General features: G+C 66.4%; 111 protein-coding genes (1 of these 111 running past the window's edge). 45 read left to right on the top strand and 66 right to left on the bottom strand.

Annotated elements, in window-relative coordinates; genetic code table 11:
* The 7 genes from gatB to ACQR10_RS27315 all read right to left on the bottom strand — a co-directional run.
* Positions 1–8 carry the 5' end (the start) of an Asp-tRNA(Asn)/Glu-tRNA(Gln) amidotransferase subunit GatB gene (gene gatB, locus ACQR10_RS27345; protein ID WP_316218305.1) on the bottom strand. 1471 nt of this gene lie to the left of the window's left edge, so only the first 8 of its 1479 coding nucleotides appear in the window; its start codon is at positions 6–8; its stop codon lies off the left edge, out of view.
* 4 nt (positions 9–12) lie between these two features.
* Complete coding sequence (locus ACQR10_RS27340; RefSeq protein ID WP_315804078.1) at positions 13–309, bottom strand: hypothetical protein; 297 nt, start codon at positions 307–309, stop codon at positions 13–15.
* Positions 300–1775: an Asp-tRNA(Asn)/Glu-tRNA(Gln) amidotransferase subunit GatA gene (gatA, locus tag ACQR10_RS27335; protein ID WP_315804079.1), complete on the bottom strand. Its 1476-nt coding sequence runs from the start codon at positions 1773–1775 to the stop codon at positions 300–302. The genes ACQR10_RS27340 and gatA overlap by 10 nt, the downstream gene beginning before the upstream one ends.
* The gene (locus ACQR10_RS27330; protein ID WP_315804080.1) at positions 1772–2008 is read right to left on the bottom strand and encodes a hypothetical protein; all 237 of its coding nucleotides are present in this window, start codon (positions 2006–2008) and stop codon (positions 1772–1774) included. Before ACQR10_RS27330 ends, gatA begins: the two co-directional genes overlap by 4 nt.
* Before the next feature lie 80 nt (positions 2009–2088).
* Entirely contained in the window at positions 2089–2376 is a 288-nt protein-coding gene (gene gatC / locus ACQR10_RS27325) for an Asp-tRNA(Asn)/Glu-tRNA(Gln) amidotransferase subunit GatC (protein ID WP_315804081.1), read from the bottom strand.
* Between the two features lie 120 nt (positions 2377–2496).
* Positions 2497–3573 carry an NAD(P)H-dependent flavin oxidoreductase gene (locus ACQR10_RS27320; protein WP_315804082.1) on the bottom strand — a complete coding sequence of 359 codons (1077 nt, stop codon included), beginning with the start codon at positions 3571–3573 and terminating at the stop codon, positions 2497–2499.
* A 9-nt stretch (positions 3574–3582) separates the two neighbouring features.
* A complete protein-coding gene (locus tag ACQR10_RS27315; RefSeq protein ID WP_316218304.1) occupies positions 3583–4569 on the bottom strand; it encodes an NAD(P)H-dependent flavin oxidoreductase in 987 nt (328 codons plus the stop codon).
* A gap of 105 nt (positions 4570–4674) precedes the next feature.
* On the opposite strand from ACQR10_RS27315, the gene ACQR10_RS27310 reads away from it, so the two are divergent.
* Both ACQR10_RS27310 and ACQR10_RS27305 read left to right on the top strand, forming a co-directional pair.
* The gene (locus tag ACQR10_RS27310) at positions 4675–5565 is read left to right on the top strand and encodes a LysR family transcriptional regulator (RefSeq protein WP_434912133.1); all 891 of its coding nucleotides are present in this window, start codon (positions 4675–4677) and stop codon (positions 5563–5565) included.
* A 226-nt stretch (positions 5566–5791) separates the two neighbouring features.
* On the top strand, positions 5792–6727 hold the full coding sequence (locus tag ACQR10_RS27305; RefSeq protein WP_316237460.1) for a cyclase family protein: 936 nt from the start codon (positions 5792–5794) through the stop codon (positions 6725–6727).
* A gap of 46 nt (positions 6728–6773) precedes the next feature.
* Here the strand turns inward: ACQR10_RS27305 and ACQR10_RS27300 are convergent, their stop codons facing one another.
* Positions 6774–8363, bottom strand: a complete 1590-nt coding sequence (locus tag ACQR10_RS27300; protein ID WP_434912132.1) for an ABC-F family ATP-binding cassette domain-containing protein — start codon at positions 8361–8363, stop codon at positions 6774–6776.
* 171 nt (positions 8364–8534) lie between these two features.
* On the opposite strand from ACQR10_RS27300, the gene ruvX reads away from it, so the two are divergent.
* Positions 8535–9020, top strand: a complete 486-nt coding sequence (gene ruvX / locus ACQR10_RS27295; RefSeq protein ID WP_434912131.1) for a Holliday junction resolvase RuvX — start codon at positions 8535–8537, stop codon at positions 9018–9020.
* Between the two features lie 3 nt (positions 9021–9023).
* Positions 9024–9947: an AEC family transporter gene (locus ACQR10_RS27290; protein ID WP_434912130.1), complete on the top strand. Its 924-nt coding sequence runs from the start codon at positions 9024–9026 to the stop codon at positions 9945–9947.
* 9 nt (positions 9948–9956) lie between these two features.
* Here the strand turns inward: ACQR10_RS27290 and ACQR10_RS27285 are convergent, their stop codons facing one another.
* The 3 genes from ACQR10_RS27285 to ACQR10_RS27275 are packed head-to-tail and all read right to left on the bottom strand — an operon-like array spanning position 9957 to position 13148.
* Positions 9957–10781, bottom strand: coding sequence for a CPBP family intramembrane glutamic endopeptidase (locus ACQR10_RS27285; RefSeq protein WP_434899347.1), 825 nt, complete (start codon positions 10779–10781; stop codon positions 9957–9959).
* Positions 10778–12421: an acyl-CoA dehydrogenase family protein gene (locus tag ACQR10_RS27280; protein WP_434912129.1), complete on the bottom strand. Its 1644-nt coding sequence runs from the start codon at positions 12419–12421 to the stop codon at positions 10778–10780. Before ACQR10_RS27280 ends, ACQR10_RS27285 begins: the two co-directional genes overlap by 4 nt.
* Before the next feature lie 22 nt (positions 12422–12443).
* A complete protein-coding gene (locus tag ACQR10_RS27275) occupies positions 12444–13148 on the bottom strand; it encodes a M15 family metallopeptidase (protein WP_434890183.1) in 705 nt (234 codons plus the stop codon).
* 172 nt (positions 13149–13320) lie between these two features.
* Between ACQR10_RS27275 and ACQR10_RS27270 the strand changes: the two genes are divergently transcribed.
* From ACQR10_RS27270 to dprA, 5 genes are all read left to right on the top strand, one after another.
* The gene (locus ACQR10_RS27270) at positions 13321–14274 is read left to right on the top strand and encodes an aspartate carbamoyltransferase catalytic subunit (protein WP_042339600.1); all 954 of its coding nucleotides are present in this window, start codon (positions 13321–13323) and stop codon (positions 14272–14274) included.
* 23 nt (positions 14275–14297) lie between these two features.
* The gene (locus tag ACQR10_RS27265) at positions 14298–15599 is read left to right on the top strand and encodes a dihydroorotase (RefSeq protein WP_315804092.1); all 1302 of its coding nucleotides are present in this window, start codon (positions 14298–14300) and stop codon (positions 15597–15599) included.
* 30 nt (positions 15600–15629) lie between these two features.
* On the top strand, positions 15630–16226 hold the full coding sequence (gene plsY, locus ACQR10_RS27260; RefSeq protein WP_315804093.1) for a glycerol-3-phosphate 1-O-acyltransferase PlsY: 597 nt from the start codon (positions 15630–15632) through the stop codon (positions 16224–16226).
* 147 nt (positions 16227–16373) lie between these two features.
* Positions 16374–17774: a patatin-like phospholipase family protein gene (locus ACQR10_RS27255; RefSeq protein ID WP_316218296.1), complete on the top strand. Its 1401-nt coding sequence runs from the start codon at positions 16374–16376 to the stop codon at positions 17772–17774.
* 62 nt (positions 17775–17836) lie between these two features.
* Positions 17837–18955: a DNA-processing protein DprA gene (gene dprA, locus ACQR10_RS27250; RefSeq protein ID WP_316218295.1), complete on the top strand. Its 1119-nt coding sequence runs from the start codon at positions 17837–17839 to the stop codon at positions 18953–18955.
* 3 nt (positions 18956–18958) lie between these two features.
* On the opposite strand, the gene ACQR10_RS27245 is transcribed toward dprA, so the two are convergent.
* Positions 18959–19357, bottom strand: a complete 399-nt coding sequence (locus ACQR10_RS27245) for a winged helix-turn-helix transcriptional regulator (protein ID WP_316218294.1) — start codon at positions 19355–19357, stop codon at positions 18959–18961.
* A gap of 97 nt (positions 19358–19454) precedes the next feature.
* Between ACQR10_RS27245 and ACQR10_RS27240 the strand changes: the two genes are divergently transcribed.
* Positions 19455–20066 (top strand): FMN-dependent NADH-azoreductase, encoded by a 612-nt coding sequence (locus ACQR10_RS27240; RefSeq protein ID WP_316218293.1) that lies wholly within the window; start codon positions 19455–19457, stop codon positions 20064–20066.
* A gap of 78 nt (positions 20067–20144) precedes the next feature.
* On the opposite strand, the gene ACQR10_RS27235 is transcribed toward ACQR10_RS27240, so the two are convergent.
* Positions 20145–20918, bottom strand: a complete 774-nt coding sequence (locus ACQR10_RS27235) for an SDR family NAD(P)-dependent oxidoreductase (RefSeq protein ID WP_316218292.1) — start codon at positions 20916–20918, stop codon at positions 20145–20147.
* 144 nt (positions 20919–21062) lie between these two features.
* Here ACQR10_RS27235 and ACQR10_RS27230 point away from each other — a divergent pair, with 144 nt between their 5' ends.
* Entirely contained in the window at positions 21063–21506 is a 444-nt protein-coding gene (locus ACQR10_RS27230; protein ID WP_316218291.1) for a winged helix-turn-helix transcriptional regulator, read from the top strand.
* Positions 21507–21519: 13 nt separating this feature from the next.
* Here the strand turns inward: ACQR10_RS27230 and ACQR10_RS27225 are convergent, their stop codons facing one another.
* Positions 21520–21729: a hypothetical protein gene (locus tag ACQR10_RS27225; protein WP_315712655.1), complete on the bottom strand. Its 210-nt coding sequence runs from the start codon at positions 21727–21729 to the stop codon at positions 21520–21522.
* A gap of 225 nt (positions 21730–21954) precedes the next feature.
* Here ACQR10_RS27225 and topA point away from each other — a divergent pair, with 225 nt between their 5' ends.
* Genes topA through ACQR10_RS27205 form a run of 4 tightly spaced genes read left to right on the top strand, consistent with a single transcriptional unit; the run spans position 21955 to position 28348 of the window.
* A complete protein-coding gene (gene topA, locus ACQR10_RS27220; RefSeq protein ID WP_316218290.1) occupies positions 21955–24726 on the top strand; it encodes a type I DNA topoisomerase in 2772 nt (923 codons plus the stop codon).
* Between the two features lie 4 nt (positions 24727–24730).
* Positions 24731–27106: a ribonuclease R gene (gene rnr, locus ACQR10_RS27215; protein ID WP_316218288.1), complete on the top strand. Its 2376-nt coding sequence runs from the start codon at positions 24731–24733 to the stop codon at positions 27104–27106.
* Positions 27103–27549 carry a DUF983 domain-containing protein gene (locus ACQR10_RS27210; protein ID WP_316181857.1) on the top strand — a complete coding sequence of 149 codons (447 nt, stop codon included), beginning with the start codon at positions 27103–27105 and terminating at the stop codon, positions 27547–27549. Before rnr ends, ACQR10_RS27210 begins: the two co-directional genes overlap by 4 nt.
* Positions 27550–27589: 40 nt before the next feature.
* The gene (locus tag ACQR10_RS27205; protein WP_434912128.1) at positions 27590–28348 is read left to right on the top strand and encodes an NUDIX hydrolase; all 759 of its coding nucleotides are present in this window, start codon (positions 27590–27592) and stop codon (positions 28346–28348) included.
* Between the two features lie 15 nt (positions 28349–28363).
* Here the strand turns inward: ACQR10_RS27205 and ACQR10_RS27200 are convergent, their stop codons facing one another.
* Positions 28364–28747 (bottom strand): Rid family hydrolase, encoded by a 384-nt coding sequence (locus ACQR10_RS27200; protein WP_316218286.1) that lies wholly within the window; start codon positions 28745–28747, stop codon positions 28364–28366.
* Between the two features lie 351 nt (positions 28748–29098).
* Here ACQR10_RS27200 and ACQR10_RS27195 point away from each other — a divergent pair, with 351 nt between their 5' ends.
* The 3 genes from ACQR10_RS27195 (at position 29099) to ACQR10_RS27185 (ending at position 32286) form a co-directional block, all read left to right on the top strand.
* Positions 29099–30424, top strand: a complete 1326-nt coding sequence (locus tag ACQR10_RS27195; protein WP_434912127.1) for an LLM class flavin-dependent oxidoreductase — start codon at positions 29099–29101, stop codon at positions 30422–30424.
* 119 nt (positions 30425–30543) lie between these two features.
* On the top strand, positions 30544–30711 hold the full coding sequence (rpmG, locus tag ACQR10_RS27190) for a 50S ribosomal protein L33 (RefSeq protein ID WP_006611239.1): 168 nt from the start codon (positions 30544–30546) through the stop codon (positions 30709–30711).
* A 222-nt stretch (positions 30712–30933) separates the two neighbouring features.
* Positions 30934–32286 carry a globin-coupled sensor protein gene (locus tag ACQR10_RS27185; RefSeq protein ID WP_316218284.1) on the top strand — a complete coding sequence of 451 codons (1353 nt, stop codon included), beginning with the start codon at positions 30934–30936 and terminating at the stop codon, positions 32284–32286.
* 107 nt (positions 32287–32393) lie between these two features.
* Here the strand turns inward: ACQR10_RS27185 and ACQR10_RS27180 are convergent, their stop codons facing one another.
* The 4 genes from ACQR10_RS27180 to ACQR10_RS27165 all read right to left on the bottom strand — a co-directional run bounded on the left by ACQR10_RS27180 (position 32394) and on the right by ACQR10_RS27165 (position 34926).
* The gene (locus ACQR10_RS27180) at positions 32394–32624 is read right to left on the bottom strand and encodes a hypothetical protein (protein ID WP_316218282.1); all 231 of its coding nucleotides are present in this window, start codon (positions 32622–32624) and stop codon (positions 32394–32396) included.
* A gap of 143 nt (positions 32625–32767) precedes the next feature.
* A complete protein-coding gene (locus tag ACQR10_RS27175; protein ID WP_316218281.1) occupies positions 32768–33466 on the bottom strand; it encodes an aspartate/glutamate racemase family protein in 699 nt (232 codons plus the stop codon).
* A gap of 186 nt (positions 33467–33652) precedes the next feature.
* On the bottom strand, positions 33653–34054 hold the full coding sequence (locus tag ACQR10_RS27170; RefSeq protein ID WP_316218280.1) for a DUF1127 domain-containing protein: 402 nt from the start codon (positions 34052–34054) through the stop codon (positions 33653–33655).
* 467 nt (positions 34055–34521) lie between these two features.
* Positions 34522–34926: a DUF1127 domain-containing protein gene (locus ACQR10_RS27165; RefSeq protein WP_316218279.1), complete on the bottom strand. Its 405-nt coding sequence runs from the start codon at positions 34924–34926 to the stop codon at positions 34522–34524.
* 391 nt (positions 34927–35317) lie between these two features.
* Between ACQR10_RS27165 and ACQR10_RS27160 the strand changes: the two genes are divergently transcribed.
* A complete protein-coding gene (locus ACQR10_RS27160) occupies positions 35318–36253 on the top strand; it encodes a DUF6869 domain-containing protein (protein WP_316218278.1) in 936 nt (311 codons plus the stop codon).
* 622 nt (positions 36254–36875) lie between these two features.
* Here the strand turns inward: ACQR10_RS27160 and ACQR10_RS27155 are convergent.
* Entirely contained in the window at positions 36876–38294 is a 1419-nt protein-coding gene (locus tag ACQR10_RS27155; RefSeq protein WP_316181848.1) for a PleD family two-component system response regulator, read from the bottom strand.
* Between the two features lie 12 nt (positions 38295–38306).
* Complete coding sequence (locus tag ACQR10_RS27150) at positions 38307–38672, bottom strand: response regulator (protein WP_008964019.1); 366 nt, start codon at positions 38670–38672, stop codon at positions 38307–38309.
* Positions 38673–38889: 217 nt separating this feature from the next.
* Between ACQR10_RS27150 and ACQR10_RS27145 the strand changes: the two genes are divergently transcribed.
* On the top strand, positions 38890–39189 hold the full coding sequence (locus ACQR10_RS27145) for a DUF3572 domain-containing protein (RefSeq protein ID WP_315718395.1): 300 nt from the start codon (positions 38890–38892) through the stop codon (positions 39187–39189).
* Positions 39168–40493 (top strand): DNA polymerase IV, encoded by a 1326-nt coding sequence (locus ACQR10_RS27140; RefSeq protein ID WP_434912126.1) that lies wholly within the window; start codon positions 39168–39170, stop codon positions 40491–40493. Before ACQR10_RS27145 ends, ACQR10_RS27140 begins: the two co-directional genes overlap by 22 nt.
* Before the next feature lie 8 nt (positions 40494–40501).
* On the opposite strand, the gene ACQR10_RS27135 is transcribed toward ACQR10_RS27140, so the two are convergent.
* Positions 40502–41359, bottom strand: coding sequence for a cell envelope integrity EipB family protein (locus ACQR10_RS27135; RefSeq protein WP_315804115.1), 858 nt, complete (start codon positions 41357–41359; stop codon positions 40502–40504).
* A gap of 205 nt (positions 41360–41564) precedes the next feature.
* Here ACQR10_RS27135 and ACQR10_RS27130 point away from each other — a divergent pair, with 205 nt between their 5' ends.
* From ACQR10_RS27130 to ACQR10_RS27115, 4 genes are all read left to right on the top strand, one after another.
* Complete coding sequence (locus tag ACQR10_RS27130; RefSeq protein ID WP_315804116.1) at positions 41565–42032, top strand: RidA family protein; 468 nt, start codon at positions 41565–41567, stop codon at positions 42030–42032.
* A 30-nt stretch (positions 42033–42062) separates the two neighbouring features.
* The gene (locus ACQR10_RS27125) at positions 42063–42815 is read left to right on the top strand and encodes a glycerophosphodiester phosphodiesterase (RefSeq protein ID WP_316218276.1); all 753 of its coding nucleotides are present in this window, start codon (positions 42063–42065) and stop codon (positions 42813–42815) included.
* A 102-nt stretch (positions 42816–42917) separates the two neighbouring features.
* Positions 42918–44129 carry a GNAT family N-acetyltransferase gene (locus tag ACQR10_RS27120; protein WP_316218274.1) on the top strand — a complete coding sequence of 404 codons (1212 nt, stop codon included), beginning with the start codon at positions 42918–42920 and terminating at the stop codon, positions 44127–44129.
* A 60-nt stretch (positions 44130–44189) separates the two neighbouring features.
* Complete coding sequence (locus tag ACQR10_RS27115; protein ID WP_316218273.1) at positions 44190–44615, top strand: HIT family protein; 426 nt, start codon at positions 44190–44192, stop codon at positions 44613–44615.
* Here ACQR10_RS27115 and nadC read toward each other — a convergent pair whose 3' ends face one another.
* The 8 genes from nadC to ACQR10_RS27075 form a co-directional block, all read right to left on the bottom strand.
* Positions 44616–45464: a carboxylating nicotinate-nucleotide diphosphorylase gene (nadC, locus tag ACQR10_RS27110; RefSeq protein ID WP_434912125.1), complete on the bottom strand. Its 849-nt coding sequence runs from the start codon at positions 45462–45464 to the stop codon at positions 44616–44618.
* A complete protein-coding gene (locus ACQR10_RS27105) occupies positions 45461–47014 on the bottom strand; it encodes an L-aspartate oxidase (RefSeq protein ID WP_434912124.1) in 1554 nt (517 codons plus the stop codon). The genes nadC and ACQR10_RS27105 overlap by 4 nt, the downstream gene beginning before the upstream one ends.
* On the bottom strand, positions 47011–47997 hold the full coding sequence (nadA, locus tag ACQR10_RS27100) for a quinolinate synthase NadA (RefSeq protein ID WP_434912123.1): 987 nt from the start codon (positions 47995–47997) through the stop codon (positions 47011–47013). The genes ACQR10_RS27105 and nadA overlap by 4 nt, the downstream gene beginning before the upstream one ends.
* 68 nt (positions 47998–48065) lie before the next feature.
* On the bottom strand, positions 48066–49022 hold the full coding sequence (locus ACQR10_RS27095; protein WP_315804123.1) for an NUDIX hydrolase: 957 nt from the start codon (positions 49020–49022) through the stop codon (positions 48066–48068).
* Positions 49023–49037: 15 nt separating this feature from the next.
* On the bottom strand, positions 49038–49520 hold the full coding sequence (tsaA, locus tag ACQR10_RS27090) for a tRNA (N6-threonylcarbamoyladenosine(37)-N6)-methyltransferase TrmO (protein WP_315804124.1): 483 nt from the start codon (positions 49518–49520) through the stop codon (positions 49038–49040).
* 78 nt (positions 49521–49598) lie between these two features.
* A complete protein-coding gene (locus tag ACQR10_RS27085) occupies positions 49599–49943 on the bottom strand; it encodes an AzlD domain-containing protein (protein WP_316181835.1) in 345 nt (114 codons plus the stop codon).
* Positions 49940–50686: an AzlC family ABC transporter permease gene (locus ACQR10_RS27080; protein ID WP_316181833.1), complete on the bottom strand. Its 747-nt coding sequence runs from the start codon at positions 50684–50686 to the stop codon at positions 49940–49942. The genes ACQR10_RS27085 and ACQR10_RS27080 overlap by 4 nt, the downstream gene beginning before the upstream one ends.
* Positions 50687–50809: 123 nt before the next feature.
* Positions 50810–51826: a transglycosylase SLT domain-containing protein gene (locus ACQR10_RS27075; RefSeq protein ID WP_434893318.1), complete on the bottom strand. Its 1017-nt coding sequence runs from the start codon at positions 51824–51826 to the stop codon at positions 50810–50812.
* Between the two features lie 142 nt (positions 51827–51968).
* Here ACQR10_RS27075 and ACQR10_RS27070 point away from each other — a divergent pair, with 142 nt between their 5' ends.
* Entirely contained in the window at positions 51969–52904 is a 936-nt protein-coding gene (locus ACQR10_RS27070; RefSeq protein WP_316181830.1) for a glycine reductase, read from the top strand.
* Positions 52905–53018: 114 nt separating this feature from the next.
* Positions 53019–53480 carry a PEGA domain-containing protein gene (locus tag ACQR10_RS27065; RefSeq protein ID WP_316181829.1) on the top strand — a complete coding sequence of 154 codons (462 nt, stop codon included), beginning with the start codon at positions 53019–53021 and terminating at the stop codon, positions 53478–53480.
* Positions 53481–53497: 17 nt separating this feature from the next.
* Here the strand turns inward: ACQR10_RS27065 and ACQR10_RS27060 are convergent, their stop codons facing one another.
* A complete protein-coding gene (locus ACQR10_RS27060) occupies positions 53498–54514 on the bottom strand; it encodes a carbon-nitrogen hydrolase family protein (protein WP_434874465.1) in 1017 nt (338 codons plus the stop codon).
* A 183-nt stretch (positions 54515–54697) separates the two neighbouring features.
* Between ACQR10_RS27060 and ACQR10_RS27055 the strand changes: the two genes are divergently transcribed.
* The 5 genes from ACQR10_RS27055 to ACQR10_RS27035 all read left to right on the top strand — a co-directional run bounded on the left by ACQR10_RS27055 (position 54698) and on the right by ACQR10_RS27035 (position 58539).
* Positions 54698–55654 (top strand): helix-turn-helix domain-containing protein, encoded by a 957-nt coding sequence (locus ACQR10_RS27055; RefSeq protein WP_434893319.1) that lies wholly within the window; start codon positions 54698–54700, stop codon positions 55652–55654.
* Positions 55655–55719: 65 nt separating this feature from the next.
* Positions 55720–55881 carry a hypothetical protein gene (locus ACQR10_RS27050; protein WP_315804132.1) on the top strand — a complete coding sequence of 54 codons (162 nt, stop codon included), beginning with the start codon at positions 55720–55722 and terminating at the stop codon, positions 55879–55881.
* Between the two features lie 25 nt (positions 55882–55906).
* The gene (locus tag ACQR10_RS27045) at positions 55907–56245 is read left to right on the top strand and encodes a c-type cytochrome (protein WP_315804133.1); all 339 of its coding nucleotides are present in this window, start codon (positions 55907–55909) and stop codon (positions 56243–56245) included.
* 99 nt (positions 56246–56344) lie between these two features.
* Positions 56345–57769, top strand: a complete 1425-nt coding sequence (locus tag ACQR10_RS27040; RefSeq protein WP_434912134.1) for an MFS transporter — start codon at positions 56345–56347, stop codon at positions 57767–57769.
* A gap of 8 nt (positions 57770–57777) precedes the next feature.
* Positions 57778–58539: a sulfite exporter TauE/SafE family protein gene (locus ACQR10_RS27035; protein ID WP_315804134.1), complete on the top strand. Its 762-nt coding sequence runs from the start codon at positions 57778–57780 to the stop codon at positions 58537–58539.
* An 86-nt stretch (positions 58540–58625) separates the two neighbouring features.
* Here ACQR10_RS27035 and clpA read toward each other — a convergent pair whose 3' ends face one another.
* Together clpA and clpS are read right to left on the bottom strand one after the other, a co-directional pair.
* The gene (gene clpA, locus ACQR10_RS27030; protein ID WP_315804135.1) at positions 58626–61013 is read right to left on the bottom strand and encodes an ATP-dependent Clp protease ATP-binding subunit ClpA; all 2388 of its coding nucleotides are present in this window, start codon (positions 61011–61013) and stop codon (positions 58626–58628) included.
* A 422-nt stretch (positions 61014–61435) separates the two neighbouring features.
* Positions 61436–61768, bottom strand: a complete 333-nt coding sequence (gene clpS, locus ACQR10_RS27025) for an ATP-dependent Clp protease adapter ClpS (protein WP_008960690.1) — start codon at positions 61766–61768, stop codon at positions 61436–61438.
* 488 nt (positions 61769–62256) lie between these two features.
* Here clpS and ACQR10_RS27020 point away from each other — a divergent pair, with 488 nt between their 5' ends.
* Positions 62257–64032 carry a pilus assembly protein TadG-related protein gene (locus ACQR10_RS27020; protein ID WP_434912122.1) on the top strand — a complete coding sequence of 592 codons (1776 nt, stop codon included), beginning with the start codon at positions 62257–62259 and terminating at the stop codon, positions 64030–64032.
* Positions 64033–64124: 92 nt separating this feature from the next.
* Here the strand turns inward: ACQR10_RS27020 and ACQR10_RS27015 are convergent, their stop codons facing one another.
* A complete protein-coding gene (locus ACQR10_RS27015; RefSeq protein ID WP_315718372.1) occupies positions 64125–64466 on the bottom strand; it encodes a phasin family protein in 342 nt (113 codons plus the stop codon).
* 429 nt (positions 64467–64895) lie between these two features.
* Here ACQR10_RS27015 and ACQR10_RS27010 point away from each other — a divergent pair, with 429 nt between their 5' ends.
* Positions 64896–66635 carry a serine hydrolase gene (locus ACQR10_RS27010; protein WP_315804137.1) on the top strand — a complete coding sequence of 580 codons (1740 nt, stop codon included), beginning with the start codon at positions 64896–64898 and terminating at the stop codon, positions 66633–66635.
* Positions 66636–66866: 231 nt separating this feature from the next.
* Here the strand turns inward: ACQR10_RS27010 and ACQR10_RS27005 are convergent, their stop codons facing one another.
* The 4 genes from ACQR10_RS27005 to ACQR10_RS26990 form a co-directional block, all read right to left on the bottom strand.
* Complete coding sequence (locus ACQR10_RS27005; RefSeq protein WP_434912121.1) at positions 66867–67583, bottom strand: DnaJ domain-containing protein; 717 nt, start codon at positions 67581–67583, stop codon at positions 66867–66869.
* Between the two features lie 105 nt (positions 67584–67688).
* Positions 67689–68447, bottom strand: a complete 759-nt coding sequence (locus ACQR10_RS27000; RefSeq protein WP_316181817.1) for a VWA domain-containing protein — start codon at positions 68445–68447, stop codon at positions 67689–67691.
* A 148-nt stretch (positions 68448–68595) separates the two neighbouring features.
* Complete coding sequence (locus tag ACQR10_RS26995; protein ID WP_316237486.1) at positions 68596–69483, bottom strand: alpha/beta fold hydrolase; 888 nt, start codon at positions 69481–69483, stop codon at positions 68596–68598.
* Between the two features lie 409 nt (positions 69484–69892).
* Positions 69893–70816, bottom strand: a complete 924-nt coding sequence (locus ACQR10_RS26990) for a division plane positioning ATPase MipZ (protein WP_315718368.1) — start codon at positions 70814–70816, stop codon at positions 69893–69895.
* A 261-nt stretch (positions 70817–71077) separates the two neighbouring features.
* On the opposite strand from ACQR10_RS26990, the gene panC reads away from it, so the two are divergent.
* Positions 71078–71929, top strand: coding sequence for a pantoate--beta-alanine ligase (panC, locus tag ACQR10_RS26985; RefSeq protein WP_315804142.1), 852 nt, complete (start codon positions 71078–71080; stop codon positions 71927–71929).
* Between the two features lie 172 nt (positions 71930–72101).
* Here panC and ACQR10_RS26980 read toward each other — a convergent pair whose 3' ends face one another.
* The 8 genes from ACQR10_RS26980 to mgtE form a co-directional block, all read right to left on the bottom strand.
* Positions 72102–72542 carry a DUF1489 family protein gene (locus ACQR10_RS26980; protein ID WP_315804143.1) on the bottom strand — a complete coding sequence of 147 codons (441 nt, stop codon included), beginning with the start codon at positions 72540–72542 and terminating at the stop codon, positions 72102–72104.
* 23 nt (positions 72543–72565) lie between these two features.
* Positions 72566–73558, bottom strand: coding sequence for a hypothetical protein (locus ACQR10_RS26975; protein ID WP_316181809.1), 993 nt, complete (start codon positions 73556–73558; stop codon positions 72566–72568).
* A gap of 299 nt (positions 73559–73857) precedes the next feature.
* Positions 73858–74049, bottom strand: coding sequence for a hypothetical protein (locus tag ACQR10_RS26970; RefSeq protein WP_315718364.1), 192 nt, complete (start codon positions 74047–74049; stop codon positions 73858–73860).
* Between the two features lie 239 nt (positions 74050–74288).
* Positions 74289–74948 carry a glutathione S-transferase family protein gene (locus ACQR10_RS26965; RefSeq protein ID WP_316181807.1) on the bottom strand — a complete coding sequence of 220 codons (660 nt, stop codon included), beginning with the start codon at positions 74946–74948 and terminating at the stop codon, positions 74289–74291.
* A gap of 150 nt (positions 74949–75098) precedes the next feature.
* Positions 75099–75971: a hypothetical protein gene (locus ACQR10_RS26960; protein ID WP_316218260.1), complete on the bottom strand. Its 873-nt coding sequence runs from the start codon at positions 75969–75971 to the stop codon at positions 75099–75101.
* Between the two features lie 147 nt (positions 75972–76118).
* Positions 76119–76937, bottom strand: coding sequence for an aldo/keto reductase (locus ACQR10_RS26955; protein ID WP_316181804.1), 819 nt, complete (start codon positions 76935–76937; stop codon positions 76119–76121).
* Between the two features lie 76 nt (positions 76938–77013).
* Positions 77014–77289 carry a helix-turn-helix domain-containing protein gene (locus tag ACQR10_RS26950; RefSeq protein ID WP_316218259.1) on the bottom strand — a complete coding sequence of 92 codons (276 nt, stop codon included), beginning with the start codon at positions 77287–77289 and terminating at the stop codon, positions 77014–77016.
* 81 nt (positions 77290–77370) lie between these two features.
* Positions 77371–78789, bottom strand: coding sequence for a magnesium transporter (gene mgtE / locus ACQR10_RS26945; RefSeq protein ID WP_316181803.1), 1419 nt, complete (start codon positions 78787–78789; stop codon positions 77371–77373).
* Positions 78790–78898: 109 nt separating this feature from the next.
* Here mgtE and ACQR10_RS26940 point away from each other — a divergent pair, with 109 nt between their 5' ends.
* Complete coding sequence (locus ACQR10_RS26940) at positions 78899–79735, top strand: polysaccharide deacetylase family protein (RefSeq protein WP_316218258.1); 837 nt, start codon at positions 78899–78901, stop codon at positions 79733–79735.
* Positions 79736–79975: 240 nt separating this feature from the next.
* Positions 79976–81169, top strand: coding sequence for a polysaccharide deacetylase family protein (locus ACQR10_RS26935; RefSeq protein WP_316218257.1), 1194 nt, complete (start codon positions 79976–79978; stop codon positions 81167–81169).
* A gap of 57 nt (positions 81170–81226) precedes the next feature.
* Here the strand turns inward: ACQR10_RS26935 and ACQR10_RS26930 are convergent, their stop codons facing one another.
* From ACQR10_RS26930 to ACQR10_RS26915, 4 genes are all read right to left on the bottom strand, one after another.
* Positions 81227–81601 carry a hypothetical protein gene (locus ACQR10_RS26930; protein WP_315804151.1) on the bottom strand — a complete coding sequence of 125 codons (375 nt, stop codon included), beginning with the start codon at positions 81599–81601 and terminating at the stop codon, positions 81227–81229.
* 222 nt (positions 81602–81823) lie between these two features.
* Positions 81824–83062 carry an NAD(P)/FAD-dependent oxidoreductase gene (locus ACQR10_RS26925; RefSeq protein ID WP_315804152.1) on the bottom strand — a complete coding sequence of 413 codons (1239 nt, stop codon included), beginning with the start codon at positions 83060–83062 and terminating at the stop codon, positions 81824–81826.
* A 16-nt stretch (positions 83063–83078) separates the two neighbouring features.
* The gene (locus ACQR10_RS26920; RefSeq protein WP_315804153.1) at positions 83079–83429 is read right to left on the bottom strand and encodes a RidA family protein; all 351 of its coding nucleotides are present in this window, start codon (positions 83427–83429) and stop codon (positions 83079–83081) included.
* Between the two features lie 39 nt (positions 83430–83468).
* Positions 83469–84965 carry an amidase gene (locus tag ACQR10_RS26915; protein ID WP_316218256.1) on the bottom strand — a complete coding sequence of 499 codons (1497 nt, stop codon included), beginning with the start codon at positions 84963–84965 and terminating at the stop codon, positions 83469–83471.
* Between the two features lie 207 nt (positions 84966–85172).
* On the opposite strand from ACQR10_RS26915, the gene ACQR10_RS26910 reads away from it, so the two are divergent.
* The 3 genes from ACQR10_RS26910 (at position 85173) to ACQR10_RS26900 (ending at position 87566) form a co-directional block, all read left to right on the top strand.
* Positions 85173–85838 carry a helix-turn-helix domain-containing protein gene (locus ACQR10_RS26910; protein ID WP_315804155.1) on the top strand — a complete coding sequence of 222 codons (666 nt, stop codon included), beginning with the start codon at positions 85173–85175 and terminating at the stop codon, positions 85836–85838.
* 129 nt (positions 85839–85967) lie between these two features.
* Positions 85968–86933, top strand: coding sequence for a CarD family transcriptional regulator (locus ACQR10_RS26905; RefSeq protein ID WP_316218255.1), 966 nt, complete (start codon positions 85968–85970; stop codon positions 86931–86933).
* A 408-nt stretch (positions 86934–87341) separates the two neighbouring features.
* Positions 87342–87566, top strand: a complete 225-nt coding sequence (locus tag ACQR10_RS26900) for a hypothetical protein (RefSeq protein WP_316218254.1) — start codon at positions 87342–87344, stop codon at positions 87564–87566.
* Positions 87567–88054: 488 nt separating this feature from the next.
* On the opposite strand, the gene ACQR10_RS26895 is transcribed toward ACQR10_RS26900, so the two are convergent.
* From ACQR10_RS26895 to ACQR10_RS26835, 13 genes are all read right to left on the bottom strand, one after another.
* The gene (locus ACQR10_RS26895; RefSeq protein ID WP_316218253.1) at positions 88055–88369 is read right to left on the bottom strand and encodes a hypothetical protein; all 315 of its coding nucleotides are present in this window, start codon (positions 88367–88369) and stop codon (positions 88055–88057) included.
* Between the two features lie 26 nt (positions 88370–88395).
* Positions 88396–88635, bottom strand: coding sequence for a hypothetical protein (locus tag ACQR10_RS26890; RefSeq protein WP_434864201.1), 240 nt, complete (start codon positions 88633–88635; stop codon positions 88396–88398).
* A 654-nt stretch (positions 88636–89289) separates the two neighbouring features.
* Positions 89290–91878, bottom strand: a complete 2589-nt coding sequence (locus ACQR10_RS26885; RefSeq protein ID WP_410051454.1) for an ATP-binding protein — start codon at positions 91876–91878, stop codon at positions 89290–89292.
* Between the two features lie 213 nt (positions 91879–92091).
* Entirely contained in the window at positions 92092–93600 is a 1509-nt protein-coding gene (locus ACQR10_RS26880) for a glycerol-3-phosphate dehydrogenase (RefSeq protein WP_316218251.1), read from the bottom strand.
* On the bottom strand, positions 93597–94343 hold the full coding sequence (locus ACQR10_RS26875) for a class II aldolase/adducin family protein (RefSeq protein ID WP_316218250.1): 747 nt from the start codon (positions 94341–94343) through the stop codon (positions 93597–93599). The genes ACQR10_RS26880 and ACQR10_RS26875 overlap by 4 nt, the downstream gene beginning before the upstream one ends.
* Before the next feature lie 18 nt (positions 94344–94361).
* On the bottom strand, positions 94362–95402 hold the full coding sequence (locus ACQR10_RS26870) for a 2-hydroxyacid dehydrogenase (protein ID WP_316218249.1): 1041 nt from the start codon (positions 95400–95402) through the stop codon (positions 94362–94364).
* On the bottom strand, positions 95395–96975 hold the full coding sequence (locus ACQR10_RS26865) for an FGGY-family carbohydrate kinase (protein ID WP_316218248.1): 1581 nt from the start codon (positions 96973–96975) through the stop codon (positions 95395–95397). The genes ACQR10_RS26870 and ACQR10_RS26865 overlap by 8 nt, the downstream gene beginning before the upstream one ends.
* A gap of 2 nt (positions 96976–96977) precedes the next feature.
* Complete coding sequence (locus tag ACQR10_RS26860; RefSeq protein ID WP_315804180.1) at positions 96978–98087, bottom strand: ABC transporter ATP-binding protein; 1110 nt, start codon at positions 98085–98087, stop codon at positions 96978–96980.
* Positions 98088–98102: 15 nt separating this feature from the next.
* Positions 98103–99206, bottom strand: coding sequence for an ABC transporter ATP-binding protein (locus tag ACQR10_RS26855; RefSeq protein WP_316218247.1), 1104 nt, complete (start codon positions 99204–99206; stop codon positions 98103–98105).
* Positions 99207–99212: 6 nt separating this feature from the next.
* On the bottom strand, positions 99213–100070 hold the full coding sequence (locus ACQR10_RS26850; protein WP_434912120.1) for a carbohydrate ABC transporter permease: 858 nt from the start codon (positions 100068–100070) through the stop codon (positions 99213–99215).
* Positions 100071–100081: 11 nt separating this feature from the next.
* The gene (locus tag ACQR10_RS26845) at positions 100082–101008 is read right to left on the bottom strand and encodes a carbohydrate ABC transporter permease (RefSeq protein ID WP_316218245.1); all 927 of its coding nucleotides are present in this window, start codon (positions 101006–101008) and stop codon (positions 100082–100084) included.
* A 102-nt stretch (positions 101009–101110) separates the two neighbouring features.
* The gene (locus ACQR10_RS26840; RefSeq protein ID WP_316218244.1) at positions 101111–102550 is read right to left on the bottom strand and encodes an extracellular solute-binding protein; all 1440 of its coding nucleotides are present in this window, start codon (positions 102548–102550) and stop codon (positions 101111–101113) included.
* Positions 102551–102588: 38 nt separating this feature from the next.
* The gene (locus tag ACQR10_RS26835; RefSeq protein WP_315804181.1) at positions 102589–103578 is read right to left on the bottom strand and encodes a sugar-binding transcriptional regulator; all 990 of its coding nucleotides are present in this window, start codon (positions 103576–103578) and stop codon (positions 102589–102591) included.
* 180 nt (positions 103579–103758) lie between these two features.
* Here ACQR10_RS26835 and ACQR10_RS26830 point away from each other — a divergent pair, with 180 nt between their 5' ends.
* From ACQR10_RS26830 to ACQR10_RS26820, 3 genes are read left to right on the top strand one after another with little or no spacing between them, the layout of a single operon-like run.
* The gene (locus tag ACQR10_RS26830) at positions 103759–105033 is read left to right on the top strand and encodes an FGGY-family carbohydrate kinase (protein ID WP_316218243.1); all 1275 of its coding nucleotides are present in this window, start codon (positions 103759–103761) and stop codon (positions 105031–105033) included.
* A complete protein-coding gene (locus tag ACQR10_RS26825) occupies positions 105030–105899 on the top strand; it encodes a TIGR01459 family HAD-type hydrolase (protein WP_316218242.1) in 870 nt (289 codons plus the stop codon). Before ACQR10_RS26830 ends, ACQR10_RS26825 begins: the two co-directional genes overlap by 4 nt.
* Before the next feature lie 14 nt (positions 105900–105913).
* On the top strand, positions 105914–106948 hold the full coding sequence (locus tag ACQR10_RS26820; protein ID WP_316218241.1) for a class II aldolase/adducin family protein: 1035 nt from the start codon (positions 105914–105916) through the stop codon (positions 106946–106948).
* Here ACQR10_RS26820 and ACQR10_RS26815 read toward each other — a convergent pair.
* The 3 genes from ACQR10_RS26815 to ACQR10_RS26805 are packed head-to-tail and all read right to left on the bottom strand — an operon-like array spanning position 106887 to position 112067.
* The gene (locus ACQR10_RS26815; protein ID WP_316218240.1) at positions 106887–107888 is read right to left on the bottom strand and encodes a glycosyltransferase family 9 protein; all 1002 of its coding nucleotides are present in this window, start codon (positions 107886–107888) and stop codon (positions 106887–106889) included. The two genes, ACQR10_RS26820 and ACQR10_RS26815, sit on opposite strands and share 62 nt — an antisense overlap.
* Complete coding sequence (locus ACQR10_RS26810; protein WP_316218239.1) at positions 107842–111108, bottom strand: hypothetical protein; 3267 nt, start codon at positions 111106–111108, stop codon at positions 107842–107844. The genes ACQR10_RS26815 and ACQR10_RS26810 overlap by 47 nt, the downstream gene beginning before the upstream one ends.
* Entirely contained in the window at positions 111108–112067 is a 960-nt protein-coding gene (locus ACQR10_RS26805; protein WP_316218238.1) for a cytochrome c3 family protein, read from the bottom strand. Before ACQR10_RS26805 ends, ACQR10_RS26810 begins: the two co-directional genes overlap by 1 nt.
* A gap of 64 nt (positions 112068–112131) precedes the next feature.
* Between ACQR10_RS26805 and ACQR10_RS26800 the strand changes: the two genes are divergently transcribed.
* Complete coding sequence (locus tag ACQR10_RS26800; protein ID WP_316218237.1) at positions 112132–112515, top strand: hypothetical protein; 384 nt, start codon at positions 112132–112134, stop codon at positions 112513–112515.
* Positions 112516–112854: 339 nt separating this feature from the next.
* A complete protein-coding gene (locus ACQR10_RS26795; protein ID WP_316218236.1) occupies positions 112855–113046 on the top strand; it encodes a hypothetical protein in 192 nt (63 codons plus the stop codon).
* Positions 113047–113153 lie beyond the last annotated feature (107 nt).

Below are 113153 nucleotides of genomic sequence, written 5' to 3'. Positions count from 1 at the left end.
GCCGTCATGGCTCTAACTCCCAAGCAGTGCGGAGACGATCCGCTCGAATTCGATATCCAACGCATCTTTCGCGACCGGCTGCCCGGCCTGGCGATACCAGTAGCCGGCATTGCCGAGGTCGCCCTCGACGCGATGCAGATGCGCGTGCGCCCAGGCCGCGTCGCGGCCGGACTCGTCCTGAATGATCTTGTGCGCCCGGTCCCAGTCGCCCTTCGCCAGCCACCACAGGCCGCTCAGCACAGGCGACAGTTCGGCCGCGGGCGCATCGCCCGCGAGGCTCGTCCTGAAATCGGCGACGCCTACCACCACCGGACCGGCGTGAAGCGCCCCGCCGCCTGCTCGATGACCTCGCCGAGAGAGAACAGCGTCTCCTCGTCGAACGGGCGGCCGATCAGCTGCAGCCCGAGCGGCAGGCCCTGACTGTCCTTGCCGGCGGGCACCGCGATGCCCGGCAGGCCGGCCATGTTCACGGTCACCGTGAATATGTCGTTCAGATACATCTCGACCGGATCGGCGCCGCCCTTCTCGCCGATGCCGAACGCGGCCGACGGCGTCGCCGGCGTCAGGATCGCGTTCACGCCCTTGGCGAAGCAGTCCTCGAAATCCCTCTTGATCAGGGTCCGAACCCTCTGCGCCCGGATGTAATAGGCGTCGTAGTAGCCGGCCGACAGCACATAGGTGCCGATCATGACGCGGCGGCGCACCTCGGGCCCGAAGCCCTCGGCGCGGGTGTTCTCGTACAGCTCGCCGATGGACTTGCCAGGCACCCGCAGGCCGTAGCGGACGCCGTCGTAGCGGGCGAGGTTCGAGGACGCCTCCGCTGGCGCCACGATGTAATAGGCCGGCAGCGCGTATTTGGTGTGCGGCAGCGACACCTCGACCAGCTCGGCGCCGGCCGCCTTCAGCCAGGCCGCGCCCTCGCTCCAGAGCTTTTCGATCTCGGCCGGCATGCCGTCGAGCCGATACTCCTTGGGGATGCCGATCTTCATGCCCTTCACGGACTTGCCGATCGCGGCCTCGTAGTCCGGCACGGGGATGTCGACCGAGGTGGTGTCCTTCGGGTCGTGGCCGGCCATCGAGCGCAACAGGATCGCCGCATCGCGGGTCGAACGCGCGATCGGGCCGGCCTGGTCGAGCGAGGAGGCGAAGGCGACGATGCCCCAGCGCGAGCAGCGGCCGTAGGTCGGCTTGATGCCGACGGTGGCGGTGAACGCTGCGGGCTGGCGGATCGAGCCGCCGGTGTCGGTCGCGGTCGCGCCCATGCACAAGAGCGCAGCCACCGCCGACGCCGAGCCGCCGGACGAGCCGCCCGGCACCAGCGTGGTGTTGGAGCCCTCGCGGCGCCAGGGATTGCCGACCGGGCCGAAGCACGAGGTCTCGTTGGACGAGCCCATCGCGAACTCGTCATTGTTGAGCTTGCCGAGCATGACGGCGCCGTCGCGCCACAGCTGCGAGGTCACGGTCGACTCGTAGGTCGGGACGAAGTTGCCGAGGATCTTCGAGCACGCGGTGGTACGGACGTCCTTGGTGGCGAACAGGTCCTTGATCCCGAGCGGAATGCCGGCCAGCGGCCCGCCCTCACCCTTGGTGATCTTGGCGTCGGCGTCGCGCGCCATCGCGCGCGCCTGGTCCGGCGTCTCCATCACGAAGGCATTGAGCGCCCGCGCCTCCTCGATCGCCTTGAGATGGGCGTCGGTCAGCTCGAGCGACGTGAAGGTCTTGCTCGCGAGACCCTTGCGGGCCTCGGCGAGCGTCAGCGAAGTCAAATCGGTCATTTGTTGATCGGGCTGCAGAAGAACGGGGAGAGCGTCTTGTCGTCGGCGGCGTCGTCCGCGAAGAACTTGTTCTTCGCAGGGGAGGCTTTCTTGGTATTGGCGGCCGCTTCGAGCTGGTCGAGGATCTCGTTGACGGCCTTGTCCGGGTCGGCGGCCTTGCCCTGCCGCTCCATGGCGTCGAGATAGTCCATATAGGCCTTGTAGGCCGCTTCATCGTCGCAGAGCAGGCACATCGGCGTTGGCTCGCTTGTCGGTTTGAAGGAGCGGATCACGCGCGACGGGCGCGCGGACCTGCCTCGGCTATTCCACCTGGCTATTCCACGACCTTCGGCACGAGAAAGAAGTTGTTCTCGGTCATGGGCGCGTTCTTGACGATGTCGTCGGCGATGTCGCCGTCGGTGACGACGTCCTGGCGCTTCTTCATCGCCATCGGGGTCACCGAGGTCATCGGCTCGACGCCCTCGACATTGACCTCCGAGAGCTGCTCGACGAAGGCCAGCATCGCATTGAGCTCGCCCTGCAGATGCGGGACCTCGGCGTCAGTGACAGCGATCCGCGCCAATTGCGCGATCTTGCGGACGGTGGCGGCATCGACCGACATTATATAGGGCCTCACGGGAAACAGTGAACCCGCCCTATAGCAGAGCCGGCTTTCGCGCCGCAACCGGCAGCCTCCGGACTTTCCCAGGGCACCGCCCCGCCCGTGACGCCGCCTTTGGCGTCAGCCCGCCAGCTTCGCAAGCCGCGCCAGCGCCTGTTCGGCCAGCGTCCGCGTCAGCTCGGCCCCCGGCAGCTCGCGGCCGAGCGGCAGCGCCTGCCCGGCCCAGAGATTGGTGAAATCGACCTTGCCCTGCTTCTCCGCGGCCGCCTTGAGCGGGCCGAGCGCGGTCGCGGCATGAGGAAACGCCGGCGCGTCCGGCGAGATCGGCCCGACCTCGCGCATCACCCGGTTGGCGACGCCGCGCGCGAGCCGGCCGGTCATCACGTTGGTAATAACGGTGGATTCGTCATCGGCGGCGGCAAGCGCGGCACGCGCCAGCACGCTGACCTTGGATTCGGGGCAGCGCAGATAGGCGCTGCCGATCTGCACGCCGGAGGCGCCGAGCGCGAACGCCGCGGCGATGCCGCGCGCATCGGCGATGCCGCCCGCCGCGATCACCGGGACATCAACCGCATCGACGATCTGCGGCACCAGCGCAAACGTCCCGACCTGCTCGGCGAGCTTGTCGGTCAGGAACATGCCGCGATGGCCGCCCGCTTCCGCACCTTGCGCGATGATGACGTCGGCGCCGTTCCGCTCCAGCCACACCGCCTCGCGCACCACGGTCGCGGACGCCATCACGACCGCGCCTGTCGCCTTCACGCGGGCCAGCAGCGACGGCTCGGGCAGGCCAAAATGGAAGCTGATGATCTCCGGCTTCAACTCCTCGACGACGGCGCACATCGCGGCATCGAACGGCGCACGGTTCGCGGCCGGGACCGGAGCGTCGGGATCAACGCCGTACTCTTGATAATATGCGCCGAGCCGCTTCTTCCACCCGGCCTCACGTGCCGCGTCGGCCTCGACGGGCGTGTGGCAGAAGAAGTTCACATTGATCGGCGCCGAGACGCGCTGGCGGATGATGTTGACCTGCTCGCGGGCCTTGTCCGCCGAGAGCATCGCGCAGGGCAGCGAGCCGAGCCCGCCGCCTTGCGCCACCGCGATGACGAGATCGGCGTCCATCACGCCGGCCATCGGCGCGAGCACGATCGGGTGCTCGGTCTTGACGAGATCCAGGAAGCGGCGGTCGGGCCACATGATTTGCTCCTATTGCTTGGCGAAGACGGCGGACGAGTTGCGCCGCCCTTGCAGGATCTGCTCGGCCTCATCGACGATGCGCGCGACGATCTCGGCGGCCGGCGGGATATCATGGATCAGGCCGACCGCCTCGCCGGCAATGACCGCGGCGATGTCGAAATTGCCTTCCGCCCTCGCCTTCACATAGTCGGCCGACACGCGCTCGACCTGCTGCAGCAGCTCGACCTCGCGCGCTATCCAGCGCCGCGCATGGTCGTTGACCAGGCAGCGTCCGGTAAACGGCGCCGGCCAGACATTGTTGCGCGACAGGTCGAAGACGATGCCGCGCACGGTCTCGCCTGATTTTGCCGCGCATATGCGGCGCTTGGCTTCGTCTGCACCGGCAGCTTCCTGGCTGGCATAGAAGCGCGTGCCGAGCAGCACGCCATCGGCGCCGAGCGTGAGCATCGCGGCAAGACCGCGGCCATCGGCGAGACCACCGGCGGCGGCCACTGGCACGCGACCGGCTGCGAGATCGATGATGGCCGGCACGATGTCGAGCGTGGTCCGCGAGGCGCCATGGCCGCCTGCTTCGGTTCCTTGCGCGATCAGGACATCGGCGCCGGCCGCGATCGCCTGCTCGGCCATGGCCTCGTCCTGCACCTGGCAGATCAAGCGCGCGCCCGCCTGCTTGATCGCCGGTGCAAAGCGCCGGGGATCACCGAACGACAGCATCACGGCGGTGGGCTTGGCCGCAAGCGCGATCTCGAGCAACTCCGGCTGCTTCGCCAGCGACCAGGTGATGAAGCCGATGCCGAACGGCGCACGCAGGCCATCGAGCTTCGCTGTCTCCTGCATGAGCCAAGCGCGGTTGCCATAGCCGCCGCCGAGAATGCCGAAACCGCCGGCACCGCTGACGGCGCGCACCAGCCGCGCATCGGCAATCACATCCATCGGCGCCAGCAGGATCGGATGATCGATGCCGAGCCTCTCCGTCAGCGCGGTTCTCAGCGGCATGAAGACTCTCCTGCGCTCTGGACGCGGACATTAGGCGCGGGTAGCATTCTCTGAAAATGAATAGTTGAGAACTCTGCCATCGCAGATTCAAAACGGAGAGCGGCCGTGGAACTGAGCGACCTGCAGACCTTTGCCGCGGTGGCGCGCGCCGGCGGCATCACGCGCGCCGCGGAGGTGCTCAACACGGTCCAGTCCAACGTCACGCAGCGGATCAAGGCGCTGGAAGCCGAGATCGGCACCGCGTTGTTCGAACGCCACAGCCGCGGCATGACCCTGACCGGCGCCGGACAGCGCCTGCTGCCCTACGCCGATCGCATCGCGGCGCTGTCGCGCGAAGCGGTTCTCGCCGCGCGTGACGACGGCGAGCCGCAGGGGCCGCTGATGATCGGCTCGATGGAGACGACCGCCGCGGTGCGCCTGCCGACGCGGCTCGCCGACTTCCATCGCCGCTTTCCCGCCGTCGCCCTCAGCCTGCGCACGGCGCCGACCGCCGATCTCGTCGCGAGCTTGCTCGACGGCACTCTCGATGGTGCCTTCGTCGCCGGTCCGATCGACCATCCCGATCTCGCCGGCGTCGTCGCGTTCGAGGAAGAGCTGGTGCTGGTGACGGCCCGGCGCTTCGAAAGCCTGTCCGCCTTACGCGCGGTGACCGCGGCGTCGGGACCGACCGCGCTGGTGTTCAGGACCGGCTGCACCTACCGGCAGCGGCTGGAGCAGGTGTTCAACGATTTCGGCTGGCCCGCCGCGTCCCGGATCGAGCTCGGCACCCTCGACGGCATGATCGGCTGCGTCGCCGCCGGCATGGGCGTCGCGCTGCTGCCGCGCGCGGTGGTGACGCGGCACGCGATGAGCGGCAGCGTCGGGCTGCACACACTCGATCCGTCCCATGCGCAGGTCGAGACGCTCTTCATCCACCGCCGCGCGGCGCATCGCAGCAGTGCGCTGTCGGCCTTCATGGAAGGCCTCGGCTGCCGGGATCACGACATCGCGGCGTAAGACGTTCGCCCAGAGATTGTGCACAGGCGTCCCAGCCACAAGACACATTCCACAGCACGGAATCAACGCCACCTCCGCAAAACACTGCCATTTCGACCGATGCGACGTTCGGGCGCTGTGCAGCGCACGCATCCGAAAACATTTTGTCCGGCAGCCCTGCACTACGTTAGGATGCAGCGCTGGCCAGCGCGAAAACAACAAACATCAACATGTCGGAGGAAATGCGATGCGCAACGCGTTCGTGTTGGGCTGCTCGATTGCCATGATGGGTGCGATCGGGACGGCCCAAGCCCAGGACTGGACGAAATCGAAGTGGGGGCCGAACGACGAGATCGGCGCCGCCAACTACATCACGCCGGAGCTCGTGGTCAAAGCCGCCTCGCTGGTGAAGACCGGCAAGACCTATCCGCTCGGCATGATCATCGACTCCAAGACCCCCGCCTACCCGCCGCGCTCGTTCAAAATCACGGTGGTGCAGCCGGGACAGGCGGGCATTCCCGGACTCGGGCCCAACAAGGCGACCTACAATGACGACATCGTCGAAGGCTGGGTCGGTGTCGGCAGCCAGATTGACGGTCTCGGCCATCTCGGCGTCGAGCACGTCTATTACAACGGCAACAAGCTGCTCGACTTCGCCGATCCGACCGGCCTGAAGAAGCTCGGCATCGAGAAGGTGCCGCCGCTGGTCGCACGCGGCGTGCTGCTCGACATGGCCGCCTATTATAACACCGACGTGGTCAAGGAAGGCACGGCGTTCAACGTCAAGGAGATCGAGGAGGCCGCCAAGAAACAGGGTGTCGAAATCCGCCAGGGCGACATCGTGATCTTCCACACCGGCTGGCTCGGTCTGATCGGCAAGGACGACAAGCGCTACGGCGCCGGTGAGCCGGGTCTCGGCGTCGAAGGCGCGAAATACCTGACCTCGAAGGGCGTGGTCGCCGTCGGCGCCGACAATTGGGCGGTGGAGGCGATCCCGTTCGAGTCCAACAACCTGTTCGAGGTGCACCAGATCCTGCTCGCGATGAACGGAACCTACATCCTGGAGAACATGGACACCGCTGAGCTCGCCAAGGACAAGGGCTACGAGTTCCTGTTCGTCCTGGGCCAGCCGCGCTGGCGCGGCGGCGTCCAGGGCATGATCAACCCGATCGCGATCCGGTAGCTCATTGAATCGCATCTGCTTTGCGGGCACGGTCTGCCGTGCCCGCTCAGCCATTCACGACGAACTCCCCGGCAATGCCGATCGCCGCAAGAAATGACGGGTCGTGGCTGACGACCAGCAGCGCGCCGTCGAAGTCGCGCAGCGCCCGCTCCAGGATCTCGATCGAGAAAATGTCGAGATGGTTGGTCGGCTCATCGAGCAGCAACAGCCATGGCGGACGCTCGCCGCCGAACGTGCAGGCAAGGCCCGCGCGCAGGCGCTCGCCGCCGGACAGCGTCTCCACCGTCTGCTCGGCGTCGCGGTTGCGGAATGCGAAGCGCGCGCAGGCTGCATGCGCCGCTTCGGCGCCGAGCGCCGGATGGAGGCGGCGGAAATTGCCGATGATGCTGTCGCTGCGATCCAGCAACGCGACGTGTTGATCCAGCATCGCGATACGCCCGTCGGCGCGCCGGACCGTTCCATCGGTCAGCGGAATCGCGCCGATCGCGGCCCTGAGCAGCGTGGTCTTGCCTGCGCCATTGCGTCCGGTGATCGCGATCCGCTGCCGGCCCCTGACACCGAGCGTCCAGGGACCGAACCTCCTGTCGCCGGCGCTCACGACCGCGTCCTCCATCGCAAGCAGCTCGGTGCCGGCGCCGAGCCCGGTCGGCGGCAGGACCATCGAGAGCGGCGTCAGCACCTCCACATGTTGTCGCGCCTGTTCCGCTCGCTCGGCCGCTTCGGTGATCATGCGCTCGGCGAGCCGCTGCGATCGCCCGCCGGTCGTCTCGGCCCGCTCGGCTCGGGCGCCCAGCATGATCCTCGGGGCCGAGCCGGCGGCGGCGAAAGCACGGCCGGCCTTGTCCTTGCGCGCCTTGGCTTCGCGCTGGCGCTGCACGGCGCGGCTGACATCCCGCACATGCGCATCGGCGCGGTCCAGCGCGATCGCTGCACGCGCCCGCGCATCCTCCCGCGCCTGCGTAAACATCGTCCAGCCGCCACCGACGATGTGGACCCCGACCGGGGTGAGCTCCACGATCCGGTCCATCATCTCCAGCAGCGCGCGGTCATGACTGGCGACCAGCACGCCGCCGCGCCAGCGCCGCATCAGCCGGCCGACGGCGTCGCGGCCCTCGGCATCGAGATTGTTGGTGGGCTCGTCGAGCAGCAGCAGATCCGGCGCCTCGATCAGCAGCCGCGCGATGCCGATGCGCGTCCGCTCGCCGCCGCTGAGCGAGTCCATCGAGCGATCGAGCGCAATTCCGGCGAGGCCCGCCTCGGTCAGCGCGTCATCGACACGACTCGGCAGGCTCCAATCCGCGCGCGCGAGATCATCGGCAAGATCGGCGTCCTGGCTCTTTCCCGCGACGATACGGCCGATGACCGCAAGATCACCGGCGACGCCGAGCGCCTCGTCGACACGCAGACCGGGATCCCAGTGCTGCGCCAGAAGGCCGAGCGCCCCGCTGCGCGTCACCGCTCCGGCCGCCGGCTCCGAGACGCCAGCGACGATGCGGAGCAAGGTCGACTTGCCGCAGCCGTTGCGGCCGACCAGACCGACGCGCTCGGCGCCGATCGAGAGCGTGAGATTGTCAAAGAGAGGATGACCGTCAGGTGTCGCGGCGGCGACCGCGTCGAGCGTGAGACAGAAGGACATGAGCGACCGTGATGGCAGAGGACACAAAGCGGCGGGCAATGTTGGTCCTGCGATCCACGGCACCACTCCTGTTCACGGTACGATGCTCCATATAGAACGATGGCAGCGGAGCGACAAGCCATGCGCCTGCCGTGCTGGCTCGGGGGATGCACCCATGCTAAGCGGCGCGCCATGCCCGCTCCCATCCTTCCCCTCATCGAAGCCGCCGGCCGCTGGCCCGAGCGCGGGTCGCTTGTCGGCCTCGATCTCGGCACCAAGACCATCGGCGTCGCCGTGTCGGATCCCGACCGGCGGCTCGCCACCGGCGTCGAGACCATCCAGCGCAAGGCCTTCAAGGCCGATGCTGTCAGACTGCTGGCGATTTGCGCCGAGCGCAAGGTGGTCGGCTTGGTGCTGGGCCTGCCGATCAACATGGATGGCAGCGAAGGGCCGCGGGCGCAATCGACGCGGGCGTTCGCGCGCAACCTCGCGGGCATCACCGACCTGCCGATCGGCCTCTGGGACGAGCGGCTGTCGACGGCCGCCGTCGAGCGCGAGCTGATCGGCATGGATGTCAGCCGCGCCAAACGCGCCGAGGTGATCGATACGCATGCGGCGATCTTCATCCTGCAGGGCGCGCTCGATCGGCTTGCGACCTTGCGCCAGTCCGGTCGCTAGCTCATGAGCCCCGTCGCCGCGGCGCTCGCGCCGGTGTTCCTGCTGATCGTGGTCGGCTTCGGCCTGCGGCGCAGCCTGATCCGGCTGGATACGCAATGGCACGGGCTCGAGCGGCTGACTTATTATGTGCTGTTTCCGGCGCTGCTGATGCAGAGCCTGGTGAAGGCCGATCTCGGCAAGGTGCCGGTCGCAGGCATCGGCGGCGCCCTGTTCCTGGCGATGCTGGCGATGTCGGCGCTGTGCCTCGCGCTGCGGCCGCTGCTCACCCGCTCCGGCATCGACGGTCCGGCCTTCACGTCGATCTTCCAAGGGGCAACCCGCTGGCAGACCTACGTCGCACTGAGCGTGGCGGGCAGCCTGTTCGGCCCGACCGGGCTCGCGGTGGCCTCGGTCGGCATGATCGCGATCATCCCGATGGTCAACGTGTTCAGCGTCGCCGTGCTCGCCCACTATGCCTCGCCGACCCGCCGCTCGATGCGCGAGATCCTCGCCACCATCATCCGCAATCCGCTGATCTGGGCCTGCATCGCCGGGCTCGCGCTCAACGTGGCGCATGTGCCGCTGCCAAAGCTCTGGCACGATGCCGCCGATGCGCTCGGCCAGGCCTCGCTGCCGATCGGTCTGCTGGTGACCGGCGCCGGTCTGCACTTCGAGGGCTTGCGGCGCGCCGGCCCGGCCGCCGCGCTCGGCGTCGTGCTCAAGCTGGTCCTGATGCCCCTCCTCGCTATCGGGCTTGCCGGATGGTTCGGCGTCACCGGCCCGAGCCTCGTGGTGGTCGCGATCTGCGCGGCGGTGCCGACCTCGCCGAGCGCCTATGTGCTGGCGAAGCAGATGGGCGGCGATGCGCCGCTGCTGGCGCAGATCATCTCGCTGCAGACCGTGCTGGCCGCGCTGACCATGCCGCTCGCGATCGCCTGGGCGAGCTGAACACCGCGCTCAGGAGTGGCCGCTGGCGAGCCACATGGTTTGCACCGTGGCGGCGAGGTTGTTGAGCCCGTGCAGCACCATGGTCAGATAGGTGGAGTGGGTTCGAGAGCGCAGATAGCCGAACCACACGCCGAGGGAAAACACGTTGAGCAGCGCGAACCAGTCGTACTGGAGATGCAGCACGGTCCACAGCAATGACGACAGCACGATGGCGCCGGGCACCCGCAGGAAGGTGTCAGACCAGCCGCGATAGAGAAAGCCGCGCGCCATCAGCTCTTCCGAAACCGGCGCCGCGACGCAGAAGGCGATGACCAGCAGCCAGACCACGCCGTCGCCTCTGGCGGTCTTCAGGATGTCCACCATGAAGCTCGACGACGTGTCTCCGCGGCCGGTCAGTTGCGAAACCAGCTCCCAGCATCCCAGGATCACAACCATGCCGACAAAGCCAAAGCCGAAATTCTTCCAGCCGGTCCAGCGCAGGCCCAGATAGTCGGCGAACGACATGCGGGTGTGGCGGACGGCAAAATAGATCGGGATCAAAATGGCCGGAACGCCCATGATCGCCGACAGCGAGACCGTGAGCGACCGGCTCGCGATCTGGATCATGGCCAACTGAAACGCGGCCATGCTGTCGATTGGCCCCTCATGGCGCAGCAGGAAATAGACGATAGGAGTCAGCTGGCCGATGAAGAACACGACGATGATGAGGAGGCCCCACAGCAGGGTGCGCCAGAAGCCGAGCGTGCGCGGCTGATGCTGCGCCGGAGCGACCTGCTGCGGCGGGTTGCCCGGATCGAGGGAATCCATCACGGCGGCTTCGGGAGTGTCGGTCAAGGCAGCGCGCGCTCCAGCAAGGTACGGATGTCCGAGGGATCGAGATCGATGGCGCCGTACATGCTCGGATGAACAGCGGAAAGACGCGTCGCGGCGAACAGTTCGGCATGGCCGGGCATCACGAGGTTGAGCGCGGCGGCGGCTGCGAGCAGCGCCAGCCTCTCGACCGCGAGGCGCGCGACGCGCTCGGAATCCGATCGACGGAAGCTGGTCTCGATGAAGGCAAGCGCCTCCGCGGCGCCAGGGAGTCCGCAGGTCTCGGCTTTCAGATGCATCAGGACATGCGCGGCAGCCTCCGTCTCGCGCGACAGCGCGCGCAGCACGTCGAGGCACATCACGTTGCCCGAGCCTTCCCAGATCGCATTGACCGGCGACTCCCGGAAGTGGCGCGCGAGAATGCCGTCCTCGACATAGCCATTGCCGCCCAGGCACTCCATCGCCTCATACAGGAACGGCGGCGCGCTCTTGCAGACCCAGTATTTGATCGCGGGCGTCAACAGCCGCATGTAGGCGGCTTCGCTCGCGTCAGCCGGCGTGCGGTCGAACGCGCGGCACAGCCGCATCACCAGCGCCACCGTCGCCTCGACATGGAGAGCCATGTCGGCGAGCACCGCCTGCATCAAGGGCTGGTCGGCGAGATGCTTCTGGAACACGCTGCGATGGCGCGCATGATGCAGCGCATGCGCGAGCCCCGAGCGCATCAGGCCGGCAGACGAGATCGCGCAATCCTGCCGCGTCAGTTGCACCATCTGGATGATGGTGCTGATGCCCCTGCCCTCGTCGCCGACCCGCTCGGCATAGCTGCCTGCGAACTCCACCTCCGACGAGGCATTGGAGCGATTGCCGAGCTTGTCCTTCAAGCGTTGAAACTGGATCGCGTTCACCGCGCCATCCGGCGTGAAGCGCGGCATGAAGAAGCAGGTCAGGCCGGCATCGGCCTGCGCCAGCACCAGGAACGCGTCGCACATCGGCGCCGACATGAACCATTTGTGCCCGGTGATGCGATAGCCATCGGTCGTACGCTCAGCGCGCGTCATGTTGGCGCGCACGTCGGTCCCGCCCTGCTTCTCGGTCATGCCCATGCCGAGCGTCATGCCGCGCTTTTGCCACCACGGCGCAAACGCCGGATCGTAGTCGCGCGTGCCGATGAGGGGCATCGTCCGCGCCAGCAGGTCAGGCTGCGCGGCCAGCGCCGCCACCGAGGCCCGCGTCATCGTGATCGGACAGAGGTGTCCGCTCTCGACCTGCGAGGCGATGTAGAACTTCGCCGCGCGTACCACCTCCGACGCGCCGCCAACAGGATGGCCCCCGGCGGTCCATGTCGAATTGTGCAGGCCGGCCTCGACCGAGCGCGTCATCATCTGATGATAGGCCGGATGAAACTCGACGACGTCCCGCCGAAAGCCCTTGGCGTCGAAGCTGCGCAGCTTCGGCGTGTTCTCATTGGCGAGCCGGCCCTGCTCGGCCATCGCAGCCGAGCCCCATCGCTTGCCGAAAGCTGTCAGCTCCTGCTCAGCCCCGGCACCACCATTGGCCTTGACGGCGTCGGCCAACGGCCGGTCGGCCGTGAACAGGTCGACGTCCTCGAACGGCGGCGACTGGTTGAAGACCTCATGGGTCGCGAAGGAAGATTGCGTCATGGCCGTGCCCTGCAGAGATCGATCATCGGCGCGGCCGAATGGGAAAAACATAAGTGGTCGCGCCAGCGCCCGGCAGCGAAAAGTGCCACCACTCCTTGGCATAGTTCACAAAACCTTGCCGCGCCATCACCGCAACCAGTTCGTTGCGCCAGCGGCGCTGCTCCGGTGTCAGGTTCTTCGCAGCGGTATGGGCCTTCACGTCGGAACAATCGTAGCCGGTTCCCATGTCGACGCTGCCCTCGGGCGCGCGTAGCGCTGCGGGCGCGGTGCAGTCCGCGTAGTCCTTGGCCGGGTCGAACGCCGCGGAATTGTCGGCCGCGAGCTCGACCAGCGTGAGATCGAGCGCCGCACCCGTCGAATGGCTCGAACGCAGGGCGATATAGCCGAGACGGAACAGGTCCTGCTTGGCAACGCGCGGAGTGTAGCGGCGGCCGGCCGTGGTCTCGACGCCGTCCTGGGACCAGGCCAGCATCTCTGCGACCGCACGCACCGGCCGGTAGCAGTCGAGCATCTTCAGCGACAGGCCGCGCTGCCGCAGCTCGGCCTGAGCCGCCTGCAGCCGCCGCGCCACGTCACGCGTCACGACGCATTCGGCCGCCTCGTAGCCCGGCAAGGGTCGGCCGACGAAATTGTTGCTGCCGGCATAACGGATGTCCTGGAGGATCGTCGGGTCGATGTCGCGGAGATAGACGAAATCGAACGGCAACGCGGCCGCGCAGGCCGGCACGATCGCCGCCAGCAGGATCAGCGCATATCGGAGCGGGCCTCCTCCGACGACGGCCCGCCAGCCCCCGGTTTGGAGCCCCCTGAGAGGCTCGGAAGACGGAACGGGGGATAACTCGGAACCCCGGCTTTCGGCCTTGCCCCCCATGGAAACCGCGCCTATAGCTCTGGCTTTAATGGCAACCTCTCCGAAATCGACTTTCGTCCTCGGGCACCGGCATTTGCTGGGAATCGAGGGCCTTTCCGCCCACGACATCACCGGCCTCCTCGACCTGTCCGAGGAGTATGTCGAACTGAATCGTCAGGTCGACAAGAAGCGCACCGTGCTGCGCGGCCGCACCCAGGTCAACCTGTTCTTCGAGGCCTCGACCCGCACGCAATCCTCGTTCGAGCTGGCGGGCAAGCGGCTCGGCGCCGACGTCATGAACATGTCGGTGTCGTCCTCGTCCATCAAGAAGGGCGAGACCCTGATCGACACCGCGGTCACGCTCAACGCGATGCATCCGGACATTCTGGTGGTCCGCCACCACGCCTCCGGCGCGGTCGAGCTGCTCGCGCGCAAGGTCGACGGCTCCGTGATCAATGCCGGCGACGGCGCGCATGAGCATCCGACCCAGGCGCTGCTGGATGCGCTGACGATCCGCCGCAACAAGGGCCGCATCGAGGGGCTGGTCATCGCGATCTGCGGCGACGTGCTGCATTCGCGCGTGGCGCGATCCAACATCCTGCTGCTGAACACGATGGGCGCGCGCGTCCGCGTGGTCGCACCCTCCACGCTGCTGCCACCCGGCATCGAGCGCATGGGCGTCGAGGTCGCGCGCGACATGCGCGAGGGGCTCAACGGCGCCGACATCGTGATGATGCTGCGGCTGCAGCGCGAGCGCATGAACGGCTCGTTCGTGCCGTCGTCGTCGGAATATTTCCAGTATTTCGGGCTCGACCAGAAGAAGCTCGCCTACGCCAAGCCCGACGCGCTGGTCATGCATCCGGGGCCGATGAACCGCGGCGTCGAGATCGAATCCATCGTGGCCGATGGCGCGCAGTCGCTGATCCGGGAGCAGGTCGAAATGGGCGTCGCCGTGCGCATGGCCGTGCTCGAAGCACTGGCCCGCAACCTGCCCAACGCGTGATACAGAAGTCGGGACCAAACGCCATGCTGACCGACCGCCGCCCGATCCTGCTCGCCAATGCGCGCGTGATCGACCCCTCCCGCGACTTCGACGGCCCCGGCGACGTGCTGATCGCCGACGGCGTCATCCGCGACCTCAAGCGCGGCATCGGCGCCGCGGGCGTGCCCGAGGGCACCGATGTCGTCAACTGCGCCGGCAAGATCGTGGCCCCCGGCCTGATCGACATGTGCGCCTTCGTCGGCGAGCCGGGTCTGGGCCATCGCGAGACATTCGCCAGCGCCAGCCAAGCCGCCGCGACCGGCGGCATCACCACCATCATCTGCCAGCCCGGCACTGAGCCTGTGATCGACAATTCGGCGACCGTCGACTTCGTGCTGCGCCGCGCCCGCGACACCGCGATCGTCAACATCCAGCCGATGGCGGCGCTGACCAAGGGCCTGCGCGGCGAGGAGATGACCGAGATCGGGCTGTTGCGCGCCGCCGGCGCCGTCGCCTTCTCCAACGGCCACAGCAGCGTGATGAACGCCCAGGTGATGCGCCGCGCGCTGACCTATGCGCGCGATTTCGACGCCCTGATCGTGCATCACACCGAGGATCCGAACCTCGTCGGCGAAGGCGTCATGAACGAAGGCGAGTTCGCCTCGCGGCTCGGCCTCTCCGGCATTCCGCCCGCAGCCGAAGCCGTCGTGCTCGAGCGCGACATGCGCCTCGTCGCACTCAGCAAGGGCCGCTATCACGCGGCCGCGCTGAGCTCGATCGACTCGCTCGACATCCTCAGGCGCGCCCGCGAGGCAGGGCTCACGGTGAGCGCGTCGGTCTCGATCAATCATGTCACCCTGAACGAGAACGACATCGGCCCCTACCGCACCTTCCTGAAGCTGACGCCGCCGCTGCGCACCGAGGTCGACCGCCGCGCGCTGGTCGAGGCGCTCGCCTCCGGCCTGATCGACGTCATCATGTCGGACCACACGCCACAGGACGTCGAGGTCAAGCGGCTGCCGTTCGCGGAGGCTGCCAGCGGCGCGGTCGGACTCGAGACGATGCTGCCGGCGGCGCTGCGGCTGGTGCACAATGGCGAGCTCAGCTGGACCGCCCTGATCCGCGCGATGTCGACCCGGCCCGCCGAGCTGCTCGGCCTGCCCGGTGGCACCTTGCGGGCGGGCGCGCCGGCGGACATCATCGTGATCGATCCGGACGTGCCCTGGATCCTCGATCCGGCAGACCTCAAATCGCTGTGCAAGAACACGCCGTTCGACGAAGCCCGCTTCACCGGCCGCGTGGTCCGCACCATCGTCGGCGGCCGCACCGTGTTCGAACATGTCTGACGCCAGGCGAAGCGTCGAAGGAGTCGCGTGATGGGTTCCGAAGCCTTCCTGCCGGTCGCTCTCATCATCGGCTATCTCCTCGGCTCCATCCCGTTCGGCCTGATCCTTACCAAGCTCGCCGGCACGCAGGATCTGCGCAGCATCGGCTCCGGCAACATCGGCGCCACCAATGTGCTGCGCACCGGCCGCAAGGGGCTGGCGGCGGCGACCCTGCTCGGCGACGCTCTCAAGGGCACGGCGGCCGTGATCATTGCGGGCTATCTCGGCGGCCCGAATGCCGCGATGGTCGCGGGCCTCGGCGCCTTCCTCGGTCACTTGTTCCCGGTGTGGCTGAAGTTCCGCGGCGGCAAAGGTGTCGCCGTTTACATCGGTATTTTGATCGGTCTGTTCTGGCCGGGCGCGATCTTCTTTTGCCTGGTCTGGCTCGCAACCGCCTTCGCGCTCCGCTACTCATCACTCGCCGCACTCGTCGCCAGCGTGCTGACGCCGATCGTGTTGTGGGCTTTCGGCCACACCGCGCTGGCCGCCTTGTTCACCCTGCTCACATTGTTGCTCATTTACATGCATCGCGAAAACATCAAGCGATTGCAGTCGGGCACCGAGAGCAAGATCGGGGCGAAGAAGTAGTCACTCCGGGCAAATACGGAGCAAATACGGAAAACCTGTGTTTTAGCCTGTATTCACAGCGGCTGCGCAGCAACACCAGCGATTCATCAGCTAATAAGTCAACGCGGGACTCTGGCGTGAATCATGATTGCCTGTCATGATTCCTGCATGTGGTTACGCAAGACCAATTCCAGCGGTTCGTCGGCCACGCACGATGACCGTACTGATCAGGTTCCGGCGCAGCAGAAGGCGGCCCCGGACCGATCGAACGCCAGCCTGCTGCTGTCAGCGGCTGAGATCTGGTCGACCGGCATCACGGCCGCTGCAGAACCGGCGCAGACGCCCGAGACAGTCGCGCTGGCCGCGCAGGTCACGTCGGATGTCGCGCTCCCCGCCGAAACATCCGAGCCCAACCCTGCGCCGGAACGAGCCGATGTCGCGCCGACCGTCGCCGAGACGATTATGGCGACCACATGCGCGGCCGCAATCAGCGAGACCAAGGCCGCGGAAACGCCGGAGCGATCGCTCGCCGAGACGATCGCCAGCGCCACCCTGCCGCCGCCGCCGCGAACATGGCCGCCGCGCAAGCTGTCGCTGGCCCTGCAGGGCGGCGGAACGTTCTCGGCCTTCACCTGGGGCGTGCTGGATCGCCTGCTCGAGGAACCCGGTTGCGATTTCGACACCATCAGCGGCGCCAGCGCCGGCGCGGTCAACGCCGCGCTGCTCGCGAGCGGGCTGGCCAAGGGCGGCCGTGACGAAGCGCGCAACCGGCTCGCTTTGTTCTGGACCCGGCTGATGGAGGAGGCGTCGTTCCGATCGCTGCTGGTGATCGGCGCGTACTCGCCGGCGAGCAGCTCGGTGTCGTTCGGTGCGGGGCTGCGGAGCGGACGCGCCGACCCGCTCGATCTCGATCCGCTCCGCGACCTCCTCCGCGAGACGATCGATTTCGACGCCGTGCAGGGCCCGGCCGCGCCCCGCCTGCTGGTTGCGGCGACCCGGGCCCGTGACGGCCTGCCGCAGATCTTCCGCAATGCCGGCGTCACGCCGGATGCTCTGCTCGCCTCCACCTGTCCCGCGCAACTGCACGCCGCAGTCGACATCGAGGGCGAGGCGTATTGGGACGGCGGCTACGTCACCAATCCGCCGCTGATCCAGATCGCGCATGAGTCGAGCGCCGCCGACCTGCTGGTCGTTCAGGTCATGCCCGCGCGCGACGCCTATGTGCCGATGACCTCGGCCGCGATCGATCGCCGCCTCGACCAGATCGCCGGCAATGCGGTCCTGAACGCCGAGCTCGCGGCACTCGAATGGGCGCGCAGCGACGGCCTGCATCCGCCGCGCGTGCATCGGCTTGCCGCCGAGGACGAGATCGAGGCCCTGGCTCAGCGCGATGCGACCGACCTCGGCAGCGGCTTCATCGAGCTGCTCTACCAGCGCGGACGCGACGCCGCGGAACGCTGGCTGCGCGAAGCCCCGGCCGGCACCACGCCGGCCATCCCCGACGAGCAGCCCGCGCTGGCGTCTCCGGTGTCCGTGTCCGAGGACGTGCGCGACGTCGCGCCGGCGTAGCGCGCCTCTTCCCTGCGTCTTCGGGTTGCTCCATTCTAGCCTCCGGGTTTGGGGGGCTATGCGTGGACGCCATCAACACGACGATCGAGCTCAGCGACACCGAGCGGCGCGACCGGCTGCGGCTGATCCGTTCCGACAATGTCGGCCCGCGCACCTTCCGCTCATTGCTCGACCATTTCGGCACCGCGCGCGCCGCGCTCGACCGGCTGCCCGACCTGGCACGCCGCGGCGGCGCGGCCGGAACCGGCCGGATCTGCACGGTCGGCGAAGCCGAGGCCGAACTCGACGCCTGCAAGCGGCAGGACGTCGACCTGCGGGCGCCGGACGAGGACGGCTATCCGCCCCGACTCGCCACCTGCGACGATGCACCTCCGCTGCTGGCGGTGCGCGGCGCCCGCGAGACGCTGATGCGCCCGATGATCGCCATCGTCGGCTCGCGCAACGCCTCCGCCGCCGGACTCAAATTCGCCGGCCAGATCGCCCATGAGCTCGGCCAGGCCGGCTTCATCATCATCTCGGGGCTCGCCCGCGGCATCGATCAGGCCGCCCATCGCGCGAGCCTCGGCAGCGGCACCGTCGCGGTCCTCGCCGGCGGCCATGACCGGATCTATCCGCCGGAGCATGTCGATCTGCTCGGCGCCATCATCAGTGGCAGTGGCGCCGCAATCTCCGAGATGCCGCTCGGACACGAGCCGCGCGCCCGCGACTTTCCCCGCCGCAACCGGCTGATCTCAGGCGCCTCGCTCGGCGTCGTCGTCGTCGAGGCTGCGCATCGCTCGGGCTCGCTGATCACGGCGCGCATGGCCGGCGAACAGGGACGCGAGGTCTTCGCCGTCCCAGGCTCGCCGCTCGATCCCCGCTGCGCGGGCACCAACGATCTCATCAAGCAGGGCGCCACGCTGGTCACCGAAACCGCCGACATCATCCAGGCCGTCGGCCCGATCATGGAGCGGCCGCTGCCCTTTTCGCTGCGCGAGCCGGACGAGGAGTTGTTCGCCCCCGATCCCGAGAGCCACGACCGCGCGCAGGTCACGGCCCTGCTCGGCCCGACCCCGGTGTCGATCGACGACCTGATCCGGATCAGCGGCCTGTCGCCGGCCGTGCTGCGCATGGTGCTGCTGGAGCTCGAGCTGGCCGGCCGCCTGGAGCGCCACGGCGGCGGGATGGTGTCGCTGATCTGACTCTCAGTCCGCATCCCTGCGCGCGTCGAAGCGCGTGCGCGCCTGCTCGATCTGCTCCTGGTGCTGGATGGCCCATTGCCCAAGCGCCTGCACCGGCTGCGACAGGCCGCGGCCGAGATCGGTCAGCTCATAATCGACCCGCGGCGGGATGGTCGGAAACACCGTCCGCGTCACCAGCCCGTCGCGCTCGAGGCCGCGCAGGGTCAAGGTCAGCATCCGCTGGGAAATCCCGCCAACGAGCCGCTTCAGCTCGTTGAAGCGCTTCGGGCCGTCCTGAAGCATCATGATGACGAACACGCTCCATTTGTCGCCGACACGCGCCAGGATCGAGGCCGCGCCCCGGCAATCATCATGACTTGGCTGCGTCGGGAGATCGGGATCATCGCTGTTCGCAAGTGTCACGGCTGTGCTCGGGTTTCAAGAATGTGCGTTCTTGTGAGGTTACAGCACAGTCACTCATAGTGCGCCAGTTACAAACCAATACTGAGGTGACTGACCTATGACCCAACTCCTCCACATCGACTCCAGCGTGCTCGGCCCGAACTCCGTCAGCCGTCAGGTATCCGCCGCGATCGTCGGCCGTTTCCGCCAGATCATGCCGGGGCTGGAGGTGATTTACCGAGATGTCGCAGCCGAGCCGCTGTCGCATCTGTCAGGAACGCATGTCGCCGTCGCTTACGGAGCGCCCGTCGAGGATCCCGCGGTGGAAGCTGATGTCGCTGCCGGACAGGCCGTTCTGGAAGAGTTCCTGGCTGCCGATATCGTCGTGATCGGCGCTCCGATGTACAACTTCTCCATCCCGAGCCAGCTCAAGGCATGGATCGACCGCATCGCAGTCAAGGGTAAGACCTTCAGCTATGGCCCAAACGGCCCGCAGGGTTTGGCCGGTGGCAAGCGCATTATCGTGGCGCTCTCGCGCGGCGGCCATTACGGCGCGGACACGCCGATGGCGGCATTCGAACACCTGGAGACCTATTTGCGCAGTGTCTTCAGCTTCATCGGCGTCACGGATCTCGAATTCGTTGCGGCCGACGGTGTCCAGATCGGCCCGGAGCATCGCGAGCAGGCTCTGGCGAAGGCGATTCAAACGGCCGGCGGTCTCGCCGCTTGAGTCCCTCGGTGGCTGCCGCCGGCAGCCACCGCTTTCAACCCCGGGGCAGGTCTCAAACCGCCCACCGACCCGGCCCGGTCAACCCCGATAGATCGGCGCACCGGCCGGCGAGCTCGTGGCGCCGCCATCGACGAACAGCTCCTGGCCTTGGACATGCGCGGCGTCGTCCGAGGCCAGGAACAGCACGGTGCCGGCGATATGGTCAGGCTCGCCGATATGACCGAGCGGGGTGGTCGCCGCGATTCTGGCCTCGAACATCTTTTCGGCATCCGGCGTGGCGACCGCGGCGCCCCAGATCGGCGTCCGGATCGCGCCCGGCGCGACCACGTTGACACGGATGCCGCGCGGCGACAGCTCCGACGCCAGCACCCGCGCCATCGCGCGCACCCCGGCCTTGCTCGCGGCGTAGGCCGAATAGCCGGGATTCCCGAGCACGGAGATCACCGAGCCATTGAGGATGACCGAGGCGCCGTCCTTGAGATGTGGCAGCGCCGCCTGCATGGTGAAGAACACGCCCGTCAGATTGGTGCGGATCACCTGCTCGAACACCTCGAGCTTGGTTGCCCCGGCCGGCGTCGAGCCGGGGATGCCGGCATTGGCGAACAGGATGTCGAGCTTGCCGAAGCGTTCTGCGGCGGTGGCAGCCGCGGCCTCGGTCGCGGCGATGTCCGTGGCATCGGCCACCAGCGCCAGCGCGTTCGGCCCGAGCTCGCGCGCCGCAGCCTCCAGCCGCCCGGCATCGCGCCCGGTGATCGCGATCCTGGCGCCTTCGGCGACGAAACGGCGGGCGGTCGCAAGCCCGATGCCGCTACTGCCGCCGGTAATCAGTGCCGTCTTGTTCGCAAGCCTCACGTCCGTCTCCATATGGTTGCATTATTAAACCGATGGACGACATAGGCTCTCTGGTTTTATAATGCAACCACACAAGTGCGTGAGCGGACGCGAGCGCCCTCGGGGGCATCGGCCGCCCGCGGGTGACAGGACAAGGATGATCTGATGGTCAAGCGCACCAGTCTGGAAGGCGACGCCTGCCCGATCGCGCGGTCGCTGGATGCGATCGGCGACTGGTGGTCGCTGCTGATCATTCGTGACGCGTTCCTCGGCCTGCGCCGCTTCAGCGCGTTTCAACGCAGCCTCGGCATGGCCAAGAACATCCTTGCGGCGCGGCTGCGGGCGCTCGTCGATCGTGGCATCCTGACCACCGAGCCGGCGTCGGACGGCAGCTCCTATCGCGACTACGTGCTGACGCCGAAGGGCCGCGGCCTGTTTCCGATCCTGGTCGCACTGCGGCAGTGGAGCGAGGAATTCGACGAGCACCCCGACGAGATCGCCACCGCGCTCGTCGACCGGGTGAACCGCAGGCCGGTTCGCAAGCTGCTGCTCACTGCGGATGACGGCCGGACGCTGGCGCCGGAGGAAACCGCTCTCGCCCCGCGGTGAGCACGACTGGCCGTCAGCACAGCCTGCGGCGGCTGCGCAGCCTGAGATGCTCCTCGGCCTCGAGGTTCGCCATGCGCAGGAGATAGTCCAGCATGTCGAGGCGATGACGCTGCGCCAGATGCGACAGGCTGGCCGTCACCTCGGCGATCAGAGCTGCCGCGGCGTCGGGATCCTCCACCATCGCCTCGACGTCCGGGTCGCTTTTGTCCGCTGCCTTGGCCAACAACTGTCACCCAGCATAAGGAATTTGACGAAAAACAACCTCAAAAGAGCGCGGATCTCATCGTGCTCCGTACAACCTGATAGGTACTTCGCCGATCCAACGCAATCGCCTTTCAACATCCCTCGATTTGACAGGAACCCCCTCACCACCCATGTTCGGGTCAACGAGGCAGGCGCGAATCCCGCGAAGCCAGCTTCAATCCTTCCACTAAGCCATTGGAAATACATGAATATCGTCATCGTGGAGTCGCCTGCGAAGGCCAAGACGATCAATAAGTATCTGGGCTCCTCCTACGAGGTTCTGGCCTCTTTCGGTCATGTTCGCGACCTTCCGGCCAAGAACGGTTCCGTCGATCCGGACGAGAATTTCCGCATGATCTGGGAGGTCGATCCCAAGGCGGCCGGCCGACTCAACGACATCGCCAAATCGCTGAAGGGGGCTGACCGGCTGATTCTCGCCACCGACCCTGATCGCGAGGGCGAAGCGATTTCCTGGCACGTGCTGGAGGTGCTGAAGGAGAAGCGTGCGCTCAAGGATCAGAAGATCGAGCGCGTCGTCTTCAACGCCATCACCAAGCAGGCCGTCTCGGAGGCGATGAAGCACCCGCGCCAGATCGACGGCGCGCTGGTCGACGCCTACATGGCGCGCCGCGCACTCGATTACCTCGTCGGCTTCACGCTCTCTCCCGTGCTGTGGCGCAAGCTGCCAGGCGCCCGCTCGGCCGGCCGCGTGCAGTCGGTGGCGCTGCGCCTCGTCTGCGATCGCGAGCTGGAGATCGAGAAGTTCGTGCCGCGTGAATATTGGTCGCTGATCGCGACCTTGGCGACGCCGCGCGGCGACACCTTCGAGGCGCGCCTCGTCGGCGCCGACGGCAAGAAGATCCAGCGGCTCGACATCGGCACCGGTGCGGAGGCCGAGGATTTCAAGAATGCGCTCAACGCGGCGAGCTACACGGTCGCGACCGTCGATGCCAAGCCGGCGCGGCGCAATCCGCAGGCGCCTTTCACCACCTCGACATTGCAGCAGGAAGCGAGCCGCAAGCTCGGCTTCGCGCCGGCGCACACGATGCGCATCGCGCAGCGTCTCTATGAAGGCATCGACATCGGCGGCGAGACCACCGGTCTCATCACCTATATGCGAACCGACGGCGTGCAGATCGACGGCTCGGCGATCACCCAGGCGCGCAAGGTGATCGGCGAGATCTACGGCAACAAATACGTGCCGGACAGCCCGCGTCAGTATCAGGCCAAGGCCAAGAACGCCCAGGAAGCGCACGAAGCGATCCGTCCGACCGACCTGTCGCGCAAGCCGGCCGAGCTGCGCAAGCGGCTCGATGACGATCAGGCCAAGCTCTATGAGCTGATCTGGACTCGCACCGTCGCGAGCCAGATGGAATCGGCCGAGCTGGAGCGCACCACCGTCGACATCGTCGCCAAGGCGGGCGCGCGCACCCTGGAGCTGCGCGCCACCGGCCAGGTCATCAAGTTCGACGGCTTCCTCGCGCTCTATCAGGAAGGCCGCGACGATGAGGAGGACGAGGACAGCCGCCGCCTGCCGCAGATGAGCCCGAACGAACAGCTCAAGCGGCAGAATCTCGCGGTCACCCAGCATTTCACCGAGCCGCCGCCGCGCTTCTCCGAGGCCTCGCTGGTCAAGCGCATGGAGGAGCTCGGCATCGGCCGTCCCTCGACCTATGCCTCGATCCTGCAGGTGCTGAAGGACCGCGGCTACGTGAAGCTGGAGAAGAAGCGGCTGCACGGCGAGGACAAGGGCCGCGTCGTGATCGCGTTCCTGGAGAACTTCTTCCGCCGCTACGTCGAGTACGATTTCACGGCCGATCTGGAGGAGCAGCTCGACCGCATCTCCAACAACGAGATCGCCTGGCAGCAGGTGCTGAAGGATTTCTGGACCGGCTTCATCGGCGCCGTCGATGACATCAAGGACCTGCGCGTCGCGCAGGTGCTCGACGCACTCGACGAGATGCTGGGGCCGCACATCTATCCGCCGCGCGACGATGGCGGCGATGTCCGTCAGTGCCCGACCTGCGGCACCGGACGACTCAACCTCAAGGCCGGCAAGTTCGGCGCCTTCGTCGGCTGCTCGAACTATCCGGAATGCCGCTACACCCGCCCGCTCGCCGCCGACAGCGAGGCGACCGCCGATCGCGTGCTCGGCCAGGATCCGGACACCGGCCTCGACGTCGTCGTCAAGGCCGGCCGCTTCGGCCCCTACATCCAGCTCGGCGAGCAGAAGGATTATGCCGAGGGCGAGAAGCCGAAGCGCGCCGGCATCCCGAAGGGCACCTCGCCTGCGAGTCTCGAGCTCGACCACGCCCTGAGGCTGCTGTCGCTGCCGCGTGAGGTCGGCATCCATCCGGAGACGGGTCTGCCGATCATCGCCAATCTCGGCCGCTTCGGGCCGTTCGTGAAGCACGACAAGACCTATGCGAGCCTGGAGGCCGGCGACGAGGTGTTCGACATCGGCCTCAACCGCGCCGTCACCCTGATCGCCGAGAAGATCGCCAAGGGACCAAGCAAGCGCTTCGGCGCCGATCCCGGCAAGGCGCTCGGCGAGCATCCCTCGCTCGGCGCCGTCGCCGTCAAGGCCGGCCGCTACGGCGCCTATGTCACCGCCGGCGGCGTCAACGCCACCATTCCCGGCGACAAGGAGAAGGACACGATCACCCTGGCCGAGGCGATCGCGCTGCTCGACGAGCGCGCCGCCAAGGGTGGCGGCAAGGCGAAGGCCAAGGGCAAGGCGGCGAAGCCGGCCAAGTCTGCCAGCAAAGCGGCGGCCAGCAAGGCCAAGCCGAAGACCGGCGGCGACGACGACACGCCGAAGCCGGCGAAGAAGGCCGTGGCGAAGAAGGCGGCCGCCAAACCGAAATCAGACTCCACCAGCAAGGCGCGTGCGCCGGTCGCCAAGGCCGCCAAGACCTCGGCGAAGCCCGCGACCAAGGCGACGCCCAAGAAGAGCGCTGGCAAGGCCCGCGGATGAGAAAATGAGCAAGAAGCGCGACATCGGCTTCCCTCCGCGGGAGGCCATCGTCGCCTACATCCGCGCCAATCCGGGCAAGGTTGGCACCAAGGATATCGCCCGCGAGTTCGGCCTGAAGAACGCTGATCGCGCGGCCCTCAAGCAGTTGCTACGCGAGCTCGTCGCCGACGGCACCGTGAAGAAGAGCGGCCGCAAGACCGTCGTCGAGACCGCCACCTTGCCGGCCACGCTGGTTGTCGACATCACCGGGCGCGACAGCGACGGCGAGCTGATCGCCAAGCCCGCCGAGTGGGACGAGGCCGAGCAATCCGAGCCGCCGCGCATCCGCATCCACACCCCGCGCCATACCGGGCCCGGCTCGGCGGCCGGCGTCGGTGACCGCGCGCTGCTCCGCGTCGAGCCGATCAAGGATGAGGCGGGCGTGTCCTATCGCGGCCGCGTCCTCAAGGTGCTCGATCAGGCGCGGCCGCGCGTGCTCGGCATCTTCCGGGCTAATCCCGGCGGCGGCGGCCGCCTCATTCCGGTCGACAAGAAGCAGGCGGGACGCGAGCTCTCCATCGCCCCCGCCGACACCAAGGACGCCAAGGACGGTGATCTCATCAGCGTCGACCTGCTGCGCGGCCGCGGCTACGGCCTGCCCTCCGGACGTGTGAAGGAGCGCTACGGTTCGGTCGCGACCGAGAAGGCAATCAGCCTGATCGCGATCCATGCCCACGAAATCCCGATGGATTTCTCCGCGGCGGCCGTGGCAGAGGCCGAAGCCGCGCAGCCCGCGAGCTTGAAGGGACGTGAGGACTGGCGCGAGCTGCCGCTGGTCACGATCGATCCGCCCGATGCCAAGGATCACGACGACGCCGTTCATGCCGAGCCGGATCCCGATCCGAACAATGCCGGCGGCTTCATTCTCCATGTCGCGATTGCCGACGTCGCCTACTACGTGCGGCCGGGCTCGGCGCTCGACCGCGACGCGCTGATCCGCGGCAACTCGGTGTATTTCCCCGACCGCGTCGTGCCGATGCTGCCCGAGCGCATCTCCAACAATCTGTGCTCGCTGGTGCCGGGCGAAGCGCGCGGCGCGCTCGCGGTGCGCATGGTGTTAGGCGCGGACGGCCGCAAGCGCTCGCACTCGTTTCATCGCGTGCTGATGCGCTCGGCCGCCAAACTGTCCTACGCGCAGGCGCAGGCCGCGATCGACGGCAAGCCGGACGACGTCACCGGTCCCCTGCTCGAGCCGATCCTCAAGCCGCTCTACGCGGCCTATGAGGTCGCCAAGCGCGGCCGCGACGCGCGCGATCCGCTTGACCTCGACATTCCCGAGCGCAAGATCCTGCTGAAGACCGACGGCACCGTCGACCGCGTCGTCGTGCCGGAGCGCCTCGATGCTCACAAGCTGATCGAGGAGTTCATGATCTCGGCCAACGTCGCCGCGGCGGAGCTTTTGGAGAAGAAGGCGCTGCCTTTGATCTACCGCGTGCATGATGAGCCGACGGTGGAGAAGATCCATGCGCTGCAGGAGTTCCTGAAGACGCTCGACGTGCCCTTCGCCAAATCAGGCGCGCTCCGGCCGTCGCTGTTCAACCGCGTGCTGACCCTGGTCGCCGGCCAGGACTACGAGCATCTCGTCAATGAGGTCGTGCTGCGCTCGCAGGCGCAGGCGGAATATTCGACCGACAATTACGGGCATTTCGGCCTGAACCTGCGCCGCTACGCGCATTTCACTTCGCCGATCCGCCGCTACGCCGACCTCGTCGTGCACCGCGGCCTGCTGCGCGCGCTGGGCCTCGGCGACGGCGCCCTGCCCGACAGCGAGACGCCGGATCACCTCGCCGAGGTCGCGGCGCAGATCTCGGTGACCGAGCGGCGCGCGATGAAGGCCGAGCGCGAGACCGCCGACCGCCTGATCGCGCATCATTTGGCGGACCGCGTCGGCGCCACCTTCCAGGGCCGCATTTCCGGCGTCACCCGCGCCGGCCTGTTCGTCAAGCTCGATGATACCGGCGCCGACGGCCTGGTTCCGATCCGCACCCTCGGCACGGAATATTTCGACTATGACGAGACGCGCCACGCGCTGATCGGCCAGCGCAGCGGTGCCATGCACCGGCTGGGTGACGTCGTCGACGTGCGTCTGGTAGAAGCTCAGCCGGTGGCCGGTGCGCTGCGCTTCGAGCTGCTGACCCAGGCGGATGTGCTGGTGTCGCGCCATCCGCGCGGCGCAGGACCCCGGCGAAAGAATAACGTCGGGAAGAACGCCAAGGCGACCAAGCGGGCCAAATCCGAGGCTCGGCCGAAGCACAAAGAAAAAAGCCGCAAGAAAAGCCCAGCGGCAGGGGCAAAACGCAAGCCCGGCACATCGAAGAAAGGCAGATCGTGGACGCCATGACCTCAACGCCCCGCACATTGCCCCCGCAGACCTGGACGCGTGACGCCGGCGCCGTCGAGAAGCGCGACGTCTGGACCGCGATGAAGCGCGGCCTGCGCGGCCGCTGCCCGCGCTGCGGCGAGGGCAAGCTGTTCCGCGCCTTCCTGAAGGTCGCGGACAATTGCGACCGCTGCGGCCAGGATTTCTCCGGGCATCGCGCCGACGATCTTCCCGCCTATCTCGTGATCGTCATCGTCGGCCACATCATCGTGCCGCTGGTGCTCTCGATCGAGACCAACTACGCGCCGCCGGTGGCGCTGCAGCTCGCGATCTATCTGCCGGTGACCTTGGTCGCCTCGCTCGCCTTGATTCAGCCGGTCAAGGGCGCCGTCGTCGGGCTGCAATGGGCGTTCCGCATGCACGGCTTCGACGACAATCCCGTGGAAGGCATTCCACCGGTGTGAGCGACCAAACGATCAACAAATAAGAAAAAGCGGGGAGGACATGAGCGATACGGCACAGGCGACCAGCGCGCCGGCGGGCAAGCCCGCCGAGAAGGAAGCGGACCATCATCCCTACACCAAGCCACGCGATGCTGCGACGCTGATCCTGGTCGACCGCAGCGGCGCGGTGCCGAAGGTGCTGGTCGGCAAGCGCCACGACAAGGTCGTGTTCATGCCGGGCAAGTTCGTCTTCCCCGGCGGCCGCGTCGACAAGACCGATCATCGCATTCCCGTGGCAGCGCCGATGCCGGCGGAGCTCGAAGCCAATCTGTTCAAGGGCAAGCCGCAGACGACGGCCTCGCGCGCGAAGTCGCTCGCCGTCGCCGCGATCCGCGAGGCCTGTGAGGAAACCGGTCTCTGTCTCGGACGCAAGGTCGGCGGCCCCGCGCCGAAACTGGACGGGCCATGGGCGCCGTTCGCCGACGCCGGCCTGCTGCCCGACCCGTCGGGGCTGTTCCTGATCGCCCGCGCCATCACCCCGCCCGGCCGCATCAAGCGCTTCGACACCCGCTTCTTCACCGCCGATGCCTCCGCCATCACCCACCGTGTCGAGGGCGTGATCCATGCCGATGCCGAGCTGGTCGAGCTGGTCTGGGTCGAGCTTGGCTCCAGACCGCTCGCCGATCTGCATCCGATGACCAAGAACGTGCTCCACGAGCTCGACCGCCGCCTCGCCACCGGGCCGCTGCGCCACGACGCTGACGTGCCTTTCTTCCATTTCTATGGCGGCAAGATGCAGAAGGACGTGCTGGGCGCGTGAACGCAGCGTATTCGATCATCCATCGTGGATGATTGCGGTCGCCTCGATTTCGACCCGGGCGTTCGCGGGCGTGAGACCCGCGACCATCACCAGCGTGCTGGCCGGCCGAACCGCGCCGAACGCTTCGCCATGCGCGCGGGCAACGGCGTCGATGTCCGCCATGTTAGTCACGTACACGACCGTCCGCACCACGTGACGGAGCTCCGCTCCCGTCGTCTGCAGGGCTTCGGCAATGATGCCGATCACGCTTTGCGCCTGAGCGAAGACATCACAATCCAGATCAGAACCGCGCGCGGTCGTCCCGGAGACGAAGACGTGGTTGCCGACGCGGACGGCGCGTGCATAGCCGTAGACGTCCTCGAACGTATAGCCTGAGGTGATATTGAGCCGTCCTGACATTTCGAATACTCCCTCGCGACGGATGTGAAAGGCGCCGGCGCCGTCCACCCGTGCTACGGGTGCTGGTCGCAGCGAGCGGACAAAGGTGTCGTCCCGGCGAACGCGGCCCATACCGCGGAATCTCACGATCGGCCCCGATGGCGGAGACTGTGCCTCCCATGCCCTTCACGGAGTATGGATCCCGGCGTTCGCCGGGACGACACTGTTGGTTTGATCGACGGCGTGGCTCACCTTGGAATGTGCGTGCTCCATCCGCCACCAAAAACGAAATCGTGTTCTGCGGCGGGTGGCTGACACGCATCAGCCGAGTTCCTATCTGCTGACGAGAGCAATCATCCCGGACGCCCCCACATGGCCCCTCGTCAACTCAAGCTCGGCGCCTTCATGCGCCCGGTCTCCATCCACACCGGCGCGTGGCGCTATCCCGGCGCCTGGCCGGACGCGAATTTCAACTTCGCGCATCTCAAGCAACTGATCCGCAAGCTCGAGGCCGGCAAGTTCGATGCCTTCTTCATGGCCGATCATCTCGCCGTGCTGAACATGCCGATCAACGCGCTGAAGCGCAGCCACACCGTGACGTCGTTCGAGCCGTTCACCCTGTTGTCGGCGCTATCGGCGGTCACCGAGAACATCGGCCTGATCGCGACGGGATCGACCACCTTCGACGAGCCCTATCACGTCGCCCGCCGCTTTGCTTCGCTCGACCACATTTCCGGCGGGCGCGCCGGCTGGAATATCGTCACCACATCGAACCCGGATGCCGCGCTGAATTTCGGCCTCGACGATCACATGGAGCACGCCGAGCGCTACAAGCGCGCCCGCGAGTTCTACGACGTCGTCACCGGCCTGTGGGATTCCTTCGCCGACGATGCCTTCGTGCGCGATGTCGAGAGCGGGCTGTTCTTCGACCCTGCGAAGATGCATGTGCTCGATCACAAGGGCAAATATCTGAAAGTCCGCGGACCGCTCAACATCGCCCGCCCGGTGCAGGGCTGGCCGGTGATCGTGCAGGCCGGCGCCTCGGAGGACGGCAAGCAGCTCGCGGCAGAGACGGCCGAGGCCGTGTTCACCGGCGGCGGCAGCCTCGCGGATGGAAAGACACTCTATGCCGACATCAAGGGCCGCATGGAAAAGGTCGGCCGCGATCCGGAGCATCTGAAGATCCTGCCCGGTGCCTTCGTCGTGGTCGGCGACAGCGTCGACGAGGCCAAGGAGAAGCGCGCTTTGCTCGACAGCAAGGTGCATGACGACAGCGCCATCGCCTCGCTCTCGGTCATCCTCGGCACCGACGCCTCCGGCTTCGATCCCGATGGCCCGCTGCCGCCGATTCCCGAGACCAACGCCTCCAAGAGCGGCCGCCAGCGCCTGGTCGATGTCGCCGCGCGCGACAAGCTCACGGTGCGGCAACTGGCGCAGCGGGTCGGCGGCTACGGCGGTCTGTCCTTCGTCGGCACGCCTGCGACGATCGCCGACCAGATGCAGGAGTGGCTGGAAAGCCGTGGGTCGGACGGCTTCAACATCATGTTCCCATTCCTGCCGGCAGGGCTCGACGATTTCGTCGACAAGGTGATTCCCGAGCTGCAGCGCCGCGGGATCTTCCGGACGGAGTATGAGGGGCCGACCTTGCGGGAGAATCTCGGCCTGCCCCGGCCGAAAAACCGCTTCTTCTCGGCCTAGGCACCCCAGAATCTGGCCCTCAAACCTTGACTTTGGGGGCTGGCTGGGTAGGTTGCCGGCCAACGGCGCCCCCTCTTTGGCCGGTGCCCACCCTATCCCCGATTCCAGAGGTTCAAGACATGGCCAAGGCGGTCACCATCAAGGTCAAGCTCGTGTCGTCGGCCGACACCGGCTTCTATTACGTCGCCAAGAAGAACTCGCGCACCATGACCGACAAGATGGTCAAGAAGAAGTACGACCCGGTCGCGCGCAAGCACGTCGAATTCCGCGAAGCCAAGATCAAGTAAGATCGCGGTCTGCTGCGACTTCAACGGGGCCGTTTCGGCCCCGTTTTTTATTGGGCCGATGCCTCCACTCCTGCGGCACGGGCCATCTCCCATCTGATCGGTCCATGGGCCGCGGCTGAATCCGGTTCCCGACTTAAGGAGCCATCAACCAAACCCGTGCGATTTGGGGTAGCGGCGCACCCTCAGTAGCGTCTCCCTCCTTATCTTACCGGCAGACCAGCGATGACCGATCTTCAGACTTTGCAATCCCGGCTCGATTTCATCGGCATCGACCATGCGACCCGGGAGGCGCTGCGGGAGCTGCGGCCGCTGATCGGCAAGGTGCTGCCCGGCCTGCTGGACCAGTTCTATGCCCATGTCGGCAAGGTCCCGCATCTCGCCAAGATGTTCTCCAGCCCGGCCACGATGCGGCACGCCAAGCAGGCCCAGCACGATCACTGGATGTCGCTGGCGACCGCGAAGTTCGACGATGCCTATGTGAAATCGGTGACCCGGATCGGCGAGGCCCACAACCGGATGGGGCTGGAGCCGCGCTGGTACATCGCCGGCTATTCGCTGATCGTGACCGGGCTGCAGAAGGCGATCGAGACGGAGATCGCGGACGGCTGGTTCGGCGGCCAGGCGGCGCGCGAGAAGAAGGCCGCGCTGCAGGCTGCGATCACCAAGGCGGCGATGATCGACATGGATCTCGCCATCTCGGTCTATCTCGATGCGGCCAAGACCGAGCAGCACGCCGCCATGCAGCGCATGGCCGACGAGTTCGAATCCACCGTCGGCCAGATCATCAACAAGGTCCATGCCGACGCGCGCACGCTCGAGGTCTCGGCCAACACGCTGACCAAGACCGCCGAGCAGACCCAGCATTTGTCGGCCAGCGCGGCCTCGGCCTCGGGCCAGGTCTCGACCAACGTGCAGTCGGTCGCCTCGGCCGCCGAGGAGATGACCTCCTCGGTGCATGAGATCGGGCGGCAGGTCAGGGAATCGACCACCATCGCCAAGGAGGCCGTTCGCCAGATCGAGCAGACCGATGTCGGCATCAGCGAGCTGTCGCGCACCGCCGAGCGCATCGGCGACGTGCTCAAGCTGATCACCTCGATCGCCGCCCAGACCAACCTGCTGGCGCTGAACGCCACCATCGAGGCGGCGCGCGCCGGCGACGCCGGCCGCGGCTTCGCGGTGGTCGCCTCCGAGGTCAAGGCGCTGGCGTCGCAGACCGCGAAAGCCACCGAGGAGATCGGCCAGCAGATCGAAGGCATCCAGAGCGCGACGCAGTCCTCGGTCGCCTCGATCAAGCAGATCGGCGGCACCATCCAGCAGATCTCGGAGATCGCCGCCGGCATCGCCGCGGCCGTCGAGCAGCAGGGCGCCGCCACAGGGCAGATCTCGCGCAACGTGCAGGAGGTCGCCGGCGGCACTGCGCGCGTCGTCGGCGACATTGGCGACGTCAGCAAGGGCGCCAGCGCCACCGGCGCCGCGTCATCCCAGGTGCTGGCGTCGGCGCATTCGCTGTCGCGCGAGAGTGATCACCTCAAGGACGAGCTGGAGACATTCCTGCGCAAGGTGCGCGCGGCTTAACCCGGTTCAGCCGACGCGCCGGGCGCGTCAGCGTGCACCCGCCATTCCTCCGCGTCGCAGGAACGGCGGACGACGTTGCACTGATCCGGCCCGACGCACCGGGCGTGCTACATCCCGTGGCTCTGGAACACGGCCGAGCAGCGCTTGCTCAGCTTGGCGCGGTTCTGCGTCAGACAGTTCTGGACTGCGAAGTCATCGCCGAGCTGACTGCGGCAGAAGCGCTTGGCATCGGGCGCACACGCCTTCTGTTCCTGCGGCGTCCCCATATGGCCCTGGGCCATGGCGAATGACGGCAGAACGGACAGCGACACGGCAACCGCAAACATCAGCTTCTTCATTGGGCGCTCCTTGTTGGGCCGAAACAAACGTTTCCCGCCCAAGGGGGTTCCGACGGAACTGTGCGTCCGAAGCGGATGGCGAGCATCGCAGCCAATGCTGCCTGCGCATCCCGCTGTGAACGGTCAGCGCATTGCCGCAATTCTCAGCCGGCGCCGGACGTGGCCCGCGCCAGCGCAGCACGCGCGAGCAGACGCGTCGAATCCAACGTCGGCAGAGGCGAGTTGGCATCGTCGATGATCAGCGGAATCTCGGTGCAGCCGAGTGCGACGGCGTCGCAGCCATCACCTTTCAGCCGCGCGATGATCTTCTGAAAGGTGGCGACGGAGGGCGGCTCGAACCGCCCGTAGACGAGCTCATCCATGATGATGCGGTTGGCCTCGACGCGATCGGCCTCCTCTGGACGCGCGAACGCCAATCCGTGTGCCATCAGGCTGTCCGGATAGACATTGCTGTCGACGAGCCATGTCGTGCCGGTGATGCCGATACGCCTGTAGCCTCTCCTGACCGCCTCCTTGGCAACCTCGTCGGCGATGTGCAGCCACGGCAACGGTGAGCGTGGCAGCACGAGCGGCAACGCCTGGTGGATGGTGTTGTCGGGGCAGATCAGGAAATCCGCGCCCGCTGCAGCGAGCTTGCGCGCCGAGGTCAGCATCAGCTCGGCGACGCCATCGAGATCGCCGCGATCGAGGCAAGTCACATAGTCGGCGAGCGATGGCGTGTGCATCGACACCTCGGGATGGGCATGCGGCCCGAGCAGGTCGGCCCCCTCCCTGCAGATCGTGCGATAGCAGAGCGCCGCGCCCTCGGCGGAGCAGCCGACGATGCCGATGTGTCGTGTCATTCGTCGTTCCATCCCATCAACGTCGCCGACGATGATAGCGCGAAAGGCGGCCGAGCGTGAGCATCGCCAGCCGCCCACGCGCACCATCCTCCGTCATTGCAACAGAACGCGCGCACGGCATCGCCAGGGCAGATCACACGCTGATCCGCCCTGCCGAGAGATCCGTTCGCGCTGGCCGGTCCGCAGCTACATCACGCCGCGGGACATCATGACATTTGCCATGTCGTGCCTGAGGCGATCGAGCGCGCGGTGAGCCGCGATATGGTCGAGATCGCCTTGCGTCAGGCCAATATCCACCAGTTGCGCCTCGCTCAGGTCCCGCAGATGCAGTCTCATCATCCGGCGCCGGCGGCTCTCCTGGAACGCCAGCCAATAGCCTGCGAACAGGCCGAACAGTCCCGGAGCCGTGAGGCCTGGCGGCCCCGCCGCATTCTTTTCCGACAATGCGTCGCGCAGCACCGTGACGGATGCGTCTGGACGCGGCGCGGCTGGCACCTGGTGCGCCGCGTTCTTCAGCAATGTGAGAGGACGATCGCGCGTGGCGGCATTGCGCGCGATCTCGGCAGTGAGGTGGCTCTGGGATGGCATCGGATGCTCCTGCTGCGTGGTGCCGGCAGGGAGCGTGGCCAAACAAAAGGCCCCGTCCGATGCCGGCGGGGCCTGGTGGAATGATCGTGTCGTCGAAAACCTAGCGCACGACTCCTCCCACGGCCCGACTGCGGCGGGTCGTATGTTTGCGGTTAGAGTTGCGCACGACGTTGATCATGGTTTTCATCTACCACGGAGACTGCGCCAGATCAAGGCATGTAGTTCCTGCGCTCGCGGATGAGCACCCATGCGAGGCTGTGTTATGCCGAGCCCCGAGCACACGACGTCTCCGGCCGACTGGTGTCCAGACAGAGGCGCCATCTCACCTCCGTCATTGCGAGCGCAGCGAAGCAATCCAGAGCTGTTTGCGGGACCCTGGATTGCTTCGCTGACGCTCGCAATGACGTCGCGGCGGCTATCTCGCGCTATTGGTCGGTTGTCCCTGCGTCGCCACTTTCAACGACCGGCTACATTCCCCGGCGCGCGATGAGATATCGTGGGTTGTCCCGCAGGCTGTCGAGCGTCTGCAGCGCAGCGATGTGCTCGATCTCGGCGCGCGTGATGCCGATATCGGTGAGCTCGCGTTCGCTCAGCTCGTAGAGGCTTGCTCGCGCGCTCTCGCGGCGTTGCCGTGCTTGAATGGCGCGCCAGCATCGGCCGATCAGGCGGATGATCAGCCAGGTCGGTCTGGCCGGCGGACCGGCCGCGTCCTTTTCCGACAACGCGTCTCGCAAAGCTGCGATGGACGTCTCGGACTGCGTCGATGGCTGCACGCTGCTGATGGCGTCTTTGACTGAGGCGATCGAGAGATCGACGTTGAGCCCTGACACGTGCCCGGCGTCGATGATCGAATTGGTCTGGTGGGGTGGCATCCTGCGCTCCTGCTGTTGTGCCGGCAGGGAGCGTGGCCAAACAAAAGGCCCCGTCCGATGCCGGCGGGGCCTGGTGAGAACATCGCGTCGTCAAACTCCTAGCGCGCGACTCCTTCCACGGCCCGGCCGAAGCGGGTCATGTGGTCGAAGTTCATGATGCGCACGAGTTTGTTCATGGCACTTAGATACCACGCTGCCCGCACAACATCAAGCGATATGTCGACGTCACGCATCCTGGAGGCGAGTTGTTGTAAACGGGCAGCACGCGCACCTAGGGCGGATGGGCGCGAGCATCATCCGTTATGCGGTCGTAACAAAGAATGACGGATCACGCCCGCGCCGATCCGCGCGACAAACTTGCCGGGAGCCACTGAGTTAGGAGAGACGAACCATGACCGGGCAGGATGGCAATGGTCTTGCACGGGCGTGGATCGACTATCATCGGCGACCGCGACGCGAGTTGGAGGCTCGCCATCTGTTTGCGGCATGGCGAGAGCCGGATGACCTCGTCCGCGATCAGCCCGAAGCCGCTTGGCCGATCGTTCATGAGTTGTGGGCTCTCGATCAAACCGACCGCATGCTCGCCCTGATCGCGGTACGACCGATTGAAGATCTGTTGTGCTGGCAAGGCGCTGACTTCATCGAACGCATCGAGCAATTGGCCCGACAAGACCCCATTGTGCCGAAGATGCTGGGTGCCGTCTGGGGACAAAGCCGCATGGACCACTACGTCTGTCGGAAGACTGAAGGCCGTGGCGGGCCCCAGCATCTAGCGACGGTCCGCCTACGAACCGCGAGCGACGATGAAGCGTTCCAAGACGTCAGCAAGCGAGCCCGAAACGCCTCCCAAGACCACGAGAACCAAAAGATCGGTCTTCACACCGAGCGCTTCGAGGACCAAGACCCCGCACAACATCAGCACGCCGGTCATGACACCCATGCGAAGCGGCTTCATGTCTTTCCCCCAACTAGCGAGCAACGCCACAACCAAACTAGCATGAGACGCCCGACGTTCGCAGGTCCGATCAGCGTCACCTTATTTTCGGGCGTCCTTCCCAATGCATCGCGACGAGGAAGCGATCTCCCCATCCGAGCGCGCCGACATAATCCTGCGCCAAAAGACGAACTTCTCGAACGCTTTCAACCACATCACTCTCATCGGCTGTTCGGAGCGCAATTTACGCTTTCTCTTTTCCAGAAATCATGCTATTCGCATGACATCCCACCTCGCCATGAGGGGCGCATCGCGATCGTCACGAGCGTGAGGTGGGTTGCGGTGGGCGTGTCGGGGTGCAGCGTGGCTTGGCCGCGCGGACGAACATCCTGATGCGCACGGTGAAGCCGTGTGGTCCTGGCCTCCCGACGCTGAGGCCAAGTCGGCGCTGCGACGAGCGCGCTAACGACGGGGGCAAGAACGCCGGTCCCCGGGGAGAGCACGGAGTAAGCCGTAAAGCCATCGCGCAGGGAGGGCCGGATGTCCGGCTCGTACCTGTGGTTCTGCCGCGTGCTTTCTTTCTGCACGCGGACCATGGGTGCGACCAGCACCCGGCCTTCCCTGCGCCCTCTGTTCTCGAAGAGGGTTTTGAATGGCAGAGCTCGGGCGCGGATGCGCGGCGAGGACGATTGGTCATGTCTGAACGGAAAGCACACGTGAACGCAGCCCTACGCGATGGAGCACGTCTTCCTCGCGAGGATGCATCAGCCCCGCGGCCGTCCTTCGAGACGCACGCCTGCGGCGTGCCCTCAGGACGAGGTTCGTGGTTTTGGCGTGGTCTCGGAGGGATGCTGGAGAGATCTTGGCGAAGCTCTCAACCCTCATGCTGAGGAGCGCCGCTTGCGGCGCGTCTCGAAGCACGAGGCCCGGAATCGCTCGATGGCAGATGGAGGGCGTTGGACAGATGCGCGGCAACTTCAGCCGAGAACGAAGAGAGCGCAGCCGCCCTGCCCCTCTAGCGGCCGCGGCCGGCGGCCTGCGGCAGGAAGGTCGGCTGATGGACCGGGGCGATCGCCACCGCGCGGTTGCGACCCTCGTTCTTGGCCCGGTACAGCGCATTGTCGGCGCGCTTCATGACGTCGGCGATCGGCTCGCCCTTCTGCTCCAGGGTCGACAGCCCGATCGAGACCGTGACCTCGATGCGCTTCTCGCCCTTGTGCACGGCGAACGGCTCGTTGGCGACCGAGCGCCGCAGCCGTTCGGCGACCATGCCGGCGACGTGGAGGTCGGTCTCGGGCATCACGATCACGAACTCCTCGCCGCCATAGCGGCAGGCGAGATCGATGCCGCGGATCGACTTGCGCACCCGCATCGCGAACTCGCGCAGCACGTCGTCGCCGGCATCATGGCCGTAATTATCGTTGATCGACTTGAAGTAGTCGATGTCGAGCATCATCAGCGCCAGCGGCTTGCCGCGGCTCGCGGCCTGGTCGGCCAAGGTCGAAAGATGCGTCTCCATGTAGCGGCGGTTGTGAAGGCCCGTCAGCGCGTCGGTGATCGCCATCTCGATCGAGTTCTGGACGTTGTCGCGCAGATGGTCGGTGTAGCGGCGCTTGCGGATCTGGGTGCGGGCGCGCGCCAGCAGCTCGTTCTTGTCGACAGGGCGCAGCAGATAGTCGTTGACGCCGATCTCCAGCCCGCGCAGCAGCCGCGAATTGTTTTCCGCATCGGCAATCGCCAGGATCGGCACGTGGCGCGTGCGTTCCAGCGAGCGCAACTGGCTGCACAGCCGCAGGCCGTCGAAATCGTTGAGGTCGAGCGAGACGATGACGAGGTCGTAATTGCCTTCGGCGGCGTTGAACACGGCCTCGGCGGGATTGGTCTCGACGTCGATGGAATGCTCGGTCGCCAGCATCGGCCCGAGCCGCTCGTAGGACGACGGCCGGTCGTCGACCAGCAGCACCCGCCCGCCCTTGCCGGCGTCGGCGACCGCGTTGCGCTCGGGCGCCTGCACGCCGATCTCGAGCGAGGTCAGCGCGCGCATGCGCAGCTCGTCGGTCATCATCTTCAGCCGCGTCAGCGAGCGTACGCGCGCGATCAGCACGACGTCGGAGACGGGCTTGGTGAGGAAGTCGTCGGCACCGGCCTCCAGGCCGCGCACGCGGTCGGACGGGCTGTCGAGCGCCGTCACCATGACGACCGGAATGAAATGCGTGGCCGGATTCGACTTCAGCCTGCGGCAGACCTCGAAGCCGTCCATGTCCGGCATCATGACGTCGAGCAGGATGATGTCGCATTCGGCGCGCTGGCAGATCTGCAGAGCCTCGGCGCCGTTCGCGGCGGTCAGCACGTCGAAATATTCGGCCGACAGCCGCGCCTCCAACAGCTTGACGTTGGCCGGGACGTCGTCGACGACGAGGATACGCGCGGACACTGCAGAAACTCCTTAGCCGATAAAGCGGCGTACCGTTTCAATGAATTTTCCGACCGAGATCGGCTTGGAAAGATAGGCTTCGCAGCCACCCTCGCGGATGCGCTCCTCGTCGCCCTTCATCGCAAAGGCCGTCACTGCCACCACCGGGATGGCACGCAAATCCGGATCGTCCTTGATCCATTTCGTCACTTCCAGGCCCGAGACCTGCGGCAGCTGGATGTCCATCAGGATCAGATCGGGGCGGGTCCGGCGCACGATGTCGAGCGCCTCCACGCCGCTGGACGTACCGGAGGTCTGGTACCCGTGGGCTTCCAACAGATCGCGGAAGAGCTTCATGTTGAGCTCATTGTCTTCCACGATCAGGACGGTCTTGCCCATCCGCCCCTCCGAATCACTGACACCGGCATGTCCTCTGGCGGACGCCTGTCCACCGCTACTCATCTAATTCAAACTAGCCCCAGATTCGTTCAAACCCGTTAAGGTGGGATTCCATCTTTCCCCGAGATGGTTTCCACTTGCTTGAACCCATTCCGAAGACTCGGGCATGATGGGCGCAAAGTAGAGCCGACAAGTTAACGGAAAGGCAAATCCGCCGTTGAAAAAGCCCGTTCGAAATCCGCGCGAAGTCGCTGAAATCGTTGCAGTTCAGGCCCTCGGCTTCCTGGCCGGCGAACCGGAGCGGCTGGGCCGTTTCCTGGCCGAGACCGGGATCGGGCCGGAGACGCTGCGATCCTCGGCCGCCGACCCCAATTTCCTGGTCAGCGTGCTCGATTTCGTGCTGCGCGATGACGAGACGGTAAAGGCTTTTGCCGCCCACTCCAAGTTACATCCCACCAATATCATGGCAGCACGGCAGGTATTGGGCGACCGGCAGTGGGAGCGCGACGTGCCGTGACCGAGCGGGCGCCAGCGAGCGGGTCGCGCGCGGCCAGCGGGCCGACCTGCTTCTGCCGCGACTGCCTGACGGACCTCGACGATGGCGCGCGCCGCTGTTCGGGCTGCGGCTCGCCGCGCCTCGTCCGCCATCGCGCCCTGCCCGCGCTGACCCTGGCCCATATCGACTGTGACGCGTTCTATGCAACCGTCGAGAAGCGCGACAATCCAGAGGTCGCCGACCGGCCCGTCATCATCGGGGGCGGCAAGCGCGGCGTGGTGTCGGCGGCCTGCTACATCGCCCGCACCTATGGCGTGCGCTCGGCGATGCCGATGTTCAAGGCGCTGGAGCTGTGTCCCTCGGCGGCCGTGATTCCCCCGGACATGGCGAAATATGTCCGCGTCGGGCGTGAGGTCCGGCAGGCGATGCAGGCGCTGACGCCGCTGGTCGAGCCGCTGTCGATCGACGAGGCGTTCCTCGACCTCTCCGGTACCGCGCGCGTCCACGGCATGATCCCGGCCAAGGTGCTGGCGCGCTTCGCCCGCGACGTCGAGCAGACCATCGGCATCACGGTGTCTGTCGGGCTGTCCTGCAACAAGTTCCTGGCCAAGATCGCCTCGGATCTCGACAAGCCGCGCGGCTTTGCCGCGCTCGACCAGGAGGAAGCACTGATGATGCTGGCCGACAAGCCGGTCGACTTCATCTTCGGCGTCGGTCCGGCGACCCAGCAACGGCTGGCGAACCAGGGCTTCCGCACCATCGCCGACCTGCAGCGCGCCGACGAGATCGAGCTGATGAAGCAGTTCGGCGGCGACGGCCGCAGGCTGTGGCGGCTGGCGCGCGGCATCGACGACCGCAAGGTGGTGGCCGACCGCGGCGCCAAGACGATCTCGAGCGAAACCACCTTCGACACCGACATCCGCGACTACGTGACCCTGGAAAAGACCCTGTGGCGGCTGTCGGAGAAGGTGTCGGCACGGCTGAAGGCGAGCCAGCTCGCCGGGTCGACCATCATGCTGAAGCTGAAGACCGCGGACTTCCGTCAACGAACGCGCTCGCAATCGATCGCGGCGCCGACGCAGCTCGCCGGCAAGATCTTCGCAATCTGCAAGGAGATGCTGGCGCGCGAGACCGACGGCACGGCGTTCCGGCTGATGGGCACAGGCGTCAGCGCGTTGCGCCCGGGCTCGGAGGCCTCCGACACCGACATGCTCGACCGCCGCTCGGCCTCGGCCGAGCGCGCGATCGATGCGCTACGCAAGAAGTTCGGCCAGGCCGCGGTGATCCGCGGCATCGCCTATGACGGCCCGGAGCAGACCGAATGACGCCCCGGTCAATTGCTGCAGGGCTTGCCGTCCTTCACGTCCTTGACGTCGAACTTGCCGAGCGCGCCGGCGATGACGAAATCATTGTAGTCGAGCACGAGCGCGCGCGAGACGCCGTTCTCGTAGAGCTCGAACGACATCGCGTAGACCGGCGTCTGCTCGCCCTCGGCCCGCTTGGCGTCGCGGTCATAATAGCTGACCGTCACCGGCCACCGCGTCATCTTCTTCATCTCGTCATTGTCGGTCGAGGCGTCGGGCTTGGCGGCGGCCTTGTCGGCCGGCACGGGCGCACCGATCACGGTCAGCGTGTTGTAGACCTTCTCGCCATTGTCCGAGCCGTCATAGACCGTCAGCTCGAGCAGCGACTTGCCCTCGCGCGCGGCGGCGATGATGCGATGAATCTGCTCGGTCGGAAAAACGGTCGAGCCGTCGAGCGTGAAGGTCTTCGCCTCGGGCTGCTTGAGCTTGACGGTGATGTGATCGCCGGTGCGCTCGGCGATCCCGTCGACCGGGCTGGAGGCCTGCTCGTTCATGCGCGAGTCGATCTTGAAGCGGTAGCTCTTCCCGGCGCCGTCCTCCCATGCGGTGGACCGCAGGTCGCTCAGGGTCACCTTGCCCTCCCCGAGATCGAGCTCCGAGACCTGGCGGAATTCCGAAGTGTAGCCGTCGCAGGCGTTGCCGGAGAAATTGTAGAGGATGCGGCCGCGCGCGCTGTTGACCGGACTCGAACCGCGCGACTTGACCAGGCTCAGGTCGTAGAGCGCCTGATGCGGCAGGAACGGCACCGCCGCCCCGGCCTGCGCCGGACCGAACGTGATCGCCGCGACGGCGAGCGCTCCCATCGACAGTCGAAACGAATGAGCCATGAGTTTTCCTCGGAGGACGTATCGCTAAACCGTCACATTAGAGACCGCTGCATTGCGTCGCAACTGCGGCTGTCTCACGGAAACGTGCGCTTAAAGCGCCGGAATCGCGTCGGTGCTGGCAGCTTGCATGTCACTGGCAACTGCGCCAAACAGGGCCGCGGTCCGGCACGGGACCGGCTTTCAGGCGACAGAACGGGGATTTGAGATGGCGGGTACGGTCGAACAGAACCTGGCGGCACAGGGCATCACACTGCCGGCACCAAAGGCACCGGTGGCCAATTACGTCCCGTTCGTGCGCACTGGCAATCTGCTGTTCGTGTCGGGCCAAGTCTGCCTCGGCGGCGACGGCAAGATGATCGCTTCCGGCAAGCTTGGCGGCGGCGTGTCGATCGAGGACGGCTATGCGGCCGCGAAGGGCTGCGGCGTCAACCTGCTGGCGCAGGTGAAGGCGGCGGTCGGCGATCTCGACAAGGTCGTGCGCGTGGTCCGGCTCGGCGGCTTCGTCAATTCGGCGCCGGATTTCCTCGACGGACCGAAGGTGCTCAACGGCGCCTCCGACCTGATGGTCGCCGCCTTCGGCGACAAGGGCCGCCACGCCCGCACCACCGTCGGCGTCTCGGCCCTGCCGTCCGATGCGGCGGTGGAAGTCGAAGGCGTGTTCGAGGTTGAGTGAGTTCGAAGTTGAAGACAATGGACGGGGCGAATGCGCGCACCTGACTGGCTGACGGCCCGCCCCGTCGCCCATCGCGGCCTTCACAATGCTGTCAGCGGCATCATCGAGAACATGCCGGCCGCCGCACGCGGCGCCGTGGCCGGCAACTTCGCCATCGAATGCGACATCCAGCTGTCGGCTGATGGCGAGGCCATGGTGCATCACGACTATGATCTCGGACGCCTCACCGAGGGCACCGGCCCACTGATCGAGAAGACCGCGGCAGAGCTGAAAGCGATCAAGTTCAAGCAGACCGACGAGCAGATGATGACGCTCGGCGACCTCTGCAACCTGATCGCCGGACGCGTGCCGCTGGTCGTCGAGGTCAAGAGCACGTTCCAGGGCGATCGCCGGCTGGTCCGGCGCATGGCCGAGGTGCTGGCGTCCTACTCCGGCCCGGTGGTCGGGATGTCGTTCGATCCGGACCAGGTCCGTGCCTTGCGCGAGACCATGCCGAAGCTGACGCGCGGCATCGTCGCGCAGCGCAGCTACGAGGACGGCTATTGGGCCAAGCTGACCCAGGCGCAGCGCGACAGCATGCTGCATCTGAAGCACGGCTTCAGCAGCCAGCCGCATTTCGTCGCCTATTGGGTCGACCAGCTGCCTGCGCCGGCCCCCTGGATCGCGCGCAATGTGTTCGGCTGCCCGCTGCTGACCTGGACCGTCCGCACCCCCGAGCAGCGCGCCGCTGCGGCCCGCTACGCGGATCAGATGATCTTCGAAGGGTTTACGCCGGAGACGTGACGCCGGCCTTGAACTCACTGCTGCGATGCACGATCTTCAGGGCGTGGCATCTGGAACGTCCCGGCCGGGGCGTCCCGTGCCGGCCGGTTTGACAAGGACTCGATGGCATCGCCTGAAATCACGCTCGAAGCCGTTCCCGGGATCAGCGAGGTCCCTGCCGCGGCATGGGATGCTTGCGCCAATCCCGGCGGCCGCGTCAGTCCCGGCGGCTCATCTCACGCCTGCGGCCGCAGCTACAATCCGTTCGTGTCGCACGCTTTTTTCTCGGCGCTCGAAACCTCCGGCTCAGCCACGCTGCGCACCGGCTGGGCCCCGCGGCATCTGGTGGCGAAGACCGGCGACGAGATCCTCGGCGTCGCGCCGTGCTATCTCAAGTCCCACTCACAGGGCGAATATGTCTTCGACCGCGGCTGGGCCGATGCCTATGAGCGCGCCGGCGGCCGCTACTACCCCAAGCTCCAGGTCTCTGTGCCGTTCACGCCGGCCACCGGGCCGCGGCTGCTGATCCGCCCTGACCAGGACCGAGACATGATCGGCAATGCCCTCGCCCAGGGATTGAAGGCGCTGTGCGGGATCAGCGAGGCGTCCTCGGTCCATGTCACCTTCGCCCGGGAGTCCGAGTGGCAGCTGCTCGCCACGCAGGGCTTCCTGCAGCGCACCGACCAGCAGTTCCACTGGCACAATCAGGGTTTTTCCAGCTTCGACGATTTCCTGGCGACGATGAATTCGCGCCACCGCAAGGCGATCAAGCGCGAGCGGCGCGACGCATTGGCCGCCGGCATCACCATCCACTGGCTGACCGGCAAGGACATCACCGAGGACGCCTGGGATGCGTTCTTCGCGTTCTACATGGAGACCGGCTCGCGGAAGTGGGGCCGGCCGTATCTGACCCGCAAGTTCTTCGCGCAGATCGGCGAGACCATGGCTGAGGACGTGCTGCTGGTGATGGCTAGGCGCGACGGCCGCTGGATCGCCGGGGCCATCAATTTCATCGGCTCGGACACGCTGTTCGGCCGCAACTGGGGTGCGATCGAGCACCATCCATTCCTGCATTTCGAGGTCTGCTACTACCAGGCGATCGACTTTGCGATCCAGCACAAGCTTGCCGTGGTCGAGGCCGGCGCCCAGGGCGAGCACAAGATCGCGCGCGGCTACCTGCCGCAGACCACCTACTCCGCCCACTACATCGCCGACCGCGGCCTGCGCCGCGCCATCGACGACTATCTCAAGCGCGAGCGCGCCTATGTCGAGCAGGCCGGCCGCGAGCTCGCCGAATCCGGACCGTTCCGGAAAGGCATGGACGAGCCGTCTTGACCGGCGACACCTGCCGGTGAGAGTAAGGCGCACCAAGAAGAACCGCTTAAGGGACTGCCCATGACCGCCTACGATCCCAACAATCCGTTCGCAAAGATCCTGCGCGGCGAATTCCCCTGCACCAAGGTCTACGAGAACGACCACGTGCTGGCGTTCCTCGACATCATGCCGCGCGTCCCCGGGCATACGCTGGTGATCCCGAAGGTGCCGGCCCGCAACATCCTTGATATCACCGAGGAGGACTACCTCCATGTCGGCCGTGCCGTGCGGACCATCGCGCGCGCGGCCAAGACCGCGTTCGCCGCCGACGGCATCACCGTGCAGCAGTTCAATGAGCATGCCGGCGGGCAGATGGTGTTCCACCTGCACGTCCACATCATGCCGCGCCACAATGGCGATTCCCTGCTGCCGCCCGCGAGCCGCAAGGAAGATCCGAAGGTGCTGGAGGAGAACGCGGCGAAGCTGATGGCGGCGCTGAAGGGCTGATCAGGCCTCGTCGAGCCCGATGTCCAGCGCGGCCGACGAATGCGTGATCCAGCCGACGGAGATCAGGTCGACGCCGGCCGCGGCGATCGCGGGCGCGGTCTCCACGGTGATCCGGCCCGAGGCTTCGGCGATGGCCTTGCCGCCGATCATGCCCACCGCGGTTTCGAGCTCCGCCGGCGTCATGTTGTCGAGCAGCACCGCGTCGACGCCGAGCGTCAGCGCCTGCTCGAGCTGCGCCAGGGTGTCGACCTCGACCTCGATCTTGACGAGATGGCCGGCATGGGCCTTCGCGCGCGTGATGGCAGCCTTGATGCCGCCGGCGATGGCGATGTGGTTGTCCTTGATCAGGACGGCGTCATCGAGCCCGAACCGGTGATTGCCGCCGCCTCCGGCGCGCACCGCATATTTCTCAAGCGCGCGCAGGCCCGGCGTGGTCTTCCGGGTACAGACGATCTGCGCCTTGGTCCCTTTCACCGCCGCGACCAGCGACGCCGTCGCGCTGGCGACCCCGCTCAAGCGGCAGAGGAAGTTGAGCGACACGCGCTCGCCGGTCAGCAGCGCCCGCGCCGGGCCGCTGATGGTTGCGATCGTGTCTCCCGGCGCCACGGCGCTGCCGTCGGGCCGCACGGCCTCCAGGCGCACGTCCGGCGAGACGGTCTGGAAGGCGCAGCGCGCCACATCGAGGCCCGCGATCACGCCGTGCTGGCGCGCCCGCAGCTTCAGCGATGCGCGCTGCTCGGCCGGCACGATGGCATCGGTGGTGATGTCGCCGGCCCGGCCGAGATCCTCAAGCAGCGCCATGCGCACCAGCGGCTCGTAGAGCAAGGGCGAGAGAGGATTGAGACTCATGGCACTGCACTCCTCAACGGCGTCTGCTCGGCCTCGACGATGTCGCGCGCAACCGTGATCGCCTCGGGCAGAGTGAAACTGGACGGCTGCGCGACGGTCCGCGTGTCCGGACGATCGCTGCGGAAATGCGCGCCGCGGCTCTCCTCACGGGCATGCGCCGCGACCGCGAGCATCAGGCCGACCAGCGCAGGATCAGCCGCGGGCCCGGCCTGCTCCGCCAGCGGAAGCAGGCTGCGGACGGCCGCCGCGATCGTGCGGCGCTCGCGCATCACGCCGAGCGCATGCGACAGCAGTGGCCGTACGGCCGACGGATCGGACGCCGGCGGAATAGCCGCCACCGCGCATGGCTTGCCGGCACGCTGCGGCGCGCCGGCCACGCTTTCGGCCACCCATTGCGCGCAGACGATCGCTTCCATCAGCGAGTTGCTGGCGAGCCGGTTGGCGCCGTGCAGGCCGGTGCGGCTGGCCTCGCCACAGGCCCACAAGCCCTCGACCGTGCTGCGTCCCATCGCGTCAACAGCGACGCCGCCCATATGATAGTGCACGGCCGGCCGCACGGGGATCGGATCGCGCGCGGGATCGATGCCCGCCATGCGGCAGAAGGCGCTGATCACGGGATAGCGCGCGGCGAAATCCTTGCCCGGCTTGTCGCGCGCATCGAGGAACACACGGTGTCCCTGCGCGCGGCGCCGCCACACCGCGCGCGCCACCACGTCGCGGGGTGCCAGCTCGGCCCCCGGCTCGTCGGCCATGAAGCGCGTGCCGGTCTCGTCGATCAGCACCGCACCGTCGCCGCGGATCGCCTCGGTGAGAAGCGGCAGCGGCCGCGAGGGCCCGTCAAACGCGGTGGGGTGAAACTGCACGAATTCGAGATCGGACAGCACGGACCCGGCCCGCGCCGCCAGCGCGAGCCCCTGGCCGAAGCAGCCGGTGGGATTGGTGCTGTCGAGGAACAGCCCGCCGATGCCGCCGGTTGCGATCACGACGCGTGTCGTGGCGAGGATCAGAGCCGCATCGCCGCGCACCGCAACCACGCCCTGGATCGCGTTGTCGTCGACAATCAGCCGGCGCGCCTCGACGCCCTCCAGAAGCGTCACCGAGGGACATCGCCTGACCGCCGCGATCAGTGCGCGCATGATCTCGCGTCCCGTGCCGTCGCCGGTCGCATGCACGATCCGCTTGCGGCTGTGCGCGGCCTCCAGGCCCAGACGCCAGCGTCCATCCGCATGCCGGTCGAACGCGACGCCGAGCTGGGCGAGGCGCTCGACCGCGGCCGGCGCAGCATCGATGATACGGCGCGCGGCGGACTCGTCGCACAATCCCGCTCCGGCAGCGAGCGTGTCCTTCAGATGCAGCGACGGATCATCGTCATCGCCAACCGCCGCGGCCAGTCCGCCTTGCGCCCACATGCTCGATGCCTCCGCGCCGAGCGGCGACTTCGACAGCAGCACGACGGGCTCGGGCGCGAGCTGAAGCGCCGTCATCAGACCTGCGGCTCCGCCGCCGATGATCACGGGACGGCCAGCCAACTTCGAAACATCGATGCTCATGATGCCAGCATCCTTTCCACGGCGCGCCGCGCGCGCTCGGCCATCGCGGGATCGATCGTGACCTCGTGCGTGTTGGTCTCGAGCGCATGGCGGATGTTCTTCAACGTGATCCGCTTCATGTGCGGGCACAGATTGCAGGGGCGGATGAACTCGATGTCGGGATGGAGCACGGCGACATTGTCGCTCATCGAGCATTCCGTGAGCAGCACCACCCGGACCGGCCGTCTTGCTCCGACGAAGTCCGACATCGCCGCGGTGGAGCCGGCGAAATCGGCCTCCGCCACCACCTCCGGCGGACACTCCGGATGCGCGAGCACGGTGACCCCGGGATGGTTGTCGCGTAGCGTGCGGACGTCATCGGCGCTGAAGCGCTCATGGACCTCGCAATGCCCTTTCCAGGCCGTGATCCTGACCTTGGTCTGTGCGGCGACGTTGCGCGCGAGATATTCATCCGGCAGCATGATGACGTGATCGACACCGAAGGACTCGACGACGGCGCGCGCGTTGCCGGACGTGCAGCAGACGTCGGACTCGGCCTTCACGGCCACCGACGTGTTGACATAGGCGACCACGGGCACGCCCGGGTGGCGCGCGCGCATCAGCCGGACGTCGGCGGCGGTGATCGACTCCGCCAATGAGCAGCCCGCCTCCACGTCGGGGATCAGCACCGTCTTGTCGGGATTGAGCAGCTTGGCGGTCTCCGCCATGAAGTGGACGCCGGCGAGCACGATCACCTCGGCATCGACCTTGGTCGCTTCGCGCGCCAGCAGCAGGCTGTCGCCGACGATGTCGGCGACGCCGTGATAGATCTCGGGCGTCTGATAGTTGTGCGCCAGCACCACGGCATTGCGCCGGCGCTTCAGCGCCAGGATGGCTTCGACATCGTCCTCGAAGACAGCCCATTCCGGCGGCGGGATCACCCGCCTCAGGCGCTCAGCAAGCGATGCATTCGGCGCGACGGCAGGCAGCACAAGATCGGCCATTTATACTCTCCATGAGCATAAGATGCCTTATACTTATCCTGAGCATAAGCCTTGTCAAGAGCGGGCGATCAAGACCGCGAGAGCGGCAGCTTGGTTCCGACCACCGCCCGCTCGGCCAGAACGCCCTGCCGGAAGCGAAACAGCTTGGCCGGCCGACCGATCGTGTCGGCGGCGATTGCGCCTGTCTCTTCAACGAGTTCCTGCTGCTCGATGAGGCGGCGGAAGTTCTGCTTGTGGACGAGCCGGCCTGCCAAGGCCTCGACGCTGCGTTGCAGTTGCAGGAGTGTAAATTCTTCCGGCATCAACTCGAACACGACCGGCCGGTATTTGATCTTGGCGCGCAGCCGCGCGATGCCGGTGGCGAGAATGCGGCGGTGATCACCCGTCATGGCGCGGCCCGGCACGATCGGATCGCCTCCCTTTTCGCGCACGCTCTCGGGGATCAGCCCCGCCTCATACAGCAGCTCGTAGCGCTGCAGCGTCAGCTCCTCGTTCCACTCGCGGCCATCGAGGCCGAAGGTGATGGCGGCGCGCCGCCACCTGGTCTTCTGCAGCGTCGGCTCGTCGGCGGATCGGGCCCAGGCTTTCAGCTTCGGCGCGATGATCTTGGCCAGGATCGCCGGCGGCCCGTCGCGATGATCCTCCCACGGGAAGTAGTCGTACCAGGATGACCATTGCGCATCCGCGCCCTCGCGCCCCTCCTCCTCACGGGTCAGGCCGAGATAGCTGATGGAGATCCGGTGCGGCGCGTCGGGATCGCCGGTACGGCCACGGTCGGCGAAGGTGTAGAGCTGCTCGACATAGCCCAGGGGATGGCCGGTCTGGGCCTCGACCCAGGCGCGCAGGCCGGTCTGCAGCGAGCGGTGCCCGAACTGAAACGGTCCGCTCGGCAGCGCCGCAGCGTGCTCGATCGTCATGATCCTGGGCTGCCCGTCGGTCACCGCCACCAGCACGGCGACGAGGTCCGCCGTGATCGCATCCAGAGCCGTCACCGTCTTCTGCGGCCGCTTGTTCACCTTCGACATCCGGATCTGTCGGTCCTATTTGTCATCCTTGCCAGCCGCCGCCGGCGTGAACACGCAGTGATCCGGTTTCAGATCGATCAGCGGCGTCTCGTCGAGGCAGTCGAGACCGCGCACCAGAACGGTGCTGCCCTCCAGCGCGACGAAGCGGACCGTCGACACGCCGATCGGATTGGGACGCACCGGCGAGCGCAGCGCGAAGGTGCCCCGGGTCTCGCCATCATGATGGCGCGGGCTCTGCTTTACGAGATCACGGCGCGCCCGGTTGAGCCAGTACAGCACCTGGAGATGGCTGAAACTGTCGATGCCCTCTAGCGCCGGCACCCAGGGCTCGAAGATCTCGAGCCGGCACACCGGCCCCTCGAAGCTGCCCTGCCGCGGCGTCTCCAGACGCGAGGTCCAGGGCGTGCGGATACGGCCGATGAAATACAGCGTGGCGTCGCGCGGCTGTGGCGCGTCGATGGCGACTTCGCCCGGGCGGAGATCGGTATCAGCGGTCATTGCGGAGTCCTCAGGTCTTCCCGGCAATCTATCCGAACCTCGGCTCACCGCAATTGCGGCCGCGCAAGATCGCGCAACTCATCCGAGCCACCATTTGCCGACCAGCATCGCGGCCTCGCCGCAGACGACACCGGCGAAGATCGAGCGACGGGTCGCCATGAAGGCCGCAAGGCCGGCAACGACGGCACCGTAGCGCAGGCCCCACGGCACGCTGGCGAGCGCGCCCGGCGGCTGCACCAGGATCTGGGCGATGACCCCCGCCAGGATCGCGGTCGCGACCGCCTTGACCCACATCAGCAGGTCCGAGCCCTCGTCGAGCCCGCTGCCGAACCAAAGTCCGAGCAGGCGCCAGATCTGGTTGGGGATCACGCCTGCCACCAGCAGCACCACGAGCGCATGCCAATCGCCGATGAAGTCGCTCATGCCAGCCCCCGCCGCTCGCGCCATTTGTGCGCGCCGAACGCAAGCGTTCCGGCGACGACGCCGCTGACCAGGATGTCGACGCCGCTGTTGAGCTGGGCGGCCAGCGGATACAGCACGAGGCCAAGACCGAGCGCGAGCACGTCGGCAAGCTCCCTGGCGTTGCGCAGGGTCGAGAACAGGAAGGCCAGCGGCGTCAGCAAGAGCACCGCGGCGCCGAAGGTCTGCGACAGATTGGCGGCGAGAAGATAGCCGATGATCGTCGCGATCAGCGCAATCCCCATCAGGCCGGTGCCGAGCCCATGCACGAAGGCGATGCGGCGCTCGCGCGGCACATGCGGCAGGAAGCGATAGCATTCGACCCACAGCGTCACGGCAGTGAAATGCGCGATCAGCACCAGGTGCCGCCGCTTGGTCTGGGGCGAGCGGATCAGCGGCAGCACCGCCACCACCATCGGAAACAGCCGGATCGCGCTCATCGTCACCGCGATCGCCGATTGCAGAATGGTCTGGCCGGAGCCGAGCGTGGAGACCAGGATGATCTGCGCCGGACCGGCCCATACCAGCGCGGTAGAGAGGATCGCCCAGAGCATGCTGAAATGGGTGTCGTGCGCGAGCGCGCCGATGCCGATGAAGGTGACGAACAGCACCAGCGACAGGATGGTCGCCGACGTCGCGCGCAGCCCCCAGCCGAAGGCGCGCAGTGAACCATGCCATTGCGGCGAATCGAGCGGAGGAAGTGTCACGGGCGGCCCAGCGGAACGAACCAAGATAAGGCTTTCGAAAGCCGCTCGCGTCAACCGCCATCAGGCGCGCGCGGGTCTGCGTCCGGCGCAGCCATTCCCCCCGCACGCCATGCTGCGGCAGCTCTATCCGGAGCGATTGCGCAGCACGAAGCAGGCACCACCGGCTCCGCGGATCCGACTGCAGAGCGCGTCGGCCTCGGCCCGTGTCTCGGCACCGATCCGCACCTGGTAGAACGCCCGGTTGCCGCGCGAGCGCATCACCGACGACAGCAGGCTGGGGTCGCGGTCACCGATGATGGTGCCGAGCCCCTTGATGGCGCGGGCGTACATCGACAGCGCACGATTGCGATCGAAGCCGGCAGCCAGTTGCACGCCCCACGGTTTCGCAGCCGCCAGCGCGACATGCTGCTCAAGCTCGCGGACGAACGGGTTCGGCGCACGCTTCAGCAGCGCCATCAGTTGATGACACGAGGTCGGCGGCGGGCTCGGTGGCATCTTGCCGCCCTTCCCCGCCGCGGCCCAATCGTCGATCGACGAACCGGTGATGGCCGAGACGTAGTTGCGGGTCTCCCAGGGCATCTGCCCCTTGCCGGCGAGCCAGTCCTGCACCCGGCGCGGCCCCGCATTGTAGGCCGCCGCCGCGAGCCCGAGATTGCCGAACTGATCGCGCAGCTCGGCCAGAAACTGCGCCGACTTCGGCAGCGCCTGAACCGGATCGAACGGATCGAGCAATTGGCGCTCGTTCGCCGTGCCCGGCATGAACTGGGCGATTCCCTGCGCGCGCTGGCCGTTGCGCGTGACCGGCCCGACTGCGTCGCTCTGAAAGCGGCTCTCCTGCCAGATCACGCGGGCGAAGAATTCGAGCGGCAGATCATTCGCCTTGGCTGCGGATTCGATCATCAGGCAGATCGCCTCGCGCGTGCCGCTCTCCTTGGACTCGTCGGTCTTGTTCTCCGGGCCCTCTGCTGCAGCGTCTGCCGGCTTCGCAGCCTCCTGCGGCGAATCCTGCCGCGCGCCATCCTTCGGATCAGCCGGCACGGCAACGTCGCGGTCGGAGGCCTGCTCCGCCGCCACGCCGGACAAGGGCATGGTCAGCATCAAGGCAAGGCCGAGACAGGCAATGCGAGCAACGGAAACCATGGAAAGCATCGTGGGCGCGGTGCAATGGTTGGAATTCTGCCGACAGACAAAGCCGAAGACCATGCGGGGTTCCACCGCGCGGCGCCTTGACACAGCGAACGAGCCGGCTAGCAATCCCCAAGTCCTGCAGGGAGCGCGACGGATGACCGCACCGACCGACGACAGACTCGGCTTCGCGCCCGACAGCGATGCGCCATTGTCCTATATGGCGCGCACGCGCGACTACTATCTGGCGATCGGCTATGACACGCCCTATCGCTGGGCCCACTACACGTCGGCGCCGTTTCAGCCGCTGCGCAAGCCGCTCGCGCAGTCGCGCGTCACCATCGTCACCACGGCCGCGCCTTTCGATCCCGCCAAAGGCGATCAAGGTCCCGGCGCGCCCTACAATGGCGGCGCCAAGTTCTACTCCGTCTATGACGGCGACACGTCGGCGCAGCACGACCTGCGCATTTCCCACATCGCCTATGATCGCGTGCACACCTCGGCCGAGGATGCCGGCACCTGGTTTCCGCTACCACAGCTCCTAAGGCTGGCAGGTGAAGGCCGCATCGGCACGGTCGGACCGCGTTTCTTCGGCGCGCCGACCAATCGCAGCCACCGCGTGACGATCGAGACCGATGCGCCGGAGATTCTCGCGCGCTGCCGCGCCGACGCGATCGACGCCGTCGTGCTGGTGCCGAACTGTCCGGTGTGCCACCAGACGGTGAGCCTGGTGGCACGGCATCTCGAAGCGAACGGCGTCGCGACCGTCGTCATGGGCTGCGCCAAGGACATCGTCGAGCACGCCGCCGCGCCGCGCTTCCTGTTCTCGGATTTTCCGCTCGGCAATTCCGCCGGCAAGCCGCACGACGCGGCCTCGCAGGCCTTCACGCTCGATTTGGCTTTACGTGTCCTCGAGAGTTCACCAGCCGCACGCACGACCGTGCAATCGCCTTTGCAGTGGAGCGAGGATCACGGCTGGAAGCGCGACTACAGCAATCCCGCCATGCTCGCGCCGCAGGAGCTGGCGCGGCGGCGCGCCGAGTTCGATGCGCAGAAGGCGATTGCGCGGCAGGTTCGTGGAAAGCAGGTGTGAAAGCCACACTCGGGCGAAACTCGCCCGGGAATTTCTTCGGATAATGCTGATTGCGCTTGCCGTCCCGCTCCAGTTGCGCTTGAGTTCCCCCGGGTTTCAAGGGGGCAGTACCAAATGAGAGTTGTAGCGTTGGTGGCGCTGTGCGCCGCGCTGGGAGGTTGCGCGTCCGTGACGCGGGGTACAACCGAGACGATCAGCGTCGCGTCGACGCCGTCCGGCGCCGAGGCCACGGTCGCCGGTCTCGAAGCGCCGATGACCTGCACGACTCCCTGCTCGTTCGTCGCCAAGCGCAATGCCGACATCTCCGTCACCATCGAAAAGCCTGGCTACGAGACCCAGATCATCCCGTTGACCAAGGACATCCCGGCGACCGGCGCGGCCGGCTTCGCCGGCAACATCCTGGCGGGCGGCCTGATCGGCATGGGTGTGGACGCGGCGACTGGCGCGGCGACCGACCACAAGCCGAACCCGGTGATCGTCACCTTGCAGCCACGCATGGCGGCACCGGCAGGCCGTGCGCAACGGCCGCCGCGGCGGTCGGCCCCGCCGCCGGCCCAACCGGAGGCCGGGACCTAGCCCGCTCGCCAGGCCTGTCAGCCAGCCGCCGATTGCGCTTCGCCAGGAGCGACCGCATCGACCGGCAGCGCGAACTGCTCGACCCGGTTGAGCGGCTTCTTGTTGAGCAGCAGCCGGGTCACATCGGGGCGCGAATAGTGCCCCGCCGGATCGGCGGCATTCTTGGCGATGCCGATCATGCCCAAATCGATCTCGGCGATCAGCAGGCCTTCCTGCTCCGGCGGCAGCTTCTCGGCGAGCGAAGAGCCATCCGGACCAAAGATCGCGGCGTGGCCGCCGCCGACATGCAGCAGCGCGTGCTTGTCGGGCCGGTCACACAGCTCGTCGATCATCGCCTGCGAGACGGTGGCGCACGGCGCCAGCACGAAGCACGAGCCCTCGACCGCATAGACGCGCGAGGCGGCGTTATTGACCTCGGCGCCGAGCGCCGGCGCGAACGGATCGTACAGCGAGAAGCTCGGCCACGCGGCGACATGCACCTGCTCGTTCTGCGCGTACATCGCGTATTTCGACAGCGGCTGCAGATGCTCCCAGCAGCACAGCGCACCGATCCGGCCGATGTCGGGACGATCATGCACCGCAAGGTCACTGCCGTCGCCCTCACCGTAGACGGTGCGCTCGGCATGGGTCGGCCGCAGCTTGCGGCGCCGGGCGATGGTCTCGCCGTCGGGGCCGATCAGCCATTGCGCGATGTAGAGGCTGCCGCCGTCGCGCTCGGAGAGTCCCAGCACGGCCGTCAGCTTCGCCTTGCGCACGGCGGCCCGCAGCGCCTCGGCCTGCGGGCTGTCATAGGCCAGCGAGTTGTCGAAATAGCGCTGCACGAAGCCACGCCCGATGCACCAGGCCGGCGAGTCCATCCAGATGTGCCAGGGATAGCCGGGGATGAACACCTCCGGAAACGCGATCAGCTTGGCGCCCTTGTCGGCGGCCTCCTCGATCAGGGCGATGGTCTTTTTGATCGAGGCGTCCAGGTCGAGCCAGGCCGGCGCCGCCTGCACCACCGCCACCTTGTATTTCGGATGTGCCAGTCCCATCGCTGCTGCTCCCTGATGCCCGTGCGCGGCGGGTGGCGCCGCGACCGGGCCAACTATTGACGCCAGCCGGCTTTCGCGCTCGTCTCCCAGGGAACGAACATTCGACTGCGGCTGCGACGAAGATCGAGCCGGCCCGGAATTTGCTGCATTGCCGCAGCCACAGGTGCAGGAGGAGACGGAGCGATGCCGATCCTGTTCACCACCGACGGAAGCCCGGGCCACCGCCGGCTGGCGCTGTGGCAGGACATCGTCTGCGACGTCTATGTCGGGCTCGATTGCACCTCCGATCTCGGCAGCGCGTTTCGCGGCTCGGTGACCCACACCGCGTTGGGACGGGCCGTGTGCTCCGAGGTCGCCTCGGACCGGCAGCGCGTGCACCGGACCTCGCAGCGGATCTCCCGGGCGGATGCCGACTTCATCCTCGTCGCGCTCGGGCGTGAGGGGATCGGCGGCGTCGTCCAGGATGGCCGCGACACCGTGATACGGCCCGGCGAGTTCGCGATCTACGACACGACCCGTCCCTATGAGCTGCAGTTCGACGCCGCGTTCAAGCAGATCGTGTTCAAGCTTCCGCGCGAGATGCTGCAGCGCCGGATCGGTCCGACCGAGACCGTGACGGCGATCAGCTTCGGCTCCGACAGCCCGCTCCAGCCGCTCGCCCACGACTTCATCGTCAGGCTCTGCGAGCGCGCCGAGCACATCGGCCCCGAGCATGCCGAGCGGCTGGCGGACCAGGCCGCCGACCTGCTCACCATGACCCTGGCCGAGCGGCTGTGCACCCAGCCCCTGCCCGCCTCGAGCCACCGCGCAGCGCTGCTCTATCGGATCAAGGCGCACGTCCGCACCCGGCTGTCCGACGCCGACCTCTCACTGCCGGAGATCGCACGCGAGCTCGGACTCTCGGCGCGCTACGTCAACGATCTGTTCTCGGACGAGGAGACGTCGTTCCAGCGCTTCGTGCTGGCCGAGCGGCTCACGCAGTGCCGGCGCGATCTCGGCTCGCCGATGCTGGCTCATCGTCAGATCAGCGAGATCGCCTTTTCCTGGGGCTTCAATGACCTCTCGCATTTCGGCCGCGTGTTCCGCGAGCAGTTCGGCCTGTCGCCACGCGAGTGGCGGCGCAGCACCTTGAAGCGCTAAACTCCCCTCGAAACTCCCTTGCAACGCGCTGGCCGCATGCGCTGGTCGGCCGGGCCGGATCTGCGATGCGCCGTTTTGCCTTGAAGGCTCTGTTTACCCTGCTGACGTTGAACCGGGATGATGACGATCCTCCCCGTTGGGATCTGATCATCCTGATCGGCTCGACGATCGTGAGCATTGGCCTGATCGGGCTTTACGCCTATGGAAAGGCCACCGGCCGCTGGTAGGCCGGATAAGTCGGGTGAACGTGACATGATCATGCGAGCAGGGCTTGGGTTGGCTTTGACGTGCCTGCTCACAGGCCCAAGCCATGCGCTGGACAGCGAGCAGAAGCGTGGAAAAGCGCTCTTGCAAAGCCTTTGCAGCCGATGCCATGCCGTAGGTCTCACGGGCGCCAGCCCGCACCCCGACGCGCCCCCGTTCAGGACCTTCGGTGACAGCAAGCTCTACGACGAGGATTTCGCCCAGCGGCTGCAGGCCGGCCTGTCGACCATTCACAAGGACATGCCGAGCTTCCAGTTCGACCGGCCCGAGGCGGAAGCCGCGGCCAACTATCTCAAGGCGATTCAGGTCCGCCCCAAACGGCGGTGACGCGTCGGCGCGCTCCGCCGGCGTGGAACGGGATATGTACCGCCGTGTTGCCCGTTCCCGTCCATTGTCCGCGGCGCGGCAGCGGCCGGAGCCCGCATGATGACGCCGACGACCCCAGGTCTGCACGCCGACGGACTGCCGCTGCCGCAGCGCACCTGGGCGATCGTGACGATCGCGCTCGGCATCGTGCTGGCCGTGGTCGACGGCGCCATCGCCAATGTGGCGCTGCCGACGATCGCCCGCGACCTGAACGCCAGCCCGGCGTTCTCCATCTGGATCGTCAACGGCTACCAGCTCGCGGTGACGATCTCGCTGCTGCCGTTGGCCTCGCTTGGCGAGATCATCGGCTATCGGCGGGTCTATCTAGCCGGCCTCGTGTTGTTCACGGCCGCCTCCGCGTTCTGCGCGCTCGCCGACAGCCTGCTGCTGCTGACGCTCGCGCGCATCCTGCAGGGCTTTGGCGCCGCCGGCATCCTCAGCGTCAACTCGGCGCTGGTACGTTTCACCTACCCGCACGCTCTGCTCGGCCGCGGCATCGGCATCAATGCGATGGTGGTCGCAGTGTCCGCCGCGGTCGGTCCGACCATTGCCGCCGGCATTCTCGCCGTCGGCAGCTGGCCGTGGCTGTTCGCAATCAACGTGCCGCTCGGCATCGTCACCTTCGTCTTCGGCTTCCGCTTCCTGCCGCATACGCCGCGCGCCCCGCACATGTTCGACTGGCAGAGCGCGGCGCTGAGCGCGGCCGCCTTCGGCTTCCTGATCGCCGCCGTGGACAGCCTCGGCCATGGCGAGGCGCTGGTGACCTGCGCGATCGAGTTCGTCGTCGCCATCACGGCCGGCGTGTGGCTGGTCTGGCGTCAGACCCACATGGCCTCGCCGCTGCTGCCGCTCGACCTCTTGCGCATCCCGGTGTTCGCGCTGTCGATTGCGACCTCGATCTCGTCGTTCTGCGGCCAGATGCTCGCCTTCGTCGCCATCCCCTTCTATCTCGAAAGCCATTTCGGCTATTCGCCGGTGCAGATGGGTCTCCTGATCACGCCGTGGCCGATCGCGGTCGGCCTGACCGCGCCACTGGCGGGCCGGCTGGTCGAGCGCGTGCCGGCCGGCCTGCTTGGTGGGATCGGATTGGTGATCTTCGCCTGCGGGCTCGGTGCGCTCGGCCTGCTGCCGCGCGAGCCGTCGGCATGGGACGTCGTCTGGCGCATGGCGCTGGCGGGCTGCGGCTTCGGGCTGTTTCAGACGCCCAACAACCGCACGATGATCGCGGCCGCCCCGCGCGAGCGCGCGGGCGGCGCCAGCGGCATGCTCGGGACGGCGCGGCTGCTCGGCCAGACCACGGGCGCAGCCCTGGTCGCGATGTTCCTGGCGATCGACACGACCGACGGCACGCGGCTGTCGCTCTTGACCGGCGTCGGTTTCGCGCTGGTCGGCGCATTCCTGAGCATGCTCAGGCTGTCGCCGGCCGGCGCCCGCGGCGCCGAGCGCGTCCGCGTCCAGGACGGCCAGCGGCTGAAGGGCGAGTAGCGACAGCGATGACGGACTGGACGATGCTGGCCCTGCTCGCCCTCGCCGCCTTCGGCTCGGGTATCGTCAATGCGCTGGCCGGCGGCGGCGCGTTCCTGACCTTCCCGACGCTGCTTGCGGCCGGCATCCCGGCCATCGACGCCAACGCCTCCAGCACCGTCGCGCTGTGCCCCGGCCAGTTCGTCAGCGCCTGGGCCTCCCGTGAGATCTTGAACGACGCAAAGGCGCCGTGGCGTCACGACCTCGTGCGGCTGTCGATCATCAGCCTGCTCGGCGGCACGCTCGGCGCCGTGCTGCTCCTGGTCACACCGTCGGCCGCCTTCAGCCGGCTGGTGCCCTGGCTGTTACTGTTCGCCACAATGGTGTTTGCATTCGGCATGCGCTTTACGCCGAAGGATGGCGCGCGCTGGTTCGGGCCGCGGACCATCCAGGCGGTGCAGTTCGTGATCGCGATCTATGGCGGCTATTTCGGCGGCGGCATCGGCATCCTGATGCTGGCCGCGCTGGTGTTCTATGGCCTGCGCGACATCCGCGCCATGAACGGCATGAAGGTGCTGCTCGCCGCGCTCATGAATATGACGGCCTCCGCCATCTTTGCGTTCTCGGGCCGCGTGCATTGGCTGGAGACGCTGACGATGATGGGCGCTGCCATGGTCGGCGGCTTCGTCGGCGCGCGGCTCAGCCAGATCATCCCGCCGGCCCATGTGCGCCGCTTCATCATCGCCGTCGGCTGCGGCCTGACGGTGTATTTCTTCGTCAAGCCGGCCTGAGCCGGACGTCGCATCAAAGCACCTCCCGTCAACGAAAAAGGCCGGCGCGACGGCCGGCCTTTCGTACTCATCTCGTCGCGTCAGGCTTACGCCTTGACCAGCGGTCCCTTCGGAGCCGGCCCCTTCGAGCCGCCGCCGGATTTCGGCTTGCGCTTGCGCGCCGCCGGAACTTCGGACTTCGGCGTGACCGGGCCCTCGACGAACTCGAAGCCGATCTTCTCCTCGACGCCGGACTCGTCCTTGACGAGCACGACGCGGACGTGGCCGCCGCCCTTCAGCTTGCCGAACAGCACCTCATCAGCCAGCGGCTTCTTGATGTGCTCCTGGATCACGCGGCCCATCGGGCGCGCGCCCATCTGCTCGTCATAGCCGTGCTGGATCAGCCAGCTCTTCGCCGGCTCCGACAGCTCGATCGTGACGTCGCGATCGGCGAGCTGGGCCTCGAGCTGCAGCACGAACTTCTCGACGACCATTCCGATCACCTCGACGTTGAGGTGCGCGAACGAGACGATGGAGTCGAGCCGGTTGCGGAATTCCGGCGCGAACTGCCGGTTGATCGCCTCGTGATCGTCACCTTCCCGCTTCGAGCGATGGAAGCCGAACGCCTGCTTGGCCATGTCGGCCGCGCCTGCATTCGTGGTCATGATCAGGATCACGTTGCGGAAGTTGACCTGCTTGCCGTTGTGGTCGGTGAGCCGGCCGTGATCCATGATCTGCAGCAGCACATTGTAGAGATCCGGATGCGCCTTCTCGATCTCGTCTAGCAGCACCACGCAATGCGGATGCTGGTCGACGCCATCGGTCAGGAGGCCGCCCTGGTCGAAGCCGACATAGCCGGGAGGCGCGCCGATCAGGCGCGACACCGTGTGCCGCTCCATGTACTCCGACATGTCGAAGCGCAGCAGCTCGACGCCGAGGGTCGACGCGAGCTGCTTGGCGACCTCGGTCTTGCCGACGCCGGTCGGACCCGAGAACAGGTAACAGCCGATCGGCTTCTCCGGCTCGCGCAGGCCGGCCCGCGCCAGCTTGATCGAGGCCGACAGCGAGTCGATCGCCTTGTCCTGGCCGAACACCACGCGCTTGAGGGTCTGCTCGAGATGCTTGAGCACCTCGGCATCGTCCTTCGACACGCTCTTCGGCGGGATCCGCGCCATCGTGGCGATCGTGGTCTCGATCTCCTTGATGCCGATCGTCTTCTTGCGCTTGTTCTCGGCCAGCAGCATCTGCGCCGCGCCGGATTCGTCGATCACGTCGATCGCCTTGTCCGGCAGCTTGCGGTCATGGATGTAGCGCGACGACAGCTGCACCGCGGCCTCGATGGCCTCGTTGGTGTATTTCAGCCGGTGATAGTCCTCGAAGTACGGCTTCAGCCCCTTCAGGATCGCGATCGCATCCTCGACCGACGGCTCGTTGACGTCGATCTTCTGGAACCGGCGCACCAGCGCGCGGTCCTTCTCGAAATGCTGGCGATATTCCTTGTAGGTCGTCGAGCCCATGCAGCGGATCGAGCCCGAGGCCAGCGCCGGCTTGAGCAGGTTGGACGCATCCATCGCGCCGCCCGACGTCGCACCGGCACCGATCACGGTGTGGATCTCGTCGATGAACAGGATCGCGTTCGGATGCGCCTCGAGCTCCTTCAGCACCTGCTTCAGGCGCTCCTCGAAGTCGCCGCGATAGCGCGTGCCCGCGAGCAAGGTGCCCATGTCGAGCGAGAACACGGTCGCGGCCGACAGCACCTCGGGAACTTCGCTGTCGACGATGCGCTTGGCGAGGCCCTCGGCGATCGCCGTCTTGCCGACGCCGGCTTCGCCGACGAACAGCGGGTTGTTCTTCTGGCGCCGGCACAGCACCTGGATGGCGCGGTTGATCTCGGAGTTGCGGCCGATCACCGGATCGATCTTGCCGTCACGCGCCTTCTTGTTGAGATTGACGCAATAGGTTTCCAGCGCCTCGCCCTTTTTCTTGGAGTCCTCGTTGCCCTTGGCTTCGGTCTCCTCGTCGACGCCACGAACCGGGCGCGCTTCGGAGACACCAGGACGCTTGGCGATGCCGTGGCTGATGTAGTTCACGGCATCGTAGCGCGTCATGTCCTGCTCCTGCAGGAAGTACGCGGCGTGGCTCTCACGCTCGGCGAAGATCGCGATCAGCACGTTGGCGCCGGTGACCTCTTCGCGGCCCGACGACTGAACGTGAATCACGGCGCGCTGGATCACACGCTGGAAACCTGCGGTCGGCTTGGCGTCGTCGCTGCCGTCGGTGACCAGATTTTCGAACTCGGTTTCGAGGTAGTTCACGAGACTGCCGCGCAGCTTGTCGAGGTCGACGCTGCATGCGCGCATCACGGCCGCGGCATCGCTGTCATCGATCAAGGACAGAAGGAGATGTTCCAGTGTCGCGTATTGATGATGACGCTCGTTGGCGATCGCCAGCGCACGATGCAGGGATTGTTCAAGGCTTTGAGAAAAAGTCGGCATGCGCGTCCTCTGTGGCCCCTTGCCATCATGATCGCCGCCGCCCGGTCAGGCAACAACAACCTTCGTCAAATATAGTTATAACCGAGTGCGACAAAAGACCGGCCGAGCCGCTCGATTACGGGTTCACCGGATCGTCAATGCAAAACCCGTTCCCATTGCGGCAAATCGGGCTTGCGCCAACCGAACGGCGCAGGCCGCCGAGCGGGAAGAGATAAGGACCGGAGCGGCCGTAATTCTTCGGGCGAAACGTGAAACCTGCCGGATCGCGCTGACCTCGTCTGCAGCAATCTGCGGCCTTCGAGGATCCTTCGTCCGACGCCGATTCGCGGCGATCAGTCGGGCAGCACCCCCGAGCAGCCGGAGCCCCCGGCCCCTGGCTCGCAGACGCGCGCGTCGGCGGCTCTCTTCGCGGAGGGAGCCGGCTATTTCTTCTCCATCACACACTGCAACGGATGCTGGTGCTTGCGGGCGAAGTCCATCACCTGCGTCACCTTGGTCTCGGCGATCTCGTAGGTGAAGACGCCGCACTCCCCGATGCCGTGATGGTGCACGTGGAGCATGATCTTGGTCGCGGCCTCGACGTCCTTGTTGAAGAACTTCTCCAGGACGTGAACGACGAATTCCATCGGCGTGTAATCGTCGTTCAGGATCAGGACGCGGTAGAGGTTGGGGCGCTTGGTCTTCGGCTTGACCTTGGTGATCACGGACGTGACCGGGCCACCGGTGCCACCGGACTTGTTGTCGTTATTGCTCATCCTGGGCGCGGATCGGTTCAATCTGGAAGTTGGCTGCGACATCTTGCACGCGTTAGATATGGCTGCGAGGCTCCCAATAAAGAGTTTCCCTCGGAGGGGTGCTCTCAATAAGGGTTGCCCCGACCTGTCCCCTGCCGGGCCGCTTTCCGCCACCCGGTCCTGCTTTCCAGATCGCCTGTCCCAGCCGACCGGTCCGGTCGGACCGACACCAGGAATATGGGTCAGCGACCGGTTTGCCGCAAGCGCAGGCCCAGGACGGGCCGGCGCTCCGGCAGGACCGATTCCCTGCCCCGGCGATGAGGCGCAAGGTTAATCAAACCGGTCGCATTTTACAAAGCCCATTCAGCGGGCATTGACAGGGAACCAGCTCGGTTGCGGGCGCGGCGCCAGGCTGCGGGCATTGGCCCGGTGTTTCGCGGTTTCGATTTACCCGTCCTTGACGAAGCCGAACCGAAAACACCTGCAGAAAACCATAATTGGTGAGCGACATGACCGATGTCTCCTTCATTCGTTTCTGCCGCCGCGCTGTCCGACGGTTCGCCTGCGACCGCGGCGGCAACATCTCCATGCTGTTCGCCATCGCGCTCGTCCCCATCCTGGCCTTCGTCGGCGCAGGCGTCGACTACAGCCGGCTGAACGCCGCGCGGTCGTCGATGCAGGCTGCGCTCGACGCCACCTCGCTGATGCTGTCGCGCGACTTGGCGCAGGGCACCATCAGCGCAACCGACATCGGAACCAAGGCAAGCGCCTATTTCAAGGCGCTCTACACCAGCACGGACGCGCAGAACGTCACCGTGACGGCCAGCTATACCGCCTCGACCACAACGTCGGCCTCCAACATCCAATTGTCGGCCTCCGGCCAGATCGTCACCCAGTTCATGAGGATTGCCGGCTTTCCGACCATGGACTTCGGCGTCAAAACGACATCGACCTGGGGCGACGTGAAGATGCGAGTGGCGCTCGCGCTCGACAATACCGGCTCGATGGCGTCCAGCGGCAAGATGTCCGCGCTGCAGAACGCCGTGGCCGGCAGCGGCGGGCTGATCGACCAGCTCAGCGCGCTGGCCAAGACCCCGGGCGACGTCTACATCTCGGTCGTTCCATTCGCCAAGGTCGTCAACGTCGGCGCCAGCAATTACGCCAAGGACTGGATCGACTGGACCGACTGGCAGAATCCGCCCACGATCCAGCCTGCCAATGGTTCCTATCAGGCCGCAATCCCGAACGGCAGCTACACGCAATCGCAATGGGACATGGTGGGACCGGGATCCTCCTGTCCGTTCAAGTCCGGCAACGGCTTTCCCTACTTCTCCTGCACCAGCGACCCGGCGACCGGGAGTTCGAGCGCCTCGAGGATTCCGTCGAGCGGGAGCTACACCGGCTACGTCTGCCCGGGCTATGATTCAGCCTCGCACAGCTACTACAATGGCTGCTGGAACAGCGTTCAGACCAGCACGCGGGTGAACTGGTGCACCGGCAGCTATTGCAGCTGCCCGACCAGCGGCAGCAATCTTCCGAACAACACGTGCAGCTGCACGGGAAGCGGATCCAGCACGGTGTGCAAGGTCAACACCTTCACCCACACCTGGGTCGCCAACACCAAGAGCACCTGGACCGGATGCGTCGCCGACCGCACCCAGCCGAACGACGCGAATGCCGTGTCGCCGGCGACCTCCGACGTGACGACGCTGTTCCCGGCCAACCAGCACATGGAGAACAACATCCAGTACTGCAGCAGCACGGCCTCGACGAAACTCGCGGAGATCGTGCCGCTCAGCTACAGCTGGAGCTCGCTCAAGAGCGCCGTCAACGCCATGCAGCCGACCGGCGGCACCAACCAGGCGATCGGACTTGCCTGGGCCGTGCAGTCGCTGATTCCGAACGGCGTGCTGGGCGCGCCGGCGGAGGACGTCAACACCACCTATAATCGCGTCATCATCCTGCTGTCGGACGGCCTGAACACCGAGGACCGCTGGCCCGAATACGGCAACGGCTCGTCGCAAGCCTCGGGCAACCCGATCGACGCGCGCCAGGCCCTGCTCTGCTCGAACCTGAAGAACACCAAGGATTCGAAGGGCAACGCGATGTACACGATCTACACGATCCAGGTGAACACGAGCTCGCCCGCCGACCCGACCTCGACCGTGCTGCAGAACTGCGCCAGCAGTCCCGACAAATTCTACATGCTGACGAGTTCGAGCCAGATCGTGACCACGTTCAACTCGATCGGCACCGCATTGTCGAAGCTGCGGGTCGCCAAATAGCAGAAGCGCCGGGCCCCCGACAGCGCTCTGCCTTCAGCCAACAAAAAAGCCCGGCGCAAGCCGGGCTTTGTGCTCCCTGCGGGCGCGAACGGTCAGTGCGCGGCCGGAGGGGTGAACTTGGCGGCGATGCCTTCCAGCGGCTTGAACGCCTGCTTGGCGAGATCCGAATACAGCCCGGCGATCTTCTGCGAATCGGCGACGAAGGTCTCGTAGGCCGACTTGGCGAACTCGGTCTGCACCTCGAGCACCTTGTCGAGCGACTTCACGCCCTGGAGCTTCTCGACGAACGACTTGGTGTCCTCGAACGACTTCTTGGTGTAGTCGCCATAGGCGGTTGCGATGGCTTGGAGGCCGTTCTGCACGGTCGTCGCGGAGTTCACGACGGTCTCGAACTGCTCTTTGCCGTAGTTCTGAAAGTCTTCAACCTTAAACATGTGGCATTCCTTTCCCTGACTTTGAGCGCCCTCAGGGAAGCCCCGGCTCCCTGACGCGATCACAATATAGTGCAGCGCACAAAATCAATCAAGAATCTTGTGCAATGCACCATCATGGGCATTGCTCCCCGATCCACCGTCAGGCGCTCCAACCCGGGTCAGTTCGGCAGAAATACCGGCCATCGCCGCAAGGTTTCTTTAATCCTTTGGCAACTCGACCGTCCTAACCTCTCCGGTGGTCCCGGCCAGCGTCGGCCGAACCGTAAAGCTGTTCTAAAACAGCGTCTTAACAAAACCTCAGTTCGGGCCCTTCGATGCTAGGCAGCGTCACGGCACGATCGGGAGGTCCGACAGGCACGGTCAAAGGGGCGTTCGGCACAATTTCGCCTTACGAGCCGGTGATCACGTCAGAAATTGGACGGGGATTTCATGCTTCGCAAAAAAATGGCTTCCTCGCGCCTGTTGCGAGTTGGCGTCTACGGACTGATCACCCTCGCGACGGCAGCAGTGGTCACGGTCGACAGCGCAGAAGCGCGCCGGCGTCATCGGCACCACCACGCGCGTCACTCGCCCCATACCGACGAAGGCAGCTACAGCCCGGCCTTCGCCTCGATCATCGTCGACGGCAATTCGGGCGCGACCCTGACCGCGACCAACCCGGACGCATTGCGGCATCCCGCGTCGCTTACCAAGATCATGACTCTCTATCTGCTGTTCGAGCGCCTGGAGTCGGGCAAGATGAAGCTCGACACCGAGATGCCGGTGTCCGAGCACGCCTCCGAGCAGTCGCCGACCAAGCTCGGCCTGCGCCCCGGCCAGACCATCCGCGTCGAGGACGCGATCAAGGGCCTGGTGACGCGCTCGGCCAACGACGCTGCGGTGGTCATTGCCGAGGCGATCGGCGGCGACGAGGATGATTTCGCCAAGATGATGACGCGCAAGGCGCGCTCGCTCGGCATGAGCCGCACCACTTATGTCAACGCCTCGGGCCTGCCCGCCGACGAGCAGATCACGACGGCACGCGACCAGTCGATTCTCGGCCGCGCCATCCAGGACCGCTTCCCGCGTTACTATCGCTACTTTTCGACCGAGGTCTTCAATTATCGCGGCCAGTCGATCCGCAACCACAATCACCTGCTCGGCAGCGTCGAGGGCGTCGACGGTATCAAGACCGGGTACACGCGCGCGTCCGGATTCAATCTCGTGACCTCGCTGCGCCGCGGCAACCGCCATCTGATCGGCGTCGTGTTGGGCGGCCGCAGCGGCGGTTCGCGCGACGCGATCATGCGCAATTTGCTCGCCGAGAACCTCGAGAAGGGCGCGACCAAGCGCACCGTCGCGGCGATCGGCGAGCGCGGCGGCTCCGATGCCGGCGACGACCGGGGCACGGTCCAGCTCGCCTCGGCGGCGCCAGAGGCCCCGGCCCCGAGCCGCGCCGCCAAGCTGATCTCGACCCTGTCGGAAGCCACCGCGGCCCTGCCGCCGGCGGCGCCGAAGGAAGCGAAGGTCGAGCCCGCGCCGATGACATCGGGTGTGATCCAGACCCAGCCGATGTCGATCGTTCCCGGTTCGACCGAGCCGATGAAGCCCGTCAAGGTCAGGACCGTTCAGGTCAAGGCCGGCGCGGTCAAGCTCGCCACGGCGGCCCCGCAGCCGGTGGCGCCACCGCCTGCCCCGATTGCACAGCGCATCGAAGCGATCGAGCCGGCGCCGCCGATGGTGCGCGCCGAAGCCGCCCGCCCCGAGATGCCGCCGCAGCCGCCGGGCCATGGCACCGGCAACGGCATTCTCGGCGTGCTGCCCGCCTCCAGCCTGCCGGCAGGCTCGTCGCAGGCCATGGCCTATGCCGCGCCTCCGGCCCAGCCGACGCAGATCGCCTCCGCGAGCGCTGCGCCGGAGCTCCCGAGCAAGTCGTCCGTCACGCGGAGCGGCTGGATCATTCAGGTCGGAGCGCTGGACAACGAGGCTGAGGCCCAGAAGCGGATCGAGGCGGCCCGCAGCTCGGCACAAGGTCTCCTCAGCAAGGCCGATCCCTTCACCGAGACGGTCGCGAAGGGCGACAAGACCCTCATCCGCGCCCGCTTCGCCGGCCTCGATCGTGATCAGGCCGAGGCCGTCTGCAAGAAGCTGAAGCGCGCCGACATCTCCTGCATGACCGTGCACAACTAACGCACCGACATCACGACATATGAGGCCCGCGCGACACACGCGCGGGCCTTTTTCTTTGCGCGCGTGCGACACCGCCGCGAACGCGCTCGCGCAAACCACTCGTCAAGGAATTGCCGCTAGAACTTTTTCACCATGTCGCACGATCGCGCCTGACAGAGCCGGGAGCCGCTGATGTCGACATGGCTGTGATGGAAGCAGTTTCGATCTGTGGCGTTGGTGGCGTTACCGGAGTTAGCCGTGATGCGTACGAAGCAGAGTATCCTTGGCCTCGTTCACCCGGGCGGCGAGATACGTCGACCCCCCTTGGTCGGGATGCAGTTTCTTCATGAGCGCACGGTGGGCACGCCCGATCTCGTCTCGCCCCGCGCCCGGCTGCAGGCCAAGGATCTGATAGGCCTCCTCTTCCGTCATTTTGGAGCTCGACGCCGCGCGGCGCTGCCGCCCTGCCGCATCGCCTTGCGCGTGCTGACGCCAAGTGGGAAACCGGCGGTCCAGATAAGTTTCAAGTAGAGCGACGCTGTCGGCATCGAGGCTCGGTGCCATCGCCGCGAGCTGCGGCAGATCGAACTCGTCGAGCGACCGGCCGGCATGGATGCCGGCGACGAAGCGGCCCAGCATCTGGCCACTGTCGTGATCGAGCACCATCTCGATGAATTGCGAGCGCACCCGCGAGCTCTGACCGGACGAGCGCTGCCCACCCAGCCCGAACATGCTGCCGAGATTGCCGAGCCCGCCGGGTGACCAGCCGAGCAGCCCCGCCCCGAACAACCCGATCGGGATCGCCACCACCAGCTCGCCGCGAAGGCCGGTGAAAGCTGCCGCCGCAAGGCAGCCGATGCCGCCGGCAACCTTGATCGCGCGCGCCAGCGCCGCCGGATTGGCGTTCCGGAACATCTGCAGCAACAGATAAAGGGTGATGACGGCGACGGCGCCAGCGATCAGTGTCATGGGCCGAATATAGAGCGTGTCGGCACAAAAAGCATGATCGACTGCGTCCCCGACCGGCAGGCTCGAGCCGGTGCGCTTGATGTTGGCGGCGGCCGAAATCGATCTCTACTTCATCTGCCCGATCAGGCGTGCCGCGCCCGCTTCGGAGCCGGCGAGCCGGAGCAGCGCCGCGCGACCGCCCGCAGCGTAGGCCGCGGCGGCGCGCAGGAGCTCGCGCAACTGCGCGGAGGCGCCCGGATCGAACCTGCACCACGCTCCTCCCGAGAGCCGCGCCATCTCGCGAAACGCCTGCTCGGCCGCGGGCTCATGGCCCTCCTGGAACATGAACAGCGGGACCTTCAACAGCCCGAGCTCGCCGGCCTTCGCACAGAGCTCGTCGACATTCTCCTCCATCGCGTCGCCAACGAACACGACGGCGCGGATTCCGGACGCTGTCGCATGGCGCCGCGCCTCGGCAAGAACCTTGCCGATCTGGGTCTTGCCGCCGCGGCAATCGATCTTGCCCATCAGCCGGGCGAGCTCAGCGCTGTCGGAGATCCAGCCCGTGGCGCGACATTCGTTGAAGCCCCTGTAGTACACCAGCCGGATATCGAGGCTGCCGAGGGCTGCGGCCTCGCGAAACATGTCGGCCTGCAGGGCGCAGGCCATGTCCCAGGTCGGCTGGCGGCTCAGGGTCGCATCGAGCGCGAAGACGAGGCGGCCTCTGGTCCCCAGAGCCGCGGGAGCCATGGCCTTGGCCTGCGCGACGAATGCCGCAATCGCGTCTGCCGTGGAATGCTCATTGTCCGGCAAGCGCTGCTGACGCGAGCCATCGTCGGGCGAGGTGATCGGGGCAGAACCGGGCTTCGAACGATGATCGACCATGCACGCACCTTGCTCGGACGCGCATCATGTGGGCAGGCGGATGGACAGCTTCAATGACGGCAGTGACATCTGCCGGATACGCCGTTCGTTCCCGTCGCAAGGGCCGCAAGGATCAGGCGAGACCGGCGTGCGCCCCGCCCCTGCCCCCTCAATGCGTCAGCGGCTTGGCCGGCGTCGCGGTCTTGCCGACCGGCGCATAAGGCGCGACGGGACCCGGATCGAGCAACGGGGTATTGGTCTTGACCGGCCCGATGTCGCTGGTGCTGTCGCTATCGGCGAGGAACTTGTCCAGCATGGCCTGGATCGACGACTTGGCATCGTCAGGTCCGGTGTCGCGCATGTCGTTGTGCTGGAAGTCCGTCTTGACGACGGTGATGCCTTCCTTCTCGCAGATGTCGTCGCTCGGGATCACGCCGGGATCGGTCTTGAATTGCGGGTCCTTCGAGCGGAACGACAGGATCTTGAACTTGCCGTCGGTAACGAACGGGACGCGGAGGTTGTCGAGCGTGACGACCTTGCGGACGTCTTCAGGATACTGCTTGGCGAAATACATTGAGATGTCGCCGCCCATCGAATGACCAACAATCGTCAGATGATCATAGTCGGCATTCGGTTGCACTTGGTGCATCTGCTCGACGGCGAATCGGATGTTGGCGACACCGCGCTGGATCTGCGGCAGCCGGCCGACATAGGGCTCGCCGATCTTCGTCACCATCGGCGCATCGGTCGGCAGGTCGTGCTGGATGCTGACCGCCATGTAGCCGCGCGCAGCAAATACGTTGGCCAGGAACGAGTACTCGGTGAACTTGACGGTGTTGCCGTGATTGAGGATCGCGACCGGCAGCTTGATCATGCCGGCTTCGGCCTGCATCTCCTTGTCGCGGCGGACGGCCACGGCGACTTCGACCAGACGGTTGTCGCGCGAGGCGTCATAGAACCTGATGGTCTCGTGCCGGATCGCCCACTTGCTCGCGGTGAAGTACCCGACGGCCGCCAGCACGCTGACAGACACAAGAACGGTTATTCCACGCTTCATGTTCGTCCCTCGGGAGCACAATCAAAGGTAGTTTTGAACCTGTAAGACTCTCGCGACCCGTTCTGTTTAATATATGTAACGGCGCTGTGACAGGAAGACCAAATGTTGTGAATCCGTCGCCCGTTCGTTGTGCGCCGCACCTAGTTGCTGTGCAGCAGAGCGGGTTCCACCGCCCTCTCTTGTGACTTGAGCCCTGAACGTCAGGTTCAAATCAGTCATGAATTTGACGGTAATCTAGCGAAATTGGCGGCTACGGCCTTGACCTGAGACAAATCTTCTTCCGTCCGGCCCAAACAGGCTGAACGCGCCGTTACTCGCCACCGCTGTCAGGAGATTGTTTAACCAGGCCGCGGGCACGTTCAACGCGCACAATGTCTCAGGCGAGGTCTCGCCTGAATGCGGACGGTATTCAGGCGCTGATGATGTCGTGCAGGTCGAGCGGCTTGTCGACCTGGGCGAACCATTCGGCGCGGTTTGCGGCGCGGCGGCGGCCGCGCTCGTCCAGCGGCAGCTTGAGCTGGCGCAACAGGCTGGTGACCTCCTCCCGGGCCGTGACGTGGCCGAGATTGGGGCGGGTGCCCAGGGTCGCCTCGTCGATGTCGTCGAGCGCGGTCAGTCCGCGCGGGAAGAACTCGCGATAGACGACGCGTTCGGCAAAGCCGTCGATGGCGCGAAAGCCGAGCCGCAGCGACAGGTCCTTGAGGCCGTCGGCGACCAGTTGCTTGTTGCGGGAGCCGAGCATCGACAGCCGGTTGCGGACCACGATCCAGTCGGTCATCGCACCGTCCACCTGGCGGCGCTTGCGCCGGACGTCACGCACCATCTCCGCATAGTGGCTCTCGCCGGTCACGGCATAGGTCGCGGGATCGACCGTTCCCAGCACGTCGAAGTCGAGGAAGCTGTCGTTGATCGGCGTGACCAGCGTATCCGCCATCGAATGCGCCAGGCGCATCAGGTAGCTGTCGTTGCCGGGCGTATCGATGACGATGAAATCGAACGAGCGTTCGACGGCGCTCACGGCCTCCATGAACTGCTGGAACTCGGTGTTCTCGTTCTCGTCGATCTGCAACGTCCTGCCGAGCTGGATGCAGTAGTGCGTCGGCAGCTCGAGGCGCAGGCCGGTGCGGCGCGCCCAGGCGCTCCGGTTGTTGATGTAGTGGGTGAAGCTCTGCTGGCGGCAATCGAGATCGATCGTGGCGACACGCTGGCCAGCCTTCAGGAGTGCCACGGCAATATGCAGGGCGGTGGTCGACTTGCCCGACCCGCCCTTCTCGTTTCCAAGCACAACCACGTGGGCCGAGCCCGATTGTCCTTGGCTAGTCTGCACCAGCATGTTGTCGACCTCTTACGATCATCTTCGAGTCACGGTCGTCTGCGGTCAAGTGAAATGCATCGTCATCGTGAATCCCACGGGGGAGCATCCTCCGCTACTACTTGACGCGCGCGTTTACCAACTCCGCATCGGACGCGGAGACGTGCTAACAGGCGTATTCAAGTATGCTGAGCGGCGTGCCGCGTCCTTGTTAAGGGCGGTCGCCCGAGCGTCAAGGCCGAACAGAGCAACCGCAATTTTTCGCTGTGAGATCGAGCAAAAATGTCACGAAGCCCGCGCGTCGCCCGCACCGTTTCCGCCCTCCGCCGCGAGCTCGACAGCTTGCGCGCGAGAAAAGCCAGCATCGCGCTCGTGCCGACCATGGGCGCGCTGCATGAAGGGCACATCTCGCTGGTCCGGCAGGCGAAGCGCCGCGCCGACAAGGTGGTCGTCTCGATCTTCGTCAACCCGACTCAGTTCGCGCCGACGGAGGATTTCGGGTCCTACCCCCGGACCTGGAAGGAGGATGTTGCGAAACTTGCGGCCGAGCGCGTCGATCTGATCTGGCATCCCGACGCGAAGGCGATGTATCCGGACGGCTTCGCGACGCGGATCGTGCCGGAAGGCGCGGCATTGGCCGGGCTGGAGGACCGCTTCCGTCCGCATTTCTTCGGCGGGGTGGCGACCGTGGTCGCCAAGCTGTTCACGCAATGCCGGCCGGACGTCGCGATCTTCGGCGAGAAGGACTATCAGCAGCTCCGCGTCGTCGCCCAGATGGCGCGCGACCTCGATCTCGGCGTCCGCGTCGTCGGATCGCGTACGGTGCGCGAACGCGACGGACTCGCGATGTCGTCGCGCAATGTCTACCTCTCGGCAGACGAGCGGCGGGTGGCGCCGACGCTGCACCGTGTCCTGAAGGAGCTGGCAGCCCGGCTGCGCGCCGGCGACGACATGCAGGCGGCGGTTGATGATGGCGCCGCCGCAATCACCGAAGCCGGCTTCGCCTTGGACTATCTCGAGGTCCGCCACGCCGAGACGCTGGCGCCCATCGCCCCGAACGAGTCGGGACCCAAGCGCATCCTGGTCGCAGCGAAGATCGGAACCACGCGACTGATCGACAATATCGCGGCGTGAGGCGCCGGGAGACCGGCGGTCCGCCAAGACACCGTGAGCGGCTCCCTCGCCCGCAAGGCAGAGGCAACGGCAGCCGACGCCGCCTCGAACGTACGCCCTGCCCTTGCGAGCGAGGCTGAACTTCCGCCGCGCGTGAGATGCTCACGCGCAACACCACCGGCACGTCGAGGTGCTACAGCAACCCGAGATCGCGCAGCTCGCGGCGCAGCGGCTCGGGCATGGCTTCGACGCCCGCCGCACTGGCCTTGCCGAGATCGGCCGGCGCATCCTCGGCGGTCAGATAGCGCCACCCCTGGAACGGACGCATCGGCCGCGGCGACACCGCGATCACCTTCGGCTGCATGATGATGCGGCACCGCCCGATGCCGTCGCCGTCGCGGAACGGCTCGATGCCGACGATCTTCTCGCGCGCGGCGACCTCACCGCGAATCACCCAGTACAGCGAGCCGCCGGCGAGGATGTCCTCGACCCGTTTCGGCGTCATCCGCGTGACATGGACGTGCTGCTGCGGCAGGCCCTTCTTCTTGGCCGCGAGCATGCGCTCGGCGATCCACTCCTTCAGCTCTTTCACGGACTCGCAGCCGACGGCGAGCTTGATCAGGTGCAGAGGCATGATGGCGGTTCAACCAGCGGGATCTATTCGTTGTTGGCGGCCGGCTCGGCGGGCTCAGGCGCCGCTTGAGGCGCCGCAGCGGCCGGCTTCGGCTTCGGCGCGGCCCTCTTGGCCGCCGGCGCCTGGGCGTGGCTGGCAGCAACGCTCGGTGGGGCTGCGGGCGACGGCGTAAGCTGCGTCGGCGGTTTCGGCGCCGCGGCTGCCGGGGCGGCCGAGCGCGTCGAGGCCGTCGGCTCGGGATTCATGATGCTGACCGGCGGGGTGTTCGCCGAGCTGGGAAATTCCGCGGTCGTCGGCTTGCCGCTCGGCGCCGACGGCGCCACCCCTGGAGGCGCCAATCCCGCAAAGGTTCCAGCGACGGGCTGGCCCGGCGCCGCATTCCACTGCGAGGCGTAGCGCGTCACCAGACCCTCATAGGTCCGCCCTTCCATGTTGTTCATCAGTTGCTGGCGATCGCCCACGGCACGGAACATCACGCAATCGCTCGGCGTGCAGCGGTCGCGTGTCAGCAGCACATAGGCCATCAGACCATAACGATCGCGCTCGACGGCGCGGCGCAGCGCCAGCAGCTCCGCGGTCATCACCTTGTTGGCGCTGGCGACGTCGCCCACCTGGGACAGCCGGCTCAGCATGCCCGCCGCATAGCTGACGGCAGCGGCCGTCATCTCGGCCGATCCGAACAGGCTCTTTTCGCAATTCGCGAGCACCAGGTCGCCGGCGAGATCATCCACGCAGGCCAGCGCGGGCGGCGAGAGGCCCACGGAGGCGGTCACCGCAGGATCGCCATTGGCGCCACGCGGGGTCGCATCCTGGCTCCGCATCATCGACGCCACCGCAATCCCGACCGCCAGCAGCGTGATCACCGTCAGCGCGCCGTTGGCGACCGATTTCTCGGCCCTGAGCAGCGTCGTCAGGACGACCAGCGCAAAGAAACCCGCCGCGGCAACGGTGAGCCACATCGGGAACGCCGGTGAGTTCAAGAGCTGATCCAACGAGGAAGGCCAGGTCGAGTTCATGCGCGCTTGTTCCTGACGTGGGCCAGCGAAAGCGGCCCCGATGGCGTCCCTACATGGGACGGCCGTGAAACGATCATCAAATTCAAATGATCACCCGATCGATTGCGGCCCCACCAAGACAATAAGACGATTCCATGCGCCTGCGGGCGCCGGATGGTGTGGAGCTACCCGCTATCCCCAAAAGGGATCGCGCAGCAATCGTCATCGTCTCGCGCCACGGCTCCCGAACGCGTGGCAACTCCCCCTCTCGCTTCGGCTACGTCTCCGGCGGCCGCGTCCGCCGACGCGGCACGTGGTTCTCAAGACAAGGCCAATTGGCTCTCTCTGGCAACCCGCTCAAAGGCTTCCGTCGAGCTTTTGATCCGATACTGGCAGTCGTCGTCTTCCGTCGGAAGCTGGCGGATGATCTCGTAGGTGCCTGTGGCCGCCGGACGCGAGACGTTGCTCGCGGTGAAATAGACGGTCGCCCCAATGGGGAACTTGTGTTTCAACGCCCTCTCCTGCTCGCATGCCGGCAAGAGCCCCTGGTCCCGCTGCCCGAGCCGGCGTGTCTTTATAAATATCGCGCTTATATCACGCCGCCGCCCGCCCTGACCAGCGACCTCACGACGTGGCAAACGCGGAGATTGCGAGATTCTTCAACGGGATGGGTCCGCAAACGGTATTCCTGGACGAGCGGCTCGGGGCGCGCTCGTCCACCACGGACCAAATCGCGAACAGACGAGACCGTTCAGACGTTCTCGACCCGCTCGATGACCCAGTCCTCCGCGAGGCCGTCCTTCACCCAGGCCGCGAAAGCCGGCATCGCCATCATCATGTCCATGTAGGCGCGGGTCTCAGCGGCGACCGGAATGGCGAAGCTGTGGAAGCGCGTGACCACCGGGGCGAACATGGCGTCGGCGGCACCGAAGCGGCCGAACAGGAACGGCCCGCCATGGCCGTAGCGGGCACGGCAGTCGCGCCAGATGTCCTCGATCCGCGCGATGTTGGCCTTGGCATCGGCTGACAGTTCCACCGGCCGCACCGGCCGGTGGAGATTCATCGGGCATTCGTTGCGCAAGGCCGGAAAGCCGGAGTGCATCTCGGCGCAGACCGATCGCGCATGGGCGCGGGCAGCGGCATCGGCGGGCCACAGCCCCGCCTGCGGGAAGCGCTCGGCGAGATATTCGATGATCGCGAGCGAATCCCACACGCTGATCGCGCCATCGATCAGGATCGGCACCTTGCCGGCCGGGGAATGCTTGAGGATGCGCGCCTTGTCGGCGGGATCGTCGGTGTAGAGCGGGATCACGATCTCATCGAAGGCGATGTCGCATCCGCGCAGCGCCAGCCAGGGCCGCATCGACCATGAGGAATAGTTCTTGTTGCCGATCACCAGCTTCAGCGTCATGTCGCACCGTCTCCGTGTTGGGCGTGGACGGCCCGCGCAGCCGCGCCGTCGACGCTCATGCTATCGGCGACGCATACAGGATGATCGGCCGTTGCGTCGACACACAAGCGCCCGACCACGCGCCCGCCTTCATGCGTCGCCGGCCGCAGATCAGCGGGCGAAATCTTGCGGCGTGAACGACATCTCGATCACCTTCCACTCGTCGTAGCGATCGGGAGGCAACATCGCGTAGGGCTGGCAGGCATTCAACGCCTGGACCGCGCTCTCCTTGAGCTGGATCGCCTTGGAGGCCGCGACGACCTCTATCACCTCCGGCTCTGTCGCCAGCCGTCCATCGGGTGTCATGCCGAAGCGCAGCCTGATGAGCACGTTGTCCGACAGCGACAGCGAGGCCGGCAGCCGCGCGCAGCTCCTGACCTTCTGCCGCAGAGCCGCTTCCAGATTGGCGGCGAGGTTCGTCGTCGCGGTCGGCCCGGCGTCCTTGCCGTCCTCCGGGCCGCCGGGACGCGGTAACGGAGACAATGGCTCGGGCAGACCGAGCATGACCCCATACTTCACCGTGAGATCCGGTTCGGGAGGCACATAGGTCGGCGCGGGTGCCGGCACGGGTGGCGGCGCCGGCTTGACGGCGGATCTGCTCTCCGCCTTTGCGGCCGTCTTCACCGCTTTGGGCGATGCTGCCGGCGCCGGCTGTTTCGCCGCCGGCGCGGCCGGCATCGGCGGATTGGGGGTCTCCTTGGCGTCCTGCGGCGGACTGGGCGGTGGCGGTGCGGCGGCCGCCGGCGAGGCGTTCGGGTCCGGCTGCGGCAGCACCAGCTCCGGCGTCGGGGATGGCGATGGCGTGGCGACAGGCTCGGGCGTCTTCTGCGGCTCGTCGGCGTCGACGATGTTGACCTCGATCTCGTCGCTCTTGGGCAGCTCATAAGGCCGGACCGTGGTCGAGACCATGACCCCACCGGCGATCAGGAGATGCGCGAGCACGGACGCGGCGATGCCCCAACGGATGAACTGCCAACGTTCCATGCTGCTTCACTACGCCCGCGCATGAGCGAAGGTGCGCGTCGCGCCATCGCTCCGATCATCGGCAGGGAATGCGGCAGCCGCCGTCGTGCGGCCCGCCGGCCGCGCCCTGTCATGTCAGGCTTTAGCATAAATGCGCGGGCGCCGCCCTCAATCCCATTTCGGCGCAAAGGCGAAGTTGGTCATCCGCCCCTCGGGACTGCCCATCGCGAAGATGTCGGCCATGTCCTGCTCGGACAGCTCGAAATCGAACACGTCGAGGTTCTCGGACAGCCGTTCGATCTTGGAGGTGCGCGGGATCGCCACGACGCTCTGCTGCACCAGCCAGCGCAGGCAGATCTGCGCCGGGCTCTTGCCATGGGCGCGGCCGATCCGCGTCAAGGTCGGATCGTTCTTGATCTTGCCCTTGGCGATCGGGCTGTAGGCGACGAGCGCGACGCCATGGCGCGCGCAGGCCTCGCGGACCTTGGTCTGATCGAGATAGGGATGATACTCGACCTGGTTGCACACCAGCGGCTCCGGCGACGCCGCCACCGCCTCGTCGAGCAGACCGACTGTGAAATTGGACACGCCGATATGGCGTGCGAGCCCGAGCGTCTTGGCATGCGCCAGCGCGCCGAGCGTCTCGGTCAGCGGCACGTGCGGATTGGGCCAGTGCAGCAGCAACAGGTCGACCTCGGAGACGCGCAGCCGGACCAGGCTCTCCTTGGCCGAGCGCTCGAGATCGTGCGGCGCGAAATGCGTGGTCCACACCTTGGTGGTCAGGAACACCTCGTTGCGCCGGACGCGGGACGCACGCAGGCCCTCGCCGACCTCTTGCTCGTTCTCATAGACTTGCGCGGTGTCGATGTGCCGGTAGCCGAGGGTGAGCGCCTGCTCGACGATGCGGCTGCAGGCGCGCCCGCGCAGCTCCCAGGTTCCGAGACCCAAAGCGGGAATCCTGGCACCGTTGGCCTCGATCATCAGCATGGCCGTGCACTCCAGAGCGCGTGCAACATTATGTAGGCACACGCCGGGCGTTGCCAACGCACGACCCGTGGTTGGCTTAAGTCTTGGCTAAGGCGGCAAACACCGTCTCGGGCGCATGCGCGATGACGGTGAGCAGCGCGCGCGCCGGGCCGCGCGGCATGCGCTTGCCCTGCTCCCAATTGCGGATGGTCTCGACGGGCACACCGAGCTTGGCGGCGAATTCCTGCTGGGTCAGATGCACCCGCCGCCTGAGATCGCGCACTTCGAGCGGAGACGCGGGCGCCAGCGGAATCTCCTCGCCGTCGCGCAGCTCCACGATCCGTCCATCTGCCTTCAGCCGCAAGCGTTGCATCGTCCGACTCCGTGTCGAGCGACAGTCTCGCCGAACCGCGTTAAGGCCGGATTAACGATATAAGTCGTTCAGGCGCAGCGGTTATTTCAGGCCGAACCAGAGCGTGGCGATGCCCAGAAACGAGAAGAAGCCGACCACGTCGGTCACCGTCGTGACGAAGGTTCCGGAGGCCACCGCCGGGTCGGCGCGGACCCGTTCGAGCACCATCGGGATCAGGATGCCGCCCAGCGCACCCGCGACGAGATTCGAGATCATCGCAAGCCCGATCACGATGCCGAGCCCGGGCATCTTGAACCACGCCACGGCGGCGATGCCGGTGACGAGCGCGAAGGCCAGGCCATTGACGAGCCCGACCAGCCCCTCGCGCATCACCACCCGCATCGCATTGTTCGGCCCGAGTTCGCGCGTCGCCAGCGCGCGCACTGCGACCGTCATGGTCTGGGTCGCGGCGTTGCCGCCCTGGCTGGCGACGATCGGCGCCAGCACGGCGAGCGCGACCATCTGCTGCAACTGGCCCTCGAACAGGCCGAGCACCGAGGACGCCAGGAACGCGGTGGCAAGATTGATCAGCAGCCAGTTGAAGCGGCCCTTGGCGATGGTCCAGACGCTGTCGGACAGCTCCTCGTCGCCGGACACGCCGCCGAGCGCCTTGAAATCCTCGTCGGCCTCCTCCTCGATGACGTCGACCACGTCGTCGATGGTGATGACGCCGGCCAGCCGGTTCTCGGCATCGACCACGGGGGCTGCGACCAGATTGTACTTGCCGAACAGCCGCGCCACCTCGGCGAGATCGTCGGTGACGGTGACGCGACGGCGGTCCTCGTCGATCAGATCGGCCAGCGGAACCGGACGGCGGGCGCGCAGCAGCGCATCGAGCGACACCGCGCCCTGCCAATGCCGTGCGTCGTCGACCGCATAGATCTCGTAGAACCGCTCGGGCAGATCCCGCGTCTCGCGCATGTAGTCGATGGCTTCGCCGACCGTCCAGCCCAGCGGAACCGCGATGAACTCGCGCTGCATGCGGCGGCCGGCCGAGCCCTCGGGATAATCGAGGCTGCGCGCGAGCGCGTCGCGCTCGGACGGCGGCAGGCGTTCGAGGATCTCCTCCTTGTCCTCCTCGTCGAGGCTTTCCAAGAGCTCGACGGCGTCGTCGGATTCGAGCTCGCGCACGCCCTCCGCGACGGTCTCGGGCTCGAGTTCCTCGAGGATCTCCTCGCGGACCGCGTCGTCGACCTCGTTCAGCGCGGAGAAGTCGAAATCGGTGCCGGTCAGCTCGACCAGCCGGACACGGTCGTCCGGCGCGAGCGCCGCGATCAGGTCGCCGAGATCGGCCTCGTGCAGCTCGGCGACCTCGGCGCGCAGGAACGCCTCGTCCTCGGCGGCGATGGCCGCCGCGATGGCGGCGATGAATTCGGCGCTAATCTCGCCGGATTCGGTGCGCATCGGCGCGCGATCGCGTAGAGTTGCATCAGCATGGGCAACGTCCGATGTCTCGTTCATGACGTGCCTCACGCGCTTGATTTCAGAGCAAATGGTCTGATTTGTGCTTCACGCATTACATAATCGGCAACAGCGAACGCAACGGGAAAAGATGCGGCCTTGGCGATCGATGACGGGATGGGTAAACGCGGCCGGCGTCGTGGCGGCGCTGCTCGCGGCTGACGTCGCCGCAGCCGCGCCTGCCGCATGCCCGCGCGAAGGTACGCTCGGCACGTCGCGCATTCTCACCGTCGACGCCGCGACACATCCGCGCGTCGGCCTGAAGAGCTTCCCGGATACGCTGCCGCTGCATGACGGCGAGGTGGTGCTGACCTTCGACGACGGCCCGTCGCCGCCGATGACCGACAAGGTGCTCGCCGCGCTCGCCAGGGAATGCGTGCGCGCGACCTTCTTCCTGGTCGGCCAGCCCGCATCGGGCCGCGCGGCGCTGGTGCGGAAGATCGCGGCCGAAGGCCACACGGTCGGTCATCACACCTTCACGCATGCGCATCTCGCGCACATCACGCCGGAACAGGCCGTCGATGAGATCGATCGCGGCATCGCCGCCGACGAGAAAGCGCTCAACGGCGTCGAGACGACCACGCCGTCGACGCCCTTCTTCCGCTTCCCCTATTTCGAATCGACACCGGCGACGCTCGACCTGCTGCAGTCACGCGGCATCGTCGTGTTCGGCGCCGACTTCTGGGCCGGCGACTGGAACCCGCTGTCGCCGCAGCAGACTCTCCATCGGCTGACCAGCCGGCTGAACCAGGCGCGCAAAGGCATCATCCTGCTGCACGACCCGCAGCCGCGCACGGTGGCCATGCTGCCGGCGTTCCTGCGCTACCTGAAGACACACGGCTATCGCGTGGTCCATGTGGTGCCGAAGCCGCCGCAGGATTTGCATCACGAGGAGCATAGCGAGCGCCCTTCAGCCGCGCCGACGCCGCCGCACGAAGGTGGTTAATCCGCCGTTCAGGACCGCCGTCTACGCTCGACTGCCGTGATTGCGGCGATTTCTGCCGCTTGCAATCCGGCAACAGCCGCGGGCAAACCGGAACCCGGAACGATGTCATCTCGCGACAGCCGCACATCCCTGCTATGTCTTGGCGGTCGCTTGCCCGTTCCGCGCGGCTGCGACACATCATCGATCGTGGAAGACCCTGGCCGAAGGAGCCGGGACGGTGAAGGGAATGTGAGCAGCGTGATGCGTGATCGTCGGTGGGCTTGCGTCGGACGGCCAACATGGCTCGCAGTGCTGTTGGGCACCGTCGCGTGCTTCGCCTCCAGTGTCGGATCGTCGGCCGCACCGGTGGCCGATTGTCCCGGGCATCCGAACGCGCTCGGCACGTCACGCGTCCTGGTGGTCGATCCGCGCGAGCATCCGCGCATCGGCGCGATGCAGTACAAGGAGACGCTGCCGCTCAAGGATCACGAGGTCGTCATCACCTTCGATGACGGCCCGCTGCCCAAGTACAGCAATCAGGTGCTGCAGATCCTCGCCGATCAATGCGTCAAGGCGACGTTCTTCACCATCGGCCGCCAGGCCAAGGCCGATCCCGAGGGCGTGCGGAAGCTTGCGGCCGCCGGCCACACCATCGGCACCCACAGCCAGAACCATCCGCTGAGCTTCAACAAGATGACGCTCGACCAGGTCAAGCCCGAGGTCGACCAGGGCATCGCCTGGACGACGGCGGCGCTGACCGATCCGTCGGCGCTGTCGCCGTTCTTCCGCGTGCCCGGCCTGCTGCGCGGCGACGCCGTGGAGAGCTACGCCGCCTCGCTCGGCCTGCAGCTCTGGAGCGCCGACTTCCTCGCCGACGACTGGCGCAACATCTCCGGCGCCAAGGTCTACGAGCTCGCGATGAAGCGGCTGGAGGCGCGCGGCAAGGGCATCCTGCTGCTGCACGACATCCATGCGCGCACCGTGACGGCGCTGCCGAAGATCCTCGCCGAGCTCAAGGCCAAGAACTACCGCGTCGTCCACGTCGTGGCGGCGACGCCGGACCTTCCGGCGACGCCGACCGAGCCCGAGGATTGGCTGGTGCACCGCCCGTCGGACGAGACCCCGGTGGCGCATTGGCCGAGGATCGCGCCCGTCGATCTCGCTGGCGCCGATACGGGGGCCCGCGCCAGGCTGGATGATTTCGGCATTCTCGACGTGCCGGCGGCCGTCGGACGTGTCGCGCAGAAGCCGGCATGGCCGCGTCCGCCGCTCGCGCGGCGGCTTGCGGCGCCGGCCTTGGCAGCGCCGGCGTCCGATCTGTTCGCATGGCCGCCTGTCGCGCCGCTGTCGGCGCAGCGGCGCCAGCTGGCCCGGCTCGAAAGCCCGGCCCCGAAGGCTGTGGCCGCCAAGCCGGCGCCGCGCCCGGTGCGCCTCGCCAGCCTCAGGCGGCGCTGAACATTCGCAGATGTTGCAGGTGAGGACGCTAAGACGATTCGCCCGCGCCGCGCGCGATCAGTTCGAGACCAGCTTGCTGACGCAGAGGATGACGGCGGCCGCCAGGAAGAACAGGTCCATGTAGGACTTCTTCTCGCCGTCCTTGCGCAGCGATCCGACGTCGGACACCACCTGCCTGCTGACCACCTGCCCGACCGGCCCGTCGCCGAGCATGCCGGCCAGACGGCGAACGTCCGACTCCATCTTCTCGATCCGTCCGAAGAAGTGGAAGGTGCGCACCACCGTGACGGCGCGCATGCCGGCATAGATCAGCACCACCAGCGCCAGCACGGCGCGGTTCTGGTACTTCTCGACGTAGTTCAGGCTGAGATAGACGGCCGCGAGAAATACGAAATTCGAGACGAAGCGGTACACGAGGCCCGTGAAGTTCATCTGCTCCCCCACATGATGTTCGGATCACTGGCCGACGACAGAACTCACGAAACGCGTTTCGCCCCCGCGTCCTGGTCCAACCGGCGTCACCCTAGGAGAGCGGGCTTGCGAATTCGTGAAGTGGAGATTTTGCAGCGCCAGAACAGGCCCGCTTGGTAAACAAGGGACTGCCCGGCGGGCGCCGCTGCAGCCTGCAATTGCAGGGCTGCAGCGGCTCCCGCACTATGCGCCGAACCGGGCCGGCGCGCAGGCGGCGACGTCGACGCTCGGCGCCTCGCCGCTCATCAGCTCGGCGAGGATGCGGCCGGTCGCAGGCCCCAGCGTGAAGCCCTGGTGGCCGTGGCCGAAATGCAGCCACAGGCCCTTGTGACGCGCCGCCTGGCCGACCACCGGCAGCATGTCGGGCATGCACGGCCGCGTGCCGATCCACGGCTCGGGCTCGACCGGCTTGCCGAGATCGATGAGCTGGCGCGCGGCAGCCTCGGCCTTGCCGAGCTGAACCGGGGTCGATTTCGCATTCGGCGATGACAGCTCGGCGCCGGTCGTGATGCGCACGCCGAGCGCCATCGGGTTCATCAGATAGCCGCGCGCCGCATCGCGCAGCGGCAGATCGAGCGGCGCGCCGCCGGTGTAGTGACGGTGATAGCCGCGCTTGCGCACCATCGGGATGTCGTAGCCGAACCGCGTCAGGAACTCCGGCGACCACGGCCCGAGCGCGACCACCACGGCCTCGGCCTCGATGCGTCCCTCCGCGGTGGTGACGGCCCAGCCGCTGCCCGCCTGCGCGAGCGTGGTCGCGTCGCCACGCAGCAGCTTGCCGCCACGACGCGTGAACAGCTCGGCATAGGAGGCGACGAGGCTGCCGGGATCGGACACGGTCCACGGCTCCTGCCAGTGCAGGCCGCCGATGCCGCTGTCGATCAGCCCGGGCTCGGCCTGCTTGAGCTGCTGCGCGCTCAAGAGCTTGAACTTGACGCCGAACGCCTTGCCGACCGCCTCGGCCTCCCTGGCCTCCTTGTCGAACTGCGCCTGCGTCCGGTGCAGCACGCGAAAGCCGTCGCGGCGCACGAGGTTGCCGGCGCCGGCCGCGAGGATCAGCGGCTCGTGCTCGGGCGCGGCGCGCGCGATCAGTTGCGCATAGGTGCGCGTCAGCACCTCGTGGCGCGCGGGGAACGAATTCCACCAATATTGCAGCAGCGGCCGGACGTGATAGGGCAGCGCCGCGAGGCTGTAATGCACGTCGTTGGTGCGCGCCAGCGCGATGTCGAGCACGCCGGCGAGATCATAGGGCATCGCGTAGGGCCGGACGGCCTCGCTCTGGATGATGCCGGCATTGCCATAGCTGGTCTCGCGGCCCGGCTCCCTGCGGTCGACCAGCGCCACTGACCAGCCGCGGCTCTGCAGATGCAGCGCCGTGCCGACGCCAACCATGCCGCCACCGAGAACGATCGCGCTTCGCATCGTCATCACTCCTACCTCAGGTCCGCGCCGCCGCGACGACGGTGACCTCGATCTTCACATCCGCGATCATCTGCGCCTGCACCGTGGTACGGACCGGCAGCGGATCCTTGAAGTGCCTGCGATAGGCTTCGTTGTAGGCGGCGAAATCCGCCTTGTCGGCGAGGTGCACCATGCAGGACACGATGTCGTCGAGCGTCAGGCCTTCGCCGGCCAGCGTTTCCGCGATGTGCTTGAAGACGAGGTCGGTCTGCGCCGCGATCCCTTCGGGAATGCTGCCGTCATCGGCGACCGGCACTTCGCCGGACAGGAACACCAGGCCGCCGGCGCGGCGCACCAGCGAGAACGGCCATGAGGGGGCGTCGGACATCGTTAGTCGCTCCAGGATGTAGTGATCATGAGGGCCGCCTCAATCCCACGCCATGAAGCCCGGCGTCTGCGCCAGCGGCGGCAGCGACGCGAGCCTTGCGAGATCCGGCCGCGGACGGCGAAGCTCGGCGTCATCGGCAAAGGCGGCTTCCAGCGCCGCGGCCACGCCGAGCACCAGCGCATCGCCGCCGCGCGGGCCGACGATCTGCAGGCCGAACGGCAGGCCGTTGTCGTCGAGGCCGAGCGGCAGGCTGAGCGCGGGATGCCCGGCCAGGGTCACCGCATAGGCGAGCGCCAGCCAGTGGAAGTAGGACCGCGTCGGCACACCGTCGATCTCGGCCGGATAGAGCTCCGCCCAGGGCCGCGGGCTCAAGGTGATGGTCGGGCTGATCAGCACGTCATGGCTTGCGAAGAAGCTCTGATAGGCGCGGTAGATCCGGGTCTGGTTGGCGCTCGCGCGCGAGAAATCCTCGAGGCTGTAGCCGAGCCCCTCCTCGACATTGGCGCGCACGTTCGGCCCGAGCATGTCGGGCCTTTCGCGAAAATTCCTGCCGTGCTGGGTGAGGAACAGCGAGGCGCGCAGCACCGCAAAGGTCTCGTCGGCCCCGCTGCAATCCGGCGCGCCCTCGTGCGTCTCGGCAAACAGCGGCGCGATGCGCGACACGCGCGCACGGAAGGCGCGGCGGATCAGTTGTTCGGTCGGCGCGAAGCCGAAATCCTCGGTGAAGGCGAGCCTGAGCTTGTTCAGTTCCACCGCTGGCGGCACCGCCCAGCGCGCTGGCGCGCCGCGCACGGCCTCGCCGGGCAAGGTGTAGGCGAGCGGATCGCGCGCATCGTCGCTTGCCATCACCGACAGCATCAGCGCGGTGTCGGCGACGTCGCGCGCCATCGGCCCGTCGGTCGACAGGCACGACCAGCCATGGGCGCGCTTCTCGCTGGCGACGAGACCGTAGGACGGCCGCATCCCAACAATGCCAGAGAAGCCGGCCGGATTGCGCAAGGACCCGCCGGTGTCGGAGCCGGAGGCCAGCGGGGCCATGCCGCAGGCGAGCGCGACCGCCGAACCGCCGGAGGAGCCGGCGGCCGAGCGCGTGGGATCGAACGGGTTTCCGGTGGCGCCGAACACGGGATTGCGGGTGTTGCCGCCCGCCGCCCATTCCGGCGTGTTGGTCTTGCCGAAGATGATCGCGCCGGCCGCGCGCAGCCGGCCCACCGAGGCCTGGTCGACGGCCGGGACATTGTCGGCCAGGATCGGGCTGCCATAGGTCGAGCGCATCCCGGCGGTGTCCTGGGTGTCCTTGATCAGTACGGGCAGGCCGTGCAGCGGCCCCCTGTCCTCGCCCCTGACGATCTCGGCCTCGGCGCGCTTGGCGGCCGCCCGGGCGCCAGATTCATCCAGGGTCACCACCGCGTTGACCGCCGGGTTCACCGCCGCGATCCGTTCCAGACACGAGTCGAGCAGCGCAACCGGGGAGATCGCCTTTGTTTTCAGCAGCTTGACCAGCTCGACGGCGGTCTTGTCGCAAATCGATTGCACAGGGCTTCTCTTTTCCGTTTCGGAAAACTATTTAGCATATAAGAAATCGAATGCACGACCTGAAAACGCATTGTTCCACCGCTGTCCACGCATGACCTTCGGACGTCGGAGCACACAATTGAATTTCCTGCGCTTTGGGGCGAGATTGCCCGAACTGCCCCGGCCATCGGCACGCCTGATCCGCTAACGGATTTTCCGGAGATCGCTTTGACAGACACTGCCATCAGCGTTTCAGCCGAAGGCCCGCACTCCCAGCTCGGCCAGTGCCTGAAGGCGGCCCGGCAGGCGCGCGGCCTGACCCTGAAGCAGGTCGCGGAGAAAACGGGGATGGCGCTGTCGACCTTGTCCAAGGTCGAGAACGGCCTGATGTCGCTGACCTATGACAAGCTGCTGCAGCTCACCTCGGGCTTGCAGATGGACATCGCCGAGCTGTTCAGCCCTGCTTCGCCGCGCCCCGAGCCGGGCCGCCCGGTGACCGCCCGCCGCAGCGTCAGCCGCGCCGGCCAGGGCCAGATCGTCAACACCCGATTCTACACCTACACCTATCAGTGCACCGACCTGATCGGAAAGCGCATGGTGCCGATGATCGCCGAGGTGCGCGCCCGCACGCTCGAGGAGTTCGGCCCCCTGCTCCGCCACAGCGGCGAGGAGTATTTCCTCGTCACCCGCGGCACCATCGCCGTGCACACCGAGTTCTACGCCCCGGAGATCCTGCACGAGGGCGACGGCATGTATCTCGACAGCACCATGGGCCACGCCTACCTCAACGCGGGCGAAGCGGCGTCGGCGCAGGGCGTGTGCCTGTGTACGAGCGAGCAGTCGGATCTGTTCGAGCAGTTGCACCGGATCGCGAAGAAGGATGCGGTGGAGTGAGGGGCGTCGTTGATCAATCCACCGCGGCCGGTCTGAAATTTGGGCCGGAGTTAAGCCGCCACCTAGGGCACCTGCTCATACCAAGTCTGACGTGGTAAGGTGTTCGGAGTTTGCCTATTGGGGGTCGCAATGGGTATCTTTTCGGGGCCGTCCAAGTACGTGACCGTTCGCATGGGCCAAGGGGTAGCGAGCATCGCCCTTCAGCTCCACCATCTGCGCGAGTTTGAAGCAGAACATCGCAAGGTAATCTTGGATGGTATGAGGGCCGGAGGATATCCCGCGTCCATGGACGAACTCATATCAACCGCAGCCGCGGTGATACGCGAGCAAGAGTTAGGGACTTGGAGAAAGTCCCAATATCTCGGTGCTATAAAGGCAACCCTATTGAGCGGCGGCATGTCTCAGGCTGACACTAACTATTTGATGGGCTTGATCGAACTTGACCGCGGTATACCTCATCGACCCGTCGAGGAGCCTGAGTCGGTACAACCCGAGCAGGAGCCTCCCCACTCCTCCCCCGAGCCCCTAGTCGAAAAATCAGGAACGCCCATTAAAGACGCGCCAAAAGCAGCACGACCCCAGAGGCAAGGCTTTTCTGTCAAAGAGTTTGTAGTGTATCCGGCTCACGGGGTCGGCCAAATTCTCGCTATTGAAGAGCAAGAGATTGCAGGTGCTAAACTCGAACTTTTCGTGATCAATTTCATCGAAGACAAAATGACATCGCGTGTACCGACCGCAAAGATTGCCAACGTTGGTATGCGGAAGCTATCCGATCCGGTCACCATCAAACGAGCGCAGCTCGTAATTGCTTCCAAACCGCACGTCGCTGAGGGCGAGTGGTCTCGAATAGCTCAAGAGTACGAAGCAAAAATCAACTCTGGCGACATTATCGCCCTCGCAGAAGCAGTTCGTGACCTATATTGGCCGGCAATAAATCCGGATCATTCATATAGCGAGCGCCAGCTGTACAACGCCGCGCTTGACCGGCTCGCCCGAGAGATTTCCGTGGTCCATCAAACCGATGCCGCCGAAGCAGTCCGAGATATCGAGTCCATTCTTGTTGCCAAACCGCGTCGGTGGTCCGCGACCAACTAGTACATCGGCACGGAGATTTTGGCAGGTTGATTCCTGTCGCATCGGGAGCTCCTCGGGTGCGACGAGTAATTCGATGCCGCCTTAAGCGCTTGGTGTCATGCCAAACATTGGTTCGACGCGGATTCCGGTAAGGCGTTGGCCTCTCCACCAGCGAGCAGCGGGATCTATTCGAGCAATCGAAGGGAAAGACAATGTCACCGAGCAGGCATTGAAGCGGAGCCGGTTGGGCGGATATGTTGAACAGTAATGTCTTTGGTCTAACAGGGCCTTCAATCCATGCCTAAGGCACGAGCCTCGAAATCTCCGCCCCGCCGGGACAAGCAGAATGCAGACGGAACTGCGCGACGGGGCACCCTCGAATCGAATACCGGCCAGTTTGTCGAGAGTGAGACACATTTTGAGGCGGTCATGCGGGCCGCCGAAAAGTCAGGCCTTCTGAAAGACAAAGCCGACCGGATTGGCGGTCGGGTCAGTTCCGCACTTGTTAGACAGGCCAAACGTCAAACGGGGATCGAGACCGATACTGACCTGATCAAGTTTGCTTTGGCGACCGTGGCACTTGAAGACAACTTCGCGGACATCTTCAAAGCCTCGCGCGGCAGGGTGGCCCCAAAACTGAAACTAGGCTTTTGATGTGTGGCGTTCGACTTCGATACCGCACGTCGTTGGGCGCGCTTCGATCCTCGGAGAGCACTGACTCGACGGCGCTATGACCGGCTGCCATTCCTTGGGACCAACCTGGTCGCCGAACAGATCTTTTGCTCGACACCTGCGTCTACATCGACCAGATGCAGGATCGATCACCTCCGATTCTCGACGATCTGATCGCACATCGGCAAGTGAATCGCTCAACAGTTGCGATTCAGGAGTTGATGCACACGGTCGGCGTATTGAACCCCTCTGATCCGCGCACAGCCCCCCGGTCATCGATGTGATCGGAAAGCACATCAAAGCGATGCCACCCCATCGCACCTTTGCACCTGATGGCGACACGCTCGGGCGCGCAGCACTCCTTTCGGGTATCCTTTGCCGTCTTCAGAGTTACGAACGAGACGGTAAGCTGCGCGCACTTCAGGACAGTGTGCTGTTTCTTCAGGCCCAGAAGCTCGGTTTGGTCGTCCTTACCGCGAACGTCGCGGATTACGACCTTCTGCTGCAACTCGTCCCCGCGGGTCGAGCGCTGCTTTACAGACGGCGTGAACCATAGTGGAGGCCTTCAGGACATCGCGCCAGTAGCCGGCCTTCATGGCTGAAAGGTTGCGCACGACCAGCGGCAGAGCTTCCGCGCCAGGCGGGCGCAGACTGGATGACCAGTCGATAACCTGGCCAGGCGCGATCAGCAGAGCAACAAAGAGTGCGACCTGCGCCGCGATGAGCAGGACAAGCATGAGACACTGGGCGCGTGTCAGCGGCGCCGCAAACAATGCGGTGATCACGGTCGCTCCTTTCGCGAGTGAATGGTTCAGGTGATGGGCACGAGTGCCGCCCTCACCGCATCATCGAGGGGCGTATGCGGCTCCGCGCCGAGCAGGCTGGCCAGCCTGCCATTGTCCAGCGCGAGGCTCTGCTTCCACAGCCAGCGCATTTCGATCGCCTCGCGCATGAAGCGCACGAACGGCGCCGCGAGCCAGAGCGTGATCCACGGGAACGGCTTCACCGGCAGGTCGGGACGGCCGACGACGCGGCGGACGGCGTCGATCATCTCGCGGCCGGTCGCATCGTAATTAGACGGAAGTCCGGCTGGTTTCGCGGTGGGGGTCGCCTGCGCCGAAATTCTCTTTTCATCCGCCGGCTCAATTACATCACCACTGTCCAGTCCCCGCGCGAAAAATATTCCTCTTTCGCTTTATCGGAAATCATGATTGTATCTCCCCATCCCGCCTCGGCACGAGGGGCGTATCGCGATCGTCACGGCACGCGGGGTGGGATGCGGTGGGCGCAGCGGCTCGCAGCGTGACGAAGGTCATGCGGACGAACGAAGCCGTTGCGCCGGCGAAATCGTAGGGTCCTGGCCTCCCGGTGCTGAGGCCAAGCGCGCGACAACGCGTTCGCGTTGCGCGGGCGACGGGGGCAAGACAGCCGGTCCCCGGGGAGAGGACGTATAAGCCGCCCAACCATCGCGCGGGGAATGCCGGGATGTCTCGGCTGAACCTGTGGTTCCTGCCGCCTGCATTCTTGTTCGCAGGCGGGCCATGGGTGCGGCCAGCACCCGGCATTCCCCGCGCCCTCGGCTTTCGAGGGCGAAACGACCGGCACAGCTCGGACGCATCGCGCGCCGCGAGGCGGAGATGACTTGCCCGGACGGCGCCGACGATCGGACGAACGATGGATCGCCCCCCGCATGATCGCCGCGGGCTCAGATCGCCTTCCGGCCGGCCAGTGCCGACACGATCGCTTCCGACAATTGGCCGAGCCGGAACGGCTTGGCGAGCAGCGCGGTCGTCGCCCGGAGTTCCTCCGGCACCAGCGAGGGATCGGCGAAACCGGACATGAAGACGATCGGCAGCTCGGGCCATCTGCGGCGCACCTCGCGCGCCAGGTCGATGCCGGTCATGGCATCCGGCAGCAGAATGTCGGTGAGCAGCAGCGCGAACGGATCCGGCCGCTCCAGCGCGGCGATCGCGGCCGTCGCATGGGTGACGACAACCGGGCCGTAGCCCATCGAGGTCAGCATGGTCGATGCCATCGCGCCGACCAGCGGATTGTCCTCGACCACGAGGATCCGTTCGCCGGTCTGCGGCCGCGCCAGCCGCGCCGCACCGGCGCGCGCGCGACCGCCGACGCCCGGCCCCGCGCTCGGCAGATACAGCGTGACGCAGGTGCCCTCTGCCACCCGGCTGTCGATCAGCACCGTGCCGCCCGATTGCCGCGCAAAGCCATAGACCATGCTGAGGCCGAGGCCGCTGCCCTTGCCGAACTCCTTGGTGGTGAAGAACGGCTCGAAGGCGCGGCGCGCGATCTCGGGCGGCATGCCGGCTCCCATGTCCGACACCGCGATCGTCACGTAGTCGCCGGGCATGATGCGCTCGTCGCCGTCGTCGAGCGGCTGGTCGAGCACGGCATTCGTCGTCGTGATCGTCAGGCGCCCGCCGCCGTCCATTGCATCCCGCGCATTGAGCGCCAGATTGAGCAGCGCGTTCTGCAATTGCGTCGGGTCGATCAGGCAGTGCCACAGCATCGGGTCCTGCGCCAATGCGATCTCGATGTTCTCGCCGAGCGTCCGCTGCAGGATGGTCGTCATCCCGCTGACGAGCTGGTTCACGTCGGTGACCTGCGGCTGCAGCGCCTGCTTGCGGGCGAAGGCGAGCAGGCGGCGGTTGAGGTCGGCGACCCGCTCCGCCGCCTCGATCGCCCGCTCGACCATGCTGCGGCGGGAGCTCTCGCCGGGCGGGAGCGCGTCGAGCAACAGATCGAGATTGCCGAGCGTCGCCGCCAGCATGTTGTTGGAGTCGTGCGCGATGCCGCCCGCCAACTGGCCGATGGCCTCCATCTTCTGCGCCTGCCGCAGCTCGTCCTCGATGCGCTTGCGCTCGGTGATGTCGACCGACAGCACGAAATAGCCGCGCACCGTGCCGTCCTGGCTGCGATCCGGCACCCGGATGGTCTCGCACCAGCGTTCACGGCCGTCGGGAAACGCGATCTTCTCCTCGCCGCCCGCGGTCCGGCCGGCCAGCGCGGCCTCGATCTTCGGCCTCACCTCGCCGCGTCGCGCCGGATCGATGTAGTCGTCGATCCGCCGGCTGCGACCGACTCCGCTGGGCGGCTGCGCATACCATTCGCGTGCGACACGGTTGGCATAGCGGATGTCGCCATCGGCGCCGACCTGGACGATCAGCGCAGGCACGTTCTCCGTGACCAGCAGGTGCTGCTCGAAATTGTCGCGCAGCGCCTGCTCGGACGCCGCGCGCAGCCGCCATTGCCGCGCCAGGACGAGGCCGAATCCCGCGATCAGCAGATTGAGGCCGGCGGCGATGGCGCTGTAGTACAGCGCATTGTTCTTCCAGCCGGCCAGATATTCGATCGGGTCGCGCGCCACGGTCACCACCAACGGCAGGCCGGCGACGCGCCGATAGCTGATGCTCCGCGACGTGCCGTCCGTCATGCCGCTGCCCTCGAAGCTGCCGTGAGGCGCCCGCGGCAGATAGAGACTGAACAGCCGATTGGACCGGACGTTGCGGCCGGCGAAATCGTCGGCATGCGGCGTGCGCAGCAGGATCGTGCCGTCGTCGCGATAGAGCGTCACCGTTCCGCGCTGCCCGACGTTCAGCGACAGGAAGAACTGCCGCAGATTCTCGTAGTCCACAGCCACGACGATCACGCCGGCAAATCGTCCGTCCGGCATCATCAAGGCGCGGCTGACCGCGATGAACCGACCCCTGTTCACGCGCGAGGCCACCGGCACGTCGATGAACAGACCGCTGCCGGGGTCATCGCGCTGGACCTTGTAATAGGCCCGATCGGCGAAATTGTTCTCGCGGCCGGGAACTCCGTTGCCGGCGCTGTCGCCGAGCAGATTGCCGTCCGCATCCAGCACGACGATGCCGCCCGCGGCGGGGTACGGCACCACCCTGCGCTTCAACTCGTTGATCAGGGCCGGATTGCCGGCGGTGAGCAGCGATGGGTCCTGCTTGAGACTGTCGATCGTCGTGTTCAAGAGCACGTCGACGCCCTGGATGTTGCGCAGCATGTATTCTTCGAGCGCGCGGGCGAGATCGCCGTTGGCGGCCTCGGTCGTCCGATAGGTCTCCCGATAGTTGACGGAAAGCATGTGCGCCACGAAGGCATCACACAGCAGCGCCAGCACGAGGCCACTCAGCACGATGATCCAGGGAGTCCAGCGCCGGTCCATCCAGGAGCCGGACGCGAACCTCGTCCAGGCGTCGACGATGCCTGCCTGCCGCGGACCGCGCCGATGGTCGGCTCTCGCTTTGATCTGGTCCGGCATGGCGTCGCATTCAGGAGGTCGTCGGGCGGTTTGATTGTGAATCGATCGGCGCGTCAAGCATCGGCGAAGGTCCGGATTGTGCCGAATTCCGCGTCTCCAGGCGCGTCGCGATCCATATCGCGGGCGCTCGATAGCACGGTTTGCCAGGGCGTGTCATCGGCACCCGCCAGGGGCTGCGGCGGTCGCGGAGAGGCTCGACGCGTCAAGACACGATCAAAGCTGGAGCTCGAACGCCTCGCGCTCGGCGCGGCTCAGATGCAGGCCATGCTTGGTACGCCGGTCCAGGATGTCGGCGGCCGTGACGGCCCACTCCTGCTCGCGCAGGAAAACGAGCTCGCGCTCATAGAAGGAGGCACCGAAATGGCGGCCGAGATCGCCGACGTTGCGGGACGCTCCGAGCAGATCGCGCGCACGGGTGCCGTAGAGCCGCGCATAATGTGCTACCACATCGCGCGGCAATCCCGGATACGCGCCGGCGAGATCGGCAAGGAACCGATCGAACGGCGCGCCGAGATCGCCGCCCGGAAGCCGCGCGCCCGCCGTCCATGCCGGCGCCATCTGCGGAAACCACGGCGCGAGGCGTTCCATCGCCTGCTCGGCGAGCCGGCGAAACGTCGTGATCTTGCCGCCGAAGATCGACAGCAGCGGCGGCTGCCCGGGTGCACCGTGCACCTCGAACACGTAGTCGCGCGTCACTGCCGACGGATTGTCGGCGTTGTCATCGTAGAGCGGCCGCACCCCGGAGAAGGCGTGAATGATATCACCCTTGCCCGGCGCGGCCCGGAAATAGCGATCGAGCACCGCGAGCAGATAGTCGATCTCAGCACCATCGACAGCGACGTCGTCTGCGCGGCCATCATGCACGATGTCGGTGGTCCCAATCAGCGCCAGATCGGTCTCATAGGGATTGACGAAGATGACGCGGCGGTCGGTGTTCTGCAGCAGATAGGCCTGCGATCCGCTCCAGAATTTTGGCACCACGAGATGGCTGCCTTTGACAAGCCGCACATTGTGCGCGGAGTTGAGCCCGGCGACACCCTGCACCACGTCCTGCACCCAGGGACCTGCGGCATTCACCAGTGCCTTCGCGCGGACGATCTGCACCTCGCCATTCTCGGAGCGCATCTCCAGCCGCCAGGAATCGCCCTCGCGCCGCGCACTCACGGCGCGGGTGCGCGGCAGGATAATGGCTCCCTTGTGCGCGGCATCGACGAGATTGAGGATCACCAGCCGGGCATCGTCGACCCAGCAGTCCGAATATTCGAAGCCGCGCCGGAACTCGGGGCGCAGCGGCGCGCCCTCCGGCTCATGCGCGAGGTCGAGGTTGCGGCTCGCCGGCAGCTGCTTGCGGCCGCCGAGATGGTCATAGAGGAACAGCCCGGTGCGCACCAGCCAGGCGGGACGCTGCTCCGGCGAGTGCGGCAGCACGAAGCGCATCGGCCAGATGATGTGAGGCGCCGAGGCCAGCAGCACCTCGCGCTCGATCAGCGCCTCGCGCACCAAGCGGAACTCATAGTACTCAAGATAGCGCAAGCCGCCATGGATCAGCTTGCCCGAACGCGACGAGGTGCCTTGGGCGAAATCGTCCTTCTCGCACAGCAGCACCTTCAGGCCGCGGCCGGCGGCATCACGGGCGATACCAGCGCCATTGATGCCGCCGCCGATCACGGCGAGGTCCAACAGACCGTGATCGGATCCGCTGCGTGAGACCGTCGCATTCATCGCTTGCTGCTGCGCTTCTTCTCTGGCTTGCTGCGCGCAGCGGCGCGCGCCTTCGTCGCAGTCTTGGCCGGCTTCGCCGCTTTCGCCTTGGGCTCCTGCAGGCCATAGGTGGAAAAGCCCTGCGCGGTCTCGGCGATCTCCGCGTCGCCGAGGATGTGCGGCTGGCCGAGCGCGAGCGACAGATAGTACTGCTTCGCGATGGTCTCGAGCTCGACCGCAAGCCACATCGCCTTGTCGAGATTGGCGCCGACCGCGATCATGCCGTGATTGGCCAGCAGGCAGCCGTTGCGGCCTTCCAGCGCCTCCAGCGCAAGCTCGGACAATTCGGCCGTGCCGAACCGCGCATAGCCGGCGCAGCGAATGTCGGTGCCGCCGAACGCGGCCATCATGTAGTGGCAGGCCGGGATCGGCTTGCGCGCGATGGCGAGCACGGTGGCGTAGGTCGAATGGGTGTGCACGACGCCGCCGACACCCGGACGGCCGCGCATGATGTCGAGATGAAAGCGCCATTCCGTCGAGGGCTTCAACGGCCCCTCCCAGGAACCGTAGTCACCCTCGAGCGGCATCGCCGCGATCATCTCCGGCTTCATCGAGTCGTAGGGCGTCGCCGATGGCGTGATCAGCATGCGGTCCTTGTAGCGGGCGGAAATGTTACCCGAAGTGCCCTGGTTCAGCCCCGACGCATTCATCCATCGGCATTTGGCGATGATGGTCTCGCGGATCAGCCGTTCCTCGCGATTCATGTCGAAAACCTTTCGTCGTCAGCAGGGATTGAGCGGCGGCTCGCCGGCCAGATAGCGGCGAACCTCTTCGGCCGCCTGGTCGGCGGCAAAGGTGACGGTGCGCACGGAGGCGCCGGCGATGTGCGGCGTCAGCGTGACATTGGGGAGCTGCAGCAGCGGCCAGTCCGGCGGGACCGGCTCGACCGCGAAGGTGTCGAGCATCGCCCCCGCCAGCCGCTGCGAGCTGAGCGCATCATGGAGCGCGCGATAGTCGACCAGCGGCCCTCGCGCCGTGTTGATCAGGATCGCGCCGGGCTTGACCCGTGCCAGTGCGTCGCGATCGATCAAGCCGGTGGTTTCCGCGGTGACGCGGGCATGCAGGCTGATGACGTCGGCGCGCGCCAGGAGATCGGGCAGCGCGACGTGCTCGACGCCGTCGTTGCGGTCCTGGGCGCTGAGCTGGACGTAAGGGTCGGTCACCAGGATCTTGCAGCCGAACGCCTTCAACAGCTTCACCACGCGGGTGCCGATCGCGCCATAGCCGACGATGCCGACTGTCATCTCGCCGAGCTCGCGTCCCGTGCGATCCGCACGGTAGAGATCGCCGCGCCACTCGCCGCCCCGCATCGACTCGTGGCCGCTGCGGATCAGCCGGGTCTCCGCGAGCATCGCGCCGATGGTGAATTCCGCCACCGCGCTGGCGTTGCGTCCGGGCGTATTGACGACGAGCACGCCGTGATCGCGCGCCGCCTGCATGTCGATATTGACCGGGCCGCCGCGCGACACCGCGATGAATTTCAGGCTCGGCAGCCGCCGCAGCATCGCGCGCGAGATCGGCGCGAGATGCGTCACCAGCAGGGGCGCCTCGCCGATGAACTCAGCGAGCTCATCAGGATCGCCCATGAACTCCTTGAGCCCGTCGAGCTTCGAGCCGGCATAGCCGTGCTCCATCGGCTCGTCCGGCCAGGGCTGCTCGAGCATGCGGATGTCGATGCCATCGCCGCAGATGGCGGTGATGCGCTCGGCAAACACCGAGGGCAGCATGAAGCGGTCGCCGATGATGGCGATGGAGCTAGACATGATCGGCACCCGTGCGCTGCGCGGCGAGCTGCTTCCAGACCGGCCGCGCCGCGAGGCGGGCGTCGACATAGGCCGGGAACAATTGCGCATAACGTTCCGCCAGCGCCGCATCCGGCGCTTGCGGCTCATCCAGATACGGTCTCACCCACTCCTCCGCGCAATCCATCATGTCCGGGTAGAGCCCGGTCGCGACCGCCGCGATCATCGCCGCGCCCGATGCGCCGGCCTCCTCGCGACGGCAGACTCGAATCGTGCTGCCAAGTGCCGCACCAAGAATGGCGCCGAGCGCGCGGCTGCGCGCCGCGCCCCCGGTCAGGCGAATTTCCCTCGGCAGCGGTCCCATCGCCGCGTAGCAGTCGCGTGCGGCGAAGGCCAGTCCCTCCATCACGGCGCGCATCAGATCCCAGTAGCCGTGGCGGATGCGCAGGCCGACCAGTTGGGCGGACGCCTCGTGGGACACGAAGGGGCCGCGTTCGCCGGCGTCGGAGATGAACGGATGATACAGCAGCTCGCCCACCTTCGCCGCGAGCACGTGCTCGTCGAGGCGCCGGATCAGATCATTGCGCGACCTCGCGATGCCTTCCATGGCGAGCACGCCGCGCGCGACATCGAGCAGCCAGTCGATGTTCAAGGTCGCAGCCATGGTCGACTGCATCTGTGCATAGTGACCGGGCACCGGGAACGGCATCGTATAGCCGGTCGCCTCGGCATTCAGCTTGACCGCGTCGGCGCCGTTCACCAGCCGCATGTGCATGCCGGTCGAACCGATGATGGTGCAGCCGACGTCGGGTGCGGGATCATACAGCCCACCACCGAGCGCATTGCAGATAACATCGACATAGCCGAGCGACACCGGCACGCCATCGGGCAAGCCCGTTTCGGCCGCGGCCGCCGCGGTCAAGCCATGCGTCGTCGTGACACCATCGACGACATCCGGAAACAGGCGCGCGGAATCGGCGATCCCGACAAGACGCGCGGCTTCGCCGTCGAAACCACGCCGGCGAAAGTCGCCGCAGGAGAACGTCGCCTCGGACGGATCGGTGGTCCGCTCGCCTGTCAGCTTGAAGTAGAGCCAATCCTTGCAGTGGAACGCCGTACTCGCGCGTTCGAGCATCTCTGCGTCATGCGCCTGCAGCCAGGCCAGCTGCGCCCCCTGCTGGCAGGCGTTGAGCCCCGATCCGGTGCGTTGGTAATGCGCGGCGTTGCGCTCGCCGCCTCGGAAGGTCTCAACGAAGCCTGCCGCGCGCGAGTCGAGCCACAGCAGCGCGGGCGCGACTGGACGGCCGTCCGCGTCGATCAGCCAGGTGCCGTCGCCCTGCCCGGTCACGGCGATCGCGGCGACGCGACGGGACAGGTCCGGCAGCGCGCCGCCCAGGCCGCGCAACGCCGCGACAGTGTCGGTCCACGTCCGCTCCATGTCCTGCTCGACACGACCACCGGGCAAGGTGGTGTAGCTGTTCGGAATCGCGAACTCGCCGAGCTGGCGGCCATCCCGCGCAAACGCGACCGCCTTGATCACCGAGGTCCCGGCGTCGATGCCGATGATCACGTCGCGGGTCGCAGCCGAGGTCATGGTCAGCGCGCCTCCGCGTGGCGGACGCAGATGCCGTCGGCGCCGAAAATGTGGAGATGGCGTGACTCCAGCGCGCAGGGCACGACATCGCCCGGCCGCGCCGCGATCTTGCTCGATGTCACCGCGACCAGCAGATGACCGGCGCATTCGCCCGCAATATGCGACTGATCGCCGAGCCACTGGTTGGAGACCACGCGCAGCCGCGCCTCGCCGCTGCCGATCGCGATCCGCTGCGGCCGGATGCCGACCTTGATCCGATCGGTCCGCACCAGCGTCTGCTGTCCTGCCACGTCCAACGTCTGCCCGGGAATATGAAAGGCAACATCGGAGCCGACAGACAAGCGGAACCCGCCTTCCTCCTGCGTCACCACAGTCTCCAGCAGGTTCATCGGCGGCTCGCCGATGAAGCTCGCGACGAACAGATTGGCCGGGCGGTTCTTCAACTCCCGTTCGCCGGCGAACTGTTGCAGCACACCGTCTTCCATGACGGCGATGCGATCGGCGAGCGCGCTCGCCTCGGTCTGGTCATGGGTCACGAAGATCGCGGTCATGCCGCGCTCGGCGAGCAGGCCCTTGATGCGGCCGCGCAGCACCGCGCGCAATTGCGGCTCCAACTGGCCCATCGGCTCGTCGAGCAGATAAAGGTCGGCATCGCGCACCAGCGCCCGCGCCAGCGACACCCGCTGCTGCTGGCCGCCGGAGAGCGCGCGCGGATGATGATCGAGAATGTCCTCGATCTCGACCAGGCGGGCGATGCTGTCGACGCGGTGGGCGATCTCGACGCGCGACAACTGCTGCGCCTTCAGGGCGAAGGCGATATTCTCGCGCACCGTCAGCGGCGGATACAGCGAATAGCCTTCGAACGCCATCGCGACCCTGCGCTTCGCCGGCGCCAGATCATGGATCGGCCGCTGCGCCAGCGCGATCGATCCAGAGCTCACACTCTCGAAGCCGGCGATCATGCGCAAGGTCGAGGTCTTGCCGCAGCCGGACGAGCCGAGCAGCGCGACGATCTCGCCCGCCTTCACCTCCATGTCGAGCGCGCGCACCGCGTGAACCGGCGCCTTGCCTCGGCTGTGATAGACCTTGTCGACGTTGCGGATCTCGAGCATGCCCATCTCACATCCTCACGCCGCCTGCCGACGCGGCAAGACACCAATACGGTCTCCCGTCGCATGGTCGAACAGCAACGCAGATTCGGGCGCGAACCGCACGAACACGTCCTCGTCGGCGCCGGCTTCCAGCGCCTCGGGCGCCAGCGCCGCCAGCCACTCGGATCCGTCAGCAAAGCGCAGCAGCACCACGGCACGCTCATGAATCGGAGTGACGGCGACGGTGCGCGCGGGGATCGCGCCTTCACCGCCATGGCGCGTCACCGCGACATCGTCCGGCCGCACGCCCAGCCAGCAGCGCTCCCGCGCATCCGCCGGCAGATCGTCGACATCGAGCCGGACCTGCGTCCCGGCGATAGCCGCTATCAACCGGCCCTGCTCCACCACCGGCACGACCTCCGAGAGATTGATGCTGGGATCGCCGAACAGCCGCGCCACCGCAACCGACGCGGGCCGCGCATAGATCTCCTCCGGCCGCGCCACCTGCACCAGGCGGCCATTGATCAGCACGGCAATGCGATCGGCGATCGCCATCGCCTCGCGATAATCCTGCGTCACATAAAGCACCGCCGCAGAGCTCCGACGCAGCAGGCTCGGCAGCTCCAGCCGCATCTCGTAGCGCAGCTTGGCATCGACGTTGCGCAAGGGATCGTCGAGCAGCAGCACCTCAGGATTGCCGATCAGAGCGCGCGCCAGCGCGGTGCGCTGCTTCTGGCCGTTCGACAGTTCACGAGGCTTGTGGCCGAGCACGTGCTCGATCTTCAACAGCCGGCTCATCGCCGCAACCTTCGCCGCGACATCGGCTGCGCCCGTCGCCCGCAGGCCGCTGGCGATGTTGTCGCGGGCGCTCATATGCGGAAACAGCGCAAAGTTCTGGAACGCCATGCCGATGCCGCGCTGCTCCGGCGCCGCATCGACGATCGAACGGCCCCCGACCAGGATGTCGCCCGCATCAGGCTCGAACATGCCGGCGATCATGCGCAGCAGCACGGTCTTGCCGCTGCCGGACGGGCCGAACACCGCGACGATCTCGCCGGGCTCGACCGCGAGCGACACGCCCTTGGCACAGCTTGCGGCGCCGAAGCTCTTGTCGACCGATTGGAGTTCGAGACGGGCCATGTATCCTCAACCCTTCACTGCACCGAGCGAGAGACCTTCGACCAGATAGCGCTGCGCATAGAGCGCGAGCAGCAAGGTCGGCGTCACCGACAGCACGATTGCGGCTGCGATCTGGCCATATTGGATGCCGGACGCCGTCACGAAGGCGAGCGCGCCCACCGTCACCGGCTGCTTGTCGGCCGAGGCCAGGATCAGCGCGAACACGAAATTGTTCCAGCAGAAGATGAAGGACAGCAAGCCCGCCGCCGCGATCCCGGGTCCCGCCAGCGGGACGGCGATCCGGGTGAACGCCTCGCGCCAGGAATGCCCCGCCAGCCGGTAGGCGTGCTCGATGTCGGGGCTGACGTCCTCGAAATAGCCGCGCACGATCCACAGGATCAGCGGCAGCGCGATCAGCTGATAGACCCAGACGATGCCGAAATACGTGTCGTTCAAGCCGAGCTGCTGGTAGTACAGCGACAGCGGCAGCAGCACCAGGAGCGGCGGCGCGAAGCGGAACGACAGCAGCGTGAACGCGATGGTCTCGCCGAGCTTGAACTTGAACCGCGCGAACGCATAGGCCGCGGGCACGCCGAGCAGCAGTGCCAGGACCACCGAGGCGCTTGACAGGATGAAGCTGTTCATGAGGTTACGCATGAACGAGATCTGCAGATTGCCGGCGGCCGTACGCAACTGGCCGGAGATCAGCGCCTCGTAATTGGCGAGCGTCGGCTCGAAGAATATGCGCGGCGGGATACGCAGGATCTGCTCGTTGCTCTGGAACGACATCATGAGGATCCAGACGATCGGGAACATGAAGAAGACGAGCACCAGCGAGAGCGCAATGCCGCGGAAGATGCGCCCGGCGAGACTGGAATGATCCATCGGCGGCCTCCTCAGGCGTGACCGTGGGCGCGTTCGCGCAGCCGCAGCCAGTTCTTGATGAAGATGTTCGACAGGATGTTGGTGATCAGCCACAGGATCATCAAAAGCGCCGCCGAGCGTCCGACATTGGTGTACTGGAAAAATTCCAGATAGGCCTGCACCTGGAACACCATCAGCCGGTCGCCGGGGCCGCCTTGGGTCATCGCATAGACGATGTCGAACTGCTGGATGGAGTCGAGCAGCCGGAACAGCGACGCCGTGATGATGTAGGGCGCGAGCATCGGCAGAGTGATGCGGAAGAACACGAAGCTTGCAGGCACGCCGTCGAGTGCGGCGGCCTCGAACGGCTGCCGTGGCAGCGAGCGCAGACCGGCCAAGAGCAGGATCATGATGAAGGGCGTGTAGACCCAGACGTCGACCAGCACGACGGTGAACAGCGCGGTCGACGGATCGGACGCCCACTTGAAATCGTGCGCGCCGAACAGGCCGACAAGATAGGACAGGATGCCGAAGCTCGGATTGGTCATCAGCTTCCACATCAGCGCGGCGATCGCCGGCGCCGTCATCAGCGGCAGCAGCAGCATGATAGACACGGCGTTGTGGAAGCGCGTCGGCCGCCGCAGCAGGAGCGCGATGCCGAGGCCGAGCAGCAGTTCGGCGATCACGGTCACCGCGGTGTAGACGAGCGAGATCCGCAGCGTGTTCCAGAACGCAGGATCGGACAGGAAGTCGATGTAGTTGTCGACGCCGATGAAGCCGCGCAAGTAAGGCAGGTTGAGCCGGTAGCGCTGCAGCGAATAGATCGCCGCGGTCACGAATGGCACCAGGATGGCGATGCACACCAGCAGCGCCGGCAGGCTCAGCAGATACGGCAGCATCCGCCCGCGCCAGCGTTTCGCGCGTCGCGGCACCGCCGGGGTCTCGACAAGTTCAGCCATGCTCATGACAGACGTGATCACACATTCGCAGTGATGGGCCGGTCCGGACGCCCGTGGGGGAGCGGCCGGACCGGCGGGTGGTCATGGAGAGTGCGCCTGGGCTCAGCCGAGGCCGGCCTGCTTCAACTGACGGTTGATGCTGTCGGCCAACTTGTCGAGGCCTTCATCGACGCTGATCTCCTTGGCCACCATCTTCTGCAGCGACGCCGCCCACTCCGTGGTGAGGTCGAAGAACAACGGCTGCGCCGTGAAGTAGATCTTCGCACCGGGGGCCGAGAGGTCATGCTGCTCGAGATAGCCGGGATAGGACTTGGCGATGCGGTCGCGGAATTCGCTGTCCTTCCACACAGAGGCGCGGACCGGATTGACGAAGTCCATCTTGCGGGCGCCGAACAGATCATGCTCGACGGAGGCCGCCCACTGCATGAACGTCCAGGCCGCATCCTTCTGCTTGGAGAAGCTCGACATCGCCAGCGACCAGATCCAGACGTTCGGCGTCGGCGCCTTGGCGGCCGGATTGGCTGCAAACGGCGCGTAGCCGAGATTGCCGCGCTCCTTGTTCTCGCCGCCGTTCATGAAGTAGCCGAGAATGTCGGCGTCGAAGATCATGCCGGAGGCGCCGGCGCCCAGATCAGTGCCGACCTGGTACCAGGTGTAGGTCGACCAGTTCTTGGGGCCCGAGCCCTGGATCATCCTGACCCACTTCTCGTGGAAGTCCTTCGAGGCCTTGGTGTTCATCGCGGCCTTGAGCTTGCCGCCCTCCATCACGAAATCCTTCTGGCCGAAATTGGCGTAGGCCGATAGGAAGCCCGGATGGATGGTGGCCCAGGAGCGCGAGCCGCGCACACCGACGCCGTAGGGACCGCCGGCATCCTTGGTGATCTTGGCCGCGACGTCGAGCATCTCGTCGAGGTTCTTCGGCGGCTTGACGCCGACCTTGTCGAATATCTTGCGGTTATAGGTGATGTTGTTGAGCTCGTAGCCCCACGGGATGCACCACTGCTTGGCCTTGCCGGAGCCGAGCTCGGAGCCGGCGACGCCATCCCAGGCCGTCGACGACCGCAGGCCGGGCAGCACGTCGTCCCAGGCGAAGGCCGGATTGGTCTTGGCGGGATCCTTGATGTAGGTGTTGAGGTCCTCGATCCAGCCGGCCGGACCATAGGTCCAGGTCATGTAGGCGCCGGTCATGAAGGCGTCGTACTGGTCGGACTTCGACGACAGCGCCGCCGTCACCTTGTCGAAATAGACGTCCTCCGGGAAGATGTCGTAGGTGACGTTCATGCCGGTGAGGCTCTTGAACGCCTCGATGTCGCCGATCATCGCATCGACGTAAGGATGCTTGTTCAAGAGCAGCTTGACGGTCTTGCCGCTATGCGCCTTCCAATTGAAGTCAGCGGCCATCGCCTTCGACATCGCGGACGCAAAGGCGGCATTGGCGGCGACACCGGCAATGCCGAGCTTGGCGGCACCGTCGAGCAGATCACGCCGGCTGATGCGCTTGCCGGCATAGGACGCAAAGAGATTCTTCTCACGATCGTACATTCAACCCTCCCTTTGTTTTTTGTAGAGACGTGTTCGCGTTACCTGCCCTTCCGACTCTTGTTCTTGGAGTTGCCGGATGTCTTCTCCGGCTTGTCAGTCGCCAATGCCTGAGCGGTCGCCTCGTCGATGATGAGGCCATTCAGGAAGCCGCTGCGCAGCACAGCGCGCAGGGCCGTGATCTTCGCCTCGCCGCCGCCGATGGCGACGATGCGGTGTTTCTTCAGATCGGCAGCGGCCATCGAGGTGGCCCGCGCCGAAAGATCGAGATCGAGCAGCTCGCCCTGGGCGTTGAAGAAATGCCCGAGCAGGTCGGCGCAGGCGCCGGCGCGCTTCAGCTCGACGACCTCGTCCGGCTTGATCATGCCGCTCGACACCAGGAAGCCGTCGGCATGGATCTGGCCGATGCCGACGAACAGCAGCGAAGCCTTCTGCGCGAGAGCAAACACGTCGGCAATGCCGAACTGCTGCATCAGCACGCGGCGGTCGGCGACGGAGTTGGCGAACACGGGCACCGGCAGCAGATAGGCTTCGGCGCCGGTGCGCTCGGCCAGGCGATGGATCACGTCGAACGGATTGGCGGCGAATTTGCGCGTCAGGCCACCGAGCAGCGACACGAACTGCACGTCGCGCGCCGGCGTCTGCGGCAGTTGCGCCACCACGGCCGCGAGCGTGCGGCCGTGGCCGACACCGATGATCTTGTCGTCGCCGCGCTCCAGCACCTGGCGCAGGAAGCTCGCGCCCTCCAGCGCCAGCGCCTTCAGCGGCAGGTCGCCCTCGCCGAGATCCGGCGCGACACGGCAGAAGTCGAGCCCGTAGCGTTCGGCCAGCGCGTTCTCGAGTGCGACGCATTCGGCGACGGGACCCTCGACGAAGACACGGATCATGCCCTCGCGGCTGGCGCGCGCGATCAGGCGATGCGCCTTCGTGCTCTGGATGTTGAGCCGATCGGCGACCTCCGACTGCGTCAGCCCGGCCGCGAAATACAGCCATGCGGCGCGCGTCGCCAGCGAAGCCTCGCCGTCCACCATCGACGCCCTGTCGGAAGCTGTCGTCACGCTTGAATGCCTGCTTGCAAATTTCTTCACACCTTGCAAAAAATTGCAGACGGCGATCCGGCCGTCAATCCCCCAAACGTGCTGCAGCGCGTCAGGGATGACGCGCCGGGCAAGCACAGGCATGCTCGCCGGCGCACAACGGGATGAGGTCGCATGACGGAGTTGTTTGTCGGCATCGACGTGGGCACGAGCGGTGTGCGCGCCTGCGCCGTCGACGCGCGCGGCGAGATCAAGGGCGCAGCCGCCGTTCCGCTCGCCGCGCCGCGCCAGGACGGCAACGCCGTCGACCAGGATCCCGAGCTGTGGTGGCAGGCGACGGTCGCAGCGCTCGACAAGCTCGGCAGGATCGTCGATCTCGGCGCCATCGCGCGCATCGCGGTCGACGGCACCTCGGGCACCTTGCTGCTGATCGACGCCGACGGACGGCCCCGCTCGCACGGACTGATGTACAACGATGCGCGCGCGGTCGGCGAAGCCAGGCGGATCGCCGCGGTGGCGCCGCCCGAAAGCGGCGCGCATGGCACGAGCAGCCCGCTTGCCAAGCTCATGCATCTGCTCGCCTCCACGACAGGCGCGCGGCACGCCGTGCACCAGGCCGACTGGATCGCCGGACGCCTCGCCGGCCGCCACGGCGTCAGCGACGAGAACAACGCGCTGAAGCTCGGCTATGATCCCGTCAGGCGCGAATGGCCGCGCTGGATCGATCAGCTCGGCGTTCCCCGCGACGTGCTGCCGAGCATTCTGGTGCCGGGCACGCCATTCGCCGACATCGATCCGTCGACCGCGCGCGCGCTCGGTCTGTCGCCGTCGGCGCGCATCGTCGCCGGCACCACCGACGGCGTCGCCGCCTTCATCGCCACCGGCGCCGACACGCCAGGCGATGCGGTGACCTCGCTCGGCACCACGCTGGTGGTGAAGCTGGTCGCGACGCAGCCGATCTTCGCCGCCGATCAGGGTGTCTACTCGCACCGCCTCGGTGACAAATGGCTCGCCGGGGGTGCATCGAACTCCGGTGGCGCCGCGCTGCTCGCGCATTTCACCGCCGCCGACATGGCCTGCATGACCCCGCTGCTGCGCCCGGACGAGCCCACCGGGCTCGACTACTATCCGCTGCCCAAACCCGGCGAGCGCTTCCCCATCGCCGACCCCGCCCTCGCACCAAAGATCACGCCGCGCCCGGCCGAGGATCACCGCTTCTTCCAGGCGCTGCTCGAAGGCATCGCGAGCGTCGAGGCGCTCGCCTATCAGCGCCTGCACGCGCTCGGCGCACCGGCGCTGCGGCGGGTGATCAGCATTGGCGGCGGCGCCCGGAACGACGCCTGGACCGATATCCGCCGGCGCATCGTCGGCGTGCCCGTGAGCGTTGCCGCGCAGACCGAAGCGAGCTACGGCGCGGCGCTGCTGGCGCTGCAGGGACCGCCGCAATGACGGCGGCAGCGTGCGAGATCAGCGGCCTGTCCGCCATCGCCGAGCGGTTCGATCACGTCCTGCTCGATCAATGGGGCACGTTGCATGACGGCAGGACCGTGCTTCCGGCGGCTCACGACTGCGTCCTGCGGCTGCGCGAGGCCGGCAAGCAGATCCTGGTGCTGTCGAACTCCGGCAAGCGCGCGAGCGCCAATGCCGAGCGCCTCGCCCGGCTCGGCCTGCCGCGCTCGGCCTATGACGGCATTCTCACCTCGGGCGAGGTGACCTGGAGCGGACTACGCGACCGGACGCGCGCGCCGTTCACCGATTGCGGCAGCGCCTGCTTCCTGATCACCAGGGGCGGCGACTGCTCGCTGATCGACGGGCTCGATCTCGTCCTCGTGACGGATATGCGGGACGCCGACTTCATCCTGCTCGGCGGCCTCGATGACGACCTCGCCGAGCCGGACCCCTGGCGCGACCGATTCACCGGAGCAGCGGCACGGGGCGTGCCGATGATCTGTGCCAATCCCGACCTGATGATGTTCGGTGCAGCCGGCCTCGTGCCGGCACCCGGCACGCTGGCCCGCGCCTATGAGTGGCTCGGCGGCCCGGTGAGCTTCGTCGGCAAGCCGTATCAGCCGATCTTCGCGGCCGCGCTGGAGCAGCTCGGCGATCCGGAGCCGCACCGCGTGCTGATGATCGGCGACTCGCTCGACCATGACGTCGCCGGCGCCCGCGCCACAGGCTTGCAGAGCCTGCTGCTCGGCGATGGCGTGCATCGCACGACCTTGGCCGGCGCGCCCGACCTCGCTGCGGCGACGCGCAAGCTCGCAGCTTCGCCCGGCCGCATGCCGAACTGGACGATGCAGCACCTTTCTTGGTGAGAAGGAGATGCGAAATGCGCGAGCCAGCCGAGCTTCAGGAGTTGCGCCGGATGTCGGCGCGGGTCGGCCGCAACATCGAGCTGGTGCAAGGCGCCGGCGGCAACTCCTCGCTCAAGCAGGATGATGTGCTGTGGGTGAAGGCGTCCGGCACCTGGCTTGCCGATGCCGACGCGAAGGACATCTTCGTGCCTGTGCTCCTGCCGGCGGCGCGCGACGCGCTCGCCGCTGACGACGAGCGCATTCCGCTGGCCGCTCCCGGTCCCCTGCGCGCCTCGATCGAGACCGCGCTGCATGCGCTGCTGCCGCACCGGATCGTGCTGCACGTGCACGCCGTCAACACCATCGCCTGGGCGGCGCGGCGCGATGCGCGCGATGACTTTGCGGCGCGGCTGGACGGGCTCGCCTGGCGCCATCTCGATTACTTTCATCCCGGGCTGCCGCTGGCGCGCGCAGTGAGCGCCATCGTCGCGCGCGACCGCATCGACGTGCTGACCCTCGGCAATCACGGCCTCGTCGTCGGTGCCGAGAGCTGCGATCAGGCCGAGGCGCTGGTCCATGACGTCGAGCACCGGCTGGCGCTGCCGGTACGCCCGGCGCTTGCTGGCGACGCAGCGGCCTTGCGCCGTCTGTGCGCCGGCACCGCCTATCGCCTGCCGCAGGATGCTGGTAGCCACGGCATCGCCACCGATCCGTTCAACCGCGCCATCGCGACCGGCGGCTCATTGTATCCGGACCACGTCGTGTTTCTCGGCCCGGGCCTGCCGACGATCGAGAGCGCCAGCGACCTCGCCACGCTGCTCGCGCGCGCCAAAGCGAGCCGCCTGCCCGCGCCCGTCGCAGCGCTCGCGCCGGGTCTCGGTGCCATCATCCGCAGCGACGCCAGCCCGGGCGCCGAGGCCATGCTGAGCTGCCTCGCGCTCGTGACCAGCCGCCTGCCGCTATCGGCCGATATCGGCTATCTCTCGTCGCAGCACGAGCAGTTGCTGCTCAACTGGGACGCCGAACGTTACCGCCAGCAACTGACGGCAAGCCGCCAGTCGTCGAATTGAAGCGGCGGAGGACCACGCGATCATCGCTAGAGACCGGCGGGGACGACGCCCTCGCCACGATCCGTTCACGAAGCGCATCTCCGACCTGATCGATGACCTCGCGCCAATCGCGCCTTTCGCGCTGACGGAACAGGCGCATGCGCGGGTACCAGACGCTGTCGTCACGATCGAGCAGCCAGCGATAGTCCGGCGTGTACGACAGGAGCGTCCAGGTCGGACAGCCAAGCGCGCCGGCGAGATGAGCGACACTGGTATCGACCGTGATCACGAGATCCAGACATGAGATCAGCGCGGCGGTATCGGCGAAATCGGCAAGTAGACCTGACAGGTCCACGATCCCGCTCGCCTCCTGGAGCACGGCCTTGTCTTCGGCCTTCGGCTCCTTCTGCAGGCTGATGAACGCCGCATCCTCGCGGAGCAGGCGGGAAAACATGCGCAATGGGATGGAACGATTGTGGTCATCGAGGTGGTTGGGATTGCCTGACCAGACCAGGCCGATCCGCAATTTCTCCGGGGTGCCAAGGCGCTCCTGCCAGAGTTGGATCCGATCCGGATCAGGCGCCGGCAAATAGGACACCGGCGCTGGAATCGTGGCCAGTGTCGTCCGAAAGGCAAGCGGCAGGCTCATGATCGGACACTGGACATCCACTCCCGCAAGTTCGCTGGCCTCCGCGACAGGAACACACTGCGAAATGCCTGGCATCTTCGACAACAGCGGAAGCAACCACTCTTGAACGGCGAGGATCACGCGCGCGCCCAGCGCTGCGACCATCGGCACGTAGCGGACGAACTGGATCGTATCACCCAGTCCTTCATCGGCGGCGATGATGATGGTTTGTCCCGCGAAGGCCGGATGGCCGTCCGGTCGTTCATGATTGGACGCCTCCGGCCGGCTATTTTGCCCGATTGAACTGGTAGGAGCCCTGGAGGAAGACGCCATAGCGCTCCGTCGTATATCTCAGGACCTGATTGAACGAATCGACGGCATTGGTGCTGAGATGCCACCAGCGCCCACCGATGCCGATGCGGAAATTGTCGGTCAACTGGTAGTTCAGCACGGTCTCGGCCTGGAAGCCGCTTCCTTGCCCTGAGGCGGGATCGCGCCCGAACGTGAAATAGTGCGTGTCGATCGCATTCTGCGTGGTCCAGACATAGGCGGCCTCCGCCTGCCAGCTCAGCCGGTCTGACAGCCGCGTGTCGAGGGAGACACCGGCCCGTCCGCTATGCCAGCGATCCTGCTCGGTCACCACCTTCACGCCCGGCCCCAGCGCAGGAGCGCAGATCGTCGGATTGCCGCCCACCTGGGTGCAGCCCCGCGCGTCCACCGTCTCCGTCCAATATTGATAGCCGACGAAGGCGCCGAGCCGGAAGCGTTCGGTCTCCAGCAGGTTGAAACCGACATCGAGATTTGCATATTGCAGCCCCCCGCCCACGCTGCTGACGGTCTTGGACGACGGATTGACGAACGGAGCGAAGTCCTCGTCGACGAGCGTGCCCGAGCTGATCTTGCCCGCCCCTATATAGCCCTTCAGAAACATGTTGGTGAACGGACCGTCGAGCGCATCGATCCTGAAAAACATCTCGCCGCTGTGCCCGGTCATGCCGCCATAGGCGAGCCGGGAGACCTGAAGCGTCGCAGCCTGATCGGCGAAATAGCGGTAGCGATTCTGCCCGGAGCTGAACCAGTAGCGCACACCGGTCTCCAGCATGTAGGACGGCAGGATCGACGCGCGCGATTGCAGCGGCATGTCGCCCGAGCCTGCCCCCTGCCCGCCCTGCAACGCTGCAGGCCTGGCCCAGGCGCAACTGACGACCGAGGCGTTGCACTTGGTGACACCGTCGGCGTTGAAATCGCGCCGCAACGTGACCGTCGCGAACAGGTCCTTGGTCGTCGTCTTGACGTTGGCGAGCGTGCTGTCGACGAACCGATAGCCGATCTCCGTTTCCAGGCTGATCTCCTTCGACCAGAGATAGCTGACCAGCAGCGACGGCAGAACCGTGTACTCCTTCAGGTCGGTCCGGGTCCCGGACCTGTACCCCGCCCGCAGCCGCGGGCTGATGGCGAGATCGGGCGTGATCGGATAGCGCGTGGCAAGATCGAGAACGTAGAACTTGGAGTCCGCCAGGCTCGCGTAGCGCAGCGCACCCATGAACAGATCGCCCGGCTTGATGATGCCGTTCCCGGTCAGCTGGGCCGACAGATAATATTCGAGGCCGCTCGCCGGCGTGCCGTCGACGCCGCCGGACGGCAGCGTGCCGGTGAGATTGGTCACCGTGGCATCGGCAGCAACCTGCCAAGTCTCATTCAATGGCCGCGAGTAGCTCACCATCGCCGACTGGAACGTCGGCGTACGGTCGATCGCGAGCTGCCTGATCTCGCCCGCGGTATTGAACTTCATCATGTCGTAGAGGGTGAGGAAGGGCTGCCCCTGCAGCGCATTCCAGGTCGAGAGAAATGGCACTCTTCGATAGTCGAACGAGGCGTTGATGACCGACTTGTCCTCGAACGTATACGTTCCCGAGAACACGGCGGCGTTGAGCGCGCGGAAATGCGTGTCGTAGTCGATCAGGCCGAGCAGCGACTTGTTGGCGTCGAAATAGCGGAATTCGGCGCCGATGGCCTGGCGGTCGACGATGTTGCGGTCGTATTGCGTGATCAGGTAGACCGTGGTCTCGAGGCCACCCAGGATCTTGCCGAAGTCGATGCTTGCGCCATAGAGCGTCTTGCCATCCTTGAACGGTGCGTCGAAGCGGCTCCAGTTCGGCGAGCCCGCGAGCACGTTCAAGCGCAGCCCCGGGCTCTTCTGCCAGCTCAGCACCGCGCCGTCGAAACGGCCGATCACGCCGCCGGTGTTGCGGGATTGCCGTCCGACGCGCAACGTCACGTCGGCTTCCTTCAGCGTGTAGTCGACCTGCGCGGTCGAAACGCCGTATTTGTCGTTTCCGGTATCGAACTGGCGCTCATGGGTGAACGCCAGCCTGAACTTGGTCCTGATGCGGTCGTTGTCGGCGGTACCGAGAAAGTCAAAATTGGTCAGCAGCGTGTTCTGATGCACCCGGTGCGCGTCGGGATCCGCATTCGGGTTCGGCGCAATCGCCCTGTCCTTGACGGCGCTGGTCGTGTCGTTGGTGATGAAGGTGGTCGAGAGGCTGCCCGACATCGACCAGCGGGTGTCCCCGTTCGGCCCTGCCGCCTTGGTCGGCATGCCTGCCCCCATGTCTCCGCCTTCGGGCGTGACAGCAGACATGTCGCGCGGCCGCGCCGGCGCGCTGCTGGTCGCGGTGAGAAGCGCGGCAAGCCGCTGCCTCACCCGCTCGGCGCCCTCGCCGCTCGGATAGCGGCGCAGATAGTCTTCATATTCCGCCTGCGCGGCAGCGGTCTGGCCAGCCTTCTGCCGCGCCACGCCGAGCAGCTCCTGCGCCTCGGCGCTCGAGCCGTTCTCGGGGAGTTTCAGCACCTTCCTCAGGAGCTCGATCGCGGCGCTGAAATTGCCTTTCTTGATCGACGCGCGAGCCTCGTCCATCGACGCCTCCGCAAACCGGATGTCCGCGGCGGAGGCCTGCTGCATCGTGCGATTGTCGTTGCGGACCGACGCCGCCGCACCGGGGACCGCAACCGGTTTCGGCGCATCCGGGGCGGCTACGCTCGGCACCAGGGCCTTCACCTTGCACGCCGACACCGGACCCTTTCGGGCCACCACGATCGCCACCTGCTCGAAGCTACCGGATTGGACGATCTGATAGGTGAACTCGCCGGCAAACTGGACGACGAGGATCGGTCCCCTGTTCTGATCGAGCGTCAGATAGACGTCCTGGAGGCCGGAGCCCTGGGCATTGTCGACACGCACGCCTTCGCGCCTGACCAGGCGCCGCGCCATGATGGTGTCCCGGTCGACCAATTGCAGCGAGACGCTGAGCTGGCTGCCTTGGTCGAGCGGGAAATGCCCGGTGTAGCGGACACGAACGTGAAAATTGACCCGCAGAAGGCTGCAGTTTCCGATCGTCGTGGCATTTGCATTGGCGACGAACTGATCGATGACCGGCTGGGCCGGTGCAACGCCAAAGACCCCGTCGAGCAGGATTGCGAGCAAGCCGGCCAGCAGACCGATCAGCCATCCCGCCGACCTCGCTGCCGCGGCTTGTCTGAAGCAGTCGCGCATCACCAGCCACCTCCATTGACCCGGTGCTGCCGCTGGCGGCGGGTGACGATGGTGGTCTGCGACTTGTCAGCATAGATATGGCATGCGCCGGTGCAGTCCTTGAGCTCGGCGACGGTGTAATCCATCGGCGCCGGCTTCATGAGCTTGGCGTGCTGCTGCGGGCGGAAATCACTGGCGTGGCAGGCGGCGCAGTCGGGCTTGTAGGCCGCGAACTTGAACAGAACGGCCTGCGAGTTGCCGCTGTGGCAGGCGGTGCAGCCGATGGCCGCGCTATGGTTCGGATAGCTCGCCGACATATGCCGGTAATTGACCGAGCTCCAGCTCACCGTCCGGTGGCAGCTCTCGCAGGGGACGTTGGTCACGAAGTGCTTCGGCGACTTTCCGGTGGCGTTGGAGCCGTTGTGACAGCTGGCGCACGGCGCAGTCAGGCTAGTGTGATCCATCCGCGCGCCCGAGAACGACACGGTGTTCTTGTGGCAGCTTTCGCATGGCGCGCTGGTGACCACGTGCTTCTGGGGCTTGCCGCCCGCGGCCATGCCGTTGTGGCAGCTCGCGCAGGCCGCCATCGTGCCGGTGTGGCTGAAGCGGGCGCCGCTGAACGTCGTCGTGCTCTTGTGGCAGGTCTCACAGGGCGCGCTGGTGACCACGTGCTTCTGCGGCTTGCCGCTCGCGGCCATGCCGTTGTGGCAGCTCGCGCAGGCCGCCGTCGTTCCAGTATGGCTGAACCGGGCGCCGCTGAACGTCGTCGTGCTCTTGTGGCAGGTCTCACAGGGCGCGCTGGTGACTACGTGCTTCTGCGGCTTGCCGCTCGCGGCCATGCCGTTGTGACAGCTCGCGCAGGCCGCCGTCGTTCCAGTATGGCTGAACCGGGCGCCGCTGAACGTCGTCGTGCTCTTGTGACAGGTCTCACACGGCGCAGCGGTTGCGACGTGCTTCGGCGGCTTGCCAGGCGCGGTCATTCCGTTATGGCAGGATGCGCATGGCCCTTGCGCCGTCATGTGATTGAATCTGGAACCGGCCTCCGTGGTGCTCGATCCGGCAAGCCCTGCCCTCGGATTGAACGTCGGCAGCAGCGACGGAAGCCGACCGGCATTCTTCGCTTCCGGCGAGTCGCTGCCCGTATCGGTTGGAGGCAAGAGCCTACCGCGGGGATCATTCGGCGAGAGCGGTGATGTCGCGGATGTCATTCGGGGCGGCGTCCCCGACGGCTGCGGCACGGACGCCGCCGCGCCGCCAGCTTTGGCCGAACTGTCGGGATTGGAGGAACCGGACGAACTGGCGGAGGCCCCTGCTTCGGATCCCGCTGTCGGGGCCGTCGACGTCGCAGCCGTGTTCGCCAGCGGCTTGCTGCTGAACAGGAGCGTCGAACTGGATGGCGCCGCAGGCTTGGCGGCAGCGCCGGCCTGAGATGTAGCCGGTGCAGCGTTCGTACCGGGTGCTGCATCGGGATTCGTTGCTGCCGTCATCGTCCGGTTGGCGGTCGAGGCCGGCGTCACCGCCTTGACGGCCGGGGCCTGAGCAGGAACCACCGACCGCGCCGTCGTGGAGCAGCCCGCTGCCGGCTTCTGCGGGTCGTCGTCCCAGGTGGAAAAGTTGGCGGCGGCGCGCACGTGGCAGCAGCCGCAATCCTGCGACTTCGCGCTATGATCCGGCCCCTGCGCACCCCTGCGGCCCTGGCTGCGATACGAGCCGTTGTGACAGCTGTCGCAGCGCGTGGCATGCACGGCAGCATGGCTCATGGTGTAGGTGGCGAAGCTCGCCGCGGTGTTGCTGTGGCAGTTCGAGCACTGCACGCCCGTCACCGGAATATGCGGCGGGGTGGTCAGGCCTTTCGCGCTCGAACCATTGTGGCAGGCTGAGCAATTGGTGTTGGCCGCGGAGTGGGTGAACGCCGCGCCGCCCCAGCTCACATATCCGCCGCTGGCGGCCTTGCTGTGACAACTCACGCAATCGGCTCCGCCGGTCGCCACGTGGCTCGGGAACGACGCGGTGCCCATGGCCCCCTTGGTGCCCTGGCCGGTGAAGGAGCCGTTATGACAGCTGTC

Source organism: Bradyrhizobium sp. HKCCYLRH2060 (assembly GCF_051168135.1).
In the GTDB taxonomy this organism is placed as follows: Bacteria; Pseudomonadota; Alphaproteobacteria; order Rhizobiales; family Xanthobacteraceae; genus Bradyrhizobium.
Note: the sequence above shows the minus strand (reverse complement) of the source record. Positions and strands in the feature narration are given on the sequence as shown.

Coding starts and splice junctions, on each gene's coding strand:
- gatA (WP_315804079.1), bottom strand. CDS start 1,775: ATGACCGATTTGACTTCGCTGACGCTCGCCGAGGCCCGCAAGGGTCTC.
- ACQR10_RS27330 (WP_315804080.1), bottom strand. CDS start 2,008: ATGTGCCTGCTCTGCGACGATGAAGCGGCCTACAAGGCCTATATGGAC.
- gatC (WP_315804081.1), bottom strand. CDS start 2,376: ATGTCGGTCGATGCCGCCACCGTCCGCAAGATCGCGCAATTGGCGCGG.
- ACQR10_RS27320 (WP_315804082.1), bottom strand. CDS start 3,573: ATGTGGCCCGACCGCCGCTTCCTGGATCTCGTCAAGACCGAGCACCCG.
- ACQR10_RS27315 (WP_316218304.1), bottom strand. CDS start 4,569: ATGCCGCTGAGAACCGCGCTGACGGAGAGGCTCGGCATCGATCATCCG.
- ACQR10_RS27305 (WP_316237460.1), top strand. CDS start 5,792: ATGCGCAACGCGTTCGTGTTGGGCTGCTCGATTGCCATGATGGGTGCG.
- ACQR10_RS27300 (WP_434912132.1), bottom strand. CDS start 8,363: ATGTCCTTCTGTCTCACGCTCGACGCGGTCGCCGCCGCGACACCTGAC.
- ruvX (WP_434912131.1), top strand. CDS start 8,535: ATGCCCGCTCCCATCCTTCCCCTCATCGAAGCCGCCGGCCGCTGGCCC.
- ACQR10_RS27290 (WP_434912130.1), top strand. CDS start 9,024: ATGAGCCCCGTCGCCGCGGCGCTCGCGCCGGTGTTCCTGCTGATCGTG.
- ACQR10_RS27280 (WP_434912129.1), bottom strand. CDS start 12,421: ATGACGCAATCTTCCTTCGCGACCCATGAGGTCTTCAACCAGTCGCCG.
- ACQR10_RS27270 (WP_042339600.1), top strand. CDS start 13,321: ATGGCAACCTCTCCGAAATCGACTTTCGTCCTCGGGCACCGGCATTTG.
- ACQR10_RS27265 (WP_315804092.1), top strand. CDS start 14,298: ATGCTGACCGACCGCCGCCCGATCCTGCTCGCCAATGCGCGCGTGATC.
- plsY (WP_315804093.1), top strand. CDS start 15,630: ATGGGTTCCGAAGCCTTCCTGCCGGTCGCTCTCATCATCGGCTATCTC.
- ACQR10_RS27255 (WP_316218296.1), top strand. CDS start 16,374: ATGTGGTTACGCAAGACCAATTCCAGCGGTTCGTCGGCCACGCACGAT.
- ACQR10_RS27240 (WP_316218293.1), top strand. CDS start 19,455: ATGACCCAACTCCTCCACATCGACTCCAGCGTGCTCGGCCCGAACTCC.
- ACQR10_RS27230 (WP_316218291.1), top strand. CDS start 21,063: ATGGTCAAGCGCACCAGTCTGGAAGGCGACGCCTGCCCGATCGCGCGG.
- topA (WP_316218290.1), top strand. CDS start 21,955: ATGAATATCGTCATCGTGGAGTCGCCTGCGAAGGCCAAGACGATCAAT.
- rnr (WP_316218288.1), top strand. CDS start 24,731: ATGAGCAAGAAGCGCGACATCGGCTTCCCTCCGCGGGAGGCCATCGTC.
- ACQR10_RS27210 (WP_316181857.1), top strand. CDS start 27,103: ATGACCTCAACGCCCCGCACATTGCCCCCGCAGACCTGGACGCGTGAC.
- ACQR10_RS27205 (WP_434912128.1), top strand. CDS start 27,590: ATGAGCGATACGGCACAGGCGACCAGCGCGCCGGCGGGCAAGCCCGCC.
- ACQR10_RS27200 (WP_316218286.1), bottom strand. CDS start 28,747: ATGTCAGGACGGCTCAATATCACCTCAGGCTATACGTTCGAGGACGTC.
- ACQR10_RS27195 (WP_434912127.1), top strand. CDS start 29,099: ATGGCCCCTCGTCAACTCAAGCTCGGCGCCTTCATGCGCCCGGTCTCC.
- rpmG (WP_006611239.1), top strand. CDS start 30,544: ATGGCCAAGGCGGTCACCATCAAGGTCAAGCTCGTGTCGTCGGCCGAC.
- ACQR10_RS27185 (WP_316218284.1), top strand. CDS start 30,934: ATGACCGATCTTCAGACTTTGCAATCCCGGCTCGATTTCATCGGCATC.
- ACQR10_RS27180 (WP_316218282.1), bottom strand. CDS start 32,624: ATGAAGAAGCTGATGTTTGCGGTTGCCGTGTCGCTGTCCGTTCTGCCG.
- ACQR10_RS27175 (WP_316218281.1), bottom strand. CDS start 33,466: ATGACACGACACATCGGCATCGTCGGCTGCTCCGCCGAGGGCGCGGCG.
- ACQR10_RS27170 (WP_316218280.1), bottom strand. CDS start 34,054: ATGCCATCCCAGAGCCACCTCACTGCCGAGATCGCGCGCAATGCCGCC.
- ACQR10_RS27165 (WP_316218279.1), bottom strand. CDS start 34,926: ATGCCACCCCACCAGACCAATTCGATCATCGACGCCGGGCACGTGTCA.
- ACQR10_RS27160 (WP_316218278.1), top strand. CDS start 35,318: ATGACCGGGCAGGATGGCAATGGTCTTGCACGGGCGTGGATCGACTAT.
- ACQR10_RS27150 (WP_008964019.1), bottom strand. CDS start 38,672: ATGGGCAAGACCGTCCTGATCGTGGAAGACAATGAGCTCAACATGAAG.
- ACQR10_RS27135 (WP_315804115.1), bottom strand. CDS start 41,359: ATGGCTCATTCGTTTCGACTGTCGATGGGAGCGCTCGCCGTCGCGGCG.
- ACQR10_RS27130 (WP_315804116.1), top strand. CDS start 41,565: ATGGCGGGTACGGTCGAACAGAACCTGGCGGCACAGGGCATCACACTG.
- ACQR10_RS27125 (WP_316218276.1), top strand. CDS start 42,063: ATGCGCGCACCTGACTGGCTGACGGCCCGCCCCGTCGCCCATCGCGGC.
- ACQR10_RS27120 (WP_316218274.1), top strand. CDS start 42,918: ATGGCATCGCCTGAAATCACGCTCGAAGCCGTTCCCGGGATCAGCGAG.
- ACQR10_RS27115 (WP_316218273.1), top strand. CDS start 44,190: ATGACCGCCTACGATCCCAACAATCCGTTCGCAAAGATCCTGCGCGGC.
- nadC (WP_434912125.1), bottom strand. CDS start 45,464: ATGAGTCTCAATCCTCTCTCGCCCTTGCTCTACGAGCCGCTGGTGCGC.
- ACQR10_RS27105 (WP_434912124.1), bottom strand. CDS start 47,014: ATGAGCATCGATGTTTCGAAGTTGGCTGGCCGTCCCGTGATCATCGGC.
- nadA (WP_434912123.1), bottom strand. CDS start 47,997: ATGGCCGATCTTGTGCTGCCTGCCGTCGCGCCGAATGCATCGCTTGCT.
- ACQR10_RS27095 (WP_315804123.1), bottom strand. CDS start 49,022: ATGTCGAAGGTGAACAAGCGGCCGCAGAAGACGGTGACGGCTCTGGAT.
- tsaA (WP_315804124.1), bottom strand. CDS start 49,520: ATGACCGCTGATACCGATCTCCGCCCGGGCGAAGTCGCCATCGACGCG.
- ACQR10_RS27085 (WP_316181835.1), bottom strand. CDS start 49,943: ATGAGCGACTTCATCGGCGATTGGCATGCGCTCGTGGTGCTGCTGGTG.
- ACQR10_RS27075 (WP_434893318.1), bottom strand. CDS start 51,826: ATGGTTTCCGTTGCTCGCATTGCCTGTCTCGGCCTTGCCTTGATGCTG.
- ACQR10_RS27070 (WP_316181830.1), top strand. CDS start 51,969: ATGACCGCACCGACCGACGACAGACTCGGCTTCGCGCCCGACAGCGAT.
- ACQR10_RS27065 (WP_316181829.1), top strand. CDS start 53,019: ATGAGAGTTGTAGCGTTGGTGGCGCTGTGCGCCGCGCTGGGAGGTTGC.
- ACQR10_RS27060 (WP_434874465.1), bottom strand. CDS start 54,514: ATGGGACTGGCACATCCGAAATACAAGGTGGCGGTGGTGCAGGCGGCG.
- ACQR10_RS27055 (WP_434893319.1), top strand. CDS start 54,698: ATGCCGATCCTGTTCACCACCGACGGAAGCCCGGGCCACCGCCGGCTG.
- ACQR10_RS27050 (WP_315804132.1), top strand. CDS start 55,720: ATGCGCCGTTTTGCCTTGAAGGCTCTGTTTACCCTGCTGACGTTGAAC.
- ACQR10_RS27045 (WP_315804133.1), top strand. CDS start 55,907: ATGATCATGCGAGCAGGGCTTGGGTTGGCTTTGACGTGCCTGCTCACA.
- ACQR10_RS27040 (WP_434912134.1), top strand. CDS start 56,345: ATGACGCCGACGACCCCAGGTCTGCACGCCGACGGACTGCCGCTGCCG.
- ACQR10_RS27035 (WP_315804134.1), top strand. CDS start 57,778: ATGACGGACTGGACGATGCTGGCCCTGCTCGCCCTCGCCGCCTTCGGC.
- clpA (WP_315804135.1), bottom strand. CDS start 61,013: ATGCCGACTTTTTCTCAAAGCCTTGAACAATCCCTGCATCGTGCGCTG.
- clpS (WP_008960690.1), bottom strand. CDS start 61,768: ATGAGCAATAACGACAACAAGTCCGGTGGCACCGGTGGCCCGGTCACG.
- ACQR10_RS27020 (WP_434912122.1), top strand. CDS start 62,257: ATGACCGATGTCTCCTTCATTCGTTTCTGCCGCCGCGCTGTCCGACGG.
- ACQR10_RS27015 (WP_315718372.1), bottom strand. CDS start 64,466: ATGTTTAAGGTTGAAGACTTTCAGAACTACGGCAAAGAGCAGTTCGAG.
- ACQR10_RS27010 (WP_315804137.1), top strand. CDS start 64,896: ATGCTTCGCAAAAAAATGGCTTCCTCGCGCCTGTTGCGAGTTGGCGTC.
- ACQR10_RS27005 (WP_434912121.1), bottom strand. CDS start 67,583: ATGACACTGATCGCTGGCGCCGTCGCCGTCATCACCCTTTATCTGTTG.
- ACQR10_RS27000 (WP_316181817.1), bottom strand. CDS start 68,447: ATGGTCGATCATCGTTCGAAGCCCGGTTCTGCCCCGATCACCTCGCCC.
- ACQR10_RS26995 (WP_316237486.1), bottom strand. CDS start 69,483: ATGAAGCGTGGAATAACCGTTCTTGTGTCTGTCAGCGTGCTGGCGGCC.
- ACQR10_RS26990 (WP_315718368.1), bottom strand. CDS start 70,816: ATGCTGGTGCAGACTAGCCAAGGACAATCGGGCTCGGCCCACGTGGTT.
- panC (WP_315804142.1), top strand. CDS start 71,078: ATGTCACGAAGCCCGCGCGTCGCCCGCACCGTTTCCGCCCTCCGCCGC.
- ACQR10_RS26980 (WP_315804143.1), bottom strand. CDS start 72,542: ATGCCTCTGCACCTGATCAAGCTCGCCGTCGGCTGCGAGTCCGTGAAA.
- ACQR10_RS26975 (WP_316181809.1), bottom strand. CDS start 73,558: ATGAACTCGACCTGGCCTTCCTCGTTGGATCAGCTCTTGAACTCACCG.
- ACQR10_RS26965 (WP_316181807.1), bottom strand. CDS start 74,948: ATGACGCTGAAGCTGGTGATCGGCAACAAGAACTATTCCTCATGGTCG.
- ACQR10_RS26960 (WP_316218260.1), bottom strand. CDS start 75,971: ATGGAACGTTGGCAGTTCATCCGTTGGGGCATCGCCGCGTCCGTGCTC.
- ACQR10_RS26955 (WP_316181804.1), bottom strand. CDS start 76,937: ATGCTGATGATCGAGGCCAACGGTGCCAGGATTCCCGCTTTGGGTCTC.
- ACQR10_RS26950 (WP_316218259.1), bottom strand. CDS start 77,289: ATGCAACGCTTGCGGCTGAAGGCAGATGGACGGATCGTGGAGCTGCGC.
- mgtE (WP_316181803.1), bottom strand. CDS start 78,789: ATGAACGAGACATCGGACGTTGCCCATGCTGATGCAACTCTACGCGAT.
- ACQR10_RS26940 (WP_316218258.1), top strand. CDS start 78,899: ATGACGGGATGGGTAAACGCGGCCGGCGTCGTGGCGGCGCTGCTCGCG.
- ACQR10_RS26935 (WP_316218257.1), top strand. CDS start 79,976: ATGCGTGATCGTCGGTGGGCTTGCGTCGGACGGCCAACATGGCTCGCA.
- ACQR10_RS26930 (WP_315804151.1), bottom strand. CDS start 81,601: ATGAACTTCACGGGCCTCGTGTACCGCTTCGTCTCGAATTTCGTATTT.
- ACQR10_RS26925 (WP_315804152.1), bottom strand. CDS start 83,062: ATGCGAAGCGCGATCGTTCTCGGTGGCGGCATGGTTGGCGTCGGCACG.
- ACQR10_RS26920 (WP_315804153.1), bottom strand. CDS start 83,429: ATGTCCGACGCCCCCTCATGGCCGTTCTCGCTGGTGCGCCGCGCCGGC.
- ACQR10_RS26905 (WP_316218255.1), top strand. CDS start 85,968: ATGGGTATCTTTTCGGGGCCGTCCAAGTACGTGACCGTTCGCATGGGC.
- ACQR10_RS26900 (WP_316218254.1), top strand. CDS start 87,342: ATGCGGGCCGCCGAAAAGTCAGGCCTTCTGAAAGACAAAGCCGACCGG.
- ACQR10_RS26890 (WP_434864201.1), bottom strand. CDS start 88,635: ATGATCGACGCCGTCCGCCGCGTCGTCGGCCGTCCCGACCTGCCGGTG.
- ACQR10_RS26885 (WP_410051454.1), bottom strand. CDS start 91,878: ATGCCGGACCAGATCAAAGCGAGAGCCGACCATCGGCGCGGTCCGCGG.
- ACQR10_RS26880 (WP_316218251.1), bottom strand. CDS start 93,600: ATGAATGCGACGGTCTCACGCAGCGGATCCGATCACGGTCTGTTGGAC.
- ACQR10_RS26875 (WP_316218250.1), bottom strand. CDS start 94,343: ATGAATCGCGAGGAACGGCTGATCCGCGAGACCATCATCGCCAAATGC.
- ACQR10_RS26870 (WP_316218249.1), bottom strand. CDS start 95,402: ATGTCTAGCTCCATCGCCATCATCGGCGACCGCTTCATGCTGCCCTCG.
- ACQR10_RS26865 (WP_316218248.1), bottom strand. CDS start 96,975: ATGACCTCGGCTGCGACCCGCGACGTGATCATCGGCATCGACGCCGGG.
- ACQR10_RS26860 (WP_315804180.1), bottom strand. CDS start 98,087: ATGCTCGAGATCCGCAACGTCGACAAGGTCTATCACAGCCGAGGCAAG.
- ACQR10_RS26855 (WP_316218247.1), bottom strand. CDS start 99,206: ATGGCCCGTCTCGAACTCCAATCGGTCGACAAGAGCTTCGGCGCCGCA.
- ACQR10_RS26850 (WP_434912120.1), bottom strand. CDS start 100,070: ATGGATCATTCCAGTCTCGCCGGGCGCATCTTCCGCGGCATTGCGCTC.
- ACQR10_RS26845 (WP_316218245.1), bottom strand. CDS start 101,008: ATGGCTGAACTTGTCGAGACCCCGGCGGTGCCGCGACGCGCGAAACGC.
- ACQR10_RS26840 (WP_316218244.1), bottom strand. CDS start 102,550: ATGTACGATCGTGAGAAGAATCTCTTTGCGTCCTATGCCGGCAAGCGC.
- ACQR10_RS26835 (WP_315804181.1), bottom strand. CDS start 103,578: ATGGTGGACGGCGAGGCTTCGCTGGCGACGCGCGCCGCATGGCTGTAT.
- ACQR10_RS26830 (WP_316218243.1), top strand. CDS start 103,759: ATGACGGAGTTGTTTGTCGGCATCGACGTGGGCACGAGCGGTGTGCGC.
- ACQR10_RS26825 (WP_316218242.1), top strand. CDS start 105,030: ATGACGGCGGCAGCGTGCGAGATCAGCGGCCTGTCCGCCATCGCCGAG.
- ACQR10_RS26820 (WP_316218241.1), top strand. CDS start 105,914: ATGCGCGAGCCAGCCGAGCTTCAGGAGTTGCGCCGGATGTCGGCGCGG.
- ACQR10_RS26815 (WP_316218240.1), bottom strand. CDS start 107,888: ATGGCGTCTTCCTCCAGGGCTCCTACCAGTTCAATCGGGCAAAATAGC.
- ACQR10_RS26810 (WP_316218239.1), bottom strand. CDS start 111,108: ATGCGCGACTGCTTCAGACAAGCCGCGGCAGCGAGGTCGGCGGGATGG.
- ACQR10_RS26805 (WP_316218238.1), bottom strand. CDS start 112,067: ATGACCGCGCCTGGCAAGCCGCCGAAGCACGTCGCAACCGCTGCGCCG.